The organism is bacterium (assembly GCA_037128595.1).
In the GTDB taxonomy this organism is placed as follows: domain Bacteria; phylum Verrucomicrobiota; class Kiritimatiellia; order CAIKKV01; family CAITUY01; genus JAABPW01.
In genome coordinates, this window is the sequence record JBAXWB010000003.1 from 56611 (window position 1) to 171953 (window position 115343).

General features: G+C 56.9%; 78 protein-coding genes (2 of these 78 only partly in view). 38 read left to right on the top strand and 40 right to left on the bottom strand.

Going from position 1 to position 115343, the window contains the following annotated elements:
- From WCS52_02410 to WCS52_02425, 4 genes are all read left to right on the top strand, one after another.
- On the top strand, positions 1-578 hold the 3' portion of the coding sequence (locus WCS52_02410; GenBank protein ID MEI6166023.1) for a cytochrome c family protein. 22 nt of this gene lie to the left of the window's left edge; the window shows 578 of its 600 coding nt (coding positions 23-600); its start codon lies beyond the left edge, outside the window; its stop codon occupies positions 576-578.
- 162 nt (positions 579-740) lie between these two features.
- Positions 741-1928 (top strand): cytochrome c biogenesis protein ResB, encoded by a 1188-nt coding sequence (locus tag WCS52_02415; GenBank protein ID MEI6166024.1) that lies wholly within the window; start codon positions 741-743, stop codon positions 1926-1928.
- Entirely contained in the window at positions 1925-2740 is an 816-nt protein-coding gene (gene ccsB, locus WCS52_02420; GenBank protein MEI6166025.1) for a c-type cytochrome biogenesis protein CcsB, read from the top strand. The genes WCS52_02415 and ccsB overlap by 4 nt, the downstream gene beginning before the upstream one ends.
- 61 nt (positions 2741-2801) lie before the next feature.
- A complete protein-coding gene (locus WCS52_02425; protein MEI6166026.1) occupies positions 2802-3545 on the top strand; it encodes a hypothetical protein in 744 nt (247 codons plus the stop codon).
- An 88-nt stretch (positions 3546-3633) separates the two neighbouring features.
- On the opposite strand, the gene WCS52_02430 is transcribed toward WCS52_02425, so the two are convergent.
- On the bottom strand, positions 3634-5352 hold the full coding sequence (locus tag WCS52_02430; protein MEI6166027.1) for a cytochrome b/b6 domain-containing protein: 1719 nt from the start codon (positions 5350-5352) through the stop codon (positions 3634-3636).
- 11 nt (positions 5353-5363) lie between these two features.
- Positions 5364-7463 (bottom strand): hypothetical protein, encoded by a 2100-nt coding sequence (locus tag WCS52_02435; protein ID MEI6166028.1) that lies wholly within the window; start codon positions 7461-7463, stop codon positions 5364-5366.
- 242 nt (positions 7464-7705) lie between these two features.
- Between WCS52_02435 and WCS52_02440 the strand changes: the two genes are divergently transcribed.
- The gene (locus WCS52_02440; protein MEI6166029.1) at positions 7706-9184 is read left to right on the top strand and encodes a NapC/NirT family cytochrome c; all 1479 of its coding nucleotides are present in this window, start codon (positions 7706-7708) and stop codon (positions 9182-9184) included.
- 313 nt (positions 9185-9497) lie between these two features.
- Here the strand turns inward: WCS52_02440 and WCS52_02445 are convergent, their stop codons facing one another.
- The gene (locus WCS52_02445; GenBank protein ID MEI6166030.1) at positions 9498-9875 is read right to left on the bottom strand and encodes a type II toxin-antitoxin system VapC family toxin; all 378 of its coding nucleotides are present in this window, start codon (positions 9873-9875) and stop codon (positions 9498-9500) included.
- Entirely contained in the window at positions 9865-10101 is a 237-nt protein-coding gene (locus WCS52_02450) for a type II toxin-antitoxin system Phd/YefM family antitoxin (GenBank protein ID MEI6166031.1), read from the bottom strand. The genes WCS52_02445 and WCS52_02450 overlap by 11 nt, the downstream gene beginning before the upstream one ends.
- A 121-nt stretch (positions 10102-10222) precedes the next feature.
- Between WCS52_02450 and ccsA the strand changes: the two genes are divergently transcribed.
- The 10 genes from ccsA to WCS52_02500 are packed head-to-tail and all read left to right on the top strand — an operon-like array spanning position 10223 to position 22809.
- Positions 10223-11074 carry a cytochrome c biogenesis protein CcsA gene (ccsA, locus tag WCS52_02455; protein MEI6166032.1) on the top strand — a complete coding sequence of 284 codons (852 nt, stop codon included), beginning with the start codon at positions 10223-10225 and terminating at the stop codon, positions 11072-11074.
- On the top strand, positions 11071-12360 hold the full coding sequence (gene hemA, locus WCS52_02460; GenBank protein ID MEI6166033.1) for a glutamyl-tRNA reductase: 1290 nt from the start codon (positions 11071-11073) through the stop codon (positions 12358-12360). Before ccsA ends, hemA begins: the two co-directional genes overlap by 4 nt.
- Positions 12357-13541, top strand: a complete 1185-nt coding sequence (gene ahbC, locus WCS52_02465; protein ID MEI6166034.1) for a 12,18-didecarboxysiroheme deacetylase — start codon at positions 12357-12359, stop codon at positions 13539-13541. Before hemA ends, ahbC begins: the two co-directional genes overlap by 4 nt.
- Positions 13538-14662, top strand: a complete 1125-nt coding sequence (locus tag WCS52_02470; GenBank protein MEI6166035.1) for a radical SAM protein — start codon at positions 13538-13540, stop codon at positions 14660-14662. The genes ahbC and WCS52_02470 overlap by 4 nt, the downstream gene beginning before the upstream one ends.
- A complete protein-coding gene (locus WCS52_02475; protein MEI6166036.1) occupies positions 14646-16451 on the top strand; it encodes a sirohydrochlorin cobaltochelatase in 1806 nt (601 codons plus the stop codon). Before WCS52_02470 ends, WCS52_02475 begins: the two co-directional genes overlap by 17 nt.
- A 4-nt stretch (positions 16452-16455) precedes the next feature.
- Positions 16456-17409, top strand: coding sequence for a bifunctional precorrin-2 dehydrogenase/sirohydrochlorin ferrochelatase (locus WCS52_02480; GenBank protein MEI6166037.1), 954 nt, complete (start codon positions 16456-16458; stop codon positions 17407-17409).
- A complete protein-coding gene (gene cobA, locus WCS52_02485; protein ID MEI6166038.1) occupies positions 17384-19513 on the top strand; it encodes a uroporphyrinogen-III C-methyltransferase in 2130 nt (709 codons plus the stop codon). Before WCS52_02480 ends, cobA begins: the two co-directional genes overlap by 26 nt.
- Positions 19510-20499 carry a porphobilinogen synthase gene (hemB, locus tag WCS52_02490; protein ID MEI6166039.1) on the top strand — a complete coding sequence of 330 codons (990 nt, stop codon included), beginning with the start codon at positions 19510-19512 and terminating at the stop codon, positions 20497-20499. The genes cobA and hemB overlap by 4 nt, the downstream gene beginning before the upstream one ends.
- A 6-nt stretch (positions 20500-20505) precedes the next feature.
- Positions 20506-21774, top strand: coding sequence for a glutamate-1-semialdehyde 2,1-aminomutase (gene hemL, locus WCS52_02495; GenBank protein ID MEI6166040.1), 1269 nt, complete (start codon positions 20506-20508; stop codon positions 21772-21774).
- A 42-nt stretch (positions 21775-21816) separates the two neighbouring features.
- A complete protein-coding gene (locus WCS52_02500; protein MEI6166041.1) occupies positions 21817-22809 on the top strand; it encodes a helix-turn-helix domain-containing protein in 993 nt (330 codons plus the stop codon).
- Positions 22810-22819: 10 nt separating this feature from the next.
- On the opposite strand, the gene asnB (WCS52_02505) is transcribed toward WCS52_02500, so the two are convergent.
- The 26 genes from asnB (WCS52_02505) to WCS52_02630 all read right to left on the bottom strand — a co-directional run bounded on the left by asnB (WCS52_02505) (position 22820) and on the right by WCS52_02630 (position 57818).
- Positions 22820-24820 carry an asparagine synthase (glutamine-hydrolyzing) gene (asnB, locus tag WCS52_02505; GenBank protein ID MEI6166042.1) on the bottom strand — a complete coding sequence of 667 codons (2001 nt, stop codon included), beginning with the start codon at positions 24818-24820 and terminating at the stop codon, positions 22820-22822.
- A 4-nt stretch (positions 24821-24824) separates the two neighbouring features.
- A complete protein-coding gene (locus tag WCS52_02510) occupies positions 24825-26363 on the bottom strand; it encodes an AMP-binding protein (protein MEI6166043.1) in 1539 nt (512 codons plus the stop codon).
- A gap of 9 nt (positions 26364-26372) precedes the next feature.
- Positions 26373-27350 (bottom strand): NAD(+) synthase, encoded by a 978-nt coding sequence (gene nadE, locus WCS52_02515; GenBank protein ID MEI6166044.1) that lies wholly within the window; start codon positions 27348-27350, stop codon positions 26373-26375.
- Positions 27347-27652: an acyl carrier protein gene (locus WCS52_02520; GenBank protein MEI6166045.1), complete on the bottom strand. Its 306-nt coding sequence runs from the start codon at positions 27650-27652 to the stop codon at positions 27347-27349. The genes nadE and WCS52_02520 overlap by 4 nt, the downstream gene beginning before the upstream one ends.
- A gap of 43 nt (positions 27653-27695) precedes the next feature.
- Positions 27696-28697, bottom strand: a complete 1002-nt coding sequence (locus WCS52_02525; protein MEI6166046.1) for an alpha/beta fold hydrolase — start codon at positions 28695-28697, stop codon at positions 27696-27698.
- A complete protein-coding gene (locus tag WCS52_02530; GenBank protein ID MEI6166047.1) occupies positions 28655-31042 on the bottom strand; it encodes an oligosaccharide flippase family protein in 2388 nt (795 codons plus the stop codon). Before WCS52_02530 ends, WCS52_02525 begins: the two co-directional genes overlap by 43 nt.
- Before the next feature lie 23 nt (positions 31043-31065).
- Positions 31066-32187, bottom strand: a complete 1122-nt coding sequence (locus tag WCS52_02535; protein ID MEI6166048.1) for a DegT/DnrJ/EryC1/StrS family aminotransferase — start codon at positions 32185-32187, stop codon at positions 31066-31068.
- A complete protein-coding gene (locus WCS52_02540; GenBank protein ID MEI6166049.1) occupies positions 32184-32600 on the bottom strand; it encodes an FdtA/QdtA family cupin domain-containing protein in 417 nt (138 codons plus the stop codon). Before WCS52_02540 ends, WCS52_02535 begins: the two co-directional genes overlap by 4 nt.
- Complete coding sequence (locus WCS52_02545) at positions 32597-33187, bottom strand: acyltransferase (protein ID MEI6166050.1); 591 nt, start codon at positions 33185-33187, stop codon at positions 32597-32599. Before WCS52_02545 ends, WCS52_02540 begins: the two co-directional genes overlap by 4 nt.
- Before the next feature lie 50 nt (positions 33188-33237).
- Positions 33238-34224 carry a glycosyltransferase gene (locus WCS52_02550; GenBank protein MEI6166051.1) on the bottom strand — a complete coding sequence of 329 codons (987 nt, stop codon included), beginning with the start codon at positions 34222-34224 and terminating at the stop codon, positions 33238-33240.
- Positions 34225-34258: 34 nt separating this feature from the next.
- Entirely contained in the window at positions 34259-34414 is a 156-nt protein-coding gene (locus WCS52_02555; GenBank protein ID MEI6166052.1) for a DapH/DapD/GlmU-related protein, read from the bottom strand.
- A gap of 423 nt (positions 34415-34837) precedes the next feature.
- Positions 34838-38371, bottom strand: a complete 3534-nt coding sequence (locus tag WCS52_02560) for a choice-of-anchor D domain-containing protein (GenBank protein ID MEI6166053.1) — start codon at positions 38369-38371, stop codon at positions 34838-34840.
- A complete protein-coding gene (locus WCS52_02565; GenBank protein MEI6166054.1) occupies positions 38368-39321 on the bottom strand; it encodes a glycosyltransferase family 2 protein in 954 nt (317 codons plus the stop codon). The genes WCS52_02560 and WCS52_02565 overlap by 4 nt, the downstream gene beginning before the upstream one ends.
- Positions 39314-40606 (bottom strand): hypothetical protein, encoded by a 1293-nt coding sequence (locus tag WCS52_02570; GenBank protein MEI6166055.1) that lies wholly within the window; start codon positions 40604-40606, stop codon positions 39314-39316. Before WCS52_02570 ends, WCS52_02565 begins: the two co-directional genes overlap by 8 nt.
- A gap of 3 nt (positions 40607-40609) precedes the next feature.
- Positions 40610-42487 carry an asparagine synthase (glutamine-hydrolyzing) gene (gene asnB / locus WCS52_02575; protein MEI6166056.1) on the bottom strand — a complete coding sequence of 626 codons (1878 nt, stop codon included), beginning with the start codon at positions 42485-42487 and terminating at the stop codon, positions 40610-40612.
- Between the two features lie 40 nt (positions 42488-42527).
- Complete coding sequence (locus WCS52_02580) at positions 42528-43394, bottom strand: glycosyltransferase family A protein (protein MEI6166057.1); 867 nt, start codon at positions 43392-43394, stop codon at positions 42528-42530.
- A 13-nt stretch (positions 43395-43407) separates the two neighbouring features.
- The gene (locus WCS52_02585) at positions 43408-44523 is read right to left on the bottom strand and encodes a hypothetical protein (GenBank protein MEI6166058.1); all 1116 of its coding nucleotides are present in this window, start codon (positions 44521-44523) and stop codon (positions 43408-43410) included.
- A 6-nt stretch (positions 44524-44529) separates the two neighbouring features.
- Positions 44530-46620, bottom strand: a complete 2091-nt coding sequence (locus WCS52_02590) for a DUF354 domain-containing protein (GenBank protein MEI6166059.1) — start codon at positions 46618-46620, stop codon at positions 44530-44532.
- An 11-nt stretch (positions 46621-46631) separates the two neighbouring features.
- Positions 46632-48539, bottom strand: coding sequence for a hypothetical protein (locus tag WCS52_02595; protein MEI6166060.1), 1908 nt, complete (start codon positions 48537-48539; stop codon positions 46632-46634).
- 296 nt (positions 48540-48835) lie between these two features.
- Positions 48836-49792, bottom strand: coding sequence for a GNAT family N-acetyltransferase (locus WCS52_02600; protein ID MEI6166061.1), 957 nt, complete (start codon positions 49790-49792; stop codon positions 48836-48838).
- A gap of 55 nt (positions 49793-49847) precedes the next feature.
- Positions 49848-51029 carry a DegT/DnrJ/EryC1/StrS family aminotransferase gene (locus tag WCS52_02605; protein MEI6166062.1) on the bottom strand — a complete coding sequence of 394 codons (1182 nt, stop codon included), beginning with the start codon at positions 51027-51029 and terminating at the stop codon, positions 49848-49850.
- 3 nt (positions 51030-51032) lie between these two features.
- Positions 51033-51542: an acyltransferase gene (locus WCS52_02610; GenBank protein MEI6166063.1), complete on the bottom strand. Its 510-nt coding sequence runs from the start codon at positions 51540-51542 to the stop codon at positions 51033-51035.
- Complete coding sequence (locus tag WCS52_02615; GenBank protein ID MEI6166064.1) at positions 51539-52597, bottom strand: Gfo/Idh/MocA family oxidoreductase; 1059 nt, start codon at positions 52595-52597, stop codon at positions 51539-51541. Before WCS52_02615 ends, WCS52_02610 begins: the two co-directional genes overlap by 4 nt.
- Positions 52581-53648: a sugar transferase gene (locus WCS52_02620; protein ID MEI6166065.1), complete on the bottom strand. Its 1068-nt coding sequence runs from the start codon at positions 53646-53648 to the stop codon at positions 52581-52583. Before WCS52_02620 ends, WCS52_02615 begins: the two co-directional genes overlap by 17 nt.
- A 38-nt stretch (positions 53649-53686) precedes the next feature.
- Positions 53687-54313, bottom strand: coding sequence for a polysaccharide biosynthesis/export family protein (locus tag WCS52_02625; GenBank protein ID MEI6166066.1), 627 nt, complete (start codon positions 54311-54313; stop codon positions 53687-53689).
- A gap of 280 nt (positions 54314-54593) precedes the next feature.
- Positions 54594-57818: a tetratricopeptide repeat protein gene (locus WCS52_02630; protein ID MEI6166067.1), complete on the bottom strand. Its 3225-nt coding sequence runs from the start codon at positions 57816-57818 to the stop codon at positions 54594-54596.
- 326 nt (positions 57819-58144) lie between these two features.
- Here WCS52_02630 and WCS52_02635 point away from each other — a divergent pair, with 326 nt between their 5' ends.
- Complete coding sequence (locus tag WCS52_02635; GenBank protein ID MEI6166068.1) at positions 58145-58930, top strand: choice-of-anchor N protein; 786 nt, start codon at positions 58145-58147, stop codon at positions 58928-58930.
- 195 nt (positions 58931-59125) lie between these two features.
- Complete coding sequence (locus WCS52_02640; protein ID MEI6166069.1) at positions 59126-59920, top strand: DUF1566 domain-containing protein; 795 nt, start codon at positions 59126-59128, stop codon at positions 59918-59920.
- A 43-nt stretch (positions 59921-59963) separates the two neighbouring features.
- Here the strand turns inward: WCS52_02640 and prsR are convergent, their stop codons facing one another.
- From prsR to WCS52_02660, 4 genes are all read right to left on the bottom strand, one after another.
- Positions 59964-61343, bottom strand: coding sequence for a PEP-CTERM-box response regulator transcription factor (prsR, locus tag WCS52_02645; GenBank protein ID MEI6166070.1), 1380 nt, complete (start codon positions 61341-61343; stop codon positions 59964-59966).
- Positions 61315-63453, bottom strand: coding sequence for an XrtA/PEP-CTERM system histidine kinase PrsK (prsK, locus tag WCS52_02650; GenBank protein MEI6166071.1), 2139 nt, complete (start codon positions 63451-63453; stop codon positions 61315-61317). Before prsK ends, prsR begins: the two co-directional genes overlap by 29 nt.
- A gap of 198 nt (positions 63454-63651) precedes the next feature.
- Positions 63652-64380, bottom strand: coding sequence for a VPDSG-CTERM sorting domain-containing protein (locus WCS52_02655; protein ID MEI6166072.1), 729 nt, complete (start codon positions 64378-64380; stop codon positions 63652-63654).
- A 168-nt stretch (positions 64381-64548) separates the two neighbouring features.
- Positions 64549-65118, bottom strand: a complete 570-nt coding sequence (locus tag WCS52_02660; GenBank protein MEI6166073.1) for a hypothetical protein — start codon at positions 65116-65118, stop codon at positions 64549-64551.
- 357 nt (positions 65119-65475) lie between these two features.
- Here WCS52_02660 and WCS52_02665 point away from each other — a divergent pair, with 357 nt between their 5' ends.
- The 5 genes from WCS52_02665 to WCS52_02685 all read left to right on the top strand — a co-directional run bounded on the left by WCS52_02665 (position 65476) and on the right by WCS52_02685 (position 80504).
- On the top strand, positions 65476-66174 hold the full coding sequence (locus tag WCS52_02665; GenBank protein MEI6166074.1) for a hypothetical protein: 699 nt from the start codon (positions 65476-65478) through the stop codon (positions 66172-66174).
- A 321-nt stretch (positions 66175-66495) separates the two neighbouring features.
- Positions 66496-77718, top strand: coding sequence for a DUF2341 domain-containing protein (locus WCS52_02670; GenBank protein ID MEI6166075.1), 11223 nt, complete (start codon positions 66496-66498; stop codon positions 77716-77718).
- A 6-nt stretch (positions 77719-77724) separates the two neighbouring features.
- Positions 77725-78801, top strand: a complete 1077-nt coding sequence (locus tag WCS52_02675) for a hypothetical protein (protein MEI6166076.1) — start codon at positions 77725-77727, stop codon at positions 78799-78801.
- Between the two features lie 52 nt (positions 78802-78853).
- On the top strand, positions 78854-79549 hold the full coding sequence (locus WCS52_02680; GenBank protein ID MEI6166077.1) for a hypothetical protein: 696 nt from the start codon (positions 78854-78856) through the stop codon (positions 79547-79549).
- Between the two features lie 16 nt (positions 79550-79565).
- The gene (locus WCS52_02685; protein MEI6166078.1) at positions 79566-80504 is read left to right on the top strand and encodes an exosortase/archaeosortase family protein; all 939 of its coding nucleotides are present in this window, start codon (positions 79566-79568) and stop codon (positions 80502-80504) included.
- Here WCS52_02685 and WCS52_02690 read toward each other — a convergent pair.
- The 5 genes from WCS52_02690 to WCS52_02710 all read right to left on the bottom strand — a co-directional run bounded on the left by WCS52_02690 (position 80489) and on the right by WCS52_02710 (position 85086).
- Positions 80489-82072 (bottom strand): fibronectin type III domain-containing protein, encoded by a 1584-nt coding sequence (locus WCS52_02690; GenBank protein MEI6166079.1) that lies wholly within the window; start codon positions 82070-82072, stop codon positions 80489-80491. The two genes, WCS52_02685 and WCS52_02690, sit on opposite strands and share 16 nt — an antisense overlap.
- The gene (locus WCS52_02695; protein MEI6166080.1) at positions 82069-82515 is read right to left on the bottom strand and encodes a response regulator transcription factor; all 447 of its coding nucleotides are present in this window, start codon (positions 82513-82515) and stop codon (positions 82069-82071) included. Before WCS52_02695 ends, WCS52_02690 begins: the two co-directional genes overlap by 4 nt.
- Before the next feature lie 20 nt (positions 82516-82535).
- Positions 82536-83213 (bottom strand): fibronectin type III domain-containing protein, encoded by a 678-nt coding sequence (locus tag WCS52_02700; protein ID MEI6166081.1) that lies wholly within the window; start codon positions 83211-83213, stop codon positions 82536-82538.
- A gap of 125 nt (positions 83214-83338) precedes the next feature.
- Positions 83339-83995 (bottom strand): response regulator transcription factor, encoded by a 657-nt coding sequence (locus WCS52_02705; GenBank protein ID MEI6166082.1) that lies wholly within the window; start codon positions 83993-83995, stop codon positions 83339-83341.
- On the bottom strand, positions 83992-85086 hold the full coding sequence (locus tag WCS52_02710) for a PAS domain-containing sensor histidine kinase (protein MEI6166083.1): 1095 nt from the start codon (positions 85084-85086) through the stop codon (positions 83992-83994). Before WCS52_02710 ends, WCS52_02705 begins: the two co-directional genes overlap by 4 nt.
- Before the next feature lie 197 nt (positions 85087-85283).
- Here WCS52_02710 and WCS52_02715 point away from each other — a divergent pair, with 197 nt between their 5' ends.
- The 15 genes from WCS52_02715 (at position 85284) to WCS52_02785 (ending at position 111946) form a co-directional block, all read left to right on the top strand.
- On the top strand, positions 85284-86483 hold the full coding sequence (locus WCS52_02715; protein ID MEI6166084.1) for a saccharopine dehydrogenase family protein: 1200 nt from the start codon (positions 85284-85286) through the stop codon (positions 86481-86483).
- Between the two features lie 36 nt (positions 86484-86519).
- Positions 86520-86945, top strand: a complete 426-nt coding sequence (mscL, locus tag WCS52_02720) for a large conductance mechanosensitive channel protein MscL (protein MEI6166085.1) — start codon at positions 86520-86522, stop codon at positions 86943-86945.
- Positions 86946-86992: 47 nt separating this feature from the next.
- Complete coding sequence (locus tag WCS52_02725) at positions 86993-87997, top strand: hydroxyacid dehydrogenase (GenBank protein MEI6166086.1); 1005 nt, start codon at positions 86993-86995, stop codon at positions 87995-87997.
- On the top strand, positions 87994-88776 hold the full coding sequence (locus WCS52_02730; GenBank protein ID MEI6166087.1) for a TIM barrel protein: 783 nt from the start codon (positions 87994-87996) through the stop codon (positions 88774-88776). Before WCS52_02725 ends, WCS52_02730 begins: the two co-directional genes overlap by 4 nt.
- A 113-nt stretch (positions 88777-88889) precedes the next feature.
- Positions 88890-89453, top strand: a complete 564-nt coding sequence (locus WCS52_02735) for an XRE family transcriptional regulator (protein ID MEI6166088.1) — start codon at positions 88890-88892, stop codon at positions 89451-89453.
- A gap of 1 nt (position 89454) precedes the next feature.
- A complete protein-coding gene (locus WCS52_02740) occupies positions 89455-90822 on the top strand; it encodes a glycosyl hydrolase (protein MEI6166089.1) in 1368 nt (455 codons plus the stop codon).
- 22 nt (positions 90823-90844) lie between these two features.
- The gene (locus tag WCS52_02745; GenBank protein MEI6166090.1) at positions 90845-91291 is read left to right on the top strand and encodes a cupin domain-containing protein; all 447 of its coding nucleotides are present in this window, start codon (positions 90845-90847) and stop codon (positions 91289-91291) included.
- Positions 91288-91941 carry a bifunctional 4-hydroxy-2-oxoglutarate aldolase/2-dehydro-3-deoxy-phosphogluconate aldolase gene (eda, locus tag WCS52_02750; protein ID MEI6166091.1) on the top strand — a complete coding sequence of 218 codons (654 nt, stop codon included), beginning with the start codon at positions 91288-91290 and terminating at the stop codon, positions 91939-91941. Before WCS52_02745 ends, eda begins: the two co-directional genes overlap by 4 nt.
- Before the next feature lie 31 nt (positions 91942-91972).
- A complete protein-coding gene (locus tag WCS52_02755; GenBank protein MEI6166092.1) occupies positions 91973-93127 on the top strand; it encodes a Gfo/Idh/MocA family oxidoreductase in 1155 nt (384 codons plus the stop codon).
- Positions 93124-93894 (top strand): 3-ketoacyl-ACP reductase, encoded by a 771-nt coding sequence (locus WCS52_02760; protein ID MEI6166093.1) that lies wholly within the window; start codon positions 93124-93126, stop codon positions 93892-93894. The genes WCS52_02755 and WCS52_02760 overlap by 4 nt, the downstream gene beginning before the upstream one ends.
- A gap of 124 nt (positions 93895-94018) precedes the next feature.
- Positions 94019-94735, top strand: a complete 717-nt coding sequence (locus WCS52_02765) for a hypothetical protein (protein MEI6166094.1) — start codon at positions 94019-94021, stop codon at positions 94733-94735.
- 104 nt (positions 94736-94839) lie between these two features.
- Entirely contained in the window at positions 94840-95109 is a 270-nt protein-coding gene (locus tag WCS52_02770; GenBank protein ID MEI6166095.1) for a hypothetical protein, read from the top strand.
- Complete coding sequence (locus WCS52_02775; GenBank protein ID MEI6166096.1) at positions 95106-100949, top strand: DUF6531 domain-containing protein; 5844 nt, start codon at positions 95106-95108, stop codon at positions 100947-100949. Before WCS52_02770 ends, WCS52_02775 begins: the two co-directional genes overlap by 4 nt.
- Positions 100946-110809, top strand: coding sequence for a LamG-like jellyroll fold domain-containing protein (locus tag WCS52_02780; GenBank protein ID MEI6166097.1), 9864 nt, complete (start codon positions 100946-100948; stop codon positions 110807-110809). Before WCS52_02775 ends, WCS52_02780 begins: the two co-directional genes overlap by 4 nt.
- Positions 110810-110899: 90 nt before the next feature.
- A complete protein-coding gene (locus tag WCS52_02785; GenBank protein MEI6166098.1) occupies positions 110900-111946 on the top strand; it encodes a hypothetical protein in 1047 nt (348 codons plus the stop codon).
- On the opposite strand, the gene WCS52_02790 is transcribed toward WCS52_02785, so the two are convergent.
- Positions 111943-114495: a PA14 domain-containing protein gene (locus WCS52_02790; GenBank protein MEI6166099.1), complete on the bottom strand. Its 2553-nt coding sequence runs from the start codon at positions 114493-114495 to the stop codon at positions 111943-111945. The genes WCS52_02785 and WCS52_02790 overlap by 4 nt on opposite strands.
- Before the next feature lie 592 nt (positions 114496-115087).
- On the opposite strand from WCS52_02790, the gene WCS52_02795 reads away from it, so the two are divergent.
- Positions 115088-115343, top strand: the start of a protein-coding gene (locus WCS52_02795; GenBank protein ID MEI6166100.1) for a glycosyltransferase family 1 protein. The gene runs 893 nt beyond the window's last position; the window shows 256 of its 1149 coding nt (coding positions 1-256); the start codon lies at positions 115088-115090; its stop codon lies off the right edge, out of view.

Genomic DNA, 115343 nt, shown 5'->3' on the forward strand with positions numbered 1-115343 from the left:
GGTTGGTTTCGGGTGCTGTGTTGGCTTTCGGCTTGTCCGCCGTTTCGGCCATTGCGGCGGATCGTGACGCCTCCTTGTATGTGGGAACGAAATCCTGTGCCATGTGTCATAAAAAGGCGGACACGGGAGACCAGTTTGGCAAATGGCAGAGCAGTCCGCACTCAAAAGCCTACGAACTGCTGGCGAGTCCGGAAGCCAAAGCGGCAGGCGCCAAAGTAGGGGTCGCGGAACCTCAGAAGAGCGGCAAATGTCTGAAATGCCATTCAACGGCGTATAATTTCACCGAAGAAGTCAAAGCCGACACGGCCAAGGTGCTTGTCGAGGATGGTGTCTCCTGCGAGTCCTGCCACGGGCCGGGAAAAAATTACAAATCAAAAGCCGTCATGGAAGACCACAAGAAGTGCATCGAGGGGGGGATGACCTATCCCGCCACGGACAGTTGTACGCTGTGCCATAACGAGCAGTCGCCCACCTGGAAGGCCGATAAGTTTACGACGAAAGACGGCAAAAAGGTCGGGTTTGATGTCGAGCAGGCCTACGAGAAGATCAAGCACCCTGATCCCAAAGTTCAGAAATAATTGGACGTTTTGGAGCCGGCGCCGACAGAGCGGCGCCCTCCATTAAGAAAGCGCTCCAACTCCGAAGATCTCAATGGATGACGTCGATCTGTCGGCGCCGGCTCCAGAATAAGCCGCCTGAGCTCTTGCCATTCCCTTCAAAAGAGATTATATTTGTCCACTATGAGTGATCCATCGGAATCAAAAAAACAGGACGTAACATCTGGAAGGGGAAATCCCGTCACGCGACTGCTAGGGTCGTTGGTATTTGCCCTGACGGTAGTTCTGTTGCTTGCTCTGGCCTGTATTGCCGGAACGTTGATTCCACAGGGATCACAAGTGGAGTCCTATCTGGCCCGACCTGGCGGGCATCCGGTGCTGGGCGTGTTGTCCGCCCTTGGGTTGACGCGCGTATTTTACTCCTGGTGGTTTGTGGGCCTGTTGTTTGCCTTGGCGGCCAGTCTGATGGTGTGTACGGGGCGCCGCTATCGTGCCATCAAAACGGCCACGGGCGCGAAACGACTCAGGGTCATCGGATCCTTTATCACTCATGTCAGTCTGTTGCTGGTATTGGCGGGAGGGGTGATGCGGGTGATCTGGGGGCAGAAAGGGATGATCCAGTTTCATGAGGGGCAGGTTGTGAATTCCGCGGAGAGTTCCGACGGGAGTATGGAGTTCCCATTTTCCATTCGCCTGACCAAATTTGAGCTGGAGTTTCATAAAACTCTCGGGGCAGCGACGGACCAACTGTTGGTGCAATGGGCGGACAAAAATATTGAGACTAAGTTTCCGGTTGAGTTGAATGTGGAACATGCCGTTGGCGCCGACCCTGCTTTCAGGATCACGGTGCTCAAGGTGGTTCCTGATTTTATCGTTGATGGCGAGACGGGGGAGGTGAAGTCCCGTTCCGATGTACCCAATAATCCAGCCCTGCAGGTCATGGTTACAGGTAGCGGAGTCACCAATACGCAGTGGGTGTTTGCCCACTTTCCTGATTTCGGCAGTCATGGCGGTGCCGGTACGGCCATGCCGCTCAAATTTCAGTATGAGTCGGCACCGTCTCCCGGGATGGGGATGCGGGGCGGGGATATCAAGGCCTTCAAAAGCACGATTGAAGTGATTGAAAACGGCGTGGTGGTCAGTACCCGGACCATCGCGGTGAATTCCCCCTTTTCGTGGGGCGGTTTTTCCTTTTATCAAACCAGTTATAATCCTGAGGATCTGACCTGGAGCGCCTTGCAGGTCGTGCGCGATCCCGGTATTCCGGTGGTGTATGCGGGTTTTATTTTAATGATGGCAGGGCTGACGCTGGTGTTTTGCGTGGGCCCCTGGATGGGGGATCAGCGCCGGACGACGGGAGGACTTTCATGACGACGATTTTTAACATGACAACGCTTTTTAATGTAAGTCTGGCGGCCTATTTCTGCGCCATGGTGTGCGCGGTGATCTGTCTGATGTCGCGACGGCATCTCTTTGATCTGATTGCCAACGGCTTGATTGTGGCCGGGGTATCCATTCAGACGATTTATCTGGGAATACGCTGGGTGGAGGCGGGGCGGGCGCCTTTCAGCAATATGTTTGAATCCCTCGTTCTCTTCGGCTGGACGGTGGCCGTGGTGTATCTGCTGCTCCGGATCCGCACGAAGTTGCCCTGGTTGGCGGCGGCGGCGGCGGCGCTTTCGGCTCTGGCCCTGGCCCATGCCAGTACATTTGAATCAGAGATCCGCCCGTTGATGCCGGCGCTCCAGAGTAACTGGCTGTCGTTTCACGTCATGACCTGCTTTCTTGGATACGGGGCCTTTGCCATCTCCGCGGTGGCGGCCGTGGGGTTCCTGATTGCCACGCGACAGGGGGGGGCGGCGCAGATTGAGACTCGCCAGACGCTTGAGACTATTGTGTCGCAGACGATCTCCTTCGGATTCCTGTTCCTGACCCTTGGCATCCTGACGGGCGCAGTGTGGGCGAACTCGGCGTGGGGTACGTATTGGTCCTGGGACCCCAAAGAGACCTGGTCCCTGATCACCTGGTTCATCTATGCCGCCTTTCTGCATTTCAACTTCATGCGCGGCTGGCGTGGGCGTCGCGCCGCCTGGATTTCGATCATCGGGTTTGTTTCGGTATTGTTCACCTATTACGGGGTTAACTTTCTTCTATCCGGCTTGCACAGTTACGCGAAGTCGTGACAAGCCCGCAGTTGTTAAGTTGTTGGTTGTTGAGTTGTTAAGAAAAATGAGGGGTCGGGCAATGAACAAAAAAGCAATGATGGTAGGGACGCTGGTGTTGACGATGGGCCGGTTCGCCATGGGGGCAGATATGTGTGCGGCGGCAGGGAGCATGCAGGGACCTGCCGAGGGCTCATTTTCAGGGGTCGTGTTGGAAACAACGAATGCCAGCCGCTATACCTACGTTCAGATCGACACGGGCAAAGAGAAGATCTGGGCAGCCGGACCGGTATTTGCGGTCAAGGTTGGCGATCGGGTGACGGTTGAAGGGGGCATGCCCGCTAAGAATTTCAAGAGCAAGGTGCTGAATCGGACCTTCCCGGACCTCACTCTGGCCGGCTCCATTACCCTGGCAGGAAGTGAATGCCCCGCCCCGGCAGGGGGGGCTGGCAAGCTGCCGGCCGGGCACCCGATGGTAGCCCGGAAAAACGGGCCGGCGGCCCCGAACATGCCCTCCATCGAAAAGCCGGAGGGCGGCAGGACGGTGGCGGAAATCTGGTCAGGCAGAGCGGCGTTGTCCGGAAAGACTGTTATCGTCCGAGCCAAAGCGGTGAAGGTGACTCCGAAGATTCTAGGGATGAACTGGTTGCACGTGCGTGATGGATCCGGTGCCGAAGGCAATAACGATTTAGTGGTCACCACCAAGGCTGAAGTGAACGTCGGGGATGTGGTTACCGTGAGCGGCACGTTGAACACGGATAAGGATTTCGGGTCAGGTTACAAATACGATGTTATTCTGGAAGACGCCACGGTCATTGTAAAATGACCGTGTGAGTGGTTGAGTTGTCAGGCTGCTGCGTTGTTAAGTGAAAGCCTTTTGCCCTCAACAACTTAACAACCTGGCAACTTAAACACTATGAGTTTGCCGTGGGGGGCGTTTCCTTCGCCTCTTCCCCCTCCGCCGCTGCCAGCGTCTCCGTATCCAGCGCGTGTTCCTCGTGATACAGATGTTCCGGCATGCGGCCATCCAGGCAGGCCGTGTTGATGGGGTAGACATCCGGATCAAAAATCACGTGGTAGAAGTGCCAGACAATAATGGCGAGCACCGCCAGTATGGCCTCATAGTAGTGGATGGTGATGGCCACATCGATGACCCAGCGCGGCGCCCACGCCGTGATCTGCATCTTGAACATAATGATCAGGCCGGTAAGCCCCATGATCAAAGTGCCCCATACCACTGCCCAATATTCCGCCTTCTCTCCATAACTGAACCGGCCGAACGCAGGCTTCGGGGCCCTCGGGAAAATCAGGTAGCGGAGATTCCCGATGACATCCAGGACATCCTGCGGGCAGGGGAAAATGTCCTTCACCAGTTTGCGGCCTTCCTTTGCCCTGATAATATAGATCGTGTGATACACCGCCAGGGCCATCATGACGGCGGCCGCGGCACGGTGTCCGACGCGCCGGACGGTTTCGCTGGAGCCCATCAGGTAGTGCAGCCAGGAGTCGGGATAAACCAGGGCAAAGCCCGTAATCGCCAAGGCGCTGAAACTGGTGAGTAAAAAGAAATGCTGATAGCGCTGGGAACGGGTCATGCGAATGACGGTCCGCTCTTTTCTGCTCCATAAAGCCTGGATTTTCCTGCGGAAAACAAGAATGTTATGGCCTAACATTCCTCCGATTACCCCCACAATCATGAGGATGTAAATATGGCGGATCCACCAGTTCAGGCGGTCGCCGGTACTCGCAACAGAGGTTTCGTCGAGATGGATTTTTCCAAATGAGAAGTTTTCGTTAGCCTCCGGGTGACACTTGCGGCAGGTATTGACCATATTGGCTTTGTTGACGGAGGACTTGGGGTCCGAAGAGGGCAGCACGTTGTGGGCGCCATGACAACTGACGCAGTTGGCACTTTGGCTGGACCCTAACTTGGCCGACATGCCGTGATAGCTGGCGAAAAAGGTAGTGACCCGGTCGGATGATAGATTATTCCGGGCATTGAACCGCTCGGACGCATGGCAACGGCTGCAGACATCGACGGCAACCTTGAGTACAGACGCCGTTTTCAAACTGCTCATCTGGTGGTCCGAGTGACAGTCCGTACAGGTCGGTGCATCCCGGATCCCGCGAGCCAGAGCCTTGCCATGGATGCTGTCTTTAAAGATGCCCACCGCCTGGGTATGACATTTCCCGCAGGTGGTCATGAGCTGATCGTGGCTGAGCGGGGAGGCCGACATCCGGGCCGGGATGACGTCATGTTTTCCATGGCAATCGGCACACGTGGCGGCGTTGGTGTTTCCCGCTTTCCGGGCTAGCCCGTGTGGGCCAGAGGTATAGGACTGGACGGCGTTTGTGTGGCAGGTGGCGCAGGTGACCGGCCTGGCAATGAACTTGTCCGGATGCGGAACCTCCGTGATGTCGGTGTGACAGCTGGTGCAGGTGTTGCTCGCATGAGTGGAGGTGGCGTACTTGGCCGCGTCCACAAAGAGAATCACGGTTTTCCCCGCAGCATCCTTTTTGGTCAGGCTCTTATCCTCGTGGCACCCGAAGCAGTCGGAATTATCGATGGCGCGGGCGCATAAGGGAAGCGTTCCTAATATCAAGGCCAGCCGCAGATAATGGTTCATGCGCATAGTAATCTCCGTCAATGCATCAGCCGGGTGGTCATGGCCACGGCGATCAGGACCAGTAATATCAGCCCGGTACCGAAGAAGAGATAGCCGAAGGTTTTGGCGATTTCCTTCCAGCGGAACCACTCATCCCGGACGCGGTAATCGTCAAGTTTGCCTTCGGATTCCAGCCGGTCGTACCAGCGTTTCCGCTCGTGCAGCATCTCGGTTTTGGAGATGCGACCCGAAAAGATGACGGTGTCCATGGGGAATTTCTCGATCCGGAAATGCGTGTTGAAGAAGTGGAAGGTAAAGATAAAGCCCGCCGCCAGCAAGGCTTCATCGGAGTGCACGATCATGGCGACATTAATCACCCAGCCCGGCAGGAACCGGGTGAAGAAGATGGGGAACCACATCACCAGTCCGGAGACCCCGATCATGGCCACGCCCCAGAAGACGGCGAGGTAGTCGAACTTCTCCCAGTACGTCCAGCGGTCGAATTGAGGGCGCGGGCCCTTGCCGAAGAACCACTTCTGATGGGCGACGAACTGGCGCCAGTCATCCAGATTCGGGATCATGGAATCGGGGCCGAACACGACGGACATCACTTTGCTGAAGGTCAGCCGCCCGGTGACGGGATCCAGCAGGTTCCCGCGTCCCCGCCAACAGGCGCGGAACCGGTCGGTCAGGTGCAGGGCGAAATACAGGAAGGTGATGATCGCCGCGAAATGGTGGAGCGAGCGTGCCACCGGGGCGCCGCCCAGGAGATTGAAGATGACCTTGGCCCAGCTCGTGTAATGGAATTTCAGCGGCATGCCGGTAATGACCAGCAGCAGGAAGCTGGTGACCACCATGATATGCAGCATCCGCTCGAACGGGGAGAAACGCGTAAACCACTGGTCGCCCACCTGGGTGCTGATTTTGGCTTCCCGGTAGGTTTTGGAGTCGTGGAGATAGAGATAAACGGAACGGAAGAGCCAGAGGGCCGTATGGAATCCGAAAAAGGCGAAGGTGCCCACCAGCAGGGCGGTCATGGAGAGGAAGACAAAATGGAGCAGGGGATAATGTTCCCGGTCTTCCGGGTCGGCATGCGGGAGGTACTGGGTGAATTTTTCAGAGGCCCCTTCATGGCATTGACGGCAGGTTTGCACGATATTGGCGGAGGACAAATGGGACTCCGGGTTGGAAGGAGGCAGGATGTCGTGATGGCCGTGGCAGTCGTAACAGGCGGCCACTTGCGGGGCAGTGTTGGCGGAACCCAGGGCAATGGCTTTGCCATGATAGGTTTCCATGTAGTTGGCGAGGCGCGCCTGATGGCATTTGCCGCAGCGCAGGTCGCTGGCCGCCTTGAGGTTGCCGCCCGCCTGCGATTCGATCTGATGGGCGCTATGGCAGTCCGTGCAGACGGGACCGCGGGGATCGCCCTTGGCTAGCAGCTGGCCATGAACGCTCTTCATGTAGGTGGCCTCGACCCCTACATGGCATTTACCGCAGGTGTCGGCCACATGGGCGTGGTTGATGGAGGAGTTGCGGTCCACACTGCGGCGGATGGTGTGCACGCCGTGGCAGTCGTTACAGGAGGGGGCCACGATGAGCCCGAGCTTGAGCAAGGCGCGGCCATGGATGCTTTCCATGTACTGGCTGGCGGCTTGCGGGAATTTCATCTTGTATTCTGTCGTCAGGTTGGTGTTGCTGTGGCAACGCGCGCAGGTTAAAGGCAGGTTGAGTTTGAATACCGGGGAGTTGCCCTGTTTGACAGGGACAATCGCGTGACTGCCATGGCAGCTGGAGCAGGTGGCCGCGCCTGAGGCGCCCATGCTCTGGCTCACGCCGTGAATGCTGGCGGCGTATTCCTTGGCGACGTCTTCGTGACAACTGCCGCAGGCAGGGGCCGCAAGCGATTCCGCATGGGGCAGTTCCTTGATCCCGGCATGACAGTCCGTGCAGGCGAGTTGGGAGTGAACGGATTTTTTCAGATCCATCTCGACAATGTGCAGCGACTGGGTTTGCCCCATGACCATCCGGGTGAGGGTGGGATCATCGTGGCATACCATGCAATCGCTGTTGGAGAGCGTGGTGCCAAGCGCGGCGGGGATGAGCCCGATACTGCAACAAAGGAGGAGTATTCCCGTCATCAGGGATGAACGCGTCCCGCCTCGGGAAACGTATTGGCAAAGATTTTTATCCACTCGATTGATCCTCCGTGCGCGGCATTAATAAAGCCCCAGACTATAGGGCGGAGGGGCGCTATCGTAAATAGGACAAATCTACGCAAACTAGTAGATGATTTGTGCCCGGCCGGCCGTGATTCATTTTGCATTAAAGGGAGGGCTCCCTTATGCTTTCTTTCCACTGTTATGGTAAGGAGCCGATGAGTATGGGTGAACTGAAAAAGCTGACGGGATTATTCCGGAATTGGATAAGTTTACTGGGGGCCCTGCTGGGGGCCTGTGCCCTGTTGATAGGGTTGGTCATGGTAATTGTTGATGCCACCCGGAACAATCTGTCTGCCTATTTCGGGTTGGTGAGTTACCTGTTGATTCCCATGTTTATAGGCGCGTGTGGCGCGCTGGTGGTGTTGGGAATGATCCTGACCCATCGGCGGGCGAAGCGGGAGGGCTGCATTGCCCCGATGCCCGTCATCAACCTGGGGGATCGGCGAACGGTCATCCGTTTGGCCGTTTTCTGTTTGTGTGCCGCCGTTTTTACTGTGGGGGGCATCGTGGTTGCCTACCAGGCTTATCATTACACGGAATCAGTGGAATTTTGCGGTAGCGTCTGCCACACGGTGATGAAGCCGGAACATACGGCCTTCAAGCAGTCGGCCCACGCCAATACGTCCTGTGCCGAGTGTCATATCGGATCCGGTGCTGAATGGTTTGTCAAAGCCAAGATTTCCGGGCTCTACCAGGTCTACTCTGTTCTGTTCAATAAGTACCACCGGCCGATTGAAACGCCGGTTCAAAGCCTTCGCCCGGCCAAGGATACCTGTCTGGCGTGTCATTGGCCCACCAAGTTTTTCGGCGCGGTGCTGCGCACCTGGACGCATTACGGAACAGATGACAAAAACTCACCTTGGACGATCAAGATGCTGCTTAATATCGGCGGTGGAAATCCCTCGCACGGCCAGATCCGGGGGATCCACTGGCATATGGAAGGGGTGAATACCGTCGAGTATATCGCTACCGACCGCAAACGTATGGTCATCCCCTGGGTTCAGGTGACCGATCAGTCAGGGAAAGTGACGGTCTACCAGACCGAGGATAAAAAACTCCGCCTTACGGAAGGGCAGGGAAAAACGTTGCCCAGGCGCAGTATGGACTGCATTGACTGCCATAATCGCCCGGCCCATACCTATCGCTCGCCGAATGAGTTATTGGATACGGCGATGACTGCGGGTCGTTTGGACAGCTCGATCCCATCGATCAAAGCGCTGTCGGCCAAACTGCTTGCCGCGCCCTATACGACAGAGGCGGCGGCGTTGTCGGCGATTGACCATGAATTACGCGCGAAATATCCGGGTGATGCCCGGCTTGACGACACGGTGCGGGAACTGCAAGCCATTTATAGCGGCAACTTTTTCCCTGAAATGAAGGTGCGCTGGGATGAGTACCCGAACCACATCGGCCACAAAATTACCCCCGGCTGTTTCCGGTGTCATGATGGGGAACATGTGAGTGAGACCGGCAAGCGGATTTCCAAGGACTGCAATACCTGTCACACCATTCTGGCGCAAGGACCCGGTAAGGAGTTGGCGGAGTTCACGTCATCAGGACTGGAATTTAAGCATCCCGAGGATATCGGGGATGACTGGAAAACTGCCCGTTGTGACACCTGTCATACCGGCAGTCCGTGAAGCGAAAAAACGGATGGCGGTGCTCAAACTAGCAAATACAGTTTGAGCAATAATCTGGCGGGCGATTTATCCCAGCTGTTTCAGGTCGGTTTTTCTTCGGTTTCGGGCGTCGGTGGAGGCGTCTCCACGACCACCGGCTCTTGAATGAATGGAGGGCGGTGCTCTGTCACCGCCGCGTCGACAGGGGCCGGAGGCGGGACGGAAACGACGGGGGCCGGCTCTTCGGGGGCTGGTATATTCACCGGCGCTGACGGAGCAGCGCCCTCCATTTGGATAGGCGGCAATAGGCGCTCATCACAGGACCGGGTTTGGATTATGGTTTGAAAATTAAAGTCTTCAGGTCTTTAACCGAATTAAAATGCCTCCCATTCCCCGAACAAAGCGTTAAGCCATGCTCTGCTGCGGTAGCCGCCACAATCGCATCGCCCGCCCTAAGCCCATGCGACAAGGCGTACTCTTCGATATAGATCGCCGCCCTGTGCCCGATATTTTCCGTCAATGGCAGTGTATGGAAATCGAATGCTTTCAGGAATGACCTGGTTTGCTCATGTTGCCGCCTGTTCTCGGCACACTGGAGCAGTTCCAGATAGGTCTGCAGCGACAGGAGACGTTCCGGCGTCTGATCAATAAGCCGGGCGGCCTTAACGTTTCCGCGCTGAACCCAGATAAAGATATCGGTATCAAAGATCATGGCAACGCCCCCCTCGAAGATCATGCATAACCTTATCGACGGGATCGCCCGATTTCAGCATCCCGAAAAACGGATGATCGGCAACCTCGGTTGCCGATTTGTCGCTGATAGAGCGCAGTATCCCCTTGACTGTTCCGCGATACAAAACGCTGACGCTCTCATTTCTTTCCAACGCCTTCAAAACGTCATTCATGTGATATCGCAAATCCACTATAGTTGCTTGCATAGCCTTACTCCATATGTATGCCAGCACTATACATAACGGCATTTGCGACTGTCAATTATTCATTGGCCTTGAATTATTGGAACGTTGCGGAGTAATATAGTCTCCTTTAAGGAGGCTCTCTTTGGACAGCATCTACATAATCTCTATTGCCGGGGTGGGTTGTTATGTGGTCGCCTCTATACTGGCGTTGGCCTCGCTGCTTGGTGCCAAGCCGCGCGGGGAGCGGGCGGCCATTTCCCTGATGACGATGGGCGGGGTGATTCTTGCTGGGGTCCTGATCTTCCGGGGGGTGGGTTTAACGACCCTTCATGCCTTTAACTGCTTCGATGCCATGGGGTTATATGCGCTGGCTCTCAGTGGCGCGTATGGATTGTGGGCCGCCTACCGTTATACGCCTGGTATTGCAGGAATTCTTATTCCGTACGCGACCCTCCTGCTGCTGTGTGGGGTGTCATCTTTCAGGGTGCATAGTGGGGACGCTTCGCCGGTTCAGGGGGCCGGCTTGATGCTGCATGTGGCCACAGCGTATGCCGCGTTTGGTGTGTTCACCCTCGCCAGTATCAGTGCTGTCATTTATCTGGTTCAGGACGGCAATCTTAAAAACAAACGTTTCGGGGTTTTGTGGTCCCGGCTCCCGTCGCTGGGAACCATGGATCACGTCATGAGCCGGCTGATCGGTGTAGCCTTTCTATTGCTTACGATCTCGATCCTGACGGGCATCGTTCTGATCCGCCGGATAGGTGGCGGCGAAGAGTGGATTGTGGATCCTAAAGTGGTAGCCACCTTCATCCTGTGGCTGGTCCTGGCAGTATTTGTGCATCTGCGGGCGAGTTCCGGCCGTCATGGGCGGGGCATTGCCCTCGTGGCGGTGTTCGGACTGGGCTGTCTGCTCTTTGCCTTTATCGGGGTCCATCTGGTCGCGACGTCTATTCACTCCTTCATTCAGGTGAGCCTGAGGGTGGGTGGGCCATGAATGTTGGAGTCATCGGGATCAGCTATCATACGGCGCCGGTTGACGTACGTGAGAAGGCCTCCGTCCGGCCCAGTGAGGTGCCCGCCATGTTGCATCGTATCCGGACTCAATTCCCGGGCTCCGAACTCGTGCTGGTGTCGACCTGTAACCGCACGGAATTGTATACCGCCGGTATTGATGTGAATGCCGACAAACACCGCCTGTTTCAAATCCTGCTCAAGGGAGATGACCAGTTCCGGGCGGACGAACTTGAAAATCACTTTTACGTCAAAAGCGGTCTCGAGGCGGCGGAGCATATGCTGTCCGTGGCCTCCAGCCTGGACGCCATGGTGGTGGGTGAGTCCGAGATTCTCGGGCAGGTCAAACAGGCGCTCGGAATTGCCGACGAGGCAGGAGTCACAGGCAAGGTGTTGCAGTCCCTCTTTCAGCGGGCCTTCAAGACGGCCAAGCGGGTTCATACGGAGACGGAGATCTGTCGCGGCCGCGTGTCGGTCAGTTCGCTGGCAGTCGAGTTTGCGGAGAAGGTGTTTGATGACCTGAGCACCAAGACGGTCATGATTGTCGGGGCGGGCGAGACGGCGGAGCTGGCGCTCAAAAGTCTGATGGATCGGGGGGCCACCGATGTCCTGGTGCTCAACCGGTCACATGGGCGCGGACAGGATCTGGCCGAGCGCTGTGGCGGGCGGGCCATTCAATTCGATCTGTTGGAAGACTATCTGGCGCGGGCCGACATCGTGATCAGCTCAACCAGTGCGCCGCACTTGGTGATTCATGCCGCTGCCGTCAAGCGTGCCATTGAGACCCGGCGTGGTAAGCCGATGTTGATGGTCGATATTGCGGTTCCCCGCGACATTGATCCTGCCGCCGCCCACATTAAGAATGTCTACGTGTATTCGATTGATGACTTGCAACTCATTGCGGCCGAGAATATTACAAAACGACGCGAGGCGGTTGAGCAGGCCTGGATCATTGTGCGGCAGGGCTTGGCTGAAATTTCGGAACATTTTGAGAGCGGTGGGTTGCGGGAAGTTTTGCGCCAGATGGATGAGCATGGACGCGAGGTTTATGAGAACGCCTTGAAGCGCACGCTGGCGAAGGAGCGGTTGGCTGGACTGCCGGAGCCGAGCCAGGAGGAGGTCCGCGAGATGGCTAGGAAGATTGTGGCGAAACTCCTGGCGGAGCCGCGGGAGGCGCTTAAGCGGGCGGCTAAAAAGGGTGAACTGGACAACTATGTGCGGGTCGTCAATGACCTGTTCGGATTCGATAGGAAGGATTTACAGAAATGATTGGAATATCCAAACTTTATTGCGGTACGGTGGAAGCGTCGGATCCCCTGCGGTATGGGCGCCTTTCAAAAGATCTGCCCTCGCATCTGTTGCAATTTTCGGCAGACAAGAAGCCGGTGGTGGTGTGGAATGTGGGGCGGCGCTGCAATCTCCGCTGCGTCCATTGCTACTCCCAGTCCCGCGATCAGAACTATCCCAATGAGTTGTCAAATGAGGCCGGTAAGGCCCTGCTGGCGGACCTGGCTGATTTCGGCGCCCCGGTGATTTTATTCTCAGGCGGCGAACCGCTGATGCGGCCCGATATCTTTGAGTTGATCCAGTTCGCCACCACCCGGAAAATGCGGGCGGTCGTTTCCACCAACGGGACCCTGATCACACCCGAAATCGCCGGTCGGTTGAAAGAGGCCGGACTGTCATACGTGGGCATCAGTCTGGATGGCATGGAGGCCACCAACGACAAGTTCCGCGGCGTCAAGGGGGCCTTCCGGATGGCGATGGATGGAGTACAAAACTGTCTGAAAACCGGTGTTAAGGTCGGGCTGCGGTTTACCATGACCCGTGAGAACTACCGGGATGTGGGCGAGGTGCTTGACCTGATTGAACGGGAGGGGATTCCCCGTGTCTGTTTCTATCACCTGGTGTATGCCGGTCGCGGGACCAAGCTGATTCACGAAGCGCGCATGTCTCATGATGAGACTCGGAGCACGGTCGACCTGATCATGGATCGTACTCGTGACTTTCATAACCGGGGTAAGAAGGTCGAGGTCCTTACGGTCGATAATCACACGGACGGTCCTTATCTCTATCTGCGGCTTTTAAAAGAAGATCCGGTGCGCGCGGCGGAGGTTCTGAAACTGCTCAAGATGAATGGCGGTAACAGCAGCGGCCACGGGATCGGCTGTGTGAGCTGGGATGGGTCGGTGCATCCGGACCAGTTCTGGCGTCACTATTCGTTTGGCAATGTGACGCAGAAGCCGTTCAGCAAGATCTGGACGGACACCTCCGAGCCCCTCATGGGCAAGCTGCGGGAACGGAAAAAATATCTGACAGGCCGTTGTGCCGCCTGCAAGTGGCTGGACATCTGCAATGGTAATTTCCGGGTTCGCGCCGAGGCAATGACGGGGGATGTGTGGTCACCCGAGCCGGATTGTTATCTGACCGACAAGGAGATCGGGCTATGACACAAGATGCGCTGAGATTGGTGTTTTGGGAGCTGACGGCGCGCTGTAACCTGAAGTGCTGCCACTGTCGCGCTGAAGCGACGGACCATTTTGCGGCGGGTGAATTGTCCACTGAAGAGATTATCTCAGTGGCCCGGGACATCCGGAAGGCCGGAGATCCTATCATGATTCTCACCGGGGGCGAGCCGCTGGTAAGAAAGGACTTCTTCGATATCGCCAAGGCCTGCGTGGGGTTGTTCAGCCGGGTGGCGTTGGCCACCAACGGCACCATTGTGGATGATGAGATGGCGCGCCGGATTGTAGAGGTGGGAATCAAACGGGTCAGTGTGAGCCTGGACGGCGCGAAGGCCGCGACGCATGACGCCTTCCGCGGGGTGCCGGGCAGTTTTGACGCCACGATACGCGGGTATGATGCGATGGCACGCGCAGGGGTCTCGATGCAGGTCAACGCCACGGTGGCCCGCAGCAATATTGAGGAAGTCGAGGAGCTCCTGAACTTTGTGCTCGCGCGCAAGGCCGACGCCTTTCATGTGTTCGCCCTGGTCCCGGTGGGCTGTGGCGCCCAGATCAGCGAGGAGGCCCGACTGTCCAACGAAGAGATGGAGAAATTTCTCCGGTGGCTGTTTGCGAAATCCATTGAATTGCGCGATCGCATCCATATCAAGGCCACTTGCGCGCCCCAGTACTACCGGATCATGCGGGAAGTGTCCCGTGAGAAGGGCATCCCGATGCCCGGTCCCGGGGCGGGGCATGGGCATGGCACGGCGACTACCATAAAGCAGGCTGGCCACGGCCACCCTGCTGCCGCGACCAGCGGGATGCAGGCCATGACGCGCGGCTGTCTCGCCGGGTCGGCCGTTTGCTTTATCTCCCGGACGGGCGATGTTCAGCCCTGCGGGTATCTGCCGCTCTGCGTGGGGAATGTCCTCAAGCAACCGTTTAATGAGATCTGGCAGAACTCCGAAGTGTTCACTGCGCTGCGGAATCCTGCCCAGCTCAAAGGCAAATGTGGCTCGTGTGGCTATCGCGTGGTGTGTGAAGGTTGTCGCGCGCGCGCGTATGCCTCGAGCGGGGATTTCATGTCAGAGGATCCCGATTGTTCCTATGAGCCAAAATCTTGAGGCAAAATTACTGGTGCGGCTTCAACAGGGCCTGCCCATTACAGCCCGCCCTTTTGCCCGCATCGGGGAAGAGCTGGGACTGACGGAAGAGGCTGTGCTGGCAAAGGTCCATTCACTGTTTGAGTCTGGCGTGGCGCGCCGATTCGGGGCGGTCTTCGAGTCGCAGCGCCTTGGGTACCTGAGTACGCTCTGTGCTGCGGACGTGCCTGCTTCTGAGTTGGAGGCCGCCGCCACCCGCATTGCCCCTTTTTCAGGAATCACGCATTGTTATGAACGGGAAGGCCATCCCAACCTCTGGTTCACCGTGACGGCCCCGGCGGAAGAATTGACGTTTGAGCTGGCGCGGGTGTCCGCGGCCTTGGGGCCCTATGAGGTGTTGAATCTTCCGGCATTGCAGAAATTCAAGATTGAGGCGGTTTTCGGGCGGAATGAGCAAAGACGGCCAGCGAGGCCGCTGGCCCTCCCGGTGACCGAGCCTGTGGCACCGCTCCCGGAGCGGGAACGCAAGGTCGTGCGGCGTATGCAGGCCAGTATTGCCGTGAGTGCGGACCCATTCGGTGTCCTAGCGGGTGAGCTTGGCATGGAGCCGGGGGAATTGCTGGAATTGCTGGCCCGCTGGGAGGCGAGCGGCGTGATCCGCCGGATCGGGTTGATCCTGCGCCACCGGCAGTTGGGTTTTTCCGCCAATAGTATGTGTGTCTGGAGCGCACCGGCGGGGCGGATCAGGGAGGCGGGCGGCATTCTGGCTCAAAGTCAGCATGTGACCCACTGTTACGAGCGGCCGGCCTTCGCCGCCTTCCCTTATAATTTATATGCCATGATTCATGCTAAATCGCGTGAAGAGGCCATTGGGATTTTCGAGAAACTGGGTGCGGATGCCGGTCTGTCGGGGGGGCGCATGTTGTGGTCCGTCCGCGAGTTCAAGAAATCCAGTCCGGTGTTTTTCGGAGAGCGTAAAGGCCTTCTCTTTGCGGTTCCCGGCACCACGTGCCCGGAAGCCCGGGGCGTGTTCGACCGGATCAGCGCGGCCGCAGCCAGGCGCTTTCCGGATGTGGAGGTGCGATGGACGTTCACATCGGCTCCGATCCGGCGCAAGCTGGTGGCGCAAGGCCTGGAGGCCAAAGCCCCCGAGGCAGCCCTGCTGGCGATGCAGGCTGAGGGGAACACCCGGGCGGCCGTGGTGTCCCTGCATCTCACGGATGGCATGGAATTCGGAGAGTTGGCCGAAACCGTCATGGCTTTTAGCCACACGCCCGAAAACCGGATGAAGGTGGTGCTGGGACAGGCGTTGATGGCATCTGAGTCCGTTTGGCTCCGGGCGCTGGTCGCCTTGCTCGCGGGATTGCCTGAAACCCCGGGGCCTCAGGACCGGGTCATTCTAGTGGCGCATGGCAGCGAGGATCCCCGGGCGGAGAAGACGCTCAGGGCGGCCGTGGAAGGGTGTCATAAGGTTGACCCCCGGCTGAGACTCGGTATGATACTCGGCAAGCCCGGTCGCGAGGCGGTCGTTCGGGACTGTTTGGAGTCAGGCGTGAAAAAGGTGTGGCTGACCCCTTGTATGGTGGCGGCCGGCTACTCGGCGCAGGAAGATATCGCCGGTGCGGGTGAACACTCCTGGGCCACGGCCCTGAGGCGGGCAGGGATCGAGGTCGTCCCTGTCACCAAAGGGCTGGGCGAGATTGCCGGCATTGTGGAACTCTGGCTGGAGCAGGCGGGAGGCTTGCTGGGTGAAACACCCTCACCCCAACCCTCTCCCCTGAAGGGAGAGGGAGTGTTTCCAATAGCATGATATTATGAGAAATGAATCTCGAGTTCGTAAAATCCTGCCGGTGAACCTCATGCTGGAGGGACGCCCCTGTCTGGTGGTCGGCAGTGGTCAGATTGCGGCGCGCAAAGTGGGCCACTTGCTCGAGGCCGGCGCCTCCATTACGGTGGTGGGGCCGGAGGCTTGCGAAGCCATTCGCGAATGGGCCGCGGCGGGGCGGATTCAATATCGGGCGCGCCTGTTCCGTAACTCGGATGTGAAGGGGCAGAGGGTGGTATTGGCGGCGACCGATCACCCGGAGGTGAACGGGGAGGTGCTGCGGCTTTGTCGCCAGAAAGGGATCCTGTGTGCCGCCGCGGATGCGCACTGGACCGAAGCCGATTTCCTGATCCCGGCTACCCTGCGGCGTCCCCGCGTGACCTTGACGATATCGACGGGTGGGGAATCCTGCCGGCGTGCGAGGTTGATCAAGGATTACCTGGCCCGCCACATGGATCATCTACAGCAGGCCGATCTGCTGGTGGTCTCGGTGAAGCGTCCCTCACGCACCTCAAAATCCAAGGTTGCCGAACTGGGTACCGTGCTTCAGCAGATCTGGGGGGTATTTGAATTTGTGATTCTCAGCCAGCCCGATCACATCGAGGTGCTGGCCGTCGTGTCAGGGCAAACCGGCGTCGCGGCGACGCTGCTGCGGGACTGTCTCCGCGCACGTTTCTCCGGGCGTTCCTGCATCCAGGAGGGGGCTTCCGCTGTAGAACATGTGGCTGACTCATTCCGCCTGAACGGTGATAGTTTGAGCGGGGCCTTGCGCGACAGTACCTGCGCCGGTTGGTCGGGGGTGATGATGAAAGAGTGGTTTGAAGCGGGATTCCGGCTGTCTGACAAACGGTGTCGATCTCGTGCGCAAACCGTATTATCAGGTTTGCGCACGTTAGGAGGAGAGTATCAGAGGCTGTATGAAAACATCATCAGAAGTATTTAAAGTGGGGACCCGGTCGAGTCCGCTGGCGGTATTGCAGACGCGAGGGGTCATCGCGCAGTTTGAGGGGTGCCTTCCCGGAAGCCGTTGGATGGCCGCCCCCCTCTCGTCGCCAGGAGATCGGGATCAGGGCATGGATTTGCGGCAGAGTCCTGCCGACTTCTTCACTAAAGATCTGGATGACCAGGTGCGGTCGGGCGTTCTGGATTGTGCGGTGCATAGCGCCAAGGATGTCCCGGACCCTATCGGTGAAGGCCTTGATTGGGTCTGGTTGCCGTGGACTGAGGATGCCCGTGATGTGTTGATCCGGCCTGCCGGGCGGGATATCGCCTCCATGCCGGCCAATGGCAGGATTGGCGTGAGTAGTGAGCGCCGGGAAGCCTATTGCCGTAGCCGTTTTCCGGAGGCCCGACAGAGTCCGATTCGCGGAACCATTGAATCGCGGTTGAGTCAGTTGGATCGGGGCGATTTTGATCTCGTGGTGATGGCTGGCGCGGCCATGAACCGGCTGGGATTGCAGGACCGTATTACCGAGTGGATCCCGGCTAGCGTTCTCCCGCCTCCGGATGGACAGGGAACCCTGGCGCTGACCTTCAGGGCCGGGGATGAGCGTTTTCAAATACTGCGGCGGTTGTTTGTGAAGTCCGTGACCTTTGCGGCCGCAGGGGTGGGATCGGCAGGGGCGTGTACGCTGGAAGCCCTGAATGCGCTCAAGCGCTGTGATGTGTGTCTCCATGACACCTTGCTGGGGCATGACCTGATCAGCATGCTGCCGCCTTCCGTGAAGTGTGTGGATGTGGGCAAACGGTGTGGTCAGCACAGCATGCCCCAGGATGAAACCACCTATCTGATCACCCGTTATGCGCGGCGTGGGTTGCGGGTGGTGCGGCTCAAGGGTGGGGATCCGGGGGTATTCGGGCGACTGGCCGAAGAGGTGGAGGCGCTGGATGAACTGGGGCTGCCGTATCGTGTCATGCCCGGTGTCAGCAGTCTGAGCGCGGCGACCTCTGTGACGGGTAAACTGTTAACCCGGCGCGGGGTCTCACGAGGTTTTACGGTCATGACCCCCCGCAAAGAAGGGGGAGGCGTGGGTTCAGTCAACGCGGATGAACGCCGCACCTTGCCAATCGTGTTTTTTATGGCCTTATCGGTGGCGGATGAGGTATCCCGGCAATTGATCGCCGAGGGGATGTCCCCGACGACGCCCGCCGCAGTGGTGTTCGGGGCGGGGAGCGACCAGTCATTTTCGATCACCAGTGATTTGGCGGGGATCGCGGCCCGCATCAAGGAGACCGATACCGAACTGCCCGGCCTGCTTATTGTCGGGGAGGCGGCGAGGTATCAATACCCGACTTGGGGGGCGCTGGAAGGACGGCGCGTATTGCTGACCGCAAGCCATGCCTTGCAGGATAAGGCGGCCGATCTGGTGAATGATTTCGGCGGAATCCCGGTTTGCCGCCCGTTGATCAAGTTGGAGCCGACGGCAACCGCTTTGGAGTGCATCCGCCAGATCGCTACGTATGACTGGGTGGTTCTGACGTCACCCTCGGCCGTGCGGTGTTTCGGGGAACTGCTCAAGACGGCTTGGACGGATCTGAGGAAGGTGCCCAAGCTGGTCACCTGTGGCGGAGGGACCTCCCGTGAGCTTTGGACGTTGGGGCTTCAGGCGGATATTGAACCGAAGGCCGAGTTCAGTGCCGACAGTCTCTTGAAAACGGTGGAGCCCCTGATGAAAGCCGGGCTGCGGATTCTGCGGCTGAGATCCGACAAGGCCGGTCCTTCACTGTCGCAGGCCTTGAAGGCGATGGGTGGGTCCGTTGAGGATTGCCTGCTGTATCACAACCTGCCGATTCAGCAGGGGGGGAAGCCTGACTGTGAGGTGGTGTATTTTGCCAGTGCCTCGGCGGTTGAGGTGTATGATCAGCAGTGGGGTGTGGCTTCCTTGAAAGGGAGTCTGGTCGTTGCCATCGGGAAGCCCACCGTGGCGGCCCTTAAGCAGCGAGGGGTAGCGGTGGATCTGGTTCCCCCGGAGGCCACCGTGGAATCCAGCATGGCCGCATTGGCCGCATACTATGTGAGAAACTCATTTGTGAAAGGTGAGATATGAGTACATTTCCTGAAGTTCGATTGCGGCGATTACGCCGGACCCCTGCGCTCCGGCGTCTGTTTGATATGCCTTTGCCGGGACCTGAAAAATTCATGTGGCCGGTGTTTATCAAGGAAGGGTCCGGCGTCAGCGAACCCATTGAGGCCATGCCTGGCCAGCGGCGGATGAGTGTGGATGTCCTGTTGAAAGACCTGGCGCCGGTGGTTGATATGGGAGTGAACAGTATCCTTGTTTTTGGGCTGGTGGACGGCAAACAAAAAGATGGATCAGGAACAGCGGCCTATGATGAACAGGGCCCCGTGCAGCAGGCCATCCGCGCGATTCGCCGGGAGTATCCCGAGCTGGTGATTGCCTCGGATGTCTGTGTGTGTGCCTATACCTCGCACGGGCATTGCGGGCCGTTGACGGGTTCCGGGGATGTGGATAATGATGCGGCCAACGTGGTGCTGGCGAAGATGGCGGTGTCCCATGCGGCGGCGGGTGCGGATATGGTGGCGCCGAGTGCGATGATGGATGGCCAGGTGGCGGCACTCCGCCAGGCACTGGATGCCGAGGGCTTCCAGCAGACGTTGCTCATGAGTTATTCGACCAAGTTCGCCTCCAGTATGTATGGGCCGTTCCGGCAGGCTGAGGAGTCAGCCCCGCAGAAAGGGGACCGCAAGAGTTATCAGGCCTCCTATGGGGACCTGCGGCAGGCACTGCGCGAGTCGCAACTGGATGAGGGGGAAGGCGCCGATATCCTGATGCTGAAACCTTCGCTTTTCTATCTGGATATTCTTGCCCGCCTGCGCGAGCAAACGGATCTTCCGATCGCGGTGTATAATGTGAGCGGTGAGTATTCCATGCTGATTGCGGCGGCAGATCGTGGCTGGGGGGATTTGGGCGGCATGGTCCGCGAATCCACCATGGCCTTGTCCCGCGCCGGTGCGGATATTATCATTTCCTACTGGGCCAACCGGTATGATGAGATTTTCAAGAAAGGATGACCTTCCATGACTTCCAGGGAATGGTTTGATCGGGCGACGCGTGTGATTCCCGGCGGGGTGAATAGTCCTGTCCGGGCCTTTAACTCTGTGGGAGGCGCCCCTCTCTACGTGGTGAGCGGCAAAGGGGCCCGGATCCGGACGGTTGAAGGGGCTGAGCTGGTGGACTTTTGCGGGTCATGGGGGCCGCTGGTCATGGGGCATGCCCATCCCGTGGTGATTGAGGCGATTTGCCGGGCTGCCGCCGAGGGTACCAGTTTCGGGATCAATACCCCCCGTGAGGTGGAGTTTGCCGAAACGCTCTGTGCGCTGGTGCCATCCATGAAGATGGTGCGTGCGATGAGTTCCGGTACGGAAGCGACCATGACAGCCATCCGTCTGGCCCGTGGCTTCACCGGTCGCCGTAAGATATTGAAGTTTGATGGCGGGTATCATGGACATGCCGACTGCCTGCTGGTTTCTGCGGGTAGTGGCCTTCTGACTGGGGGCATCACCTCTTCGGCAGGGGTGTCTGCGACGGTGGCCGCGGAGATGCTGGTGCCCGCTTACAATGATCTGGCGGCGGTGGATGAAATTGTCCGGACGCAGGGTGATGAGATTGCGGCCATCATTGTTGAACCGGTGGCCGGGAATATGGGGCTGATCCCGCCGGCGCCGGGCTTCCTGCAGGGATTGCGGAATGCGGCAGACCGGTGCGGGGCCTTGCTCATCTTTGATGAGGTGATCACCGGGTTCAGGCTCGGCCCGACCAGCTATGGGGTGATGTGCGGGGTGACGCCCGACCTGACCTGTCTGGGGAAGATTATTGGTGGGGGCATGCCGGTGGGCGCCGTAGGGGGACGCGAAGACGTGATGCGGAAACTGGCACCCTTGGGCCCGGTGTATCAGGCGGGAACGCTCAGTGGCAATCCGGTGGCCCTGGCGGCGGGACTGGCGACACTGGGATTACTCCGGAAAGAAAATCCTTATCCGCGGATGGAGCAGCTGGGGCGGCGTTTAACTGAAGGGCTTAATGGCATCGCCCAAGAACGGGGGCTGACGTTCCACTGTGCCGGACTTGGCGGCTTGTTTACCCCTTTCTTCATGCGCGAGGCGCCAACGGATCTGGCAACGGTGAAGCGGTGTGATGCGAAGGCTTATGCCGCCTTTTTCCGTGGGATGTTGAGGGGCGGCTGTTACCTGCCGCCCTCACAGTTTGAAGTCGGCTTTGTTTCGGCGGCTCATACTGAAGCGGACATTGATTTCTTTTTGAACTCTGCCCGCAATGCATGGTTGTAAACGTAATTTGTGAACAATGACCAGCACGGAGGGAAGTGATTTATGAAGATTCCTGATGCAGATAGTTTGGATCAGAAGATCTTGCAGCACCCATTGATCCTGCAATTGGGGGAGATGGTGGCCGAAATTATGGGCCTGCGCGTGTTGGTCGTATATCCCAATGAGGATGGGTGGAGTCAATTCTTTGTAGGGATGAGCGACAGTCCCAAGACGGAATTCTGTCGGCTGATACACTCTACCAAAGACGGTGGAAAGCATTGCAAGATGTGCCATGTCTTAATGACGACGGCGGCACAAAGTGATGGTCAGGTTGAACATCGTTGTCATTTGGGGTGCGAAGTTCTGGTGACCCCGGTGAATGATGCCTCTTCAGGTGCGGTAGCCGTGTTGAGCTTTTGTATGTTTCCCGGGAAAGCAACCTGGCCGGCGGTACGCGCGCGGGGAAAAGAGCTGGGGGTTGATTTGGGGGTATTGCGCAAAGCGTTCTTGAAACTCCCTCAATTGAGTGAGAAAGAGCGGCAAGGAGCGCTTCAGATAATGCGAGCCCTGGGTACGGCGATTCAGGAAGTGAAGCGGAATTATGACCTGCAAGGGCAATTGTTAGCCATGCAAAAAGGCGGTGGGGCGGCGGCCATTATGCAGGACCTCATCCGAAACAGCGGTCGGGGCGAACTTTCCGTTAAGGGGAAACGGTCGGATACGGTGCCCATGCTGGTTCACGTGGTTTGCGAACTGATTCGGCAACGGCCCGATCTGCCCCTTTCTGTCAAGGAGCTGGCGGCGGTAGCCCGTTTGACACCCAATCATTTCACGGCCTTATTCCACCGGCATACAGGTCAGGTTTTTACCGAGTACCTCTCGAATGAACGACTTAAGCGGGCCAAGCAATACCTGGTGGATCTGACCTTGAGTATTAACGAGGTGGCACGACTGGTGGGGTATGAGGATCCGAGTTACTTTACGCGCTGGTTCCATCAGCGCGTGGGATCCTCCCCTCGCGAATGGCGTGAAACTCGTTCCTCGGAAGCGGCGTGAGGGGGAGCAGTCAGCCAGCCCCTGTTCCGTTACGGTGAACGTTTACGGGCTCATCGTGCGATATCGGGGGGGGTATCGTAAATCGGTCGATAAATAACGAATGAAGCAACTGCGTGGAAATAATTCCAGCAAGCGTCATGTCTGCGGTTTCACTGATCCACTCGCTCTTCTCTGTTTTATTGACCAGCTGTGTGACCGCGTCGGCATTGAATAGTCCTGTTTTTGTAATCATGCCGGGGGATAACAGGTCGCGGACATAGGCGGCGGAACCACTGAAAAAACTGCGATGAATGGGCGCGCGGTAGGGGCGTTTTGGCCGCTGCCATATTTCGGATGGCAGCCATTTACGTCCTAATTTCTTGAGAAGAAATTTCTCTGTCAGCCCCCGCAATTTGAGGGAAGAGGGAAGGCGATTGCAAAATTCCACGACCCGGTAATCCAGAAACGGAAACCTGCCTTCGATCGAATGGGCCATCCCCATGCGATCGCCCTGGGAGGACAGCAGATATTGCGACATGAATATCGAGCTTTCCAGGAATTGAGCCTGAGCCAGGGAATCCCAGGATTTGAATTCCGGAGGGATCGCTACCTGGTCGGCGCCTTTGCAGGGTTGACCGGCCAGGTGAGCGATTAAGTCTTTAGAGAAAAACCGGCAGGTATGGCGGTTGTTCTTCCAGCGAATAGCATGGGAAAAAAAGGGGTCATCTAGCCCTGTTTCAGCGCTCTGAAAGAATGCCGAGAGGAAGGCGGGGCTCGTCTTCGCCAGTCCGGTGAGATCAGGGTAAAGGCGTTTGAATAAAAGGGAGCGCCAGGTTGATTGCGGTTGCCTTGCCGAAAAGCGGCGCACTTTGGCTTCTTTGAAAATATCATAACCCGCCAGGAATTCGTCAGCGCCTTCTCCCGTGAGGACGACCTTATAACCACACTCCCGGACCCGTTGCGACAAGAGGAACATGGGGGCGGGGGACGTACGCATGATGGGGATTTCAGTATGCCAGATCACGTCCGGGAAGACGCGGCCGATGTCGGCATAGGAAGCCTGTACGACCTGGTGATCTGTATTGAGGAAAGCGGCCATCTGGCGCTGGAACGGACTTTCATCGAATGCCACATCATTAAAGCTGATGGAGAATGTGTCGAGCCGTGTTGTCGCACACCTGCGGATAAGCGCCGTGATCAAGGAGGAATCCAGTCCCCCGCTCAAGTAGGCCCCTACGGGCACATCGGCACGCAGGCGAAGCTTCACCGCGTCAAGGAGAAGACTCTCCAGTTCATCCAGATAGCTGTCGGGGTGACGTCTTCCGGAGAAGGACTCAAGAGCAGACTCTTCGCTAGGAAATTCTGATTTCCAATACTGGGTAAGGGACGTTTTGCCGGCGTGGGCCAGCAGATAGTGCCCGGGGGGTAATTCAACGATCCCTTTGAAAATCGACCGGGGGGAGAGCGGACTCCAGAAGGTGAAGATCTGGTCGAGAGTAATCGGGTCAAGCTCTGCCTTTACCTCGGGGACGGTGAGGATGGCTTTGATTTCAGATCCAAAAACAAGGGATCCGTTAATGACGGTGTAGAAAAGCGGCCTGACCCCGAGACGGTCGCGTGCCAGGAAAAGGGTTTGATGGCGGGCATCCCATATCGCCAGTGCAAATTGACCGTTCAATCGGGACAAACAGGCGGGCCCGTACTCCTCGTACAGATGAATCAGAATCTCGGTGTCAGCATGGGTGGTGAACCGATGTCCTTGCGCTTCTAGTTCCGGGCGAAGTTCAATATGGTTGAAGATTTCGCCATTGAACACAATCCAGAGCGTGTGATCTTCATTCGTAATGGGTTGCTGGCCACCGCTCAGGTCAACGATACTCAGGCGGGCACTTCCCAGGCCAATATGGTCATCCAGATAGATCCCGAACTCGTCAGGCCCGCGGTGCCGGATCATGGCAAGCATCTGGCGAAGCATCGCCTCGCTTGGAGGGGTGCCCGTCTTGAGATTGAGGGTACCGGTAATGCCGCACATGATGTCAGGTGAGTCCTTTCTTGGAAATCTTTCCCGAGGAGGTTTTGGGGAGTGAATCACGGAATTCAATGTATTTAGGCATCATGAAATCTTCAAGGTGTATGCGGCAATGGGCAGAAATCTGCGCTACTCCCAAGGCTTTATCAGTGACGACCACAAATGCCTTGATCGCCTGTCCCAAAAGGGCGTCAGGGACTCCAATTACGGCCGCTTCCAATACCCCCTCGAGGGAATAGAGAACGTTTTCGATTTCTTTTGGAGAAACTTTTTCTCCACGGCTTTTGATCATGTCATCACTTCGGCCGACAAAGTACATGCACCCGTCGGTATCCATGCGGAATAGATCACCCGTATGACAGACCCGTTCCGCCGGCAACGGTCCCGGCTTGAAACGTGCCGCCGTGGCGTCCGGTGATTCCCAGTAGCCGCGCATCACATGGCGGCCTCTGACCACCAGCTCACCCGGCGTATCAGGACCCAGCCGGCGTCCTTCCTGGTCCTCAAGCCATACTTCAGTTCCGGGAATAGCAATTCCTACCGAGCCAGGCTTGCTATCCAGCAGTTCCGGAGGGAGATAGAGGGTTCGTTTAGTTTCCGTCAGGCCGTACATGGAATATAATATGGACTGGGGAAATTTCCGGCGAAGCTCCTGAATGTGGCTCGGGGGGAGGGAGGCCGCAGTATTCGTGATATAGCGCAACGAAGACAAATTGAAGGGGGTCAAATCCAGCTGAAGGATCATGGCGAAAAGGGTCGGAACGCCCGGGAACCCGGTGACCTGTTCCTGCTCGATCCGGGTTAAAATCGCAGCCGGGTAGGCAAATCCCGATTCCAGGACCAGTCTCCCTTCGAACTTGAACGTCATCAGTAATTGATATAATCCATAGTCGAAGGAAAGCGGGAGGACATTGATGACCACATCGGTGTCAACATTCCGCAGATACTGAATTATGGATGAGGCGGCAAACTCAACATTCGAATGGTCGGACATCACCCCTTTAGGTTCACCAGTCGTTCCCGAGGTATATATGAGGCAAGCAAGATCGAGGTCAATATTCACCTTGGGAGGAGGCAGGGCAGACGCCTGTCCCAGAAAGGGTGCGAAGGGATGGTATGGTGCGGGTAGCGCGGCTTCCTGATCTGATGATGAGCCGCAGACCACCACGGTGTGAAGGGAGGGAACCGTGGCAAGAAGTTGAGCTGAAGGAGTTTCTTCAAGAAAACGTGGATCAGCGAATAAAGCGGAGGCGCGGCAATTATCAAGGATGAAGTGGAGCTTATCAGTTTTCGTCGAGCGGTTGATGAGAACGAAGACCCCGCCGGATTTAAGCGCTGCGAAAATGGCCACGACCGCCTCGACAGAGTTGTGGAGGTAGATCGCGATCCGATCACCGCGCTGGACGCCTTGTTTGATGAGAGCGTTGGCCAGCCGATTGGTCTTGGCGTCAAGCTGGGAATAGGTAAGCCGCTGATCTTCATAAACCAGGGCAATCTTGTCGGGGCGCCGCGCGGCACTATTTTGTAAAAAGTCCTGGACGAGCATAGGTCACCTCTATAGTGGTTCAACAAGTGATGGAGGCGCATGTAAATATTCCGCAGCCCGGCGCTTGGATCGGATATCGGTAAACACGCGTTCAACAAGGGCTGCCGCCATCCCAAGCTCTTTCCCGATGACTGCGGAACTGAAGCCGTGGTTCAAGCCATAAAGAATCAGATCCATTTTGTCGTATGGCAGCGAGAAATAAAACTCCTCCTGACTCTGGGGAAGGGAATAGGTATCTGTGGTTGGCGCCCGGTTGCAAATGTCGTCTGGTAATCTCAAGTGTCTGGCCAGCTGATAAACCTGGGATTTGTAGAGATGGGCGATTGGTTTGATATCTGCCGCTCCATCACCCAATTTTACAAAAAACCCCTGGTCATACTCGAGGCGGTTGGGTGTGCCTGCCACCGCGTAATTCAGCCGATCAGCATGGTAGTAGGCCAGCATCATACGGGTGCGTTGTTTGAAGTTTGAAGCCGCAACGATTCCGAGATAAGCGGCCAGGGATAAACGCGCGGAAGTGCGTTGGCCTGCCGGCGATTCGGCTATGATGGAAAACAGGCGATATTGATCCTCCGCAAGAAGACTGGGAAGCGCGATCTTCGACTTCCAGTCAGGTCCGTATTCAGGAATCATGAGCCGGATGGCATCATCTCTCCGGCGATAACAGCCCTGCGCTTCCAGAATCCCGGTGATATCTTCATGAACCGTGTTAATGCCGAGATGTCTGGCGACATGCCGGCTTAAGGGTAGTGTTTCAGAAGCTGAATCCCGTTCCGGCATGAGTAGCCCCAGTACCCGTTCACGGCCCAGTGCGGTCACCGCAAGGGCGCCCACCACGCTGCTGTCGATGCCTCCGGAAAGCGCGACAATTACCCCTTTTTTTTTAAACCGGCGTAAGACCTGCTCGCATAGTGAGTCCTTGATCTTCGCTGCGGCCGCAGCACAGTCGAGATCGAGCAGGCCGCTTGAAAATGGTGTCGTATTCATGGTGCCAATTCTCCAGGGAGGGGGTTGGGGGCGTAGAGGCAAGGGGCCCCCGGTTTTCCCTGATCCAATTTTCTTGACAGGAACTGAGCAACGTTATTGATGCTGTCAAGGTTGGCTGGAAGTAATTCCTGTGTTTCAATTTCAATGTCGTATGTGGATTCCAGAAACGTGACGAGTTCCAGGATACCGGTTGAGTCTAGAATGCCTCCGCTCAGGAATGAGGTATTGTCCCGCAGGGGGGCCGCATCCCCGTAAAGAAAATTTGCCACCACAAATGCCCGCACGTCATCAGCGTAGTTCATATCGCCTCCTTTTCCTGTATTCATACTAAGTCGTTTGGCTGTGTCATTCAGCGACAGATGACTTTCGAAACTCATTTTCAAACCAATTCCTGACATGTTCGATCACTTTCAATTTCCCGTCTCCTGCAAGAAAGCCATGGTCTGTGCCTGAAACCTTTTTGTACTGGGCCCGGAGTGGGCCGTCAGAAAGCAAATAATCCAAATAGTCAAACTCGGTATCTTTTCTGGGATCAACCGCTGCAATGAACAATAACCTCGTCTGACTTTTCAATGCCTGCTTAACGCGATTCAAGAGTTCGTCATTGGTCTGGGGAGGGAGTTCCGTGGGCACGGTATTTCGTTGAGCGGGATGAGGGAGGGATGATCTCGTATTGGAAATGAACCGTCGTGTTTTCTGTGCGCTTTTTTGAAGAAAATCACCCATACCTGTTTTTAAAAGAGCGGCGCGTATCTCATCTCGAAAGGACGTAAATCTCAGACGCCACCCTTCCCGGGCCGGCAGGGTGGGGGAGTTCCCGGGTGATGAAGAGTTTTCTAACGCCAGGGTAAAGATCAGATCGAGGGCGAAGATGCCTTCTGGCCAGTTGGTTGGACGGGAGGTAGCCGCATAAAAAGCGGTTATGGCTCCGCCACAATGTCCCCCAATGACCAGCCGTTGCAGCCCAAGTTCCTCCTTGACCCGGTCTAAACACTCACACGTCAGTTCGGCGAAACCTCCTTCCTGGACGGTTTTTACAAATGAAACAGAATCCACTGGTAAGTCCCCTTCAGAATCGCCAAGTCCGGGTTGATCCATTCGTACGGTCGTTATTCCCATTTCGGCTAATGCGTCAGATAGGGCAACGGCAAGTTGTCCTTGTCCGGACCGGGGAAGGAAACCCGGGTGGAGTACAATAACGCCTAATCCTTCAAATCCAGTGGTTCTTTTTGTAGCCTCGTCCGGAGGCACATGTACCGTTCCCCTGAGTCGGAGTCCATGGACAAGTATTTCGATACACTTTCTCATAGGTGCCGGGTTGATCTGTTTACATTGCTGGATATCCATTGGGTGTTTGCTTTAAAGAAATCATGCATGTCGGGATTCAGCGGCGCCCGATGAATGCGCAGTCCAGGGTTCAATGCCTGCCATAATCCCCCACCAGCGATCAGCGGCACTTCCGACTGGCTGAGTTTGGTAACCTTCCAAGGCCGCCCATGGTCATCGATCCCGTCTTTCCCGCCACTCTCCGGGAGGACGAGGGTCATCTCCTCGGCTTCGCGCCATAATGCCGGTGTGATCGTGTAGCCGGCGGCATCAATGGCAATGCCCTGCTCCAGGCTCGACTTGTAATGGGCCCAGGTTTTGACCTGACCCGTCTCCGAGTTTGCCAGATCGAAAGCCATGCGCTTGAAGAAGGTATCCCGTAATGCACTTGAACCGCATTGGGAGGGGGACCACAACAACATCCCGTCTCCGAGTCCGGTTTTGAAACTGTGCGCAATGATCAGTCCACCCAGCCCGATCCCGTTCAATATGAGCGGGACATCGGGAGCTTGTTCCCGCAGATAGGCACACGAGTTCATGCAGTCTTCAATCCATGATTTCAACGTATAGTCCTGGAAACGGCCAGTGCTTTCGCCGCATCCCCGGTAATCGAACCTGAGTGCAGAAAACCCCTGTTCCGCAAGATATCGGGCCCATCGGACCCATGGGGCATAAGAAAAAGGACGTTCTACGGCAAAATGTCCCGCCAGCAATACTTGAGCGACGGGTTTATTCGCGCGGTGAAATGCAAAATATACGTGTTGGTTGCCATGATGGAGATACCCGAATTCTTCTTTTGAGGAATAGGCCTTGGCCAGATTCGGCCGGATGATATCTCTCGCAATTATTGGGGGCAAAGCAGGGATTTCTGTTTGTGGGTCTCTTTGGAATAGTCCGATCAACTTGCAGGAAATATTTTCAAAATAGTCACCTCCAAGCGACTCTTTCAATTTCAGATAACTCCACCAGGTGGCAAGGAGGGTGCCTGCAACCCCGACAGATAGTGAAACAGAAGGACTGGTGTACCGGCAAAGGAGGAAGATGGCCGCCGTTGCGGTGATGATGATAAACATGGTTTTTCTGGAACTCTTTTCCCATGAGAAGGAGGTGAGCCTTCTGGCGACGAGAACAATGAGGGCGGTATAGAAGCCGTAAAAGATAAAAAAGGCGATCCCCGAACCTTCAAAGCGCCACCATTGAATGCACAGGTAAAAAATAGCAAGTTGGATGATCGCGCAGGAGCCTTCGACGAGCATAAATACCCCCCCCCGACCCTTTGCAAGGGCAATGAATCCCAGGGGCCAGCTTACCACCTTCAAGGCATCGCCGAGAATCTGCCAGCGGATCACGTCCGTTGCCGCAGTGAAGGCCGAGGAATAGACTATTTTAAGAATCCACGGTGCCAGAACTAACGTAGCGAGGAGGCCAGGGAACATGATCAACATTCCCATTTCCGCCTGTTCATTGATGAGGCGGTTACAGGTAACATGATCCTCGGCGACGGCGGCTAACCGGGGGTAATAGTCCGTTCCCATGGCTCCAAGCACCATGCCGGAGAAGGTGAGGGACAACGCGCAAGCGGCTTGGTACAGGCCAACGGTGTCGAGGTTGAACCTGTTCGTGATGAGTAACCGCGTTAGATAGAAAATAGCAGCGCCGATGAAGCCTGTCACCACAACGGCAATGCCAATGCTCAGCAACCCTTTTAATTCGGTAAACAGGTCTTTGATCGTAAGGGTGATTCGTTCTATCGGTACTTGTCGTGCAAACCACCAGGAGGCAATCACCGTGCAGAAGGAGGCCATCATCAGGAACCACGGGACCCCTTGCTCACGCAGAACGATGATAAAAGGGAGTGCGATGACCGTTCCGCCGATGGCGCCCAGCACCTGGCATAGGCTGAGTTCTTTTATCCGGCGCATTCCTTGAAGAATGGCGCGTTGCCGGGCACCGAATCCCTCGATCAGTACTACCGTTGCCACAATCCTGATGCCGACCGCGTGGTCCGGGTCCCCAAACGTCAATTGGGAGATCGGGCTGGCAAATGCGATAATCCCGCACATTCCCGTCAATCCGCCTGCCCAGGTTAGCGTCTTCAGTGCGCTGACCGTAGTCGCGATTCGGCGCTCGTTGTTTTTTGCCGCTGAATCAGCTATCTGCCGCACCCCGCTGACCGGAATTCCAAGGACGCTGAGAGATCCAACGAGTGCCGGAATGGAGGCATATAACCCGGCAAGGCCAACGCCCGCAGGCCCTAACAATACGGCCAGTAATTTGTTTTTGAGCAAACCGAATCCGAGACTGATGGCTTGTGAGCCACCAATAAGGGCTGTCGACTGGAAAATCTGGCGTCGGGATTGCGACATGGACGTTCTGCTCCGAATTCAAATCACATTGAGGCGATGTCGAAAAGGGCGCACTTTCTCACGGCTCCAATGGCATAGCTGACTTGATCCTTGGTTATATGCGGTCCTATTGGAAGGCTGAGAACAGTTTGAGCGAGCTGTTCAGCGATTGGAAGTGATCCGGCTGAAGGCTTCATTTCTGCGTACGCACCGGATAGATGCGGGGGAATCGGATAGTGAATGAGCGTACCAATTCCGGCTTCGGTCAACGCTTGTCTGAGTTCATCCCGTTGTGGATGGCGGATGACAAAAAGGTGCCAGACCGGTTCCGCCCAATGAGGGATCAGGGGAACTTTCATTCCCGCCACACCAAGGAGATCTTTGAGGTATCGCTCGGCCACGATGCGTCGCCGTGTGTTCCATTCATCCAGGTGCTTCAATTTGACTCGCAGAAACGCAGCTTGTAGCTCATCCAACCGTGAATTGAATCCCTTGCACTCATTGTAGTATTTCTGCTTTGAGCCGTAGTTCCGTAACATCCGGATACGATTAGCGAGATCAGTATCATTGGTTGTGATCGCGCCCCCGTCCCCGAATGCTCCGAGATTCTTTCCTGGATAAAAACTATGCCCGGCGGCATGGCCGAGTGAGCCGGTGCGGCGGCCTTTGTAGCGCGCCCCCTGGGCTTGGGCATTGTCTTCAATCACCTTCAGGTTAAAGCGTGCGGCAATATCCATGATGGGGTCCATGTCTGCTGGCTGACCATACAGATGCACTGGCAGGATGGCTTTGGTTCGCGCCGTAATCGCCGCCTGGATCAAATCGGGCGCAATGTTGTACGTTTGCGGGTCTGGTTCTACCGGTACGGGAGTTGCCCCTGCATGCGATACTGCCAGCCATGTGGCGATGTAGGTGTTTGACGGGACAATCACCTCGTCCCCGGGGCCAATGCCATAGGCCCTGAGAATCAGGTGCAGGGCATCAAGGCCGTTGCCGACTCCGATGCATTCCTTCGTGTCGCAATATGAGGCGTACTCTTTCTCGAAAGACTCAACTTCCTGCCCGAGTATATACCAGGCAGAGCGCATGAATTTAAAATATGCCTCATCAAGGGCCTCCTTTAATTCATCATAAGGGCCACTGAAGTCGAGAAAAGGGACGTTCATCTTTGCACCTCCGCGATGGCGCGCAGGTATTCATTGTAATCGCGATAGTAGCCATCGGGTTCGTAGAACTCTGACGCCAGCGCCAAACAGACTGAACCAGAGGAAAAGTTGTCCATCTCCCTCCATATCATCGGGGGGATATGCAGCCCGTGATAGGAGCGGTTCAGGTGAATCCGTTGCTTTTCTTTACCGTCATATGCAATCACGTCAAAACTTCCCGACATCGCGATGAGGAACTGATGGCATGATTTCAGCGCATGCCCTGCACGTTCCGCACCCCCGGGTACATCATAAAGGTAAAAGACCCGCTTGATCTCGAATGGGATGTGCCGGGTGGCTTCAATGAAGGTGAGATTACCCCGAGGATCTGCCATTTTCGGCAGATCAATTCGTTTGCAGTCTGCGATATTCATGGTCGGATCTCCTTTAGTTTCTTTTCTGATCGTAATGTGTATTTTCGATGACAAAGGCAACTGAACCCCAGGCCGGAGGAGGGCGTCAGTTTCTGGCCACAGCGGCAGACCCACGCGACGAAGCGGGCCGGATTCCCTATGACCTCCGCAAAGTCAGGGATATCTTTAGTGACCACGGCGCCGGCGCCAATCATGGCCCAGCGGCCAATCACGATTCCGGGCAGGATAGTGGCATTGGCGCCAATGGCGCAGCCCCGCCGCAATAATGTCTTTGGGTATTCTGAAAGATGCTGGTTGCTTCTCGGATTATGATCGTTGGTGAATGTGGCGCAGGGGCCAATGAACACATCGTTCTCAACGAGAACGCCATTCCAAAGATAGACTCCGCACTTCACCGTTACACGATTACCGATCTGAACCCCGTTCTCAATAAATGTGTGGTCGCAAATATTGCAGTCAGCCCCCACAACAGCACCATTAACGATATGTGCGAAGGCCCAGACGCGCGTTCCCTTGCCGACTTGTGCTCCCGCTTCGATCGCAGCCAGGGGATGAATCAATCCCGGACACATTACATCGGGTTTCATAGGATAACTTCTTTCAATCTGTGGCCGACTGACGGGAATCCTCGTTAAAGTTATGTCAGTAGCTTAAGCTTAATGTCCCAATCCCATCTCAATACGTGGCGCACCAAAATCTTGGCAGCATTATGAAACGTACCCCCGCTGAATATAATCAGGAATGCCAGTTTTATGGCCTCGAGGCGTGTCGCATCAAACGCCCTGACATCATATTCGTAAATCTTCACCATGCGTTTGAGCTCATTCTCGACCTCTGGGTGGTGTACCCCGCGCTTCTTTTGCCAGGCGTTTAGCCACTCTTTTGCGATCGCCAGCGTATTTTCTGAGGATTTGCGTCTCAGTGTCGTTCTTCGCGAACCTTCCTTCACGGCGGGAATATCCCGATACACAATTGACAGGCACTCTTCATGGGAACGGTGTTGAACTAGCGGTTCATCCAAAACTCCAATTCCGGACGTCAACCAGGCACGAAATGAATAGACCCAGTCTTCGGTAAACAGATGTCGATCAAGCGGGCCGTAATCATCATGCAAGGTTCGGCTATAGGCCGCACAAGCCCCTGTGGCGCCACATCGCCAGTGGCGTGCTTTTTGCGAGAGCTCCGGGACAAATACGACATTCCGCTGGATAAACCCGGTGGGTCTGCCGTTAATGTCGACTTCCTCGAATGGACTACAAACAAGGTCAACAGGGGAAGACTTATCCAACCAACGCCTTACCACTTTTTCGGTGCGCTGGGGTAGCGACATGTCATCCCCTGCCTGAATCACGCAGAATTTCCCTGTTGAAAGTTCCCACGTTCGATTCAAGTTGCCGGCTAATCCGAGGTTGGTTGGATTTCGGTTCAGGATGACCTTGTGAGGCCCGTGATAAGCGGCCACTTCAGCGTTCATGACCTCGTAAGTTGAGTCTGTGGAGCAGTCATCAGACAAGACGATCTCGAGTGGGCTGTACGTTTGCGACAATGCACTTCGCACGGCGTCAGCAACAAAACGCTCCTGATTGTACGCGATGACAACAAAGCTGACTAAGGGGTTTCCCATTTCGACGCTCTCCCTTAAGGAATTAGGTTAGTCCTCAGTGGATGATTCTGGCGGGAATTCCCCCCGCCGTGCTGTTGGGCGGGATATCCTTCGTGACAACGGCGTTTGCTCCAATGATGGAGTGATGTCCGATCCTGACACCTTTCAATATTACGGCATTGACGCCCAACCAGCAGTCATGCTCGATCACTACCGGCTTACTCCTGAATTTGTCGCATTGTGTCGTCCGTTCTCCCAATGCATCAACGATATGATCTGAATCCGTTATAAATACCCTTGGGGCAATCAACACGAAGTCTTGAATTTCCACCGATACACTCGCATTGCATTGAAAATCATGCAGGATGCTGCAATGAGCGCCAATCCGGATCTTAGGATCATCTCCCGGTTCTGCCGGTGAAAGGTCGGCCAGGCACCAGCCATCATTCAGTGAGGTGTGATGCCCTATGCTGATGGCCTTCGGATTGCGTACAAATCTGCATTTTCCAAGAACGGATCGTGTGCCGAACGAATGGAACCTCCAGCTCCAAAATATTCCCGTTTTAGCCAGGAGAAATAATCTATGAAAATGCAGGTGCATGTGGAGGACTTTATAGGTTCCGCTGTCATATACTTACGGGGCGACGACCCGTAAATTGCGAGGGGCAGGGGGGAGTTGGAGAATGACAAAGCTTTGGAGCTGCACATCAGCCTCCCTGCACCTGATGATGACCTGATGCACGCCCTGGGTGAGGGCAAAGATCTTGGGGATATATTGATTGTTTGCTTCCGAGCCATTGCCTCGCCAGCTTATTACCCGTTGTTCGAAATTCGAAGTAGTCGGTATATCCCAGATCATGGTTGGATCTTCGGGTTCCGCGTCGATGTTCAGGAAAAAGGAGTTGGCTCCGATATTGGGCGCATTCACCAGCCCCTGAAGGATGTAGTTTCCCGGATAGGTAATCGTAAAAGAATAAGCGGCGCGGCCACCCAAGGCCGGGTCAAAGGTTTGCAATGGCTGGCTGATTGATGAGTTGGTATAGACGAAGGGGGCAGTAATAACTCCTGATCCCGACAGGAACGTCAATCCCTCCACTGGCGGAGGAGGGGCTTCAACCCCGACCGCAAGGGTAGATTCGGCGCTGGAAACGCCATTGTTTACACGCAGCTTCCAGATAAACGTACTGCCTGCCGCGCCGGTCATGTAGTTAAAATTAATGCTTAAAACGGATCCAGTGCCGCTTTGAACCACGGTTTCACTTCCGTTCGTTGTATATAACCACTGCCAGGTCATCGGATAACCATTTGGGTCGGAGGCGGTTCCGGAATACTGGACAACGGACCCTGCAAATACCTGGAGCCCGGATTTGGAAAGGTTGACATCAAGACCGTTCTGGGTGATAGCCGAAACGACTGGTGGCAACCAGGCTGAGCCGGTGGCTGTTGCGATGGTTCCGCTGCCTCCTGTGAAGGCAATGCCCTGACTATTTGATCCAATGGTGGTTGGGCTGTAACGAGCTGTGACGGCCTGGCTCAATCCCGCTCCGAGAGAATAAGGACTGCCGGAGAGGATACTGAACGGAGCCACTGCGCTCGCGCTACCCGAGAGGGTGCCTCCGCCGGAGTTCTGAACTGTAAATGAGCGGTCTGCCGTTGTTCCCACAGGGATAGAGCCAAAGCTCTGACTGCCCGGCGAGATCGATATCGAAGGGAGTAACACGGCTACCCCGTTCACAGTTGCCACTGCTCCCGCGCCACCCGTGAAAGCCATATTCTGGCTATTTGTGCCTGCTGAGACCGGGCTATAACGGACCGTCACGGTCTGGCTCACGCCAGCCCCGAGACTATAGGGACTGCCAGAAATGACGCTGAATGGGGCCAGGGCGCTCGCGCTACCTGCGAGAGTTCCTCCGCCGGAGTTCTGAACAGTAAAAGAACGGTCTGCGGTTGTTCCAACAGTGATTAAACCGAAGCTCTGGCTCATTGGAGTTAACGAAAGTGTGGGAGAGATCAGTGATGAAACAAGGATGTTGTCAGCGATAATGGTGCCTTGGCTCAGGTCCACGCTAATTCCGCCACTCAAAAAGGGCGAAGTGCCATCAAACCCGGTGTCAGTCACGTCCAGCAAAACCGAACCATCATAATAGACCTGAATCCGCGTGCTTTGAAACACTAACTTGAGTGAATGTGAATTCGTGCCCACCGCCGGTAAGCTCACCTGTTGCATGGGCGTGCCACTCCAACTGGTCCATGCTGAAAATTTGATCAGTTTAATTACATTACCTCCATTTACGGGATACACCCAAGCACCATAATGGGCGCCAGTGGTCGGATTCACCCTGCCGCCTAATCCACCGCCATATGCATCAGATGAAAATTGAATGCGCCCTTCAATCGAGTAATCCGTCCAATTGGTGGCCAGGCACAGATACCCATATGCTCCGGATCCAGCGATCCCCTGCAAGGTTCCACTTAAAAGGCTCCAGGTGCCTAGAATGCTATTCCACGGCGATAGCGACGTTCTTGAAAAGTCATCGGAAAAAAGGGCACCGGAAGGGTTAACGGTAATGCTCGCTACGGCAATACCTGAATTAGTCAAACCATCACTGGCCCGGTAACTGAAGCTGATCAAGCCGGTGAAATTTGTCGACGGGGTATAAGTGAATCCTCCGTTCGGGTTCAGGTTCAATGTGCCGTTGGTTGGACCGTTCGAGATCACAGCGGTCAGGTTGCTCCCTGTATCATTGCTCAACACTCCGTTTGCCGATATGATGGTAAGGGTTGTTCCCTGAGCCATGCTGTAGTTGTCGTTGTTGGCCGTTGGTACATTTGCTACGGGCGGGGGAGGGGGGGCGACGATATTGGTTCCCCCGAATTCATACGCTCCGATATCCCACCAGCCGTCAGCCCCTCGCGTATTGCCGCTCGGGTCAAGGTTATATGGACTTCCAAGCGTGACGCCGGCGGTTGGGGTATTGGTGGCCAGCCGGAAATCCCCTGTCGCCGCATTCATAAAGCGAGCCACCCCCGTATTCAGGATATTGTGGTCCTGCGTTTGAACGTAGGCAAAGCCGGGAGTATACACGCACGCCTGCCAGAGATTATTCTGGACGATAATGCCTGTTGAGCCTGAGACATTGCCTCCCGAAACACCTGAAGGACCGTGCATTCCGTAAAAGGTGTTATTGTAAATAAGGACGTTGTCGCAGTTTTCTACCCCAGTCATTGAAAGCACGCCGGCATTGTTATTGCCCTCGGCGGCAGTTGCGGCCCAGAAAACATTGCCGTAAACATAAATGCCGTTTACCCGGAGAGTACCATACGACTGGGGTTCAATGTAGGTTGTGGAGGGATACAGCAAGTCCGCCACATCACAGTAACGTATGGTCACATTCTTGGTGTCAGCTAACTGAAAGACTTCGCTGTGTTCCTGTCCGGCAAATGAGCGCAGATAGCAATGGTCAATGATGATGCCTTGATCGGTCACCGCATCTCCGGTGAAACACATCCCCACCAGACCTCCGTGCAAATAGCAGTTCTGGATGAATTGACCCACCGATAAGCCGCCTCCATACGTCATGCCTTTTTCGTCGAACGGCAACCCGGCCGCGCTGCCGTCCGGGTAGGGACATTGCATTTCTACATGTTTGAGTATCAGGTAGGATTGCTTCCCCCCATAGGTGCCGATGCAATCATCCTGTGATCCATCAGATCCCTGTACCAGTTTGATGCCGTAACTGCTGCTGTTGATCCCGGACCCGGTAATCCCATCCACCGACAAATAGGAAAGGCTGACGGTCCATACCGTTCCGCTGGCAGCCGTGAATACCGCCTGATTGCTTTCGTAAGAGGCTTGCCACCCATTGACCGCCCCGCACTCTGCGGCGGTGGCTTTCTTCAGGTAGACATAGCTCGTTCCTGCAATTGAATTGAAGGTGTGTTTTCCGTAGTTTCCGCCGGCGATATAGTAGGTGTCGTTGCGGATCAAAGTGGCTGGAATGTCGGTATAGGCATTGAGCCAGTCATTGCCAGTACTACTCCCTGTAGCCCCAGCTCGGATGTAGTGATTGGCGGCCCAGGCCGGCGAAGCAAGGGCAATCAGCACGATAGCGCTGGATCGAATGCCCATACTGATGAGACGGTTGAAATATTTAGTTTTAATTTTCATAATGCACTCCTGTCAAACGTTTCCTTGCCGGTAATCAGCCAGCGAAGGCAAACTTGGCTTCTCGTAAACTTAAACCTGGCTTCCTTGGTGGGATCACTACGGATCACCACGTTTAATCCCCTTAGTATCAGTCTGAGAAAGTGATGAAGGATGGAAAGTAAATAATAAGCGACTTGACCCGGTATGCCGTTGTGCTTTCGCCAGAAAGCGAGGTTGGCGCGCAGCATTTCGATGCTGTAGCGCAAAGGCGCATTGTCGGAACTGCCACCCCCGAAGTGAGTGGCGCTGGCTTGAGGTATAAACATGATCCTCCATCCTGCATCCCGGAATCGTTTACACCAGTCGACGTCCTCTGCGTAAAAAAAGAAGCGTTCATCCAAGCCGCCCACGACGTCAACGGCCTTGCGACGGGCTAACCAGAAACAACCGCTCAGCACCTCCACGTCGCTCTCGGTAAAATGAGATAAAGGGGTCATTTCCCTCGATAGAAGCGGCCAGCGTTGGAGCGCGTGGTCCAGGGCAAGGGCCCGGCAGATGGTGTTCATCAAAGTAGGAAAACGACGGCAGGTCGACTGTAACCGGTCTTCTCTATCAAGAACTTTTGGCCCTACCAGTCCGGCCTCCTCGTGGTGTTCCAGAAACGCCGTTAAAGTTTCAAAACATCCAGGATGGACAATCACATCGGAATTAACCAGAGCCAAGTAGTCGTGAGAGGCTTGTTTGATTCCGAGGTTATTGCCGCAGGCAAAGCCAAGATTATTGCTGGATCGGATGACTGTGACGCCGGGAAACTCTTTGGTCACCATTTCAGGAGAGCCATCAGTAGAGGCATTATCCACCACAATTACCTCGCCGATAAGTGTGCCGCTGTTTTTGTAAATGGAGGCCAGGCAGTTCCTTAGGAAATCTTTAGCATTCCAACTGACAATAATGACGGATATCTTATTCATGACAGATTGATGCGGTCATGACGAAATTCGGTTCTGACGCCGAGGAAGTCTGCACGGAACCGATGCTTGCCAGTATCAGATATAGAAATACAATTGACTGGTCAAAATATGACACTGACACCATCGTGGCAACATGGCCGAACAAGACAGCGCCCAGCGTCCATAGTAAAAATTGTCTGTCAGACGAAAGATCATCGCTCGAGTGGAAGACTCGACTGAGAGAGGTAAAGCCGCTGGCCAGCACACCGATAAATAGCAGCATCAGCGGCAGCCCCCCCAGAACCCCCAGCTTGAGATAATAATTAGTCATATCTGTGTGATCACCGCTCCAGCCGACCCCTGTGGGCATCCAATGCCGGGTGTAGTCGGTGCCTCCCAGCCACCATTCATCAAGATGCTTGAATGCAGAGTCTATCAACGCGGCACGGTGCCAGCCAGTACTGCTGCCGGTGAGGTCAATTCTGGCCAGGACATAACACACAGGAGCATTCATAGCAAAAGTAAGGGTAATCACTGCAAGGACAGCCGACCAACGGATCAGTCGCATATGTGCCCGGACTTTCCAGAGACTCAATCCTAGACAGGCCATAAGGGCCGTCATAATGGGCCCGCTGGAACGGCTAGTCAGCACCATGGTTCCTGTTGTAACCAGACCTAATAGGGACAGACGGCGATTGTCTTTCCAGAAAAGAAGCGCGAGTGGCAGGCATACGGCCCCAACGGTTCCTGCCAGGATTGAGTGCCCAAAGGGGCCTTGTGCCCGGACATGGCCATCGCGCACTTCGCTCAGTACCGGAACCCCGCCCAGAAAAGAAAACATACTTTTCCCTGTTACTGTTTCCATGATCATCTCAATCGCAATCGGCACCAAAACGATCAGGAGTATCTTGATCAGAGACTTGACGTTTTCAGAGTCGCGAATGAAAATCCGAAGCAGAAAGTACAAGCCTAATGCATCATAGGCAAATCCCAGCCGATTGATTAGGGCGGCCGAGAAGTTTTCGTGAAAAAAACTGCTTAACACGGCACACCCGCACCAGAGGATCATCATCCGGTCCAAATTCTGCCATCCACCGATGAGCCGTTCCTCCCTGAATATGACCCGTATCGAGCCCAGGGTGATCAATATCCGGATCACGTAAAAATGAAATGGACCGATAGAAATCGACTGACCTAGTGTCATATAACTGGCGCCAATCAACAATGGCAGCGGGGCCCATGTCCGCGGTAGTTTCAACAGGTAATAGCCGGTGAGCAAGGTAAATATGACTGCAAGTGGATTCATGGGTTAACCGGGAAGAAAGGTGCGGCGCCATAGCTCCAAAGAGAGGAGCAGGTAGATGTGGCGCATGTATTGCTCTTGTCCCTGCCGGTCACGTTCCAGCATTTGTCTAATGTAGCCCTGGTCAAAATAGCGTGCCACAATGGACTCTTTGCTTAAGAGGCAATCATCCACAAGGGGTTTCATGGACGTGCGAAGCCAGTGAGCGATGGGATGCGCAAACCCTTTCTTCTTGCGATAGACAACTTCGCGTGGAAGCCATTTGAGCATGGCTTTCTTATGTAGATATTTTCCAGTCATTCCCTTGAGCTTGAGTTTGGGCGGGAGGGATTCAATGAATTCGATCAAACGGTAATCCAGGAAGGGCACGCGAACTTCAAGCGAGTTGGCCATTGAGGTTTTATCCGCAACCATAAGGAGATCGTCAGGTAGGTTCGCTCGCGTATCAATATATAGCATCTGGCTGAGCGGATCTAGGTGCTGCACGTCGGTTTGTAAGCGTTTAAGCGCCTCCCTTGTGCCAAACGGGGCCAGTTCGAACTGTTGTTTCATTTGATTCTTATAAAGCCTGTCTTTCATCTCTGCGCTGAAAAATGAGTAGACTTTAGTAAATCGCGTCAGCATATCTTTTTCTCCGAGGGAAGCGGCCCCACGTTTTAATCGTTCCAGTCGTCCGGGCACTTTCGAAATGACTGCCGCTACCCCATTCGTCAATGCCGATGGCAGGCGGCTGTAGAAGGTCGAAAGTTTAACGCCTTTATAGCGGTCATAACCTGCCCAGGGTTCATCAGCGCCCTGTCCAGTCAATGCGACCTTGACGTGCGCGCTGGTGATATTCGAGACAAAATAGAACGCGGCGGCAGGTTCATGGCCGACAGGTTCCTCCAGGTCGGACATATATCGTTCATAGTATTTCTGGTAGTCTGATGATCCCACAATCATGTTGAAATGATCCGCATTAAACTGGCGTGCGGTCAATCGGGCGTCTTCAACCTCATTGGTCTTTTCTCCCCCCTCGAATCCAATGGTGAACGTTTGGACCGGGCTGGATGAATGTTGACTCATTATCGCCAGCAACGCTCCAGAGTCGACCCCTGAACTCAGGAATAGTCCCAGCGGCACATCGCTGCGGAGTTGCAGGCGAACGGCATCTTCTAGCAGAGTTTGGTATTCCTGGATTAAATCCTCTTCGCGCCACTTACGTCGTATCTCTGGCACCCAATTCCAAAATCGCTCAACTTCCATTTTGTCACGGGAACACAGCATCCAGTGCGCGGGTGGCAGCTTGTAGATATGGTTGAATAATGTTTTTGGGGAAGGGACTGACCGGAATGTAAAGAGTTCTGCCAGGGATTCCAGATCCACCTCATTCGGGCATGAGGAATCCTGCATCAGTGCTTTGATTTCTGATCCAAAAAGCAGGCGATTGCCTATCCAGACGTAATAGAGGGGTTTTATCCCGAGATGATCACGAGCAAGAAATAATTCCCGTTTATTCGTATCCCATATCGCAAAGGCAAACATACCGTTGAAGCGGCTGACGCAGTCTTTTCCCCACTGTTCGTAGGCATGGACGATGACTTCTGTGTCCGATCGTGTCCTGAATTGATGGCCGAAGCCTGCGAGTTCTTTGCGCAATTCGATGAAATTATAGATCTCTCCATTAAACACAATCTGTAGCGTCCGGTCTTCATTGGCGAGAGGTTGGGCGCCACCTCCCAGATCAATAATACTAAGTCGCCGATGTCCCAGCCCGATTTCATGGTCGATGTATTGTCCATCTCCGTCAGGACCACGATGGCTTATGGACGCTGTCATCGCTTTCAGGAGTTGGCTATCAACAGGGTTGCCTGTTCTGTCAAAAATTCCAGTAATGCCGCACATAGTATGTTTCAATCTGACGATGGACTTCTATTTGGCCGGGTTAACTGAATCCGAGCGCTTGCCTCAGTTTAATCCGTTGTTCTGCCCGCAAGTAATCAACCACATCCTGCGGTAAGGCGATCGGCTCATGCCGGATCATACTCCAGATAAAACCCGCCAGGGCTGCGCCACTGCCCACTACAACGGGATAGTCTCCAATCCGGTAGATACATCGCAGAAGATAAAATAGGGCCCCGTACCCCAGTGAATGGAATTTCCGGCCATCACGCAGGCTGGTCATCAATGGTCGTCCATGAGCAAACCCCGTACGGCGATGCTCGAGCACCTTGTTCGTGAGTGATTTTCTTACCATCCAGCCATTCATTCTGGTCATGATCTCAGCAGCGGCATCGATGCCGCCGTGCTTGAGAGGGAGATAGCCCCCGATCTCCTCGAAACACTTGCGACGAAACAGCTGAACCTTTCCACCAACACTATCCAGCGTCGTGTCGTAAGTTTTGAAGTCCTTGTCGTATTTGGTGTACACAATCCCCCCGCCCAGGCCCAAATCAGGATCGGTGCTGAATTCTTTCAGAATGTTCTCGAAGTATTGAGGTTCGAAGGAAATGTCCGCATCCACATTACCGATATATTCAAAAACCAAATCACGGGTTTCCTCCATGCCTCGTTTAAAAGCAATCGCCTTACGGGCGAAATTTCGTTCAGCGTCGCGCTTCAGGTTGATAAGTTGAATGAAATCATAACGATTCGCGTACCCCTGGATAATTCCCCCTGTTTGATCGGTCGAACCGTCGTTAACGACAATCCATTTTACAGGACGGAGCGTCTGGGAAATCATGGATAACGCCGTTTTCCCGATGAAGTCCGCCTCATTGTGTGCAGGCGTAATGATGACATAGGTAGGCATTGTCAAATCCCCTTTATTCCATACACGTTTGAATAGAGTGGGGTGTGGCCGTGAGAGGGGGCGGAAGAAAGGTGTCGGTAAGCCTGCCAAATTGAAAGCGAATAGGGTCTCGAGCCGCATAGTCGAGGAATGACTTTACGCTCCATTGGTTCAGCCGGATAAAGAGCTTTGAATGGCCGATCAATACAAATGGGAGAACGCCATAATTACCACGGTCATGGTTTCTTGAGGCTCGATTCAAGGCTCCGATCAGCTGTTGCCCTGTGCATTGATTGAAATCCGCTTTCCAGGCATGTTTACGCCTTACCCATTGTAACAGCCCTTGGCCCATGCTTTTCGACTGCGGGGGCGTCAATCCTTTGGGCTGACCTCTTCCGTCTGAACTGGATATTTTATGCATGCTGCTCACAAACGTGCGGTAAATACGAAGTTTCGTTAGAAAAGCCCCGAGCCAACGGTTTTCGCTGTAAATCGGAAATTCAAATACTTGGCCGTCCTCGCTCCGGGCACAAATATCATTCTTGTCGATTCTCCAGGGGACCAGCTCGCTAGGTGCTGCGCTATAGTCAAAACTCACTGCCCCCTCGCGTTGACCGTGCTTAAAAACGGAAGTGTCTATCTTAAATCCATTATTTATAAGTGCCTGGACCACATTGGTAGAGGGACTCATGGACCAGTTGGCTGCACGGAACGCGATACATGCGTAATCAGTCATGACCGGATTCAGTATTTTCTCCAGGGTGTGTTTGCCCAGGCTCAGTATTTCGTTGATTCGGTCAGGGGGAAGGTTCGCAACATTGTATTCAGACCAATCTTGAATCCATCGCTCTCCATCCTGCCTTGCGTTGAAATATGAGGGGTGTAGGTGAAGTTGAACGTCGTGGCCTCGCCGAATGGCATCCTGAAGCTGCGCCACGATCGCATCGTAGAAATAATCATCTCGCCCAGTTTGCGCCTTGTATTCACTGAATTTTAAAATTTCTGCAACATCCGCCATAATAGTGAGTTTTGCGCCATACTTGTCAAAAAGATCCATCATCCGGTTAGTAGGTTCAACCATCAGGGCGTGCGGACACCCTTCGCCGTTTCCATGTATTTCGTAATCGAGCGTAAAGATGATACGGAGCATAATAAATTATTGAGGTGAGGGAGGGCATTGCTGAGAGGGCGTCTTGTTGGCATCACGATCCCGCGAGGAGGAATGATTCTCGGCGATGTCGACAATGCAGGATACAATGGATTGGAGCGTTTGTCGGTCAGTATCGACCGAAGACCGGGTTTTATCCCGCTTCTTGATATTCAACTGTCCAGGAAGGTCGGTAGGGTTGCGGATGAATGTCAGCTTCCCGGTGTCGGACAGATACTGATCCACACAGCCAATAGATCCACCGAAGATGCTGTAAACCGGTACGCCGAGAGCGGCGGCTTCCCGGTTCATGGTGCCACCACCACTTATGACAACATCGGAGTGCCAAAGCAGGTTAAGTCCGTCTAGCGCATGGTGGGGGACGATTATCTTCTGGCCCGTAAACCAATGTGGGTTCACCATTTTGAGAAGCTCCAATTGCTTCGTATTCCGAGGAACGAGGATAATCCGGACGTCCGGAAGGCCAAGCAGGGAGACCATGGTTGCGTCAAAAAGGGTATCGCTTAGCGGCGCCCGGTAATGGGCTTCCGTGGCGGGCGGACGTACCGTGACGATGGTATCGGCAGGACTCAAGCCGAGGTCGTGCATGAGACTCGCGTCCGGAATGAAGTCAGGGGTGTACACATTTTCCTTGATGCCGGGGTAGTGTAACAGGTTCTCGTGGGGGCCCCGGACGGCAGAGTCGGGGATGACTTCAGGCATGAGGTGGTGAGTTGGGTGAAATAGGGGAAGTCCGCGAGCATGCTCGTAATCACTAATTAACATGCACGGAATTCTCAGGAGAGCGGAGAGGATTACCTGGGATCGCGATCCATGTGAAACGGCCAGAATGGGTTTCTCCCGGAGGATGAGAGGAGCCAGTTGAGCCGCCCGGTAGCACAGTCCCATTCCTTTTATCAGGCGGTGTTTCCCGTAATGTCGCCCAATCTTGATGCACTCTACCCCCATACGGTCTGCAAGTTCCCACACTTGAAACGCGTCGCGCGCGGTCACCAGGACATCATACCCCGCCGCTTTCAGTTCACGAATAATAGGTTTGAATAATGGGACATGAGGTGTGTTGTCCAGGTCAATCCAAATCTTGGAGGCAGAGGACCCGACAAGATGATGCGCACGTTTTCTGATAGGCGCAGTGCTCCTGCCTGCGCCATACTCAGATCTCCACCAATGGGCAAGGTCCCGGGGGAGTGCGTGCCAATACTGGTCCTGGTATTCAATTTTCACATGCTTAAGGAATTCTTCGTAGAAACTCAGCGGGTAGGATCCTTCCGTGACTGAAACTCCTCCGGGATCGGCGTAGCAGGGATGAACATCGCATGAGGCCATCCCCTGATGTGCCGCAATCCAAGCCAGCTTTCGGCTCCAGACTTCAGTCGTCTTTGCTTCAAGCAGGACAAACAAGGTGTGATCTTGAGCTAACGTGTAAGGAAGTTCCACGTACCCGGGTCGGGAGCCCAGTCCTTCAACCCAGAAAGGAAAAATGGTGCCGGTTCCTTCCGGCTGAGGTTCAAATGGATCCGTGTCAAAAGTGGAGGCGTCATAGCTCACATTCAACTCACGAATCCAGTCAAGATTACGGATCATCGAGGGGGCGCGGAATCCTGCAGCGCCCCATGCGTTGAGGAAGTGGTTAATGTGCGGGGCGCGCTGTGTAAAGATCCGGCGATCGGTGAAGGTTCGCCAGTCATGCTGCAGGCCATGAACCCCAACTTCAAAACCGCGACGAACCAGTTCATTGCGAAGCAACACCGGGTCGTCGTATCTCCCTTTGGGGACGAAGTAAAAGGCTGACCTGAAGCCAAGTCGCTCTTCAAGGTCGGCAATCTTGAGACATCGCTCGAGCCCGCGCTGAGTATCCACATCGTGACTGATGATGAAGGCAAATTGTTTTCCCGTCGGCCAGCCGGCCCACCCGTGAGGGGGAATTCCTGCCGATTCAAGAATAGGCCATACATCCTGAATGGAGGCTAACTTGTGTCGAGCAAGCGCCTGCCGAATCCGCAATCCCGCCCATTTGGGAAGCAAAGACTTCACCAGGTAGCGGAATCGTAGCCAGAATAAGGATAGAGAAGGGTTCATTTTGAGAAGACTTATGACTGTCCACCGAGAAAGGAAGGGGTGAAAAACCGGGTTTTATTGAGAATCGCCCCCATCGCGGCATGGCCAGTTTGATTGAGCAAGTCGCGAGCCTGGGTGGCCTTGGCCGCAGATCCTGTTCCCGCTTCGAGAACCAGCAGAATGCCATCTAGGGCAGGGGCAATTCGAAGTGCCATGCTGATGTCGTTCACGGGTGGCAGGTCAAAAATAACATAGCGGTATTTGCTGGTGCTGAGGCTATTTGCAAATGCGGTGATACTCGCCGCCACATTGATATGAGCCGGCGAATCAGTGGCTTCGCAACTACTCATCATGTAGAGATTCGGCTGGATAACAATGGTGTTTCCGTGGCCGTCCCCAAGAAGATTAGTCATCATTGAAGGCGAGCCCTGGGACAAAAGGCGATGAGCGGAGGCGTGGTCCACGTCTGCGTCGATAATCAATATCTGACCGTCATTATTGCGGGCCATGGCTGATGCCAGTCCTGCGACAATGGTTGATGATCCCGCCCCGAGCTGGCATCCGGCAATCCCGAGAAGGTAGGCACTTCCATCCGCCTTCGGCGTCGAAGCGATGATTCGGTCCCGTAACGCCTCGCAGTAGGGACGAAGGCCTTCCTGCAGCATGAGGTTATGCCGGGATGTCATTCCCTTTGATTTGTCACGGACGGTATCATCATCTTGAGCGCCGCCTGGCGATATGTAAGATGTCCGTTCAGATTGATTTATGAAAGGAATGGATAGCAATAGCGGTAGCCCCAGACGGGTAGCGATCTCAGCAGGGGACTTGATAGAGGTGTGAATGACGTTTTCCCTGACAAATGCCAGGGACAACCCAACCGCAAGCCCGAGGATTAACGAGAAGCCCACCCTTTGAGGAACTTTGTCCCTGTATTTGTTGATGGGGTAGGAGGGGGGTTGGATAACAACCACACTGGAAATCTTTGCTGCATCAAGTGCATTATCTACCCGGGCCTGTTCAAGTCTCTTTGAAAAATACCGGTAGTTCTCCTCCTGGAGTTCTTTGTTGCGCTGGAGCTGAACCATTCGCTCATCGAGTGTGGCGAGATGTTTTGCCTGGGCCTGTGCCTGTTCCATTTGTTTTTTTAAGACTTCAATCTTGGCTCTCAAGGCCGCTCCTTCAGCCTCGCCCGTTCTCAAGGCCAGACTCCATTCCTGGGCTCCTGCGGTGATGACCACATTCGTCATCTCTACGGGAATCTGGTTTCTCAGCCTGAACTCGTCGTCGACCTCCTTTTGGGCTTGCGAAATCTGGGCACGGACCGCTAGCACTGGCCCGCTTGATGCCATATAGCTGTAGAGAAGTTGCGCTTCACGGCTTTGCAATTGCTTGAGACGCTCCACGAGTAGTGAATAATTGGAGGAAGGAGAGGAGGGAGAAGTTGATTCCAGAGGGGGGAAGACCCTGGTCATATTGGTTGAAGTAATGGAGAGGGCGGGCCGTAGCATCCCGACTTTGGCGTCACTTGCCGCTAATGACGTTTCCGCTTCCCGCTGTTGACGCTCCAAATCCTCGATCTTTCCTGAAACGAACTTCGCGGAATCTTCAAGTGAGATGATACCCGTATCGGTCTTTAAGGCGCGAAGTTCAGCTTCGGTTTCGTTGAGTCGGGATCGGAGCTGATCCGTTTGTTTGGATAAGAATTCGTAAGCTCCCGCATCCCGGTGAATCTCTGAATGTTTTTCGAGATAATGATGGATCAGGGATGAGAGAAAATCCTGAGCCAATGAAGGGTCTAATCCTTCGAATCGGAGGGAAATAATATTACTGTTGTTCACTGCTTCGATATTTAAGCTTTTGAGGACGGTGCGAAGGGTCAGGAAGCGATCCGTTTCATTGGTCCCTTCTGCGCCAAAACGTTTCAGGCCGATGTCATTCACGGCTTTTTCAATTTGATCCCGGCTTTCCAGGATCGCGATTTCAGAATTAATGACATTGACGCCCGGAGCGACGACGCTGCTTCCTGAGCCTGATGCGAGAGGGACTGCTTCACTCACGTAACGGATAAGCAATTTTGCCTCAGAGGGGAAGGTGGTTGGGGTTAGCTGAAACAGGGTAATGGCAATGGCTAATCCCGTCAGAAAACATGCTGAAATCAGCCATTTATTGAAATGGATGACGGAGCAGATATGCTCGATGGTGTCAGGGGTGAGCAATGAACTGTCAGTTTGTTTTGTCATGATCGATGAGGGTAGAGCAGTTTGCCGATAAGTTGAACGAGCGGGATCGGGCTATTCCGGACAATACGATGTGGCCATTGGGGGGGATTTCCCGGTTTCGTCAGGAAGGTTCCTAGCCGGTAATCATATCTGAAATAATCCAGCGAACTTTCTCGGCATCCCCACCCAAGTTTGAAACGGCGTAGTCCTTCATTTGCCAGGTCGGTGCGTCCCAGTGAGAATTGCGTAAACCCGTTTTGTGCACATCGGGAGATGGCCTCCCACATAAGTGCGTTATTCCCGCGGAAGGGGAGGAGGTGCGGGTCAGAAGCGCCGTATTTATACAGCGCCGAATGGCCGAAATAGAGATAGAGTGCGGTTGCAAGAGGAACTCCTTTCTGATGTGCGATTCCAATTTCTCCAAGTCCTGAGGCGATGACATTCCTGTAAAGGTTATTGAAAAACATCCAAGGCTGAGGGGGAATGCCCTGGTTTCTCCGGGTTAAAGAGTGAAGGTCATAAAATATCCGCAGGTCACTCAGGTCTCTGGTGAATCTCACCTCCACCCCGGCCTTCTGCGCTTTACGTAGGGCCGTGCGAACTTCGGGGGTCAAGCCGTTCCACAGCGCGCCGGGCAACGGGGTGAGAGGGAGTTCATGTTGCCATACACGTTCAAATGCCGGAGCGGATGCCTGCCAATGCATTTCATTGCGTGTTTCCAGATATTGCCAGCCCCGTCGTCTGCCCTCATCATAAAGCTGGATAAAAACCGATTCCTGATCTTTTTCGGGGAGGATCCATTGGCAGTAATCAGAAAACGGGAGGGAGACACCCCGTCGGGCCGTCGCCCAGCTTTGCGCCTGCATCAGGGGAATGAGCACATCAAACAATTGGTCACAGGTTCGTGTAAAACAGACTGGCGCGAACCCATAGCTCTCCACGAGGGTTTTAATCCAGGCCCTGCTGTGAAACACACATGTGCTTCCGCTGGACAATACGCGCTCATCCCAAGCCAGTTCATTCAGGGGATTAAGCGGCTTTAAAGGGGTTAGGCTCACGGTGGATTAAGGAGGGAGTGGATTCATACAGAAGTAACGGGTTCCGGGTTGCCGCCCATTCCGTTACCCCATTCGCCACCCGGGAAATCTGATCGTGAGTTAACTCCGGATACATGGGCAGGGAGAGTTGCTCGCGTGCACACCGTTCGGCAATCGGAAAACTTCCTTCACCCCAGCCCAGAAACCGGTAGGCTTCCTGCAGGTGGAGCGGGATGGGATAATGGATCCCGCAGGTCACTCCCTGTCGATCCATGTGCTGGATCAATTCGTCCCGGTGGCGTGTCCGGATCGTATAGATATGGTAGACATGTTTGGCATCGCTCGCCGCAACGGGGCGGATAATTCCCGGAATGCCGGCAAACAAGGATTCATAATGCTCGGCATGTTGCCGTCGTTTTTCATTGGCCGTCTTGAGGTGCTTGAGTTTGACGCTGAGGATCGCGCCCTGGATCCCGTCCATGCGGCAGTTCCAGCCAATGATGCTGTGGATGTATTTCTGAGGCTGGCCATGCTCACGAAGCAACCGTATCCGCTGGGCGAGGGTGGGGTCATTGGTTACGACCGCTCCTGCTTCCCCGTAGGCTCCCAGGTTTTTTCCAGGATAGAAGCTGAAGCAGCCGGCATTCCCGATAGAACCGGCCGGGCGCCCCCGGTATTCCGCGCCATGCGCCTGGGAGGCATCTTCAACGACCCACAGCCCATGTCGCCGGGCAATGGCCATGATGGAGTCCATATCCGCCATCTGGCCGTATAAATGAACAGGAATAATCGCCTTGGTTTTGGAGGTGATCGCCGCTTCAATACGGGTTGGATCCATCAGGTAGGTTTGTTCATTGATGTCAATAAACACGGGACGCGCCCCGCACAGGCTGAGGGCTTCCGCGGTGGCCATAAAGGTGTTGGGGACGGTGATCACTTCGTCATCAGGCTTGATGCCGAGGGCCAGCAACGCCAGCCATAGTGCATCCGTCCCGTTTCCCACCCCTACGGCTTCAGCGCAATGACAGAATGCCGCAAATTCTTCTTCAAACGTTTTAACGAAGGGGCCGCTGGCAAATGCCGCGCTATTCAGCACCTCCTGTATGGCGGGATTAATCTCATCGCGTAATTGTGCGTATTGAGCCTTCAGGTCAAGAAACGGAATCTTATCCATAGTTTATGCCTCCATTTGTTTAAGAATATGAGCAGGATTGCCCGCCACGATCGTGTTAGGTGGGACATCATGGGTCACCACGCTGCCGGCGCCCACCAGGGCATTCTCTCCAATGGTAATGCCGCAGAGCAAGGTGGCGCTTGAACCAATCGATGCGCCTTTCTTGACCAGCGTAGGCGAACAAACCCAGTCTTTCTCGGACTGCAGGACTCCACTGCTATTGGTGGAGCGGGGCAGCCGGTCATTAATAAACGTGACATTATGTCCGATGAAGACGTTGTCTTCGATGGTCACTCCTTCGCACACAAACGTATGACTCGAAATCTTGCAGGCTTTCCCGATGCGGACCCCTTTTTGAATTTCCACAAAGGCACCGATTCGGGATCCATCCCCAATCTCGCAACCATAGAGATTGGTGAAATTCCGGATAAGAACATCCTTCCCCAGCTTTACATCTGGCGCAATGCAGCGAAGTGGCGCCGGCTCCGCTCTGGATTCTGATTTATCTTTCACCCCTGAAACTCCGAGAATGTGGTTGAGGCAAGGTCCGCGGGGAGGTTGATCCGCTCCCCGCCACGTTTGATTGATTCGCTGGCTGATTCAAGAATCGCAACTACCTGGAGCCCCTGATACCCATTTGAAAACGGGGACTTTCGGTTTTGGATGCAGTCGAGGAAGTGCTGGCACTCTACCTTCAGCGGTTCTTCCTGTTTCAAATGAGGCGCCACCATATCTCCGTAATGATACGAATATTGGAATTCGCCGAAGGTGTCATAGTGGGGAGGCGCGTCAACATGCTGGTCATAAATGCGGATCTTTTGCAGCGGTTCCAGATCGTCGTAGACCAGCATTTTCTTGGTGCCGACAATGGTCATTTCGCGCACCTTGCGTGGATCCAGCCAGCTGCTATGTACCATTGCAAACCCGGCCTTATCGAAAAACAGTGTGAGGTTGGCAATGTCCTCGGTAGCCTGGTTGAGATTGCCTTTTCCGTGGCAATTGACGGCGGAGGGCCATTTATTCATGAGATAGGCAATGATGGAGAGGTCGTGGGGGGCCAGATCCCAGACGACGTTGATGTCTTTTTGGAAGAGGCCAAGGTTGAGCCGGCGCGAGCTGATGTAGCAAAGATCGCCAAGTTCCTGGGAATCGACGATCTCCTTGATTTTCCGGACAGGCGATGAATACAGGAAGGTGTGGCCGATCATGAGGGTGAGATCCCGCTGTTTTGCAATAGCGCAGAGACTGCGGCATTCGGCGACCGAGCTTGCCATGGGCTTTTCGATAAACGTGTGTTTCCCTGCTTCCAGTGCGGTTTTGGCAAGGGAGTAGTGCAAGTGAACAGGCGTGGCAATGGCGAGCGCCTCGACATCACCGTCTTTTAACATCAGGTTGAAGTCAGAATAGGTCTCAATGTCGGGATACAGGTCGTGAAGATGGGCCAACCGCTTGGGATTAGGGTCACAGACCAGCTTGACATTACATCCCTTGAGGCTTTTGAAATTCCTGACCAGATTGGGCCCCCAGTATCCATATCCGACAATGCCAATATTAATGGGCCGACTCATAGGCTTGCTCCTTTAGTGGGGGATTGAAGGTGTCGATGAGTTGCTCAAGCAGCACCAGGGGTGTTCTGGCCATGATCATCAGGTCGAACAGGAATGACCGTCGTCGTTCATAGGCCACATCCAGCCGTATCATTTCGGCAAAGGAGGTTTTGTTTTTGCCGCTAACCTGCCAGAGCCCCGTCAGGCCTGGAAATGATTCGAAGCGACGTTTGTGCCACCGCAGAAATGTTTCATATTCATAATCGAGGCAGGGGCGCGGCCCGACTAGACTCATATCGCCTTTCAGCACATTGAAGAGTTGAGGTAGTTCATCCAGGGCACTGGCGCGCATCAGGCGACCTAATGGAATGATCCGGGGGTCATGTGCCTCATCGAGCTTCTTCAAGGGAATGCCCGAATAAATGAGCTCTTTAAGATAGGCCCGGTGACTGGCGGTGGAGGCATTTACTTTCATGGACCGGAACTTCAGGCACATGAACCGGCGGCCAAGATACCCGATTCGCTCTTGCTGGAAAAAAACAGGGCCGGGTGCCACCAGGACAATGCCTAGAGAAATCAGGATCAAAAGAGGGGATAAACAAAGCAGGATAGTGGCCGACGCAATAATGTCAGTCATTCGTTTCCACGTGGGAAAAGGCGGGGCCAAGGCCTCCGTCATTTCGGGGTTCTCGGGGTAACAGAAGATTTTCCACGCAAATGGCGGATGTTCCTGCGTGAGACGCATCGTGAGCGTCTTGGCGAGAACCTCAGCCCCCTCATAAGTGGTGTCACGGAGCAGAATGCCCAGTTCATTGGGTGCCATCCAGCCAATGTCGTCGGTATCCCGGATTCGCCCTTTCAGGGTGTCGATCAGTTTGGCCAAATCGGAAGGGGAGGTCATGTCTGTGTTATAGATCAGCACGGATAACCGCCGTCCAGTCCGGTCTGCCAAATGACGTTCCTTCTGGATCATGGCTCTGAACTGGTCCACAGGGGCGGCCGCATCGAGCGCGGTGGGGTCTAGCAATTCAGAGAGGTTGAAGTGTGATTTTATAAAATGTGTCAGGCTCATATAGCCTCCCTTCCCGTGGTCGGTTTTTGATAAAAGCGTCAAAATGATTTTCGAGGCACATAAACAATGTCAAGAGGTTGCAGATAAAAAGGGGTGTGGTCTTTCCCCTTGAGGGCTCCGGCAAAGTTGAGGTGATACCCTTTGCTCAGATTGCCTTCCTGGCGGATGACCACGACATCCCGGACCTCGGCCCAGGTCTCGTCGAACCCGCCCATGGCCATGATCGCCTGCAACGCGGTAAACTGTTTCTGGAATTCCACCCGGCCGGGTTGTTTGACCATGCCGGTGACAAAGACGGGGGCCTGAGTTCTGACGATGACCGTAATCTCCTTGGTTTGAATTCTCGATTCATAGCGGGTCAACAGATCGTTCCGCAGTTCCGTGGGAGTCAGGCCTTCCGCCTTCACGTCGCCGATCAGACCCAGTGAGATGCAGCCATCGCGGCGGATTTTCTGAATGGTGTTGAGGTCGGGAGCCCCGAGAAAACGGATTTCCAGTTCATCCGAGGGGACCAGATTCATGGTGACCACAGGTCCAGGTTCTTTAGGCCCGTTAGGAGAGGGATAGGAAAAGCATCCGGTGAGCAACATCGCGCCGGTCTGGATGGACAGTCCGAGCACGGCCAGACGAAGACACTTTGTAAGCTGGAAACGAGGCATCTTCATGAGGATCATTTCTCCTGACGTTGAGTTGAATTAAGCACAGCTCCGCCCCATCAATTATGCTGCTTTCTAAAATCGTTAAGACCTGATTCATTCCACTGGACGCATCCTATTCCTTGGGGGGGAATCACGCCTATCGGGGATATCCGTAAAAAAAACTACGAAAAACCTGATAGGGGGGGGCGTTTAGAGTTCCGGGTTGAAAGTTCCGAGTTTCGAGTCAAGACCAGACGAAGGCCTTAACTTTGAATTCGGAACTTTGAACTCCGTTGCGAGGGGGGACTTATCGGGCGAGTTCGTTCAGGGAGTGCCGCGCAACATCCGCTGAAGCTGATACCGGAGCAACTTCGATTACCTGTTTCAGAGCCTTTCGGGCGGCATCTGTTTCTCGTAATTTCATACGGGCTTGGCCCAGGCCGAGGAGCGCCTCGGGGTCTCGGGGGGTCCGGGTAATGACCTCCTGGAAAAGGGCAGCCGCATATTCGTTCTGGTCTTTGGCAAGAGAGAGCCCCCCCAGAAGTTTCGCGGCGGGGACATTGTCGGGCAGTTGTACTCGTGCCTTTTGTGCCGCCTCAAGTGCTTTTTCAGATTCCCCTGAGGCCGCATAGAGAGAAGCCACCGCGAGAAGGGCCGGAGCGAAATCACTTTGGATCGCGAGGAGAGTTTCGTAACAGTGTTTAGCCTCTGCGGTGTGTCCCAGCGTACACTGCGCCCGGCCAGCCAGCATGAACGCAGGGAAATTGGCCGGATCCCGGGCCAGCACCTGTGTGGCCAGGTCGAGCCCGGACTGAGGGGACCTGGAGCTCGCATCAGGATTCGTGAGTTTAAGAAATTCTGTTGCATCGGAGGCTTCTTCAAACGGCTGCTTCATGGCAAGTGCTTGACGTGCCAATGCGATGGAGTCCTGCTCCTGGCCTGTTCTGTACTTGGCCAAAGCGAGGTGGTAAAGAAGTTGAGGATTGCGGGCATCTGCGCCAGCGGCGCCAAGAAGCAGGCTGAGCGCCCATTTGTACTGGTTCTTCTGATAGGCAATCCATCCCAGAAGGTGGGCCGCTTCAGGGTCGTCCGGGGCACTTTCGTGGGCCTTGCAGGCGAGCGAAAAGGCTCGATCTTGCGAGGCGGCCTGCTGCAGGAGGATCGCTGCCAGTCTGAGCGAGGCGGGATAATAGGTCGGGCAGGTGGTGCCTACCTGTTCGTAAATCTTCACGGCGGAGGCACTGTCGCCCCTGGAAGCCTGGAGCGCCGCCAGGCGGGTTAGTGCCGAGGGGTTGTCGGGATCCTCTTTCAGGATCTCCCTGATGGTCCCCTGTAGCCTCTCGTCTGGAACCGGAGTGGGAGATTCGAGGAGGGTGAGTAGGCGTGACGCATGGGCTTTCTGCAAAAACTCTTTTTCGGTCATCATTGCAGCCCTGAGGGTGTCACGGGCCGCCGCCTCGCGGCCCATCGCCAGTTGAGTCCTGGCCAAATGGTAGAGGACTTCACCTTCGGTGGGCAAGGCCTCGGCGCTTTCCTGAAGGAGACTGGCGGCCCAGCGGGTGTCGCCACTGCGGAAAAGAATCCATCCCAGTGTATCGGCGGCATACGGGTCATGCGGAGCGATGTCTCTGGCGCGCATAGCGAGATTGCGCCCCTTTTCCAGCTGATTCAGGTTGTCGGCATACAGGCAGGCGAGATTATTAAGGGCCGGAATAAAGTCCGGACGAATCTTGATGAGCTCCTCGTAGAGGTCGGCCGCGGTCTGGAATTGAAATTGATGAGTCCGGAGGAGGGCGCTAAGCATCAGGCAGGCGGGATCATGCGGGGCTTTTTGAAGGGCCTCGGATAATCGACGGAGCGCTTCATCCTCGCGGCGGGATGACAGGTAGAGCCGACTCAAGGCCACATATGCGGAGATGGATTCGGGTTCAAACTCAATGGCCCGCCGGAATGCGGCCTCCGCTTGGTCGGGACTTCCCATGCTCAGGTAAATCTGACCTTGCAGATAACACAAGGGTCCTGATTCAGATGTCAGCTCAATCGCCCGATCAATGCGGGCCAGAGCTTGTGTACCCTGGTGCGCATTCAGGTCGATCGATACCAGCTGGGCCAGAGGGAGGGTAAAGCCGGGCGCCACTGTCGAGGCCTGGGTAAAGGAGCGGATGGCCGCTTCGCGATTTTTCTGTTTCAGGTGGATTAACCCCGTCAGATAGGGGGATTGGGGGCTTTTGGGATCAAGCTGCCCCAGTTTTGCATAATCAGTGAGCGCCAGGTCAAATTGCCCGAGTGACTGATGTGATGCCCCGAGCAATACATAGATGCGCCCCAAATCCGGGTGTTTCAGCAACAGATCGCTCAGAACCTGGATGGCGGAGGGGGCATCCCCGGTGCGTATGAAAAGATCTGCAAGCAACAACGTCGCATCACTGTAATCCGGCTTGAGCTGGAGTGCGGTGTGGAGCTCGGATATGGCCTTGTCTGGAGCACCCGTTTGGGCTAATGCCAGGGCGAGTTCATACCGGAGTGCTCCGGCATGCGGAAAAGCAACGACCATTTGTTTCAATTCGTTAAGTCCGGCCGCGGTCTTGCCGCCGGCCAGTTTTGATTGGGCTCGCAGGAGTCGCGCCTCGATATGATTCGGGAACTGACTGAGGATCCTGTCAGCGGCCTTTTCTGCCTCCGCGAATTGCCGCTGGCTCATCGCAATCTTTGTCAACTGGAGCAAGGCCAGCGGGGACCGCGAGGGCGTTGCCGCCATCGCTTCGAAGATCCGTTTCGCCTCCTCTGGTTTACCGGTCTGGAGTTCAAAGAGCGCCCATTTGATCGTTTCGGGTGAGTGTATTCCGGCAAGATCAGCCGCTTTCCGGTAGTTTCGTTCAGCCTGCTCCCTATCGCCTTTCAGCTGGTGCAGCATGGCCAACCCCAGATAGCCGCGGGCAAAAGCAGAATCAATGTCCAAGGCCATATGAAAGCTAGCCTCGGCGGATTTTACATCTCCTAGCCGCAATGACAGGAGCCCTTCAGCCGCATAATAGTCGGCGTTGGTGCTGAATCGATCTTTGGCCGCTGCGACCAGGCGCAGTGCGTCTTCAGCCTCAGTCCGGGAGTGAGCCGTTTCAGCCACAATGGTCAGCATTTCGAGCGGGCGTGTTCCTTTTGAAAACGCGGCAAGCGCCAGTTCCCGCGCTTTGGCAGGGGTCCCGTTTGCCTGGTACAAACGTGCTAAAATGGCTTTGATGTTAAAATCGTCAGGAGCGAGGCGCTCGGCCCTGAGCACCAAGGCAACGGCCTGCGGGGGGTTGTTGAGTTCCAAGCTGCACAGGCCCATTTGGCAAAGGGCGGCTATGTTTGTGTTATCCTGCTGCAGGACGTTCCCGTATTCGATGGACGCGTTCTGGTACTGCTTCAGCTCGAAATACCGGTCAGCACGTTTCATATGCCGGTCTTGGTAGTGCGCGTTCGAGCAGCCAGACGCCACAACCAGAATCAAGCCGTAACGGAGAAATATGCCCAACCATTTAGTGTGTGCCATAGATGCATCCTCCTTGGCCCTAATAACAGATCAAGAAAGAACGGCCAAGAGAAAAGACATCTGGCGTGATTAGTTAGCGATATATTTTAAGTGAGATGGACATAACACTACTGAGTGTCGGATTTCTTTACAAAACGGCCTTTACGGCAAATGCTTTTTGCGTTGCAAGGTGGGCTAGCCGGGCATTCCTGCATATACATCATGTTGCATCAGAGAGAGCTGCGATGGCTGGGGTGAGGTTGAAACAAGTTAGGCGCGGGATGGCATACCTCAAGCTGAATAACTAGATGACGTGAATGGGAATGTGTAGGGAAAGAAGGTGAAATATGAAAAGTTCAGGATTGTTAGACCGTAGCAGGTCCAGTATCAAGGTCGCGTTTATTGCGGCCGTCCTGCTCGGAGGGGTGTCGGCAATAGCCATTCCGACGCTTCAGTTGGATATCGGTGGGGGAACCTATGTGGATGGAACCACCATCGCCAATGCGAAAACATTTGATGTGTTCGCATTGTTGAACCCGGACAGTGATTCCAGCCTGTCGGGTCTGTATCGCATCTCGGCCGCTTTGTATCCCAAAACAGCCAATAGTTCACCGGCGCCGTCGGTGGGGACGTTCAGTTTCAACGGCGTGACGTACAATGTGGCTGCAGATATGGCCTGGGGCAGACCCCCGGATGCCTTACTGCCTGACACGACCGCGATTGGAAGCGAGCTCGCGCCCCATGGAATATTTGATACCTATTTCATGGAGTTTAATGTCGTGTTCGATGCGAATAAACAGTGCCTGGTCTATAATGTTCAGGACGTTCCCGGTGATCCCGTGGCAGCAGCTAACAGCGGCTTCTACTGGCAGAGTTTCGCTGTGGACGTCAACGGGTTGGATGCCGGGTACGGGATCCACTTCGACCTGTTCCAGGTAGCGGCCGGGACGGCCGGCGAGACTGGCGCGCGGGTCAAGGGAGATCAGATATTGACCACCGATATGGTTGAGTTTGCTCCCTTCTCGCATGATGCGGAGTCCTCGACGTCCGTTCCTGATGGTGCCTCGACCGTGACCTTGCTCGGCCTGGCACTGACCGGAATTGCGGCCATCACGCGTCGCATGAACGGTTGAAAAACAAACGTGCATCGTTTGTTTTTGAGCAGCACAACTCGTGCTGCTCTTTTTTTGCGTTGATCGTCAGGGATTTGGCAAGGTCCTTTCAGGGATTCCCTGACATACATAGGTCCTGGGATCTGGCAGGTTTCATACGGGTAAGGGGTGGGCGAAGGGATCGTGATGAATAGGTGTGTAAAAAGGAGTCCTCAGATGAATTATCGGGTAAAAATACTGCGGAGAGTGATGAGTGAGGTCATGGTCGTGGGGGTGTTGAGTGGTGTGATCCCGGCGCATGCACAATCCCCTGATATTATTGCGTTCACTGGAGCCGGGGAACTGACTTGGACCAACTGTCTCACGAATCTGTATTACGATGTGCAATGGGCGCCGGCCATCGACGGTTCCGGCAGTTGGCATTCCAGTTACGGGTCACTGGTTGCGGTCCAGTCAGCCAGCAACACCATCACCGTCCCTGTCCCGATGTTTTACCGGGTCGCGGTGAGTAGTAACCGGACTCACTTTGTCGCATCCGTACCGAAGACCGGGCAGACGACTTCGTATCAGAACGGCGATGACGGGTCAGTACAGGCGGGGATTGCATGGCCTGATCCCCGGTTTTCGGTTCTGTCAGATACCAATGTGGTTCTGGATAATCTGACGGGGTTGATCTGGGCGCGAAACGCCAACGTGGCAGGAATCTCAACGAATTGGGCAACGGCAGTCGATTACTGTAACAACTTGAATTACGGGGGCATCACCGGTTGGCGGCTGCCGAACCGGGCCGAATTAGCGAGTCTGGTTGATCAGGGGCAGGCCAATAGCTCGTTGACGCCAGGGCACCCGTTTGGCGGGATGGTGACAAACTTCTATTGGACCAGTACCACCTATGCGGGTGATCCGGTTTACGCCTGGGTGGTGTGGTTCGGGTCGGATGTGGCCGGCACGATCAGCCGCAGCAGCAAGAATAGTGCTTTGCCGCTGTGGCCGGTTTGTGGCGGGCAATAGGGCAACGCGACCGCTCACCTTTGAATGGTTAATAACGTCAAGGTTAAGCAGGTGAATCCTGCCCCTTCAAGTCGGCTTTCTTAATGCCCAGCTTTGCCATCAGTTCGTAAAGGGTTGGGCGGCTGACACCCAGTTCCTCGGCTGCCCGACTGATGGTTCCTGCATTGCGCTCGATGGATTTAAAGATCATTGCGCGTTCCAAGGTTTCCCGGGCTTCCTTCAAGGATTTTCCGGATTTATCCGGTAAGGTGCCTGTGAGATCGAGATCTCCTAATGTGATCTGGTGGCCTTCGGTCATGATGACGGCGCGTTTAATCCGGTTTTCCAGTTCGCGGACATTTCCGGGCCAGGGATAAGAGCCCATCAAGCGGATCGCTTCAGGACTGAATCCCGAAAGGGTCCGCTGGCTTTCCATTGCATGTTTTTGAAGCAGGGCTTTGGCGACGATGGGGATATCGCCGGATCTCTCCCGTAACGGCGGCATCCGGATGACGACCACGGCAAGCCGGTAATAGAGATCTTCCCTGAATCGCCCTGCCTGAATGGTGCTTTCCAGATTGTTATTGGTTGCCGCCAGGATTCGCGTATTGATTTCAATGGATCCCCGCCCCCCGACCCGTTCGATCATCCTGTCCTGCAAGAATCTGAGGAGTTTGATCTGGACCGAAGCCGGCAGATCCCCGATTTCATCAAGAAATAAGGTCCCGCCTTGGGCGGCTTCAAACCGTCCTTTGCATTGGGCATGAGCCCCTGTAAAGGACCCTTTCTCATGGCCAAACAATTCGCTCTCCAATAGATTTTCTGGAATCGCCGTACAGTTGATAGGTACGAACGGCCCGGCCGCTCTCGAGCTGAGCCGATGAATGGCCAGGGCGGTCATCTCCTTGCCGGTTCCGCTTTCGCCGAGAATCAATACTGGTGCTTCCGTAGTAGAGACCTTCCTGATCATCCGAAAGACGTCTTGCATTTCTGGGCTCGAACCGATCATTCCTTCAAATCCGGTTTCAGTCACCCGTCGTTGCAGGGCATCGTGTTCCCGTTCAAGCTGGGCGACATACCTGGCCCGCTTCAAGATGATTCTCAACTCGTCCATATCAACCGGTTTTGTCAGGAAATCATACGCCCCGTCACTGATGGCCTTCATGGCCATGCTGCGTTCTCCTTGGCCTGTAATCACGATCACTTTCAGGAAACGGTTTTGAGAAATCAGCGTGGCGAGGGTCAGCAAGCCCTCCGTTGGCTCATCCGGGGAAGGGGGTAGCCCCAGATCAAGTAAAACGAGTTCAGGGGCATGAACGGCCGCCCCGGCCAGCGCTTCCTCACGGCTGGCGGCGAGAGAGACCGTGTAGTGATCGGCCAGCGCCCATTTCATCTGGGTTCGGATCTCATCCTCATCATCGACGACAAGAAGTTGCGGATTCATGTATGCCTCCTTTAACAGGTAACCAGACCCTGAATTGACTGCCTTTTTCCGGTTCGCTCTCGACCTCGATCCGGCCGCCATGGGACTCCACAATCACCTTGGCGTGAAACAGGCCGATCCCCAAACCTTGAGGCTTGGATGTTTTGAACGGGTGGAATAATGACCGGCGCAGGAAATCGACTGACATCCCAATGCCGCTATCCGCCACCGTCAGCAGCACCCAGGGCTCTTGAAGCTCCGTTTCGATGTCCAGGGAACCTCCTTGTGGCATCGCTTCACAGGCATTGAGCAGCAGGTTTAACAACACTTTCTTGATTTGCTCGCCATCCAGGGGAATGATCGGTAATGGGCGCAACTTAGGGTGGACTTCAATTCCTGCTGGAACCGTCATTTCAGCCAAGGTTGCCGTTACGGCCGTATTCAAGTCCGCAGGAGTCGGGGTGATGGCCATGCCTTGCCGGAAGAGTGCCAACTTGGCGATGATGGCATTGATCCGGTCCACGCTTTTTGCGACGGCACGCAACGCATCGTGGCGGAAGGCCGGGTCATCAAAATGAGTGGGCAGATTTTGCAGCATGAGAGACAACGTTGACGCGGTATTCTTGAGGTCATGCACAAAAAATGCGGACATGGCCTGGAAGGCTTCCATCTGTTTAGCCTGCAGGACTTGTTCAGACAGCCGGAACACGTACAGTCTTGCGGCCACATGCGCGGCAATGGTTCGGATCAGGTCCAGTTCTTCCGCGGTAAGAGGGAGGCGCTGAACCCTGTCCGTCATGACCATCATGCCCACCATATCCTGTCCTGCCAGTAACGGCAGGCAGAGTTGCGGCCCGCCCAAATGAAACGTGTCCGGGGAGAGGTGTTTGATCAGGTCGATCCAGTCACCGGTGGCTGACTCCAGGTCGATGAGATCGCCGTTGGCCCTCAAGCCGCGGGTCAGGCTATTGATGTTTGCACCGGTCGGCGTGATGGCCTGGGATTCCGGCCCTCTGGTCGACCCTCCAAAACTGAGCTTCGCTACCGATTCGTCGAGGAGCCAGATCGTCACGGACATGATTTCAAACGTTTCGGAGATCCAGTTCGCTGTTTCCTGGCAGAATGAGGGAGCCGTTTCGGCTTGCGAGGTTCGTCCGATCAGCGTCGCCCAGACTTGGCGATGGTCGTAGCGTGGCCGCAATAAATGACGACTCAGGAGAAGTTTGGCACGTTGCCGCAGGCGGTCGGAAAGCAGGGCAATTCCCAGCGCCACCAACGCGGTGAGCAACAGCAGGAACTTAAATGGCAGGAACGTGCAGTCATCGCCCCTATTGAAGAAGAGTTTGGCGGCCCCCCCGACGGCGACAAGATATCCCCCGACGACCAATATGGTCAGCGATCTGAAAATGAGATGGGTTGAGATGTAGAGATCCCCGTCGCCCAGGTGGGCGCGAAACAGCGAGGCGATCACCAGTACCCCCCCCGCGACCATGGCGGCCAGGTTGATCTCGCCTGAGAGGGGTGTGACTGCGCCGAGGATAATCGTCTGGGTGATGGTATAGATTTGTGCCGCCAGGACAACGCCTACGCCGAGAGTGACGAACTTGACCTTCCACCGCAGAGTTCCTATGGCGGCCTGCAGCGTTCGTTCCATATTCATGAGTGCGGCCACGGCCAGCAACAATTGTAGCGAAAGTATAAAACTGCCTGCTCGTCCCAGGCCCAGTCTCCACCCTGAGTCAACTTCCGACAGACGCAAAGTGGTGACGCAGTCATTCCACCCTGATACCGCAAGGCCGCCCAGAACCACCCCAATGACTGATAGCGGCCAGCGCCACCAGCGTAGGAACTCCCTGAAGTTAACCCGGGCATAAGCCAGGCTGAAGAGCGTCAGGCTGAGCAAAGCAACCGTCCTGGTCATCATTCCGGAACGTTGCCAGACGACTACTTGCAGGCAGTTTTGCGCGTGGAGGCTGAATCCAGTACACAGCGCATCGCCGGCAAGGGCTGCCATGGCTAGCACCAGCATGCGACTAGCGAAGGAGGCGGGTTCACGCAGCCACAGGCACGCGATGACGCCTCCTGTTGTGGCACAACCGAGGATGACCGGAAGTATGGTGTCAGTAATCATGACTGGATTTCACCATACGCCTCCTGACGCTTACGGCAATCAGGGATTCCCTGATTAGTCAGTTATGGATTCCCTGATCAACCTATCTGTAACGATATACAAAAAACAGCCACCCCGGCTCCTTACCCCGGGCTGATGAACCCGGTGGAGGGGAGCGGGGCGCTGTAGAAATACCCATCCAACTTGTTGTCTTAACCGTTACCGGCAGGCCTTGTGTTGTTGCTTGATTGTGAACAGGGCCATCATCGCTAGGCCAAGCAGGACGAGGGTGGTCCCCCCATCCGGCACGCCAACGGGCATCTCAGTCGTAATCTTCCCCCATAGCAACGTGCTGTTGACGTCTCCTTCGGAAGATCTGAACTGGCTGACGAGATTGTCGGGGTTTGAGCCGAATCCCAATAGCCTGAGCGTATAGGTTATCCCGCCGATCGTAATGGTTTCACTTGAGAATGATGACGGAAAACTGATGAAGTCATCATTGAGCGGATTATCGGTCGGCCAGTAGTTGTTTGCCGTCTCGTTGACGGCGAACGTGAACTGGAACATCCCGTTCAGTCCGGCCGGGTCCGAAAACGCCATGCTCAGCTGCAGATCCGCCGCCGAAGCCGCGTTATATACCGGGTAGTTGAAGTGCCGGAGCTGCCCGATTTCGAACGCCTGCTCAGTCGCGAAGGTCTGAGGCGTGCCCGCGCCCGTAAAGCCGAGTCCGCTTCGATCACAACTGAACCAGCCGGCCGGGTCGCCCCAGCGGACCTGATCCTCAGTCCCGTTGCCGTAGCCTATGCTGACGCTTTGCAAGACCGGGGTTGGATCGCCTACGACGTTCATCCAGTTCCCATCCACCGAGGTCATCGTGATCGACGACCCACTGTTGGCAAAAGCCAATGCGATTATACTTACTCCTAATGCGGTTACCCATGTTCTCATACCTACTGCGCTCCTTCCTTCATGTTTACTGAATAGTTCCTACCGCAATATCCATGCCAGATGTTCATCGGGGAAGAGCGGTCGCAGGCAGGCAGGGTACGGGATGCGGTATTATGGGAGGTTTCAGAGGAAATGATCATGTTGATGGGGCGGGGCATCCTTCAGTCATCAGGGCTCAACCTGTAAGCGATCCCGACGATCAAGGGCCGCAATCTTGTCACAACATGATTTCGTAATATGCATGAACTGCAAGCCTGCGGAGAGTTGCCCGTTGACGTGCAGGCGGATGACCTGGCAGTAAGCGCTCCAGGCAGGCAGAAGAGGGTGATCGATCTCCAAGAGGATCCGGAAGGATTCAGTCGGGATGCAATGGGCGTCGAACTGGATGTGTGAAAGCCCCGCTCCATCTAAACTGATGTTATCAACCATCGCACCACCCCGGGTATCTTCAAGCGGCTTATCGGTAACGTACAATTCGAGAGTGCAGGGGAGATGCACGGCATATCTCGGCCACCGCCGTCGGTGCTCGAAGAGGGCAATATCCCGATAGTGTGCGCCGGCATGGACATGGTCTTCGAAGAAATGGGTGATACTCTCGGTGGAGATCAGTCGCTCTCCGGTAATAGGGTGGGATTTGCCGCGGAGCGAGCCTTCGTCAAAACGACGGGCTACGGTTGATCGGGAAATCCCGAGCACCTTGGCCGCCTCGCCCGTTGACAAGTATTTACTGTCGCTCATGTGCGCTCCTTCACCAATGCCATCTTCCAACAGCCACACCTATAGCGTGAGGTGTGCCAGAGATAACGTCGCCCTCAAAAAGGCGGCATGGCATTCAAAATTCTGCGGTTTTGACGCGAAAATGTCGCGGAAATGGATTTTCTAAAGGTATGGCGTCGGTGGACTTTGTCGATTTCTTTTACAGAATCATGAAGACCTGGAAGAGGTTGCGACTTGACGACTAACATGCTTATCAATTGGTTATCAACGGCTTAGGTCGTGATTACTCTGGATGCAGGGAGGATGGCATACCCTGTGCTATTTACTGACACCGTGTAGAGCAAGTGACAAAACAACCTGATCGAAAGGAGAATGCGCATGAAATCGAGGTTAGCTAAATGGGTGAAGATGGCCACCGTATCGGGGCTGGTTCTGGGCGGTTGGACTCAAGGGTATGGTCTGATGATCCAGGACGGTGGCTTTGATAGCACCACCAGTATCTCCATCGGCGTGCCAGCGACAGGAAGCCAGGCGTGGTTTATCAAGGATGCGGATCGGAACCAATATGCCTCCTGGTCTATTGTAGATGGTTATGCGTTGGCGACTTCAGGGGCGAATGCCTCGGGAGGCAATGCCAATCACATCCAGGATTTGCGGCAGTACTATTTGGATGTGGATCCGAATACCTTATATACGCTCACCTTTGACTATCAGGCGATCGGCGCAGGGTTTAACGGACATACCGGGCGCCAGGAGTCGGATGGCTTTGTGGGTGACAGTGAGATTCAGCTGCAGGCCCTGGAATATTCCGGCGTGAATATGAGTGGGAGTCTGGTGGCAGTGAACGGGCTTGGGAACATTGGCACCCAGACAGCAGGCTGGACGCAGTACTCCGTTTCGTTCCTGACGGGGGCAAGTACTGAAAGCATCGGCCTCAAGGTGGGTGCTCTGTTCGGGGCGGGTTCCCAGGACAGTTTCCGGTTGGACAATGTGTCGGTTCCGGATGGTGGTATGACGCTGAGCTTACTCGGTATGGGTATGGTTGGCCTGGGCTTGCTTCGTCGCAAGCTGAGCTGATGAGATCACTCATGTCGGGTTGTTGCAAAGGTGGGCACCATGGTGCCCACCTTCTTTTTTTGAGGGAATAAGGCGGATAGAACACCGCCTCACCAGAACCCCCAAACGTCGGGAATCATTACAAGGTCTGTCCGCCAAGTCCTGGTCGCGATTATTCTTTCCGGGAAATACTTCAGATGTATCAGGCTGATAATCAAGGCGTTGCGACATGATTTATTTTCGGCGTCTGTAAGAGGGTATGGCGTGGCACGGATTGTGCAATGACGATTTGACGACTTGAAGATTTGAAAACGACGGCGATCACCACGGGAGGAAAAAGGCATGAAAAATCAAAAACACATTCTTTTCCTCGCATTTTTTGTCACTCTCCTCGGCGTTGAGGTCGTCGGTGCGGCTGTAATAACGAACACATCAACCGCAAGCGGATCCTGGACCGCACCGGCTGGGGTTACCCTGATTACCACTGAATGTTGGGGCGGTGGTGGAGGTGGTGGCGGTGATAATACGGCACTTGGCAATGGGGCTGGCGGTGGTGGCGGGGGTGCATATGCCCGTTTGAATGCCTACACAGTCATTCCTGGCAACGCCTACTCGTATACGGTTGGTGCGGCAGGTGGGGCAGGGGGCAGCGCCAATGGCACGGGTGGGACCGGAGGCAGCACATTCTTTGTCGGCGCATCTACCTTGAACGCGGCCGGTGGTGCGGGGGGGGTGGGTGGTAATAGTGGTGCGGGTGGCAACGGTGGAGCCGCAGGCACAACAGGTGATGTCAAGTTCAGTGGTGGCAACGGTCGGGTGGGAAGCTCCGTGGGCGGAGGTGGCGGGGGATCCGCCGGAACAGCGAGTGCCGGGACGACGGCGACAAGCCAAACGGGTGCAGCGGCGGTCACTGGAGGCGGCCCGGGCGGGTCAGGTGGAAGCGGAGCTGCAGGGGGTACCCCTGCTTCAGGGCCGGGCGGTGGCGGCGGTGGCGGTGATGATAATTTGTCCGCCGTGGCGGGTGGTGCTGGCTATGTCGGACAAGTGCGCATTACCTTCAAAGCCGCCGCCACGGTGACGTTAAGTGCCTTGAGCCAGAACTACACGGGCAGTCCGCTCACGCCGACGGCCACCACGGCACCAGCTGGACTGACCATCATCTGGGCCAACGCGCCGCAGACCGCCGCCGGATCCTATGCAGTCACAGCAACGATCAGCGATACGGGGTATCAAGGGTCGGCCAGCGGCACGTTTGTGATCAAGGTGACCCCGACGGTGTCGAGCTGGCCGACGGCCACGGCGATCACCTATGGCCAGCCGCTCAGCGTATCGACATTGATTGGCGGCACCGCCTCGGTGCCAGGCAATTTTGCATTCACGACACCCGCCACCATGCCAAATGCGGGCACGGCGAGTCAGTCCGTGACCTTCACCCCGGCCGATACGGTGAGCTATAACACGGTCGCCGGCAATACAAGCGTGACGGTCGACAAGGCGAATCAGACAATTACCTTCGGGGCGCTGGCTGCCAGGACATACGGGGATGCCGCTTTCGGGCTAACGGCCACCGCCAGTTCAGGGTTGGGGGTAAGTTATGTCAGTTCGGATCCCGCCGTGGCGACCGTGTCTGGCAGTACCGTGACGATACTGAAAGCGGGAAGCACCACGCTCACGGCTAGTCAGGCTGGGGATGTCAACTATAACGCGGCCTCAGCCGCTCCCCAGACATTGGTGGTTGATAAGGCCGACCAGACGATCACCTTCGGGACGCTGGCCGCCAAGACATACGGGGATGCCGCTTTCGGTCTCACCGCCACCGCCAGTTCGGGGTTGGCGGTGAGTTATGTCAGTTCAGATCCTGCGGTGGCGACCGTGTCTGGCAGTACCGTATCGATTTTGAAAGCAGGGGGTACCACGATCATCGGCAGTCAGGCGGGTAATGGCAACTTCAACGCGGCGGCCTCTGTTCCGCAGGCGCTGAAGGTGAATAAGGCGGCACTCGCCATTACTGCGAATAGCCGCAACAAGACCTGCGGAGAGACCGTGACGTTCGCCGGTACAGAGTTCACGGCCACCGGATTACAGAATGGCGAGACCGTTGGGACGGTGACGTTGACCAGCAGTGGCACGGCGTCGGCGGCCACGGTCGGAGCCCACAACATTATTCCCGATGCCGCGACGGGCGGAACCTTCGCCAGTGCCAATTACACAATTATCTACAACGACGGGACGCTCACGGTCGTGCCTGCGGCGCCTGCGCAAGTCCGGGTGGAGACAGCGGCAGACGGGAGTGGTACGGTCGTTGGGACACAGACCATCGCGGCGGGCAGTTCAATCACGGTTTACGCGATCACGCGGGATATGTACGGCAACTTCGTATCTAATGCCCCGGCGGACACCTGGTCACTGGTAAACATTGCGGGAGGAGTCACAGTTGGCGACCTGGTAGCGGGAGGAAACAGCAAGAGCGCAATCTTCTCAGGTCATCGGCTCGGAAGCGCCTGCCTGCACGCGTCCCTTGGCACCTTGAGTGCGCCAGATTCCGGAACGTTAAACGTGACGCTCGGGCCCGCAAGTGCCGCCCATTCGCTCCTGAACCCTGCCACAGCGGCGATCACGGCCAATGGAATGAGCACTCAACCTATCACGGTGCGACTCAGGGATGCGAACAGCAACGAGTTTACCGCCGGTGGCGCCACGATCATCTTCGCCAGGACAGGGGGCGGTACGCTGGCCAGCACCATGGATAACGGCGATGGGACCTACTCCACGACGCTAACCGCTCCGACGGCAACGGGAGTGGCAACGGTAACGGCAACGGTGGGCGGGATGCAGGTCGGGACAGCGGTCGGGGCCTCTGCATCGGCGGTCACTTTCACGCCCGGAGTGGTGAGCGCGGTCAATTCAGCAGTGAGTCCGGCTACGCCGATAATCACGGCCAATGGAACAAGTGCCCAGATCATCACGGTGCAGGCCCGCGACGCCAACAACAATAACCTGACGGCAGGGGGTGAGACGGTGCTTTTTGCCAAAATGGGTGGCGGCACGCTGAGTGGCACGACGGACAACGGCAACGGCTCCTACACTGCGACGCTTACGGCCCCGACGGTCACAGGAGCGGCGACGGTAACGGCGACCCTGGGCGGGGTGCCGGTCGGGACTGCGGTTGGGGCCGACTCGTCGGTGGTGACCTTTGCGGCCGGGCCACCGAGCGCAGCCAACTCGAGGGTAAGTCCCGCCACGGCGGTGCTCACCGCCAATGGAACGAGCACCAAGCTTATTACGGTGCAGGCCCGGGATGCGAACAACAATGCCCTGACGGTCGGTGGGGCGGCCGTAGTATTCGCCAAGACCGGTGGCGGCACACTAAGTGGAACGACGGATAACGGTAACGGGACTTACGCCGTGACACTCACGGCTCCTGCGATCAGCGGCTCGGCGACGGTGACCGCAACCCTTGGCGGAGTATCGATTGGGACCGCCGCCGGTGCCTCCTCATCGGTGGTGACGTTTGCACAAGCCGCATTCTGGAAGATCATCACCATTGATCATAACCAGGTGAGTGCGGCTGATCAGGCTGATTTCCCCGTACTCGTAAAACTCACGGATGCTGATCTGGCTGCTCACGCCCAAAGCAGCGGCAATGATATTTTCTTCGCCACAAGTGATGGCACTACCCGGATTCCTTATGAGCGGGAAAAATACACCAGTGCCACTGGCGAACTGGTGGCCTGGGTGAAGGTTCCCCTGCTGAGCAGCACAGTCGACACGGTTATTTATATGTACTACGGAAACTCCGGCGCGTCCGACCAGCAGGAAGCCGCCAGCGTCTGGAACACCAGCTATAAGGGGGTCTGGCATGTCAGGGAAACGGGGAGCGGCGTCTCTGGTGAGTACAAGGATGGCACAGCGAATGCCGTCAATGGGACGTTGACCGGGGTTAGCGTGTTGAAGACCGTGTATGCCATGACCGGCGCTAGTGCGTATCGCTATGACTATCTGAGCGGCATCGGCAGCTATACGATCGTCAATGGCGATTGTATTGAGTATGACGTTTACTGGACCTCTGTGAACGACCTCATTGCCTTTGACTATACCGACAGCCTGGGATCGACCAATCTGAGGGATAGCGGGGCTGTGGATCAAAATGGCCTAAGCGCTCATCCTGCAACCGATCTGAGTGCCCGCGCCTTGAACAAGTGGTACCACCGGAAGATCGCTATACCGGCGGGGCATGTCGGAAAAACGATAAACACCTATTATGACGTCGTCTGTGAAGCCGATGGCAGCGTGACGAAAACCGCTTATCTGGATAACATCCGGATCACCCGGGCGGGAGCGATCACCAAGAAAATCTACTCCAGCGGGGATTCGGGCGCGCACGTCAACCATCTTACGGCAAACGCCAGCGCTCCCACGTTCTCCAGTATCGCCGATCCAGCTTCTTCGTCTGCATCCGGGCTCATAGGTAATGGCCTGAATGCCGACGGGGTCAGGTACGTGAAGACCGCGGGCAGTCCAACCACGGCCTTGGATAATTGGACTCTTGGGGCGTGGGTGAATCCAGGCATTGTCAACCAGCATAGTTACGTGATGTACAACGGAACTGAGGCAGGCGGCTACGGGTTCGGCATGGGCGATGCCTCGGGGGGGCTGGGTAGCAAATTAATCGGACGGTTCGGGCCGGGTAGTTACATCGATAGCGGCTACACATTCCCCTCGGCTAACGCCTGGTACTATGTGGTCATCACCAGAGCATCAGGAACTACGCGTTTCTATGTCAACGGCGTCCAAACAACGGGGACCAGCGCGGGTGTTCCCCTTGCGCCAACCACCGCTCTGACGATCGGTAATGAACTGGCGGACACGGCCGGGACGCCTTTCAGGTATTTCAGCGGCGTGATCGATGAACCCCGCATTTGCGCTGCCGCCCGAAGCGCCGGGTGGATCGCAACGGAGTACAACAATCAGAACGCCCCGTCCAGTTTCTACGATGTCGGAGAAGAGGCGGTGTATAAGGCGACCCCGATGGTGACAAGTTGGCCGTTGGCCTCCACGATTACCTACGGCCAGACACTGGCTGACTCGACGCTGACCGGAGGGGAGGCCTCAGTGCCTGGAAGTTTCGCATATACCACTTCTGCCGCGACTCCGGAAGCGGGCACGGCAAGCCAGTCGGTGACCTTTACACCGACTGACACCGCCAGCTACAACACGGTCGTTGGAGATGCGATTGTGTCGGTGAGCAGGGCAAATCAGGCGATCACGTTTGGAGTCCTGACGGCCCGGAGCTATGGGGATGCGTCATTTGCGTTAACGGCGACGGCCAACTCGGGTTTGGCGGTCAGTTACGTCAGTTCGGATCCAGCGGTGGCAACCATTACAGGTAGCACCGTGACGATCCTGAAAGCGGGAAGCACTACGATCACCGCCAGTCAGGCGGGTAGTGTCAACTACAACGCCGCCGTCTCTGTTCCGCAGGTGCTGACGGTAAATAGTGCGAATCAGATAATTACGTTTGGAACCCTGACGGCCAAGACCTACGGCGATGTGCCGTTTGCGCTGACAGCAACGGCCAGTTCGGGGTTGGCAGTAAGTTACGTCTGTTCAGATCCAGCGGTGGCAACCATAGCAGGTAGCTCCGTGACGATCCTGAAGACGGGTAGCGCCATGATTACCGCCAGTCAAGCAGGCAATGGTAACTATAACGCCGCCGCCACCGTCCCGCAGGTGCTGACGGTAAATAGTGCGAATCAGACGATTACGTTTGGAGCCCTGGCGACCAGGATCTACGGGGATGCTCCTTTTGCGCTGACGGCGACGGCCAGCTCAGGTTTGGCGTTGAGTTACGTTAGTTCAGATCCAGCGGTGGCCACCGTGGCGGGCAGCACGGTGACGATCTTGAAAGCGGGAAGCGCCACGGTTACCGCCAGTCAGGCGGGTAATGGCAACTACAACGCCGCCGCCTCCGTCCCGCAGGTTCTGACGGTAAATAGCGCGAATCAGGCGATCACCTTTGGGGCGCTGTCATCAAGGACTTACGGGGATGCTCCTTTTGCGCTGACGGCGACAGCCAACTCAGGTTTGACGGTGAGTTATGCCAGTTCAGAGCCGAACGTGGCAACCGTGGCGGGTAGCACGGTGACGATCTTGAAAGCGGGAAGCGCCACGATTACGGCCACCCAGGCGGGTAATGTCAATTACAACGCGGCGGTCTCCGTGCCGCAGACGCTGACGGTGAACAAGGCTGGGCAAACGATCACCTTCGGGGCACTTTCAGGTAAGAGCTGTGACGATGGCTCCTTCGGGCTCACGGCGACGGCGAGTTCGGGTTTAGCGGTAAGTTATGTCAGTTCTGACCCTGACGTGGCGTCCGTAACGGATAATACGGTGACCATCTTGAAAATGGGGGTGACGACCATTACCGCAATCCAGTCTGGCAATTCCAACTTCAACGCAGCGACATCCGTGCCCCAGATGCTTACGGTCGTAGCTGGTGCTCCGACGCAAGTCCGAATCGAGGATAAAGCGGATGGAAGCGGTTTAGTCGTCGGGGATAAGTTTATCAGGGCGAACGGCTCCAGCACGGTCTATGCCATCACACGCGATGCCGGCAGCAACTTCGTGGCTAATGTGTCGGCAACGTGGTCTCTGACAAACCTGGGCGGCAGGGTGGTCAGCGGCGATCTGGTTCCCCAGGCCGATGGCAAGAGTGCGATCTTCACAGCACATGGGGCTGGTGCTGCTAGAATCAAAACGGTGGCCAGCGGGTTATTCGGGCAGTCCGGAATGTTAAACGTACCCCTTGAGCCGGGGGTGATCTCATTACCCGATTTTGAAGGTGCTGTAGTTGGTTCCGCCAACCCCGGATACCCTGACGAAACGTACTTTGTCAACGATACTGGATTGAATCAATATGCCGAATGGACCATTACGACCAATGGTATTGAGAGTGGCTCTGCCGCTGTGGCGCGTCCGGGGCCTAACGCCAGGGGTGGCAGTTCCGGTTCTCTCCAGGCCATGCGGGTGTATTATATGCCCTTGTTGCCAAACACGGAGTACACGTTGGGATTCTGGTACAAGGCCGTCGGGGTTGGGTTTTCCGGTGACAATGTCGGTGTTGGGAGCGTAGATCCTCATGAAAGCGAGATGCAGCTTCAGTTATTTGAATACTCCGGTGCAGATGGGAGTGGTTCTCTTACCGTAAAGGGTCTGGGGAACATTGGTGCCCGAACCAATGACTGGACATACGCTACCTACACCTTTACGACCGATCTCACGACCCACAGCATTGGTCTCAAATTCGGCATGCTTTTCGGGGACGGCAATCAGGCCAACCCGACGGATAGTTTTTATATCGACACCACCAAAGCCTTGAACGTCACAAATATCACGGCCGGCAGTAAGGTCTATGACGGTACGACGACGGTCACGCTCAACTCGGGTAATGCAGGTTTGGTGGGAGTGCAAAGCGGACATAACGTCACCTTGCTGACTTCCGGCGTCAGGGGTGCGTTTTCCAGCAAGACTGCCGGCAGCGGCAAACCGGTACCGGTGTCGGGCCTGACGCTCAACGGGTCCGATGCCGGATTGTATACGCTGGTTCAGCCGACCATGACGGCCGACATCATGACGAAAGGGTTGACCGTTACGGGCGTTAGCGCTAATGGCAAAGATTATGACGGAAGCCTGACGACCTCCATTAGCTCCGGTAGTGCAGTGCTGGTGGGGGTGCAGAGCGGGGACGTCGTGACCCTGGCGGCCGGGAGCGCCGTGGGCACGTTTGCAGAGAAGAATGTGGCCTCAGGCAAGCCGGTGACAGTGTTCGGGTTGGCTCTTGACGGGGCTGACGCAGGAAACTACACCCTGACCCAACCACCCGCGACGGCAGATATTTCCCGTCGTTCTCTGGCCATATCGGCGACAGGCGTGAATAAGGGATATGACGGCACTGCCGATGCGAACGCGACGCTGGCGGATAACCGCGTTGCCGGGGATGTCCTGGCCGCGAGTTATTCCGCCGCCAGTTTTGCTGACAAGAACGTAGGCGCGGCCAAGCCGGTCAGCGTCACTGGTATCTCGATCTCCGGAACCGATGCCGGTAACTACTCGGCCAATACCGCCGCTAGCACCACCGCTAATATCTCGGCCCAGGCAATTACCGTGAGGGCGGCTTCCGATAGCAGGATCTATAATGGCACAACCAGCTCGACACCCCTGCCGACGATCACTGATGGAATTTTGCGCAACCCTGATACCATTGGTTGTGCACAGCATTTTGCCGACAAGAATGTGGGCGCTATCAAGATGATTATCCCGACCTGTACCATCAACGATGGCAACAATGGCAGCAACTATACTGTGACCTTGGTCAATGACGCCACGGGTGAGATTTCGGCCAAGGCGCTGACGGTAACAGCCACAGGTGTGAACAAGGGGTATGATGGGACAACAGACGCGACCGTGACGCTGGGGGATAACCGCGTTGCCGGTGATGTCCTGGCCGCCAGTTACTCTGCGGCCAGCTTTGCGGACAAGAACGTGGGCACGGCCAAGCCGGTCAGCGTCAGCGGCATCTCGATCGCCGGAACCGATGCCGCTAACTATTCTGCCAACAATACCGCTTGCACCACCGCCAACATCGCTGGCCGGGTGCTGGCCGTGACGGCGACGGGCGTGAATAAGGGGTATGATGGGACAACAGACGCGACCGTGACGCTGGCGGATAACCGCGTTGCCGGTGATGTCCTGGCCGCGAGTTACTCTGTGGCCAGCTTTGCGGACAAGAACGTAGGCACGGCCAAGCCGGTCAGTATCAGCGGCATCACGATCGCCGGAACCGATGCCGCTAACTATTCTGCCAATAATAGCGCCAGCACCACCGCCAACATCGCTGACCGGGCGCTGACCGTGACGGCTACGGGCGTGAATAAGGGATATGATGGGACAACGGACGCGACCGTGACGCTGGGGGATAACCGCGTTGCCGGTGATGTCCTGGCCGCCAGTTACACTGCGGCCAGTTTTGCGGACAAGAACGTAGGCACGGCCAAGCCGGTCAGCGTCAGCGGCATCTTGATCTCCGGAAGCGATGCCGCTAACTATTCTGCCAATAATAGCGCCAGCACTACCGCCAATATCGCGGGCCGGACACTGGCCGTGACGGCTACAGGTGTGAACAAAGGGTATGATGGGACGACAGACGCGACCGTGACGCTGGGGGATAACCGCGTTACCGGTGATGTCCTGGCCGCGAGTTACTCTGCGGCCAGCTTTGCCGACAAGAACGTGGGTGCGGCCAAGCCGGTCAGTATCAGCGGCATCACGATCTCCGGAACCGATGCCGGCAACTACACTGCCAATACTGCCGCTAGCACCACCGCCAACATCGCTGGCCGGGCGCTGACCGTGACGGCTGCGGGCGTGAATAAGGGATATGATGGGACGACAGACGCGACCGTGACGCTGGGGGATAACCGCGTTGCCGGTGATGTCCTGGCCGCCAGTTACTCTGCGGCCAGCTTTGCGGACAAGAACGTGGGCACGGCCAAGCCGGTCAGCGTCAGCGGCATCTCGATCTCCGGGACCGATGCCGGCAACTACACCGCTAATAATACCGCCAGCACCACCGCCGACATCGCTGGCCGGGCGCTGGCCGTGACAGCTACAGGCGTGAATAAGGGATATGATGGGACGACAGACGCGACCGTGACGCTGGGGGATAACCGCGTTGCCGGTGATATCCTGGCCGCGAGTTACTCTTCGGCCAGTTTTGCTGACAAGAACGTGGGTGCGGCCAAGCCGGTCAGCGTCAGCGGCATCTCGATCTCCGGAACCGATGCCGCTAACTATTTGGCCAACAATACCGCTAGCACCACCGCCAACATCGCTGGCCGGGCGCTGACCGTGACGGCTGCGGGCGTGAATAAGGGATATGATGGGACAACAGACGCGACCGTGACGCTGGGGGATAACCGCGTTGCCGGTGATGTTCTGGCCGCCAGTTACTCTTCGGCCAGTTTTGCGGACAAGAACGTGGGCACGGCCAAGCTGGTCAGCGTCAGCGGCATCACGATCGCCGGAACCGATGCCGGCAACTACACCGCCAATAATAGCGCCAGCACCACCGCCAATATCGCTGGCCGGGCGCTGGCCGTGACGGCGACGGGCGTGAACAAGGGGTATGATGGGACAACAGATGCGACTGTGACGCTGGCGGATAACCGCGTTGCCGGGGATGTCCTGGCCGCGAGTTACTCTACTGCCAGTTTTGCGGACAAGCACGTGGGCACGGCCAAGCCGGTCAGCGTCAGTGGCATCTCGATCGCCGGCACCGATGCTGGCAACTACACCGCCAATAACACCGCTAGCACCACGGGTGTCATCACGCCCAAGTTGCTGACGGTAACCGCCGATAACAAAACCAGAATCTTCGGGGCGGCCAATCCTCCTCTGACGGCGACCTACTCGGGGTTTGTTAGCGGCGAGAACCTGGGCAATAGTGGTATGACCGGGAGTCCCGGTCTCTCGACACTGGCCGCGGGGACGACCCCGCCGGGAGATTATCCGATCAACGTGACCATCGGCACGCTGGCAGCGGCCAACTACGCATTCCTCACTTTGGTCGATGGTTTACTTACGGTGGCTGTCTTTGAACCTGCAGGGGCTCCCGGAATTGCCAAGATTGAATCCGAAGGGGGCAACGTTGTGCTGACGATGCATGTGGACTCCAACGAGTGGTGTTCCGTCATCGCGGCCGACGGCGCCCCGGTTGATAACTGGAAGGTGCTGGATACCCTGACGTCCGCACCGCCGAACTATATTTTTACGGATAGCGATGTGGTCTCCACCGTCTCCTCCCGGTTCTACCGGGTGGTGATCGCCCATGATGGGATGGTCAGCACGAATCTGGCCACCTATGCCGTATACGTCAAACCCATGGTGACAGGAAGTTGGTACCGGGTGTCCATGCCTATAGAAGTTGACCCCGCCAACCGGATGGATTCCGGACTGGGCGAGCAGTTGGCGCATGGGCTCCATGGTGATAATGCCGCTGGCGACAGGTTGTATGCGATGAATTCAGCCGGGGGGTGGGACACACTCCGGTTGAATAGCAATCACCAGTGGACTACCAATGGGGTGCCGGTCGCATTAGAAATCAATCCCTGTCAGGGGTTCTGGATCAAGCGCATGTCGGGCGGAGTCAATACCCGGGCGATTTATACGGGAATGACGCGTACCAATGCGCAGTCCATGGTGTTCCGGGCGAAAGACTGGCACCTTGTGGCGTGGCCCTTCGCCACTTCGCGACGGCAGGATCAAGGGGCGGTGCCGGGCTGGGGCTTTGCGGCCAGTGGCGCCAGGAAAGGGACGTCAGGGATGACGGCCGACCAATTGATTGTCGGGGAAGGCGCCACTGCGGCATCGCTGTTTCTGAATACCGACGGGAACTGGTATCGCGCAGGGGCCACCACGCCGGCCTGGGATGTCGCGATGCGCCCCGGGGAGGCTTGCTATTATTATCATAGTGGCTCCGGCTTCACATGGACGGCAACACAGGAGTAAATCATCATGAAAACAAATGACACAGCGGTGATGGAATGGCTGGGCCGGAAGCAACTTGCGGTGTGTCTTCTGCTCGCCTTGTCGGGAATCAATGGATATCCAGCTGTGGTGGGGGTGCCGGAAACCTGGAGCAGTGCCACGGTGGCAGGGTGGATCAATTACGACGCGGTGAATGAACAGCTGGCGCCGCTCGCGGTTGAAAGCGCGGGGCTCAAGGTAACGTTCCGCAAGCAAACGGTTAAGTCGCCCCCTGAAGAATACATCTTTGAAGCCGGAACCAACGCCTCGCAGGGGGTGTTCTCCGGCGACTATGTGGCCAGTGGGGTAACGGGAATGTCTTTCAGGATATTCTGTGACCGCCAGATGGAAGTCAGTGCACTGCTCTGCAATGACGTCACCAAACGCCTGTGGCGGTATCGCGTCCCGGATGTGCGAACCGGTGAATGGATGACGGTGCAGGTGCCTCTCACTCCGCCGGGGATGGATAATGTGAACGGGATCAACGAGTGGGGTGCGCTGGATGAAGATCTTAGAAATGTGACGTGGGTGGGGGTGTCCGTTGAGCGAAACAGCAGTATGAGTCTCCAGGTCTGCCGTCTGGATGATGTGGTGTTACAGGGCATTCCGGAGTTCGGGGCATGGATGGCGCAATTTCCCCATCCAGCCGGATACGGGGTCGGAGCCTGCGTGGCCCTGCCCGGAGGGGATTTGGATGGCGATGGGGCGTGCAATTACGATGAATGGATCGCCGGAACGTCCGCAGGCGATAAGGCGAATATCTTCAGGCTTACGATTGAGGCCGCCCGGATGGGAGGAATCAATCATTCGTCTGATGCCGGGTTGGTATTGAAATGGCCATCGGCGCCTAACCGGAAATATTGCATCTGGCGCTCAACCAACCTTGCGGAAGGCTTTGTCAAACTCGGCAACGGGGAAATCGATGCCACGCCCCCCGAAAATACGGTGGTGGATGCCGCCGCCATAAACGGCGGTCCCTGTTACTACAAGGCCGAGGTGAGGCGGGCTGACCCCGAGCCTTTGATGAGCGCAAAACCACTTGCCAGAGCCGCCTGCAAGCGCTAGTGTGAATTGTAGTAAATTGATAACACTTTAAGTTGGAGATCCCGGAGAGACGATGGGTTGTAGATCAGTCATACTTGGCCTGCTGATGGTGTTGCTTGGCTCAACCGGCCAGGCCGCGCCGGTCATTGGGGTGCCGGTCACATGGGATGGCGTTGCGCCTGATTCGCTTGGGTGGGCCAGTGTCGATGGAAATGCAACGATCGCTGCGGTCGAGCCGGGCGGGAATCCGGGCGGGTATCTTCAAATCCAATTTGGTGTGACGGCACCTGCGGCGCCCCAAATTGATCATGTGGCCAACGGGGGGGCGAACTACACCGGCGATTACAGTGCCTTGGCGGTTTCGTTCGATTACCTCGGATTTAACAATCCGTTTCTCTATCTTTATTTCCAGTCGGGAGTTGATGGTTCGATTTGGAGCCACGCTTTTAATACACCCTCAACGGGTTGGGAACATGTCGCGATCAGTTTTTTTGACCCGACGGCGTGGACGCCTGATGCGTCTTCGATAAGCTATGAGGTGGCACGGACAAACGTCACCCTGCTTGGGTTTTTCGTTGAGACGCCTGATGCCTCAGGTCCTTTTACCTACGGGATTGATAACCTGACATTCGGCAGTGAGCAAATCGCAACACCGGAGCCGGATGCCGTGATCTTGCTGATGGCCGTCGTGCTATGTTTGCTGGTGACGTTCAGGATGGACCGGTTCATCAGTCGCTCAGATTGGATGAAGCGGTTTAAATTGAAATGAAAGGGAGGGAATCACCATGGCAACGGTTGGCAGGTTATGCCCTCAGATGCCGTGGAGTGGATTCCGGGTGTTCCTGGGGTTGTGGAGCGCGGCTTTTGCGGTCGTTCTGATCAGGCTTATCCGGTTCTCCTTCGGGTCTGAACTGGATTCATATATTCCCTTGATCCCCTGTATCTCGGTTTATCTGCTCTACATAAAGCGGCACGTGCGGGCGTCCGATTCCCCGGTCGTTCCCTGGGCGGATTCCGGCTTGGCGGTTCAACGCGGTATTGCCGTCCTGCTATGGGCGGTGTCAGTCGCCCTGGTTATCCTTCAGGTTGGGGTGGTGTCAGGTCCCTCGACCGGCGGTGAGGCGGTGAGGCTGTTGTTGCCGGTGACCGCCTACGTTACCGGGATCATCGGGGGTGTGATATTCTTTTTCGGGACAGGCACCTTCATGCGTGCCGCCTTTCCCCTGTTGTTTCTCTATTATATCGTGCCGATTCCCCCCTCAGTGACGCACCTCCTGCGAGTCGCGTTGCAGCAAGGCTCGGCGGAAACCGCGTATCTCCTGTTCAAGCTAACGGGAACACCGGTTTTCAGGGAAGGCCTGGTGTTCTGTCTGCCGGATTTGACGATCCAGGTTGCGGAAGAGTGTAGCGGGATCCATTCGAGCCTGGTGCTCTATATCACCAGTCTGGTCGCGGGGTATGTGTTGCTGGGTAAACTCTGGAGCCGGACCTTGCTGGTGCTCGTGGTGATTCCGCTCAGCCTCCTCCGGAATGGGGTCAGGATTGTGACGATCTCGCTGCTCACCATTCATGTTGATCCCGGAGTGATTCACGGGCCGCTCCATCAGCGGGGCGGTCCGATATTCTTCCTTCTCTCGCTGGCGGTATTTGCGGGGATAGTATGGTTATTACGCTGGTATGAAAAAAAGCAGGCACACGCCAGCGTTGCTCAGGGTTCGACCTGAACCTGGTAGAAGCATGCACCCAGATTGGTCGCATTGGTGTCGGTGTAACTGGTGAGGTCCGCCTGTCCCTGGATCGACGAGGCAATGGGGGTGAAGGGCGGCGCCGCCATCAAATTCGTGCTTCGCAATACCGTGTAAGTCCGGCCCGTCACACTAGCCCACTGAATGGTGTAGCCTATCGCAGGGAGGCCCGCCGGCGTCTTCACGCCGGTCAGTTTCAGGGTCGAATCAGGATCATAAGGATCGGTGCCGGCGAGCAACTCCTGAGTATCCGGCATCCCGTCACCGTCAAAATCATCAGGGGGCAATGCGGAAGCGAGGCTGGTGAGATTCAGGGCTGCCGCCTGAAGGGGAGTGCCTGTTGCCGCCAGCACCGCAAATGAGCTGCTGTTTCCTGTGTGCCCGGCATTATCGGTGGCGGACAGCAGGACACTGCTGGCCGAATTCGGGATCGTGATTTTCCCCTGCCACAGGCCGCTTGCAAAGGAGGTGGTCTGGGTCGGGGTAATCGTTGCGGGACTGGCAAACTGGAGCAGGAGGTTGGGGATGGAGGCGGACAGGTTGGGCCGTGGGGTGGTTTTGGACCAGAGCAAGGGGTCTCCGTAGGTCCCGTTCGCCTTGAAATAAAGGGTACGCTTCGCAACTACCGGCGTGTACATCGAGTAGCCATCACGAGTATGACTGGTATTGTTGAAGCTGAAATCCACCATCAAATTGTCAGTCCCGTTATAGTAGAACTGGGGTGAAAGCGGGAAATAGATCAGACCTGTGGCTGACACCGTCAGATTGGTCTGGTACACCACCGACCAACCGCTGCTCTCCCACACCGATTTCAAGGTGTAACTGACCAGGGGGGTGTGTTTGAGGCGGAGGGTCCAGTTTTTAAGCGTCTGGCCGGGAGCAGTTTTCACGTTCAGGGCCACCGCTTGAATCCAGCCGGCTGGCCCCACTTCGCCGGGCAGGTAAATTACCTGTGTCCGGGCATCGTCACTGGAGGTGGCCAGGGGATAGATGGAACTTCCCGAGCCGCTTCCCAGGCTGGATGTTTTCGACATCAGGCCCGAGAGCTGGACGCTCCCGCTAAAGCTGGAGACCGTGAGATTTGAGGCGTCTTGAGCGAGGAGGGAGACGTCAACCGGTGTGCCGGCGGTTTGGGGGGAAGGGACCGGGCCCCAGGTAAAATGATCCAAGGGGCGTGAGACCGACGGGGTCCATGTTAACTCCGGCGCATATTCTCCCTCGATCCCGCTCTCGTTGTAGGCGGCCACCGTTGCAAAATAGGGAAGCCCCTCCTGTAGATTGGTCAGGGTTGCGGTTAACGTAAGACCGACATCCACGGTGGCGGAGTAGACCTGTGAGTCTGTTCCGTAATGGAGGCGATATCCTGCAAGGCCCGTTATAGGGGAGCCATCCGCAGGTTGGGCGGGAGCCTCCCAGGTCAGCAGGGCCGTGGTTGCGGCCAGTGACGGGATGGGCGCGCATGGAATCATGAAGCCCAGCGCCAGAAGCCAGAGGAAGAGCGCCCCCGACAGGCGATAGGCATGGATGTTGTTACGTGTTGTTTTCATGGGTTCCTCCTGTCCTCACGAGGGAGGGCGGCTGTAAATACATGTTGAATCTCATCCATCAGGGTATTGATCACTTTACTTTTCGTGACAAAGCCGTGGGCCCCATGAGTCAGGCAGGCCGTTGCGAGGGAGGCGGCCTCATCCACAGTCATGATGATGATGCGGCTATGGGGTACCTGTTGGCGTAACTGGGAGGCCGTTTGAAATCCATCCATCACCGGCATATGCAGATCCAGCAGCACCAGGTCGGGGATGAGTTGGCGGGCTTTGTCCAGCGCTTCGCGGCCATCGGCTGCCGTGCCAACCACTTGAATGGTTTTTTGTAATTGAAGGAGGCGGGTCAGGCAGGTCAGGAATATCGACGAATCATCCACAACAAGCGTGCGAAGCGGCGGGGAGAGTTCCCCGCAGGATCCTTCCAGTACCTGTACTTTCGTTTTCATTGCGCTCGCCTTGCATAGTCCTATGGCTCCACCTGAATCTGGTAAAAGCGAGCCCCAGTGGTGGGGCTGTCAATGTCTGTAAAAGAGGTGATGGGGCCGGTGGCCTGGATCGGCGAGCCCACATTGCTGAAAGGGGGCGTCGCCATCAGGTCCATGCTCCGCAGCACCTGGTAATACCTGCCTGACACACTGGTCCACTGCAACACAGTCCCCGGAGCGCCCCTCGCAGCAGGAGCATTAGAGATCGTCATGCTGAATACGGAATGGGAATTATACGGGTCGGTGCCCGCCATTTGCTCCTCCCAGTCCGTCATGCCATCCTTATCCGTGTCAACGAGATTGGATAGCGGGGAGGTCCAGGTAAGTTCTGCGGAGAGACTGCTCTCGACCCCGGCCGCGTTGTAGGCGGCCACGGCGAAGTAATACGGCGTCCCTGCCTGGAGATTGGTGGCCGTGGCGGTAAGTGAAAGCCCGGCGGGAATCATGTTGGAGTAGCCGCCGGAGGTCGTGCCGTAGTAGAGCCGGTATCCGGCGACATCGGCCACGGGGGACCCATCGGAAGCGTTGGCGGCGGCATCCCATGCGAGGAGCAGTTCTGCCGCTTTCAGCATGTCACAAGGCATGAAGCCCAGCATGCACCCGGTCAGTATCCAGATACTGACCCGGCGCGCGCTGGTCCGGCAACCCCTGTCTAACATGTCTGGTTCTCTTTTCATGAGACCAGTATGACGCAGGGGGCAGCAAAAATAAACGTTTTGCTTTCCCTAATTCGGGCTCGTAAAACATCTAGGTGTTTTCACCTATAGATGTGGAAAATCCTGTTTCAGGCGGCGATAATATGATTACGGATCGCATAACGGACGAGTTCGGTGACGGAATGAAGGTTGAGTTTGTGCATGACATTGGCGCGGTGGGCATCCACGGTCTTGATACTGATGCCGAGCGCCACCGCCACCTCCTTATTGCTGCCGCCCTCTGTGAGAAGCTGGACAATCTCGCGCTCGCGGGCCGTCAGGCGGGGAAGCACCAGGCCCTCTTTCTGGACGGGTTGGACGGGTCTTAAATAGCCCCCCAGGACCACTTCGGAGGCCGCGCCGGTGAAGAATGGCTTATGTTGGGCAATCGCTTCAATGGCGGTGAAGAGCAGGCGTGTGGTGTCTCCCTTGAGGATATAGCCCCGTGCGCCCGTGGCAAGGACCTCGCTCACCAATTGTTCAGACTCATGGACGGTGAGGATCAGGACTTCTGTTTTCGGGCGATCTTTCAATATCTGGCGTGTGGCATCCAGGCCATTGAGTTCAGGCATGGTCACATCCATCACGGTAATATCAGGCTTCAATTGCCGGGCCAGTTCCACCGCCTGGCGGCCGTTCACCGCTTCTCCGCAGATCTGCCAGCCCGCTTGGCTCTCCAAAAGGGCGCGAAGGCCTTTGCGGATCAGCTCATGATCGTCAGCAATCAAAATGCGGAGGGGATTCATGTGTCACCCGGCTTTTCTGAAACCATGGCCCGAACGGTGGTTCCCCGGGCGCTGGATTCTATTGAGAACCGGCCGCCAAGTTGGCGCAGGCGTTCCCGCATGCCGGCAATCCCTACTCCCACCTTCGCCAGTTTACCGCCTTCGCCGGTGAGCAGGCCGGGCGGCAGTCCGCGCCCTTGGTCTTTGATTTCAAGGGTGACATGGCCGTTTTCGTGCCAGAGCCGGATATCGGCCACGGGACTTCCGGAATGGCGATGGACATTGCCCAAACTTTCCTGCAATACCCGGAAGAGGGCCTGTTCGGTAAGGGGGGGGAGCCGGCCCAGGTCGGGACTGACGTCGAGTGTCGTCTGGATTCCGCTTCGCTGTGAAAATCCAACGGTGTATTCACGGGCGGCCGCCGCCAGTCCGACATCCTCCAACAAGGGGGGGTGCAACAGGTAGGCCAGGGTCCGGATTTCACGGTTGCATTGGTCGACAATGGCGAGCGAGTCGGATAGCAGGGCATCGTCCGTGGCGTCGCGGCCTTCATTCCGTTGCAGGACCAGGCCGAGATTCATGCCGACCGCCGCCAGTTCCTGGGCCGTTGAATCGTGTAATTCGCGACCGATCCGGCGGCGTTCCTCGTCCTGAAGCTGGAGGAGATGGCAGGTCAGTTCGCGCCCTTCCGCTTCGGCATTCTTGCGCCAGGTCACGTCCCGGATGACCCCCGCCAGCTGGACGATTTTTCCGGATTCATCCGTGATGGGGCTCACGGCGACCTCCCCCTCATGCGGTCCCTGCAGGGTGGTGGCCTGTTCCGTCCAGATGACCGTGGTGTTATCCCGGATCGCCTCCTGGAATTTGGATTTCACAAAGGAATGGAAGGGTGAGGGAGTGACCTCCTGCAGGAACTTACCGATCACCTGGTCCTCATTGAGCCCGGTTCCCAGCAGGAAGGCTTCGTTGACGCAGAGGAATCGGAAGTCTTCATCAGGCTCAACCTGGAGCAGGAAGAGCCGGTCGCGTACAGAATCCGCGATGATGGCCAGGAGGTCAGGCCGGAGCAGACGAAAAATTTCCTCCGGGCTTTCTTGTTCGGGCAATTCCATGATTGAGGACTCCTTCATTGACTGATCAACAAGATACGCTGTGGGGCCCTTTCCGCAATCAGGCAACCCCTTATTATCCCCTCAGGAGATCCCTGATGGGATAGTATTTCCATCATTTGACCTTCTTCAGGCGAGTCGCTAGTATCAACCCTGTTATTTAATGAGGCACAATTCAGGTTATTCGGGAGAGCATGGTTATGAGCAAAGTTCTGATTATCGGCGCGGGTGGGGTGGGCGGCGTGGTGACTCACAAGTGTGCGCAAATGCCTGAGATCTTTGACGAGATCTGTCTGGCCAGCCGCACGGAGGAAAAGTGCAAGGTGATTGCCTCCCAGCTGAAGGCGGATATCAAGACGGCCAAGGTGGATGCCGACAAGCCCCTCGAGGTGGTGCGCCTCATCAAGAAGTTCAATCCCGATATCCTGATCAATGTGGCGCTTCCTTACCAGGACCTGTCCATCATGGAGGCCTGTCTGGCGACCGGGGTGGATTATCTGGACACCGCCAACTATGAGCCGCCGGACAAGGCGAAGTTCGAGTACAAGTGGCAGTGGAAGTATCATCGGACGTTCCGTGAACGGGGCTTGCTGGCCGTTCTGGGGTGTGGCTTCGATCCCGGCGTCTCCAACATCTTCATCGCCTATGCCCTGAAACATTATTTCGATGAAATTCATACGGTGGATATTCTCGACTGCAACGCCGGTTCCCATGGCAAGGCCTTTGCCACCAACTTCAATCCCGAGATCAATATCCGTGAGATTACCGCGCGCGGCAAGTACTGGGAGAATGGAAAATGGAAAGAGACCGATCCGCTGTCGGTTCACCAGACATTCAACTTTCCCGAGGTGGGCCCGAAGGAAATGTACCTGATGTATCACGAGGAGCTGGAATCCCTGGTCCGGAACGTCAAGGGACTCAAGCGCATCCGGTTCTGGATGACGTTTGGTGAACAGTACCTGACGCATCTGCGCGTGCTGGAGAATGTCGGGATGACCCGGATCGATCCCGTGATGTATGAGGGCAAGCCGGTAGTGCCGCTGAAATTCCTCAAGGCGATTCTGCCGGAGCCCTCCTCCCTGGGCAAGAACTACACGGGGAAGACCAATATCGGTTGCATGATGGAGGGGGTTAAGGACGGGAAGAAACGGAAGATCTACATCTATAATGTCTGCGACCATGCCCAGTGCTGGAAGGAAGTCAAATCGCAGGCCATTTCCTACACCACCGGGGTGCCGGCCGCCATCGGGGCGCGGCTGGTGGTCACGGGCGCCTGGTGCGATGCTGGCGTCTTCAATGTGGAGCAGTTCAATCCGGATCCCTTCATGGAAGAGCTCAATCACTTCGGGCTGCCCTGGAAGGTCAAGCATCTGCGGCCCGGCCAGATGCCCGTGGAGTAAGGTGTGTGAGGAAGCGCTAAACCAAAGGAGGTCCGTATGAGCATGATACAGGAGTTCAAGCAGTTTGCGATGAAGGGCAATGTGATGGATATGGCCATCGGGATCATCATCGGCGGGGCATTCGGCAAGATTGTCTCGTCCCTGGTCACCGACGTGCTGATGCCGCCCATCGGAAAACTCATGGGCGGTGTGGATTTCTCCAACCTGTTTGTCGCCTTGGATCCGGACAAGGGGCCCTTCAAGACCCTGCTCGAGGCCAAGGCGGCCGGGGTGGCCACCATTAATTATGGCCTGTTCATCAATACGGTCATTGATTTTGTGATCGTGGCCTTCGCCATCTTCCTGATGATCAAGGGGTTGAATGCCATGCATAAGAAGGAAGCCGCCAAGGCGGCCCTCCCGGCCGAACCGACCGCCGAGGCCAAACTTCTGGTCGAAATTAGAGACCTTTTAAAAAAATAACCCGGCCAGTATCTGGCCAAGGGCGATACCATAAATTTGGGAGCGGGATGAGTTCTGAACGCATGAATGCGGTGTATATTCTCGGGGACGGGATTTTTGAAAAGGTCTATGGCCCGGAGGAACAGCGTGACATTGCCGCGCGGGTGACGCTCCTGGCGCCTCCTTATAATGCCAAAACCATTCTGGAGCACCCGGAGGTGCTACGCCAAACCGACCTTATTTTCTCAAGCTGGGGAATGGCCTTGCTTGACGAGCCGTTCCTCGCCGCAGCCCCCCGGCTCAAGGCCGTGTTCTATGCGGCGGGCTCCGTCAAGGGATTCGTGACCGAGCCGTTCTGGCAGCGCCAGATTCTGTTGAGCAGCGCCTGGGGCGCCAATGCCGTGCCCGTCGCGGAATTCACCCTGGCGGCGATCCTGTTCAGTTTGAAGCAGGCGTTTCGCTTGAATCGCGCCTACTGCGCGAATCCCCGTGCCTCAGGGGACCGGACGGTGCCCGGCGCTTACGGCACCACCGTGGGGTTGGTATCCTTGGGGATGATTGCCCGGCTGGTCCGCGAGCGGCTCCGCCCCTTCGATGTCAAGGTGCTGGCCTACGATCCCTTTGCCAAGCATGAGGAGGCGGCTCGGCTGGGGGTCACGCTGGTCCCGCTCGAGGTGCTCTTCAGGGAATCGGACGTGGTATCGCTTCATACCCCCTGGCTCAAGGAGACCGAAGGGTTGATCACGGGTGATCTGCTGGCGTCCATGAAGCCGGGGGCCACCTTTGTAAATACGGCGCGGGGCGCGGTCGTGCGTGAGGCCGAAATGATTGAGGTTTTGCAACGGCGGCCCGATCTGTTCGCGGTACTGGATGTCACCTATCCTGAGCCGCCGGTGGCGGACTCTCCCCTTTACACGCTTCCCAACGTTTTCCTGACCCCCCATATTGCGGGGTCCATGGACAACGAATGCCGCCGGATGGGCCGCTATATGATTGAAGAACTCGACCGGTTCTGTGCGGGGCAGCCGCTCGCCTGGCAGGTCACCCGTGAGAAAGCGGCCCTGCTCGCATGAGAAAGATCCGTCCCGGTCTGGTCTCCATCACGTTCCGCAAGCTGACCCCGCGTCAGGTGGTTGACGCCTCGGCGGCGGCCGGGTTGGCGGGGATCGAGTGGGGCGGCGATGTGCATGTGCCGCATGGGAATCTCGCGCAGGCCGCTGAGGTGCGGCGGCTGACATCCGATGCCGGCTTGACCGTGGCGGCCTATGGGTCCTATTACCGTGCGGGTGCTTCGGAAGCCGCAGGCCTGTCGTTTGAGTCTGTCCTTGAAACCGCCCGCGTCCTCGGGGCTCCGGTCATCCGCATCTGGGCGGGACCGAAGGGCTCTACGGAGACGGATGCGGCCACCCGTGCCGGCATTGTGGCGGATAGCCGCCGGATCGCCGGGATGGCGGCTCACGCCGGCATCGTTGTGGCCAGCGAATACCACGGAGGGACGCTGACGGACACCGATCTCTCCACGACCACCTATCTGGCCGCGGTCGGGCATGATAATTTCAAGACCTATTGGCAACCGCGTGTCGGTAATGGCGTCAAAGAGGCATTAGCCAGCTTGACGCAGGTCTTGCCGCAGCTGGCCCACCTGCACGTCTTCCACTGGTGGCCGGATGCCGCCCACCGCCTGCCCTTGGCGGCAGGCGCCGATCGCTGGTCTCGCTACCTCGCCCTTGCCACCACGGTTCCCGGTGACTGCTTCGCGATGCTGGAGTTTGTGCCCGATGACGACCCGGCACTGCTTCCCGCTGAGGCGGCCACCCTGAAACAGTGGCTGAAGGCACTGCCTACTCGGTAATGGCTAGCTTTGTGCCCGGCGCTGACGGAGCCGCGCCCTCCATTTAAAAAGACATTTGACGAATATTCCCTGAAGATATATATTCCGCCTATATTTATTCTCTGGGAATATTTATGGCGACACCAAAAAATAAAAAAACGTCTGAGCCGCTCGCGAAGATGTTCGATTTTGAGATCCTGCGCGAGTTACGCAAGCGGGAAGGATGGACCATTGATGAATTATCCTCAAAAACCGGCGTGTCCCCGGCGGTGATCTCCAAACTGGAGCGGAATCAGACGTCCGCCGAACTGACCACGCTGTTCAGTCTGAGCCGGGCCTTCGGCATGAATACCACGGATCTGCTGTTGCTCGCCGAATCGCGCACCTCGCACCGCGCAACGGAATCAAGTCACCGCTCGGGGGCCTTTTCCTTCCGGGAAATTAAATACGGGAATATCCGGGCGTTGTTGGGCGAGGCCCGGGCGGGGGGACAGGTGTCCAATCCGGAAATCCATCATGATGATCTTGAGGTGTGCTGGGTCTTGCGCGGCCGGATCCGGGTTCAATTGCCCCACGAACAGCCCGTGATCAAGGCCGGTGAATGTGTCCAATTTGATGCCATTCTCGAACATTCTTATGAAGTCATTGAAGACTGTCAGATTCTGATTCTGCACCTGAAGAAAGGAAAGCGGTTCTAGTATGATCAAGATTAACAAGACCCTGTCGGCAGCGAAACTTCAGCCTAAGCTGCAGCGCTTCTGGGCGTTATCGGGCGACAAGATCCGCCGGATCGAGAAGGACTACGATGACTCCAAGGGGGCGCCGGTGTTTACCCGGCAGGGCCGCTACACCTCGCGCGGCTGGACGGAATGGACCCAGGGCTTTCAGTACGGCGCGGCGTTGATTCAATTTGATGCCACCGGGGATACGGCCTTCCTCGACCTTGGCCGGAAGCAAACCGTGGAGCGGATGGCGCCGCACCTGACGCATTTCGGGGTCCACGACCACGGCTTTAACAATGTCAGTACCTACGGGCATCTCCTGCGGTTGGCCGCTGAAGGCCGGATTGAGGCGACCCCCTGGGAACAGGCCTACTATGAACTGGCGATGAAAGTGTCGGGAGCCGTGCAGGCCCGGCGCTGGACGTCGCTCAAGGAGGGCGGATACATCTACTCCTTTAACGGCCCGCATTCACTGTTTGCCGACACGATCCGTTCCCTGCGCGCCCTGGCGGTGAGTCATCAGCTGGGTCACGCCCTGATGGGGGAGAATGACGTAAAAACCTCGCTGTTGGAGCGCGTGATCCAGCATGCCCGTACCACTGCCCGCTACGTGGTATTTTACGGGGAGGGGCGCGATGCCTATGATGTTCGCGGACGGGTCGCCCACGAGGGGGTATTCAATCTGAATGACGGGTGTTTCCGTTGCCCCAACTCCCAGCAGGGCTATTCGCCCTTTTCGACCTGGACGCGCGGCCTGGCCTGGATTCTCTGCGGGTACGCCGAGCAACTGGAATTCCTGGCGACCCGGCCGGACGCTGAACTGAAACCACTGGGAGGACGTAAGGAGATCGAGGCCCTGTTCCTGAAGGCGGCCTGTGCCACGGCGGACTTCTATCTCGAAAATACCCCCACTGACGGCATTCCCTATTGGGATACCGGAGCGCCGGGCTTGAGCCAGATGGGCCATTATTTGAGTCGTTCCGCTGATCCCTTCAATGCGCATGAACCAGTCGACAGCTCGGCGGCCGCCATCGCGGCGCAGGGACTGATGAGGTTGGGTGCGTATTTAAAGAGTCACGACTCACGACTCTCTGCTCTCTACTCTCAAGCCGGCCTGACGGTTCTCGACACCTTGCTCAGTGAACCGTATCTGAGCACGGCGGCCAGACATCAGGGCCTGGTCCTGCATTCCGTGTATCACCGGCCCAATGGCTGGGATGCGATTCCGCGTGGACAGAAGGTGCCCTGCGGGGAGTCGAGCATGTGGGGCGATTACCATGCGCGTGAGGCGGCCCTCTATGTGCAGCGGCTCATTGATCGTAAACCGTATCTCACCTTTTTTTAACACAGAACAAAGGACACACCCCATGATCGTAGCAGACTTGAGTAAGATTGAAGGCCGGCGTTATCCGGCCCGGCGACGGACCCAGAATCTGGTGGGAGGGGTTTCCCCCATCCAGGCCAAAGCCTTTGCCGTTGGATTCGTCACCCTGGATCCCCAGGGCGGACAGGTGCCCTGGCACAATCAGGAGCAGGAAGAGGTCTATTTCGTACTTGAGGGTCAGGCGGAGATGTGCCTCGGGGCTGAGCGACAGATCCTGACCGCGGGCCAGGCGGCCTACATCCCCAGTGGCGTGTTTCATCAGATCTCAAACCTGGGCTCAACCCCGTTGAAAATGATCTATACTTACGGGCCAGCAGGTGACGTGGCCCATTGGAAACAGGAACTGGCGGGCACGCTGCCGAAAGCCGGGGTCGAGGCGCCCCCGCTGCCGGCGGGTGCCACCCCGCAATGCACGGAGAAACCACTATGAACGAAAAAACGATGTTGGATCGCATTACCAGTAAACGGATCGTCCCGGTGATCGTATTGGATCATGAGGAACAGGCCGAACCCCTGGCCGAAGCCCTGCTCAAGGCGGGGCTGGATATCATGGAGATCACGTTCCGTACGGCGGCGGCAGAAGCGTCGATCCGCCGAATTGCCAGACGCTTCCCGGAAATCCTGCTGGGTGCGGGAACGGTCCTGGGCGTGGATCAGTTGAAGCGCGCCAAGGATGCCGGAGCCACCTATGCCCTGGCCCCCGGGTTTAACGAGACCGTGGTAACCGCGGCCGCCCAGGCCGGGATCATGATGTTCCCGGGCGTGATGACCCCCTCCGAGGTGGAGCAGGCGCTGGCCTTGAATTGCCGGATCCTGAAATTCTTTCCGGCGGAGGCCGCCGGCGGGGTGACCATGCTTAAGGCGCTGGAAGGGCCGTATGGTCACACCGGTGTGAAGTTCCTGCCCACGGGCGGCATCGGCCTGGACAACATGCGTAGTTATCTGGAACGCCCTTGCGTCGCCGCCATCGGCGGGTCCTGGATTGTGGAGAAGAAACTGATCGCAGGCAAGGAGTGGGGCAAAATTGAGCAATTGACGAGGGACGCCCTCGTCCTTGCCGCATCCGTAAAGGTGCATTGAATTGCAACTAAAGGAGAACATCATGAGTGATATAAAAATACATAATGTCGGGATTATCATGAACGGGGTGACGGGGCGCATGGGGACCAACCAGCACCTGTTGCGCTCAATTTGCGCCATCATCAAACAGGGTGGGGTCAAAATCAGTGACTCTGAATTTATCATGCCCGATCCCGTCCTGGTCGGACGCAATTCAGTCAAGTTGCAGCAACTGGTCAAGCGGGCCGGCCTGCCTCTCCGCTGGACGACCAACCTGGATGAGGTGATGGCGGATAAGCATAATATCATCTATTTTGATGCGCAGACCACGGACCGGCGTGCCCAGGCCGTGAAGCAGGCAATCAAGGCCGGCAAGCACATCTATTGCGAAAAGCCTACGGCGGTTTCGGTCGAAGCGGCCTATGAACTTTATACCCTTGCCAAAAAAGCGGGGGTCAAGAACGGGGTGGTTCAGGATAAGTTGTGGCTACCTGGCCTGATGAAGTTGAAGGAACTCATCCATCGCGGCTTCTTCGGGAAGATTCTTTCCGTGCGCGGTGAGTTCGGGTACTGGGTGTTCGAGGGAGATACCATTCCGCTTCAGCGTCCCTCCTGGAATTACCGCAAGGAAGATGGCGGCGGGATGATCGTGGACATGCTCTGCCACTGGCGGTATGTGCTGGATGATGTCTTCGGCGCAGTTCAGGCGGTATCCTGCCGCGGGGCGACGCACATTGAGACGAGGTATGACGAAGCGGGCAAGCCGTATACCTGTACGGCCGATGATTCAGCCTATGCCACCTTCGAGCTGGCGGGCGATATCCTGGCGCAGTTCAATTCCTCCTGGTGCACGCGCGTGCGACGCGACGACCTGCTCACGTTGCAGGTGGATGGCACGCTGGGGTCGGCGGTGGCCGGGTTACGCGATGTGGTGATTCAGTCCTACGGGGCCACCCCGCGCGCCGTCTGGAATCCCGACATCCCACAGCCGATCAACTTCCAGGATGGTTGGCAGAAGCTGCCGGAACAGCGCGAGTACGACAATGCGTTCAAGGTTCAATGGGAACTGTTCCTGCGCCATGTCGTCAAGGATGAGCCCTTCCGTTGGACCTTGCTGGAAGGCGCCAAGGGTGTGCAACTGGCCGAGAAGGGGATCGAATCATGGTCCAAGCGGGCCTGGGTGACGATTCCGGAGCTTAAGGCATGAGCAAAGTAGCGTTGGTGACCGGCGGAAGCCGGGGGATCGGGATGGGAGTCGCCCAGGCTCTGGCACGGGATGGGTTTGACTTATGTGTGTGCGGGATGCGTGCCGCATCCGAGGTAACAGGGGTCCTGGCTCCGCTGCGGGAAACGGGTCGGGAAATCCTGTATGTCAAAGCGGATGTCAGCCTCAAGGCTGACCGGGAAAACCTGGTGGCTGAAGTCCGGCGGCATTTCGGCCGGCTGAATGTCCTGGTGAACAATGCCGGGGTGGCGCCGTCCGTGCGGGCGGATATCCTTGAAGCGACCGAGGAAAGTTTCGAGCGGCTGATCCGCATCAATCTGCAGGGGCCCTATTTCCTGACCCAGGCGGTGGCGAACTGGATGATCGAACAGAAGCAGGCCAGTGCCGCGTTTACCGGGTGCATTATCAATGTCTCCTCCATTTCCGCCGCGGTGGCGTCGGTCAATCGTGGCGATTATTGCATTACCAAGGCCGGCGTCAGTATGGCCACCAAGCTATTTGCCGCCCGGCTGGGTGAATACGATCTGCCCGTCTTTGAAATCCGGCCCGGCATTATCAAAACCGATATGACCTCCGGTGTGACGACCAAGTACGACAAGCTGATCGGCGAGGGGCTGCTCCTGCAAGCCCGCTGGGGCGTCCCGGCCGACGTCGGCCGCGCCGCGGCCATGCTGGCCCGCGGCGATCTGGCCTATTCCACCGGCCAGGTCATCATGGTCGAGGGTGGCCAGACGGTGCAGAGGCTGTGAGAAGAGTTTCTAAATAAAATCTAAATAACTCCTTGCGCATTTAGCTAATAAAAGCTAAAACGCGCTCATCTAATAGATAGCTATACGAAGCTATCTTTAAGCTGTGGCGCAAGGAGGTGGTTGGGTGAGGCGGAATCGCGTTTTCGAAATAGCAGTATGCGGGCTGTGTGGCGGCTGGCTCGCCATTGGCGAGGTGACGGCGGGGGACCGCCCTGAAGCCGCCGACTCCAATATTGTCCTTTCCCTGCTCGCGCCAGCAGGCGGGGCGATCCGTCTTCAGATTGATTATCCCACCACGTTTTCAAACCGGCTGGATATCTATGTATCCACCAATCTCCAGAGCGGCCGGTGGGGTCTTCGCGAGGCGGGCCTCCCTGCGGCAGGCAGTCCTGCGTTGGTATGGACGGATTTAACTAACCCGGATGCCCGCCTCTGTTTTTATCAGGCCGGGAATGCGGATCTTGATACTGATCAGGATGGGCTGGCGGATGCCCGTGAAACCTTGATTTATCAAACAGATCCTCAGTCCCCGGATTCTGACTCCGATGGGGTTCCGGATGGTGCCGAGATAAGCCGTGGCACCGACCCGCTATCCGGGGGTTCCTCCGTCATCATGCTCTACGCCGATTCTGATGCCGGTGCAGATGGGTATGACGGATACGCCCCGTTGGTATCAGGTGGGCATGGCCCCAAACGTTCACTCCGAGCGGCTTCCGAAGCGAGTTATTCCCATGATGTGATCCAGTTAAGCGGGGTGACCCTTTTTGATGAGCCAGCGCTGGTGTTGGGGATCCATGACGTGACGGTGTGTCCGTTGGGCTCAGTTCGGGTTCAGCCATGACAAGAGGTTTTGACTGAGCAAAACCCTCCATTAGGCAGGATAGGGAGTGAAATCTAAAAGGAGGGCGCCGCTCTGTCGGCGCCGGGTTAACGAAGGAGCAAAAAGTGAAAAATAACATGGATCGGGTGGGGCTAATGGTCGGGCTAGGGCTGATGGGCATGATCTGGACGTCGCCCGCCGGCGAACTGACCGTGGAGGGCAGTATGGTGGTGAAAACCAATCTGTCCGTGAATGGGACCTTAAGCAGCAGTACGTTGGCCATCACCAATCTGGTGATCAGCGGTGAAGCCACCATCCAGCGTGCCGTTATCCAGCATCTGCCTCCCCAGGGCGATCTGGGAATGGGCCCCTATACAAACGGGGTCGGTCGGTGAGGCCCTTTATCAAAGCGTTTGATCGCGCGTGCGGGACAAAACCCTCCATTTGGCGCCGGGTCAAAGCAGGCGGCTTTCTTTTTGCCTGTTGGCTTTCTTTTTGCCTCCCTCTCCATGCCGCCCCGCAGGCGGCCCCCTCGGCGGTGGTGATCAAACGGTTCTCCGGGATTCCCGTGGAGATGGCCACCGGTGAATTCGTTCAGCGCGAGGCGCCGGATATCCGGATCAAATCGCGTGGCTTGAATCTCGAGGTCTGCCGTAATTACCGGAGCCGGCGGGAAGCCGGTGGCGTGTTTGGCTACGGCTGGGACTGGAACCAGGGGGAACACCTGGAATTTCCCGGTGATTTGGTGATCCACTATGTGACTCCGGATGGAACCATCCCCATCATGCCGGACGTCTCTTATACCAGCGCGTATGCCCGGGTCTGTCTCAATGCCTCTTCCTGGAGCCAGGGAACCCAAGCGACCGGCGCACCTGATGCCATTGGTGGATATGGGAATGTGGCCCATTACTATGGGCCCATCGCCTCCCTGCAACCGTTGGTGGTCGGCGGCTGGACATTTTCCCCGCCGGCCGGGCCCTCCACCATCCTGCAGGTCGATCTGGCCTCAATCGGGGCAACCGCTTATGACTCGGATCATCCGCAATACGGTGTCTCGTTGAATCTCTCCGCAGGAGGTGCGGCCTCGGTCGGATGGGGCCACCGGGCCTATGATTTTGATTATGTGAATATCACCGCCGACCGGGCGTCATGGACCTGGGCCGATGTCAATGCCGTTCAGGCCCGGCTGGAACTGGGCGCTTATACCCAGAATGTGCCCATGGATGTGATTGTTGACACCTTTCATCTGGGCATTACCTACACCCGGAATGCCGGAGGCGAGTATAAGTATCTGCCCGGCTCCACCTTTGAGCTGGTTAAAACCAATAACGAGTACTGGATCAACAACAAGAACCGGACGCGACTGGCGTTTGCATTGGATGGCCGTTTGTTGCGCAAAACGGATGCCAGCGGAAATACGTTGGCCTTTCACTATGATGAGGCCGGGCGGCTGCTCCGCATGGCGGATGATTTGCGGCAATCCATTACGTTCAGCTATGAGAATGGGCTGCCGGACGCGCGGATTACGGGGCTGTCCGACCATTTGGGACGGTCTGTCGGCTATGCCTATCGCGGGGATGATCTGGTGGCGGTTACCAATGTATTGGGGGCGGTCACGCGGTATGAGTATGCCGACACGGAAGGGGCGGTGACCTTGCGCCATAATCTGGTGCGCCGGACGGATCCCGTGGGACATGCCGTCACTCTTGCGTATTACACCACCAATAGTACGCCCGACCGGGTCTGTCGCTACTGGGACGGGGAAAGGGCGGAAGGCCTGTCCAATGAGGTGGATTATCTCTATCTCAAGGGTACAACCTATTCCTGGCGACCCGGCTCAAAAAGCATCCAGGGCGTCGTGTATAACTCCTCCAATGATATCAGTCAGGTCTATGTCCGCGAGGGGGAGCTGACGTATGGCGAAAGTGACGGGATCAATTTAGTCGCCCAGCATCCCGCCGCCAATGTTTCCTCGCTGGATACTTCAGTCTGGAAAAACATTGAAAGCGCGCTGGGTGGCGCGGACGGATGGATGGCGTATAATCCGGCCCTGAGAACCAATAGCGCCCTCGCCGTATCGGGGTGGGGGTTTGCGGTGCCGGGGCTGAGTAATGACATTGTCAAGGTGGTCATTTCTGTAAAAGGAATGGCGACGAACCCGGTCTGTTTATCCGTGGTCGGGATGGCCACCACCAATTGGGTGTCAAGTAACGCCGCCTGGGTGGTGTTTGATATCACCCGCGCGAGGAGCAAATGGACCTGGGCCGATGTGAGCAACCTGACGGCAAAGATCACCCTCCCCGCCGGATCTACGAATGCCGTGCCCGTGTGGCTGGATGGGTTCACCTTGAAAGTGGCCTACCGGCATTTTGATCCCGGGCGGGATCCGCTGGATTGGCTCTACTTCTACGATATGTCGCACAATCTGGTGTCCAGTGACCGGGGCGGTTGCGCCCAGCAGTTTGCCTATGACGGTCGTAACAATCTGGTCGCCTGGACGGATCCCGAAAATCACACGCGCCGGTATGACTATGATCTCGTATTCAATCAGCCGGTCCGGACCTGGGATCCGGCCGGCCGGGTAACGACGATGGACTATGATGCCTGCGGGCGATTGATCCGGACGACCGATGCGGCGGGGAATATCTCCACGATGGCGTATGACCGCTATGGAAACGTGGTCCGGACCACGGATGCGGACGGGGCTGTGGAAGATACCGCGTATGATGAGAACGGCCTGAATGTCGTCAAAAGCCGGAACCGGCGGGGCTTTGAAACGGTGTACGAGGCGGATGCCTACGGGAATTGCACCCGGGTGACCGCGCCGGACGGAGGGCGCCGCCATGCCACGTTTAATGCGGGCGGTTGGAAGTTGTCCGAACGGGATGAGGCCGGAATTGAAACGCGGTATCAGTATGACCGGAACGGCTGCCTCACCAATATCATCCATGCCGCAGGAACCCTCGAGGAGGCTGCGGAAGGCCGGCAGGTGGATGGTCGCAACTTGGAAATCGCACACCTGGATCCGTACGGCCGGGCGGAGACCATCGAATATGATGCCGACGGACGTCCCCTCTGCCTAACGGACCGGTTGGGCGGGCAGACGGTGACCGAGTATGATGAAAATGGCTATCCCTGGCGGCTCACGGATGCACTGGGGCAGACCCGTGAGACCATTCGGGATGAGCGGGGAAATGGTATTGCCACCTTTGACCGGCGGGGCGTCGGGTCATCCTGTGTGTATGATCGCAACAACAACCCCATCCTCGCCGTTGACCCGGCGGGGAACCGGGTGACGACCACATACGATGTGCAGGGAAACAAATCGATGGAGACCTATCAGTGGGCGGGCTATCCCAGGTGTCCTGAAGCGGATCGCCCCGAGCGGCTGACGATCGCCTATGCCTGTGATGCGCTGAACCGGATCACGAATCAAACCGTGGGTGTTGGCCGGCGCGATGCCCGGACCACGCTCTTCCGTTATAATGCGGCCGGGCAGATTCTCGCTGAGACGGATCCGCTCGGCAATGTCCGGCACCAGGGCTATGACGCCTGCGGAAACCTCACGAATTCCTGCCTCGTGGATGCCACGGGGAAATGGATCGAATGGAGCTCGTCCGTCTATGACAGTGCGGATCGGGTGGTCATGGAAATCAAAGGCGGGCTGGCGACGAACCGGTTCGAGTATGATCCCCGAGGACTCAAAGTCGCCTCTGTGGATCCGCATGGCCACCGCACGACTTTCACGTATGACCGGCACCGGCGGCTGGTGGCAACGGATGATCCGGACGGGACGAAGCATCAGGTCGCCTACGACCGGTGCGGGAATAAGGTTCGTGAGGTCGTAAGTGGAGGGGCCGTCAGCGGGTATGAGTGGGATGCCGCAGGCAGGTTGATACGCCAGGTAGAGGGGTTTGGCCGCCCGGATGCCCGGGTCAGTTCCTGCCTTTATGATCCCCTGGGGCGGCTGACAGCCCGGGTCAACCCGCTGGGGCACAGTACCCGTAACACCTATGACGAAGAGGGCCATGTCACCAGTGAGACCAATGCGCTGGGAGTGCCCAAAACCTTTTATTATGACGCCGCAGGCCGCGTGACGAATACCGTCGATGCGCTCGGCTTCCACATCACGCAATCGCTGGACGGGCGCGGCAAGCTCTGGAAACTACGTGATCAGAGAGGGGGCGTGACCACCTCGCGATACGATGCCTATGGACGCTTGATCCGCACGACCGATGCGCTTGGGCATAGCGTCGTCTTTGAGTATGACCTGCGTGATAACAAAATCAGCGAGACCGATCCGCGGGGAGTGGCCACCCGTTATGAATATGATGCCGCCAACCGGGTCACCAACAAAGTCTCAGGGGTCGGCCTTGTTGCCTCCGTAAGCGCCTCCACGGTCTATGATCCATTGGGGCGGGCGGTGATGTCCACCCTTTCAGGAAGGCCCGGTTCCGCCCTGTCCAGAACCGGTCGTGCGTTTGACCCGGTGGGAAATCTGCTGGCCATTACCGGTGCCTGCGGGGCGGTGACCTGCCAAGCCTATGATGTCATGGACCGCCCGATCGAGGAACGTGATGCGGCAGGCGGCGTGACCCGGACGCAGTATGACCCGCGCGGCCATGTGCTGGCCCGGGTGGACGCCCTGGGCGCGATGGAACGCTTCAGTTATGACGTCTATGGCCAGATGCGGACCCGCACGGATGAGGCCGGTGCGACCACCCGGTATGAGGTGGATCTGCTGGGGCGGGTGACTAACACCGTGGATGCGCTGGGGGGCGCGGAAAGCCGGCAACTGGATGCCGGCGATCATCCCGTGCGGGTCCAGTCACCGGATGGAGCCGTGTCCCTGTTTGAGTATGACCGTCTGGGGCGTCTGACCAACACTGTGGATGCCGGCGGGTATCAGACCTGCAGAACCCTGGATGCGGCCGGAAATGTGACAGGGGAAACCGACCGGAGAGGCGGGCGGACCGGGTATGAGTATGACGTCCTGAATCGACCGGTTGCGATCAGTGACCCGGCTTCAAACACCTTGTATCTCGCTTACGACCCCGCAGGGAATAAAGTCCGGGAAGGGCTGCCCTCAGGGTTGGTCATCACCTATGGCTATGACGGGCTGGGGCGGCAGGTGCTCAAGACCGTTGGTGCCGGGAGAGCCGATGCCCGCCGGACCCGGTACGAGGTGGACTATGCCGGCCGGGTGGTGGCGGAGTGGAACCCGTTGGGCCAGGCACTGCACATGGGTTACGATGCCAATGGGAACAGAACCAATAGTGTTGACGCCCGGGGGAACCAGACCCGGTTTCGGTATGATGCGCTCAACCGGTTGATCCAGACCACCGATGCGATGGGGCAGACCGCCAGTGTTGAATATGATGCACTGGGCCGGGTGGTGCGGGCCATCAACCGGCGCGGGGGTGTCACACGGCATCAGTATGACGCCGCGGGCCGCCTGATCGTCCTGCAGGATCCGGAAGGAAATCTTAAGCAGAACCGCTATGATGGCCTGGGCCGGTTGGTTGAGGAACGGGCGCCCAATGGGCTCCGGACGCAGGTGTCCTATGATGCCGCCGGGCGGGTGACGAACCGGACGAGCGTGGCGTCCGATGGCGAAAGCCGCAGTGAGTCCCGGGGGTACGACCGGCTGGGCCGCCAGAGTTTCAGTCGCAATGCCATGGGGCTGATCACCGAATTTACGCGCGATGCCAATGGGAATGTGGTGGCCGAGTCCGTTCGCAATGCCGGGGGCACGGTGTTGAGGACCAAACGCTTTGAATATGATTCACGGAATCAGCCGGTGGAGGAGGTGGACTATCAGGGTGCGGTCTGGCGGACTGACTATGATGCCATCGGTCGAAGGGTGGCGACGACAGATCCCCTGGGTCACCGGACAACCTATGAGTGGAATGTTTTCAATGAACTGACCGCCACCACCGATCCGGCCGGGTATCGCTCGGAGATCACCTATGACGGGTGCGGCCGGGAAACAGAACGGCGCGATGCGTTGGGTCAGCGAACGCGTTTCCGGTACGATCCCAATGGCAATCGGGTGGCCGTGATTGACGACAACGGCAGGGCCGTTTTGCTGGGCTACGATCCACTTAACCGTTTAAGTACTCGAAATGACGCCTTGCCGGATGTTTCCCTGGATGTCCTGATGCGCTCGGACGTGAATGGAGACGGGCACATCGACGCCGCCGATGTGACGGCGCTGGAAGGGGGCCTGCAATGAGGCGTGCAATTTCTTTACTGTCGTCCCTGCTACAAAGAGGTTTTGACAGAGCAAAACCCTCCATTTCTGGAAATATTCAATGGAGGGCGCCGCTCTGTCGGCGCCAGCGAACTCCCGCCATTAAGAGGCGTGCGTTCTTTTATTGTTTCTATGCTCTGCTCTTTGCAACCTCCGTCGCTCTCGCCGCTCCTGATTGGTGGCTGTACCGCGGAGTGGTGGATACCAACGTGCTGCCTAACGACTATGCGCCTGTAATCCGAGGGCAGTTGTGCTGGCTGGCCGGGCAGGCGGGTGCTGAACTCGAAGCCAAATTACCCGGTGGGGCGAATGACGCCATTCGGGCAGGAGTAACTAATCTGATGGCTGGCGATCCGGGCGGGCTGGTCAATCTGGGACAGCTCAAGCAAGTGCTGGCCCCGTATTACCAGCGGTTAATGGAGGAAGGCGTGGTGGCTGACTATCCCTGGGCTGATTATGGAGCCTGGGCGGATTACAGTCCTGTCAACATCGGGCAGGTGAAGCAGGCGTTTGATTTTCAATTGAACGGGGTCCGTTTCTCTCCCTCCATCAGCGGGGTCATCGGGTATTCCGGCGTCCAAACGGGGCGGGTCCGGGTGATCGCCCGTCCCTGGTCAGGCTTGGGGCTGGAGGCGGTCGCGAATGGAGCCGGGCCCGGGCCGTATCATCTGGTGGTCGACGGCCAACAGACCAATTGGGCGGTCGAGGCGTGGCGGGATTCAAACCCGAACGCCGTGTGTGACTCCTGGGAGGCGTCTGGCCTGTATGTGTTCAATCCGGTTCGGGTCACGGGCGTTGTGAGTGGGATCGATTTTGTGCTTCAGGATCCGGATGAGGATGGGGATGGGCTGCCCGGCTATCTGGAGCGGGAATGGGGACTGGATCCCGAATGGCCACAGGATGGGCAGAGTGACGCAGATGGGGATGGCTTGTCGCGGGCGTTGGAATGGCAGGCGGGTACGGATCCTGACAACGGGGATTCGGATGGCGACGGAATGGGCGATGGCGCGGAACTGTTGAACGGAACGTCACCCCTCTTGGCGAATAACCATACCAGGCTTCCCTTCGTGGAGTCATTTGAACTCCCCTCTGTGACCTGCGGCGAACTGGCCGGCCAGAATGGGTGGAGCGGGGACCGGAGCAATGTGGCCTGGGTGGTCACCCATTCCGTTACGGACAGTCTGCAGGAGTTGACCCTGGGAGCGAATCCTGATTCGGGCAGTCTGATCATGCATCCGCTGGCTACGCATGGTCTTGGGGTCATATGGATTGAACTACGTGCGGCTCCCGTCCGACGTCTGGCTGGCGCGCCGGCATCGGTATCGGCGGGGGTGGCTTCGGCGTTTTATTTCAATGGGGACGGTCGCCTCATGGTCTATGACGCCAGCTTGATTCCCGGCAGATGGGTTTGCCAGACGAATGCGGCACCGCTGGAGTTGGGTGCCATGGCCCGGCTTACCGTCCGCCATGACTACGCGGGACAGTGCTGGGGGCTGTGGCTTGACGGTACCAATGTGGTCCACAGTCTGCCCTTTGCCTCGCGGGTTCCGGAACTGTCCCGATTGCAGTTACGCAGTGCCTTGTTTCAGCAGGCCCGGTTCGACGATATCACGGTGTCCACCAATACGCCCGCCGGCTTCACGGTCGACTCGGATGGCGATGGCCTGCCGGATGAGTGGGAGCAGGCGCATGGGCTTGATCCGTATCACCCGATGGATCCGTCCGATCCAGCGGATTTTGACCCCGACTTCGATGGCCTCTCCAATCTCCAGGAATTTCAGATGGGCCTCAATCCGCGCAATTCCGACAGCGATGGCGACGGGCTCAGCGATGGGGTTGAGTGGGCCCTGCAGACCTCGCCGACCCAGGCTGATAACACCATTACAGCAACGGTTCCCTTTGTTGAACCATTTGAAGCCCCGGCGATCAGCTTGGGCGAGTTGAATGGCCAGCATGGGTGGTTGGCTACGCTCCCCGATTGGGCCATGGTGCGAACCAATCGCTCAAGTGAAGGGCTCCAGGCGTTAAGCTTAACGGCCACCACCAACGAGGCGGCCCGTCTGGTCCAGATTCTCAAAGGCGCGCCGGGCGTCACTACGTGGACCGATTTCAGGGTGATCCCTGTTCAGCGTCTTCGGACGGCGCGGCCCTCCCTGCACGCCGCCTCAACGGCCGCCTTCTACATCAGTGCGGCTGGCTATCCGGTGGTGGCGAGTGGCTCGAACTGGCTGGAACTGACCAACGTGCCCGCGATCACCGGCACCAACTGGAGTCGCTTTACGGTGATGCAGGATTTCTCGAATCAAGTGTGGAGCCTCTGTCTGGATGGAACGCCGGTGGTTGAGTCGCTTGGGTTTGTGCACCGGGTGACCAGTTGTGTCGGTCCGCGATTTTCAGGCCCCAGTTATACCAACGCCTGGCTGGACGATATCCGGGTGACTGCCGTGGCGCCGGGAGACATCGATAGTGATGGCGACGGCATGCCGAATGACTGGGAGTGGCTCCATGGACTTGACCCGTTTCATATGTCGGATTCATCCGATCCCGATCAGGATGGGCTCTCCAATCTCGACGAATACCGGCTCGGTCTCGATCCCCTCAATCCCGACAGTGATGGGGATGGGCTCGGGGATGGGACCGAGCAGGCGCGTGGGCTGTCGCCCACCCAGGCTGCCTCATATCTGGCCCTCCCCTTCAGTGAGTCATTTGAGGCGCCTGGCGTTACCAATGGGCTTCTTGCCGGGCAGCACGGGTGGCAGGGTCTGACAAATGCCGCGGGCGCGGCGGTCGGCACGAACCGGGTGTATGCCGGTACGCAGGCATTGCAGTTGGGTGGCCAGATGGCTCCGGTGTCCCTCTATCAGCCGCTCGCGGCGGGCGGGAAGTCGATGGTCTGGTCCGATTTACGGAGTATCCCGGTGTTCCGTACTGAAGCCGCCCCGCCGGTTCTGGAGCCTGCCACGACGGCCGGTTTCTATGTCGATCGGGACGGTCGGCTCGTGGTGTCGGATTCCACTCATTGGGTGACGCTGACGAACGCCCCGGTGTTGGTGACCAACAGTTGGACGCGTTTCACAACCTGTCAGGATTACAGTAACCGGATATGGAGCCTCTACCTGGACGGCTGGCCGGTGGCGACGGGGCTTGTATTCGCCGCCAGTGCTCCGCGTGAATACTCCGGACTGCTGGTGAAACAGGCGTCGCAGCGGCCGGCCTATCTCGATGCCATTTTGGTGTCAGCCGATCGCTCGGACTTATCCGACCGATTCTATCTGTCCGATTGGTCTGATTTGGCGGACGGAGGTGATCCGGACCATGACGGCCTTGCCAATAACGAGGAGTATCGGCTGGGGTCGGACCCGCAGAATGCCGATAGCGATCGCGATGGGATGGGCGATAGCGCGGAAACCCGGCTTGGCTTCGATCCGGCGGTCTCAAATCACTTTGATGGGCTTCCTCTTTTGGAGCCGTTCGAGGCCCCGGCGATAACCAACGGGAGCCTCGCCGGTCAGCAGGGGTGGGTGGCGAGTGCCACGAGCGGCGCCTGGATTCAGACGAATTGTGTTTATGCGGGTCAACAGGCCTTACGGGTGTCGGTTAGTGGGAGCGTTTCCCGGGTGGTGGCGGCCGGTGGCCAGGCGGTGGTCTGGATTGACTTCCAAGCCCGCCCGGTGAGAAGCGATCTTGAAAGCCCGCCTAGGGTGGGGGCAAGCGCCGCTACCGGATTCTTTGTCAATCGGACAGGACAAGTCATGGTGTGCACGGCGTCGGGCTGGGAGCCGGTGTCCACCCAGGAGCCGGTGTCGACCTCCGCGTGGACGCGGTTCACGGTGCAGGCCGATTATGAAACGCAATGCTGGGCACTCTGGCTTAATGGAGTGTGTGTGGCCGCCGCGCTCCCGTTTGCGCATCCGGTGAATGAGTTCTCGCTGTTCCGGGTATCGGCGCCCGATAGCGGGTCAGGATATATTGACTCCCTGGCCATTACCACGAACGAGCCCGCCAGCCTCGACGATGATGGCGATGGGCTGCCGAATTCTTGGGAGCGGCAGTTTGGCTTTTCTTCCTCCTATCCGTCGGATCCATCCCATTCGTCCGATGCCGAGACCGATCCCGATCAGGACGGCCTCAGCAACCTTGAAGAATGGGCGCTGGGCACTGACCCCCGCAATCCGGACAGCGATGGCGATGGCCTGGTCGATGGACATGACGGGGTCATGCCGATTGGTCTTTTTCTGCAAGGCGTGGATCGGAATGGGGATGGCTATGCGGATGGTGAGGCGGATAATGGCTGTGATCCCCTGAAGGCAGATACGGATGGGGATGGGTTTGCTGACGGAGTCGAAGTCGTCAATGATTTCAATGCCATGCAGGATTCGCTCGCGGTGGGTCTGGCGGCGTGGTACCGGCTGGATGAGACCAACGGGCTGGTGATGGTCGACAGTTCCAGTAACCAGCTCGATGGGGTGTGGTTGGGTGGCGGGGCACCCACCAGTACGATTGGCCGGGTGGGGCGGGCCGTGGAATGTGACGGGGTGTCAAGCGGGATTCAAACCCCCGGCTCATCCTTGCTTGACCTCTCCAGCAATATGACGCTCATGGCGTGGGTCCGGCCGGATGGAGGGAACGCGACGGGGACGCAAGCGGTGGTCGTGCGGCAGGGGGGCGTGGGACTTCAACTGACCCGGCGTAGGCCTGAGGTCAGGTTGCCCGGCCATGTGCCGGAGGTGGTGTCGGCGCCGGTGACCCTTCCGGCAGGGGAGTGGGCTCAATTGGTCGCGGTGTTCAGTGGGAGCAATGTGAGCCTCTGGGTGGATGGCCAGATGGTGCTGAGGGAAGCGGTTTTGACGGAGCAAAACCCTCCATCGGAATGGAGGGCGCCGCTCTGTCGGCGCCTTTTGGAGGAGGGTTTGATGGGACAAAACCCGCCCTTGCCGTGGGGTATCGGGTGTGATGTGGGGGCGACCAATCTCTGTTTTGCGGGAGGACTGGATGAAGTCCGGATGTATCACCGTGCGCTCAGTCTGGCGGAGATTCAGGAACTCTATGCGCTGGGGGCTGATCCCGATGGGGACACCCGTGGCACTCAGGACGAGTTGCGTGAGGGCTCGGACCCGGCGCAACGGCTCGTATCAGCGAGACTCGTTGGCGATCTGGATGGCGATGGGCGTGTGACCGTGCGTGACCGCGACCGGCTTCAGGCCCTGGTTACGGCACTCGGTCAGCATCACACCCGGCTGGAGTATGATGCGGAAGGGAACCTGATCCGGAAAACAGACGCCCTGGGCCATGCCACAACGACCGCTTACAACGGAAACAGCCGGCCGGTCGTGACGACGGACGCCAACGGGAAAGCCACGTATCAGGAGGTGAATGCGGTCGGAGCGGTTACCGCCGTGACTGACCCGCTGGGAGCGGTCACCCGGTTTGAGTTCAATGCCTTCGGGAATGTGACCCGGGTGACAGATCCCGCCGGAAATCAGACGCGGCTCACCTATAACGCCGCCGGGCAGACGATCCGGTCCCTCAATTCGCGTGGCGTTTCCACGGTAACCTATTATGACGAACTGGGCCGGGTTCAGGAAGTGATCGCCGCCGAAGGGCTGCCGGAGGAACAACGGAGCTGGACATTCTATGATGTGGCGGATCGCCTGGTGAGTAACCGGAATCAAATCGGGGCGGTGAACGAGTATGCCTATGATGCACGGGGCTTACTGGTGAAAGAGACGTCGGCCCGGGGCACGGGTGATGAGACGATAGAGGAAACCACCTATGATGAGCGGGGGCTGGCCATTAGCCGGAAGGACCCGCGCGGCTTCGTGACGCATCAGACCTATGACGCCTTGGGTCGGGCGGTCACCGCTGTAGATGCGCTCGGAAACAGCACCCGCACTGACTTCGACAACCTGGGTCATGCGGTGGCCACTGTCCAGCCCAATGGGCGGGTCATCCGGCAGGAGTTCGATAAGTGGGGCAATGTCATCCGGCAGATGGATGGAGGTGACCAGCTGATTACGGAATACGATGTGCTGAACCGGGTGGTCGCCCGGGTGGACTGGCGGGGGATTCGTTCGGAGCTGGCGTATGACGCCGTGGGAAATGTGGTCGAGACCGTCGAGGCGAAAGGAACCCCCGCGGAGGCGCGGACCTTCATGGCCTACGATGCGGCCAATCGGCCCATCCGCGTGACGAATGCAAACGGGGGAACGGTCGCGAGCGCTTACGATACCTGCGGGAATAAGGTGTGGCAGTCCGATGAACTCGGGAGGTCGACCCGGTGGGGGTACCAGTATGGAACCCGGCTGGCCTGGACGCTCAAGCCGGATGGAGTGGTGGTATCAAACCGGTACGATGCGCTGGATCGGCTGACGGCGGAATGGGTGGATAATGGCGTTGCTAAAACGTTTCAGCATGATGGCTTGTCACGACTCACCAATGCCGTGGATTTCAATAATCCAGCGACCAGTGCGGATGATAATCGGGTGGCGTATACCTATGATGCGTTGAACCGGGTGGTCGGGGAGTGGCAGAATGGCCGGTTGATTCAGCGGCAGTTTGATGCAGCCGGGAATCCCGGACTGCTGACGATGCCGTCAGGGATCTCTGTCAGGCGGGTTTTTAACGGGAATCGCCGGCTGACGGAACTAAAAAATGCGGCAGGCTCAGTCACCTACGCGAGCTATGCCTATACCCCGAATGGCCGCGTCCAGTCGGTGACCTATGCCAGCGGGGTGGTTGAAACGCATGGCTACGATGTGCGGGAACGGCTAAGTACTCTCCGTCAGCAGGGAAGTCACTGTGATTACAACGCCGTAGTAAGCCGGGACCCTGACGGAAATGTCACGCTGTCGTCCGAAAGTAACGGGGAAGGGGCGGCCTACACCTATGATGCGGCCAACCGGGTAACAGCCAGGAAGGCGCTGAATGAGCTTTTTGGGGAATCACTGGACTATGACCTGCTGGGCAACTGGCTGAGTAGTTCCAATCCGGTTGAGGGACGGGTTAGTCGGTCGAGCAATGCCGGGAATCAGTACACGCGGGTGGGGACCGAAACGCTCCAATACGATTTAAATGGAAACCTCACGGTCCGGGGAGCGGCCGGCTATCGGTATGATTATCGTGGGCGGCTGGTGGAAGCTTTCTCCAATGGGGTACCCGTGGCCCGCTATTCGTATGACGCCCTGAACCGCCGGGTGAGTAAGGACGCGGCAGGGGGGCATTGGTCCTATTATTACGATGGTGAAGCGCTGGTGGATGAGGAGGTGAATGGGAGTTGGGGGCAGAGCACTCTTTTCGCCGACACGATTGATACGCCTGTAGTGCTGCTGCGCGCGGGTCAGGCCTATTACTACCTGCGGGACTGGCGCGCCAATATTGCGGCCATCACGGATGCGACCGGTCACCCGGTGGAGCAGTTCAGATATTCCTTGTTTGGCCAGATGCAGGTACTGGATGGAAATGGGAATCCGCTGGCACGAAGCGGGTTGGGAAATATCTGGACGTTTGCCGCCCGGCAGTGGGATCAGGAGTCAGGGCTGCTGCACTATCGCAACCGGGTGTACGCTCCTGAACTGGGCCGGTTTTTTCAGCAGGATCCGGCCGGGTATGCCGATGGGCTGAATCTTTATACCTATGCCGGCAACAATCCGCTCCTGTTCTCTGATCCTTATGGGCTGTATCGCTGGAATCACGGGGAACTCGATAGCCGGGTCGGGGAGTGGATTATATCGCAGTACGGCCAGCTGCGTGAGATCGAGCGACAACAGAGGGAGTACGAGGAAGCCCTGCGCCAGGCTGAGGAGGAACGGCGCAGGCAGCAGGCGGCGAACGAGCGGGCTGCCCGGGCAGTCAGCCAATACCAGCAGGATCATCAGAAAGAAATCAAGAGTATGGTGGGGCGCTACAAACATCTGGGGGTGAATGAGATGGAGGCGACCCGGATGCTGATGAGTGGCGTCACCTCCATTCCGCGGCTAGGTGCAACGGTCGGGCCCAACGATCTCCGGCGGGACTGGTGGCTGGATTATTACCTGCGCGGGGGGCAGATCGATGAGCGCATGCGCGGCGAGATGACCCGCATGGGGACCTCCAGTGTCGATCAGTACTTTGCGAACACGTCTCAGAAGGAAACGGCGTTGCGCAACAAGCGTAAAGCGACGCAACAGCAATATTCGATGGCGGCGGTGGCCATTGTGGCCACCGTGGTTACCTGCGGGGCAGGCGGCGTGCTGGGTGCGGCGCTGCTGGGGACGGTCGGGGTGACCGCAACCAGCGTCTCATACGGGGCTTTTGTGGCAGGGGCGGTCATGATCCAGGGCGTGTCGTCGGCGGCCAGCACGCTGATATCGCAGGGGACGATCGGTGATTTTGCCCAATCATGGGCGATCCATTCGGCGGCTTCGGTGGCCGGGTATGGCGCCGGTTACGGCGCCGCGCAATCGGGATTTGATATGGGGCCTCAGATGGCGGCCCAGTCGGGGACGGGTTCGTTGGTCGCGTCCGGGGCCCGGACGGCCATGGAGGGCGGGGGCTTCAAGACGGTGTTCCGCGACACGGCGATCAGTATGGCGGCCGGCGGGGTGATGGGAACCTTCATGGCCGCTCCGGGTACCGGGGCGTCGCCCGCCAGTTTCGGGGAGTATGTGCAGGCGGGGACATCCTCGCGTCTGGGCCTGCTGCAGTCGCCGGTCTCGGGTGGAGTCCAGGGCTCACTCAGGGCCGCGATGTATGGCGGGAATATGGTGGAGGCGTTTGGGGAAGGGGCGGTCTCAAAGGAGGCGTTGGTTGATTTTGCGCTGGCCTCTGCCGTGACGCCGGTGGCCAGCCGGGTGTCCGCCGCGTTGGTGGAGGCATTGCCGGGTGAGCCGCGGCCGGTCGCCAAACCGGCGACATGGGTCGCCCCGTCGCCCATCACGAAGGCCGGGCCGGACTCATTTTCACTCAAGGCCCTGGGGGTGAGTGCGGTGAGAGGGAGCGCGGTGACGGTGGTCAGTCATCTTGAGGAAATGATCGTGGCCCCGGCCCGTTCCCTGCTGGCGATTTACACGACGTTGGCGGCTGATTCCGTGCGTGAGCGCTCGCAGGTGGTTAATCCCTTTTCCCGGAGTTTTGCCGGCTACCAGTTGGTGGATGGGGCGCTGGATGCCGTGCTGGTGGCGGGGGGACTTCCCATCAGCTTTTTGTCAGGTGATTTCCTTGAAGGCCAGTGGACGGATCTGGGGTCACATTGGACTGGGATCCGGGCGCTCAATTTCAATGGCATGGCCAATACGATGGCGGATGCGGAGAACATGAAGCGGACGGTCAGTGGCGTCAAGGGGGAGGGGGTCGTGGCTCAAGTGGCTAATCGGACGCATGGGTGGATGGTGGGGGATGCGATTCAGGCGATTGGGAACGAGCTTGGGCTGATCGATATCACGGCCATCAGAGGGGCCGCAGCGTTGAGGGGGATTGCCGCCACCGGCACGCCGACCATTGATGTGACGGCACACAGTCAGGGCACCATGACGTTCCGTCGCGCCCTGGATCTTGTGGATGAGCCCGGCATCCGGGACCGGATCCGCTATCAGGGGTTCGGTTCGCAGGCCTATATCAGTAGAAATTATCTGGGTCTGAGAAGTGCCGACAATTATTGGAACCGTTCGTTCGGACAGGGGAGTGCCAGCGGTATCGATTTGGTGCCGATGGTGAACTTTGTGCCATCCATTTCCAAAGTGTTTGGCGACCCCTCCTATGAACTCGGGAATGGTGCCTGGCAAACGGTGCAGTCGCCACAGAATATCAATGAACCCGGTGGTAACCACCATGGAATGCAATATTACGCAGGATATTTAAGCAGGTGAATAAGGAGTGGAATCTTAAATGGAGGGCGCTGCTCTGTCAGCGCCTGCGGCAGGAAAGGTTTTGACGGAAATGAGAATAAAGGAATACATATGAATACAAAAATCGGATGGAGCATCGGGGTGGCATTGGTGGTGACATGCTTGAAGGGGTTCGCCTGGACAGATCTGGGGGGTGGCGACCATGGAGGGAGTAACTGGGTGATCGCGGGAGGGGCGACGATCGCGAGTAATCACTATAATATCGGGACCGTAACGATCGCCACCGGCACGACCGTCAGCATCAAATCCTATTCGGGGGGCCAGTATGGGTGGAGTCAAATCACGGCCTCCAACATCACGATATCCGGCACCTTGGATGCCACGGGGGCCGGGTATGTGGGGGGCTACGGAGGGGCGGGTGGCAATGGAAGTTCAGTAAATAGTTCAATGGGAGCGGCGGGTGCCGCAGGCGCGGGCGGGAGTGGCCCCTTTGCAGGGGTGGCGGGAGCCTCAGGTGCCGCCGGGGTTGCGAATGGGAATGGAGGTACGGGTGGCATCGGCGGCTCAGGCGGCTATGCCACCAATGGGCTTCAGGGGGATGTGACCACAAATGAAGTGCTGAACCTGGGGTCCGGCGGCGGAGGTGGGGGCGGGGGTGGCGCCGGCTATCGCTATGTTACATCATCAGCCGGTGGCGGAGGAGGTGGTGCGGGAAATGCCGGGGGTGGCTCCATTTCTCTCATCGCCAGTAATACGATTACAATCCGGGGAATGATTCTGGCGTGCGGCAAAGCCGCAGGGAACGGACAGCAAGGTCAAACGGGGGCTCCGGGCTATGGGGCCGGCGGCGGATCTCCCTGGGTGGCGGGGCAGAGCCAGGGAGGAAGTCGGGGGGAAGGGATCGCCAACGAGTGTTATCCTGCGGGTGACGGGGGGAATGGGGGCCGCGGGGCGGGAGGGGGCATATTGATCAAAGCCCCTTCCGTCGATGTCCGTGGGGCCTCTATTGACAATCGAGGTGGCGGAAACACGGTGGCGAACGGAGGGACCCTGAAGGTTTTTTATATCGATTACCAGGGCGGTAGCCTGACGAATAGCGGCCGCACCTACCTGAAGCAGATGCTGATGCCGGAAGCCGGAACCGTGTTTGAGTTTTAATGGCGTCGCACATAGGGGGCGCCGACAATGGAGCCCTCGGGGATGGGGCCGCCATCCCAGCGCAGACGAAGGGCACCGGGCCCGTTCCGGACGCCATGTTCAACCTTGAGCGGATACACTCCGGCTTTGAGTGGCAGGGTCACTTTGCGGCCGCTGCCACGCCAGTCTGAATTTTTCCAGTTGTCAATAAGCCAGACGTCTCCAAGCCGGATCCGCAGGCCCCCGCCACTCTCCGCAAAGAAGGTGTAGGTTCCGGTTTCAGGGACCCTCAGCGAGCCTTGCCACCGGGCGGAGTAATCATGGCGGCCCACGCCGGTTGCAGGTGATTGGAACCCGTAATCGGAGCAGATACGGGGCTCCAGTCGTCGGCAGATCGGTTGTTGAAAGTCAGATCCCTGGAAATAGGTAACCTCCAGTCCTTCCTGAACCAACCAGAACGGGGCACGCCAGGCAAGGGCCCCGATGATGAGCAGGCCCGCCGCCCCCAGTACAGGTTGCCACCATTTGAAAGAGCGGCTGCGCCGCCAGGCAATCAACGCCAATGCCATCCAGAACACTGTGATCATGACCATCGACCAGTGTAAGGTCGCGTAGTGCGTATCACTCAATCCCCGGGTCAGTAACTGGACATCAGAGAAGATCCATTTGGCTGTATCCATGCCAGTCCCGGCGATCTCGCGTTGATTGACCTCAAAGGAGGAGAATTGTCGCATCAGTGAAAACAGGAATGCCGCCGCCAAAACAAGATGGGCAGATCGGACGTGGCGTGATCTGGCTCGCCACGCAAGGATGGCCAGCAGGGCAAATGGGTAGAGTTTGAGTGAATACCGGTGTTGCCATTCGGAGCCAAGCGGGAGCGGGAAGAAGGCGGTCGCCAGAAGAAACGTGGCCATGAAAAGTCCCGTTGCGACCTTTGGCAACATGGACGACGGCCCCTTTGAAGGCAAGGTCAGGAGTGCGATGACCCCGAAAAACAAGATCACGCCCGACTCCCAATAACTCTGAAACAGGACCCAGATGTTGTGGCCCAGGGCCTGCCAGAAATCCAGGTTCCACCAGTCTGACAGTCTGTGCGGGGCAAGCGTACTGCCGGCCAGAGAACCGTAGCCGGTGGTCAGTTGCCCGACCGCGTGCCGGTAGAATAGAACAAAGGGAAGGACGGCCAGCAGAAAGCTGCCGGCAAAGATGACGCGAACCCGGAGAGGTTGCCCGGGTCCGAATCTAAAAAGGAATGGGATAATCGGGATGGCTAATAAATATTCTCCGCGTACCAGGCATAGTCCGCCCAGCAGGACTCCCGCAAGAGGCCCCATCCAATTCACCATGGCTTTTTCTTCCTCCAGGTGGATGCCGGCGTCCCTGCCGGCATTCGGTGTCGCCAGGGATGGCGCGCTCCCCCTTCGGTTACTCCAGATCGCCAGCAGAATAATGCCGCAGAGCAGCATGAGTTCGATCGAATGGGTGAAAATACTCCGCTGATACGTCCATTTGGCCAGGGACGTTCCCGAAATCAGGAATGCGGCTACCGGCACATTCCAGCCTGAAACGGCAATCTGGTGGGCGGCCAGGAAAAGCAAAACAGTGGCCAGCAGGCTATAGGTGGCGCTGGCCAGGCGCATCCAGCGCAAGGCGGGCAGATCGATCGGGGAAGTGAAGGGCCGGTGTTCCCAGGCATTATACAGCCACACCGCCGGAGCCAGGAACAACGCGGTGCCCGGCAATCCGTGATTGTGCTGGATCACGGGGCGGCCGACGTTCAACTCCGTGGGGGCGGAAAACAGGCTTTTATGATTGATGAGGTTTTGGGTGTAGGCGGTATAATAGGAATCATCGTCGTGATCAATACTCCCCGCCATGCCGTCAAAGGGGCGCTCAAAGAAGAGGAAGCCGAGCAGGAATGTATAGGCCAGCGCCAGCAGGGCAAACCGTTTTTGGCCCGAACCGGCATAGCGGCTGATCAGGCCGGCCACCACCCACACTGAGCTGAGCCACACCCCGATTTGCCAGACCAAGCTGCCGGAGGCGACCGCAGGACGAAACGGCTGGTATGCCTTAATAGGCGCGGGGATGACGCGGAAGAAAACCCCTGCGCCAGGCAGGGAATAAACGCCCAGATTGACTCCCTGTGACAGCCAGTCAGGCGGAAAGGTGCCGCGCTGGATAATCTGCATGGCTTGCGACTTCAATGCGCCACAGAAGGGCAGTTCGGTGGTTTCGTCATTTCCGGTGCACACCCGTAAGGCGTTGCGTTCCGTTGAAAACCACTCGATGAGGCAGCCTTCGGGGAATGCGGTGGAATCCAGGCGCAGCACGGAATGGCCGGCTGTGGCTGACGTCGGCGTCAGGCGGAACCAATCCTGACCTCTCCCGTCGGTGAACCTCTGGATCAGTCCGGTCAGTCCTTGATCGGACAAAGGGTGGAAAGCGGACGGCGGGTGCAGGTCGGCTTGCTCGGTTAAGCCCGGTGACCAAATGAGCGGCACCACCAGGAGCGTCATATTCAGGGCTGCCCCTGCCGCCAGATATTTGAGGGATCGGAAGAACAACATCAGGAGAATTATAAGGAGGCCGTGGCGTCCCGTATATCTGCGGAAGTAACGATTTTATTATCGTTATTCCGGTGATAGCGCGATGGAGGGCGCCGCTCTGTCCTGCTCCTTGCATTGATATAAAGAGAAGACTTCACCACTGATTGAAGAAATGAGGGAAATCCAGAAACGCCCAAAATGTTTTGCGATTTGTCATGTCTGGCATAACGCGCTATGGGCACAGTAGCTTCTCCTGTAACTAGCCAGCCATGAAAAATCGCCAAACGGGTTTTCCCCGGACATCAGGGGAAATTGAGGAAGCTCAGGGTATGATCCCAGTATGATTCTTTAATGTCACCCGAAACACCGTTGCGGGATTTTAATTTGGGGAAGACCCTAACGCGTTACCGTGTAACCCAATAGACTGAGCACCCCGAATTAATAATGCCGCAACATTTTGGATTTCTTCGGCTGAATCTGTATTTCTTTTATTTCTTCAATCAGTGGTGAAGTCTTCTTGTATTTACGTGCCAGGAGAAGGCCCTGTCCGCCGCCGGCGGTTAGAAAGGTTTTGACAGAGCAAAACCCTCCATGCATTGTGACTCCTGTATTTATGACCGCTAAACCTTTAACCATAGGCGTGAACACGCTGTTTTATATCCCCGGCGAAGTCGGGGGAACGGAGACGTACCTCCGCAAGACGCTGGTGGCCATGGCGGAGCAGGCCGGGGCCGACCGGCTGGTGGTGTTCACCAATCTGGAGAATCATGACACCTTGAAGGCCGATCTGGCGGCGTTTCCGGGGATCACCTTTGTGCAACTGAAATTCCGTGCGATGAACCGGTCGGTGCGCATTCTCCGTGAGCAGC

Coding starts and splice junctions, on each gene's coding strand:
- hemB (MEI6166039.1), top strand. CDS start 19,510: ATGAGTACATTTCCTGAAGTTCGATTGCGGCGATTACGCCGGACCCCT.
- WCS52_02780 (MEI6166097.1), top strand. CDS start 100,946: ATGAGGCGTGCAATTTCTTTACTGTCGTCCCTGCTACAAAGAGGTTTT.
- WCS52_02445 (MEI6166030.1), bottom strand. CDS start 9,875: ATGATCTTTGATACCGATATCTTTATCTGGGTTCAGCGCGGAAACGTT.
- WCS52_02760 (MEI6166093.1), top strand. CDS start 93,124: ATGAGCAAAGTAGCGTTGGTGACCGGCGGAAGCCGGGGGATCGGGATG.
- WCS52_02440 (MEI6166029.1), top strand. CDS start 7,706: ATGGGTGAACTGAAAAAGCTGACGGGATTATTCCGGAATTGGATAAGT.
- asnB (MEI6166042.1), bottom strand. CDS start 24,820: ATGTGCGGCATTACCGGTACCCTCAATCTCAAGACGGGCACCCCTCCA.
- WCS52_02590 (MEI6166059.1), bottom strand. CDS start 46,620: ATGAACCCTTCTCTATCCTTATTCTGGCTACGATTCCGCTACCTGGTG.
- WCS52_02665 (MEI6166074.1), top strand. CDS start 65,476: ATGAAATCGAGGTTAGCTAAATGGGTGAAGATGGCCACCGTATCGGGG.
- WCS52_02640 (MEI6166069.1), top strand. CDS start 59,126: ATGAATTATCGGGTAAAAATACTGCGGAGAGTGATGAGTGAGGTCATG.
- WCS52_02450 (MEI6166031.1), bottom strand. CDS start 10,101: ATGCAAGCAACTATAGTGGATTTGCGATATCACATGAATGACGTTTTG.
- WCS52_02690 (MEI6166079.1), bottom strand. CDS start 82,072: ATGAAAACAACACGTAACAACATCCATGCCTATCGCCTGTCGGGGGCG.
- WCS52_02740 (MEI6166089.1), top strand. CDS start 89,455: ATGATCAAGATTAACAAGACCCTGTCGGCAGCGAAACTTCAGCCTAAG.
- WCS52_02540 (MEI6166049.1), bottom strand. CDS start 32,600: ATGAATATCGCAGACTGCAAACGAATTGATCTGCCGAAAATGGCAGAT.
- WCS52_02700 (MEI6166081.1), bottom strand. CDS start 83,213: ATGTTAGACAGGGGTTGCCGGACCAGCGCGCGCCGGGTCAGTATCTGG.
- WCS52_02725 (MEI6166086.1), top strand. CDS start 86,993: ATGAGTTCTGAACGCATGAATGCGGTGTATATTCTCGGGGACGGGATT.
- ccsB (MEI6166025.1), top strand. CDS start 1,925: ATGACGACGATTTTTAACATGACAACGCTTTTTAATGTAAGTCTGGCG.
- WCS52_02710 (MEI6166083.1), bottom strand. CDS start 85,086: ATGGAATTGCCCGAACAAGAAAGCCCGGAGGAAATTTTTCGTCTGCTC.
- WCS52_02535 (MEI6166048.1), bottom strand. CDS start 32,187: ATGAACGTCCCTTTTCTCGACTTCAGTGGCCCTTATGATGAATTAAAG.
- WCS52_02715 (MEI6166084.1), top strand. CDS start 85,284: ATGAGCAAAGTTCTGATTATCGGCGCGGGTGGGGTGGGCGGCGTGGTG.
- nadE (MEI6166044.1), bottom strand. CDS start 27,350: ATGAATACGACACCATTTTCAAGCGGCCTGCTCGATCTCGACTGTGCT.
- WCS52_02550 (MEI6166051.1), bottom strand. CDS start 34,224: ATGGGAAACCCCTTAGTCAGCTTTGTTGTCATCGCGTACAATCAGGAG.
- eda (MEI6166091.1), top strand. CDS start 91,288: ATGAACGAAAAAACGATGTTGGATCGCATTACCAGTAAACGGATCGTC.
- WCS52_02620 (MEI6166065.1), bottom strand. CDS start 53,648: ATGAGCCTGACACATTTTATAAAATCACACTTCAACCTCTCTGAATTG.
- WCS52_02685 (MEI6166078.1), top strand. CDS start 79,566: ATGGCAACGGTTGGCAGGTTATGCCCTCAGATGCCGTGGAGTGGATTC.
- WCS52_02730 (MEI6166087.1), top strand. CDS start 87,994: ATGAGAAAGATCCGTCCCGGTCTGGTCTCCATCACGTTCCGCAAGCTG.
- WCS52_02500 (MEI6166041.1), top strand. CDS start 21,817: ATGAAGATTCCTGATGCAGATAGTTTGGATCAGAAGATCTTGCAGCAC.
- WCS52_02415 (MEI6166024.1), top strand. CDS start 741: ATGAGTGATCCATCGGAATCAAAAAAACAGGACGTAACATCTGGAAGG.
- WCS52_02655 (MEI6166072.1), bottom strand. CDS start 64,380: ATGAGAACATGGGTAACCGCATTAGGAGTAAGTATAATCGCATTGGCT.
- WCS52_02670 (MEI6166075.1), top strand. CDS start 66,496: ATGAAAAATCAAAAACACATTCTTTTCCTCGCATTTTTTGTCACTCTC.
- WCS52_02660 (MEI6166073.1), bottom strand. CDS start 65,118: ATGAGCGACAGTAAATACTTGTCAACGGGCGAGGCGGCCAAGGTGCTC.
- WCS52_02570 (MEI6166055.1), bottom strand. CDS start 40,606: ATGAATCCACTTGCAGTCATATTTACCTTGCTCACCGGCTATTACCTG.
- WCS52_02510 (MEI6166043.1), bottom strand. CDS start 26,363: ATGCTCGTCCAGGACTTTTTACAAAATAGTGCCGCGCGGCGCCCCGAC.
- asnB (MEI6166056.1), bottom strand. CDS start 42,487: ATGTGCGGCATTACTGGAATTTTTGACAGAACAGGCAACCCTGTTGAT.
- WCS52_02630 (MEI6166067.1), bottom strand. CDS start 57,818: ATGGCACACACTAAATGGTTGGGCATATTTCTCCGTTACGGCTTGATT.
- WCS52_02585 (MEI6166058.1), bottom strand. CDS start 44,523: ATGCTCCGTATCATCTTTACGCTCGATTACGAAATACATGGAAACGGC.
- WCS52_02625 (MEI6166066.1), bottom strand. CDS start 54,313: ATGAAGATGCCTCGTTTCCAGCTTACAAAGTGTCTTCGTCTGGCCGTG.
- WCS52_02520 (MEI6166045.1), bottom strand. CDS start 27,652: ATGAACTACGCTGATGACGTGCGGGCATTTGTGGTGGCAAATTTTCTT.
- WCS52_02705 (MEI6166082.1), bottom strand. CDS start 83,995: ATGAATCCCCTCCGCATTTTGATTGCTGACGATCATGAGCTGATCCGC.
- WCS52_02430 (MEI6166027.1), bottom strand. CDS start 5,352: ATGCGCATGAACCATTATCTGCGGCTGGCCTTGATATTAGGAACGCTT.
- WCS52_02735 (MEI6166088.1), top strand. CDS start 88,890: ATGGCGACACCAAAAAATAAAAAAACGTCTGAGCCGCTCGCGAAGATG.
- prsR (MEI6166070.1), bottom strand. CDS start 61,343: ATGAATCCGCAACTTCTTGTCGTCGATGATGAGGATGAGATCCGAACC.
- WCS52_02560 (MEI6166053.1), bottom strand. CDS start 38,371: ATGAAAATTAAAACTAAATATTTCAACCGTCTCATCAGTATGGGCATT.
- WCS52_02785 (MEI6166098.1), top strand. CDS start 110,900: ATGAATACAAAAATCGGATGGAGCATCGGGGTGGCATTGGTGGTGACA.
- WCS52_02615 (MEI6166064.1), bottom strand. CDS start 52,597: ATGAGTCGGCCCATTAATATTGGCATTGTCGGATATGGATACTGGGGG.
- WCS52_02530 (MEI6166047.1), bottom strand. CDS start 31,042: ATGTCGCAATCCCGACGCCAGATTTTCCAGTCGACAGCCCTTATTGGT.
- WCS52_02545 (MEI6166050.1), bottom strand. CDS start 33,187: ATGAAACCCGATGTAATGTGTCCGGGATTGATTCATCCCCTGGCTGCG.
- WCS52_02745 (MEI6166090.1), top strand. CDS start 90,845: ATGATCGTAGCAGACTTGAGTAAGATTGAAGGCCGGCGTTATCCGGCC.
- WCS52_02565 (MEI6166054.1), bottom strand. CDS start 39,321: ATGAATAAGATATCCGTCATTATTGTCAGTTGGAATGCTAAAGATTTC.
- WCS52_02475 (MEI6166036.1), top strand. CDS start 14,646: ATGAGCCAAAATCTTGAGGCAAAATTACTGGTGCGGCTTCAACAGGGC.
- hemL (MEI6166040.1), top strand. CDS start 20,506: ATGACTTCCAGGGAATGGTTTGATCGGGCGACGCGTGTGATTCCCGGC.
- hemA (MEI6166033.1), top strand. CDS start 11,071: ATGAATGTTGGAGTCATCGGGATCAGCTATCATACGGCGCCGGTTGAC.
- WCS52_02525 (MEI6166046.1), bottom strand. CDS start 28,697: ATGGATATCCAGCAATGTAAACAGATCAACCCGGCACCTATGAGAAAG.
- WCS52_02605 (MEI6166062.1), bottom strand. CDS start 51,029: ATGGATAAGATTCCGTTTCTTGACCTGAAGGCTCAATACGCACAATTA.
- WCS52_02470 (MEI6166035.1), top strand. CDS start 13,538: ATGACACAAGATGCGCTGAGATTGGTGTTTTGGGAGCTGACGGCGCGC.
- mscL (MEI6166085.1), top strand. CDS start 86,520: ATGAGCATGATACAGGAGTTCAAGCAGTTTGCGATGAAGGGCAATGTG.
- WCS52_02675 (MEI6166076.1), top strand. CDS start 77,725: ATGAAAACAAATGACACAGCGGTGATGGAATGGCTGGGCCGGAAGCAA.
- WCS52_02480 (MEI6166037.1), top strand. CDS start 16,456: ATGAGAAATGAATCTCGAGTTCGTAAAATCCTGCCGGTGAACCTCATG.
- cobA (MEI6166038.1), top strand. CDS start 17,384: ATGAAAACATCATCAGAAGTATTTAAAGTGGGGACCCGGTCGAGTCCG.
- WCS52_02790 (MEI6166099.1), bottom strand. CDS start 114,495: ATGTTGTTCTTCCGATCCCTCAAATATCTGGCGGCAGGGGCAGCCCTG.
- WCS52_02425 (MEI6166026.1), top strand. CDS start 2,802: ATGAACAAAAAAGCAATGATGGTAGGGACGCTGGTGTTGACGATGGGC.
- WCS52_02580 (MEI6166057.1), bottom strand. CDS start 43,394: ATGCCTACCTATGTCATCATTACGCCTGCACACAATGAGGCGGACTTC.
- WCS52_02435 (MEI6166028.1), bottom strand. CDS start 7,463: ATGACGGGAATACTCCTCCTTTGTTGCAGTATCGGGCTCATCCCCGCC.
- WCS52_02680 (MEI6166077.1), top strand. CDS start 78,854: ATGGGTTGTAGATCAGTCATACTTGGCCTGCTGATGGTGTTGCTTGGC.
- WCS52_02695 (MEI6166080.1), bottom strand. CDS start 82,515: ATGAAAACGAAAGTACAGGTACTGGAAGGATCCTGCGGGGAACTCTCC.
- prsK (MEI6166071.1), bottom strand. CDS start 63,453: ATGATTACTGACACCATACTTCCGGTCATCCTCGGTTGTGCCACAACA.
- ahbC (MEI6166034.1), top strand. CDS start 12,357: ATGATTGGAATATCCAAACTTTATTGCGGTACGGTGGAAGCGTCGGAT.
- WCS52_02635 (MEI6166068.1), top strand. CDS start 58,145: ATGAAAAGTTCAGGATTGTTAGACCGTAGCAGGTCCAGTATCAAGGTC.